105 protein-coding genes, 2 tRNA genes and 1 pseudogene (1 of these 108 running past the window's edge) are annotated in these 114,764 nt (G+C 63.3%); 48 read left to right on the forward strand and 60 right to left on the reverse strand.

Annotated features, from left to right (window positions below):
• A protein-coding gene (locus ACQK2M_RS14470) for a bifunctional 2-C-methyl-D-erythritol 4-phosphate cytidylyltransferase/2-C-methyl-D-erythritol 2,4-cyclodiphosphate synthase (protein ID WP_425418376.1) crosses the window boundary here: on the reverse strand, window positions 1–83 show its 5' end (the start). Its footprint begins 1,135 nt before the window's first position; the window shows 83 of its 1,218 coding nt (coding positions 1–83); its start codon is at window positions 81–83; its stop codon lies off the left edge, out of view.
• Between the two features lie 162 nt (window positions 84–245).
• Here ACQK2M_RS14470 and dusB point away from each other — a divergent pair, with 162 nt between their 5' ends.
• The 10 genes from dusB (at window position 246) to hflX (ending at window position 13,203) form a co-directional block, all read left to right on the forward strand.
• Window positions 246–1,262, forward strand: a complete 1,017-nt coding sequence (gene dusB / locus ACQK2M_RS14475) for a tRNA dihydrouridine synthase DusB (protein ID WP_425418377.1) — start codon at window positions 246–248, stop codon at window positions 1,260–1,262.
• 41 nt (window positions 1,263–1,303) lie between these two features.
• Entirely contained in the window at window positions 1,304–2,413 is a 1,110-nt protein-coding gene (locus tag ACQK2M_RS14480) for a two-component system sensor histidine kinase NtrB (protein WP_425420047.1), read from the forward strand.
• On the forward strand, window positions 2,410–3,870 hold the full coding sequence (gene ntrC / locus ACQK2M_RS14485; protein ID WP_425418378.1) for a nitrogen regulation protein NR(I): 1,461 nt from the start codon (window positions 2,410–2,412) through the stop codon (window positions 3,868–3,870). The genes ACQK2M_RS14480 and ntrC overlap by 4 nt, the downstream gene beginning before the upstream one ends.
• A gap of 90 nt (window positions 3,871–3,960) precedes the next feature.
• Window positions 3,961–6,297 carry an ATP-binding protein gene (locus ACQK2M_RS14490; RefSeq protein WP_425418379.1) on the forward strand — a complete coding sequence of 779 codons (2,337 nt, stop codon included), beginning with the start codon at window positions 3,961–3,963 and terminating at the stop codon, window positions 6,295–6,297.
• A complete protein-coding gene (locus ACQK2M_RS14495) occupies window positions 6,294–7,655 on the forward strand; it encodes a sigma-54-dependent transcriptional regulator (protein ID WP_425418380.1) in 1,362 nt (453 codons plus the stop codon). The genes ACQK2M_RS14490 and ACQK2M_RS14495 overlap by 4 nt, the downstream gene beginning before the upstream one ends.
• 27 nt (window positions 7,656–7,682) lie before the next feature.
• Window positions 7,683–9,059, forward strand: a complete 1,377-nt coding sequence (gene trkA / locus ACQK2M_RS14500; protein ID WP_425418381.1) for a Trk system potassium transporter TrkA — start codon at window positions 7,683–7,685, stop codon at window positions 9,057–9,059.
• A gap of 40 nt (window positions 9,060–9,099) precedes the next feature.
• Window positions 9,100–10,584: a potassium transporter TrkG gene (locus ACQK2M_RS14505; RefSeq protein ID WP_425418382.1), complete on the forward strand. Its 1,485-nt coding sequence runs from the start codon at window positions 9,100–9,102 to the stop codon at window positions 10,582–10,584.
• 15 nt (window positions 10,585–10,599) lie between these two features.
• Window positions 10,600–11,463 (forward strand): D-amino-acid transaminase, encoded by an 864-nt coding sequence (locus ACQK2M_RS14510; protein WP_425418383.1) that lies wholly within the window; start codon window positions 10,600–10,602, stop codon window positions 11,461–11,463.
• A gap of 130 nt (window positions 11,464–11,593) precedes the next feature.
• Window positions 11,594–11,845 carry an RNA chaperone Hfq gene (hfq, locus tag ACQK2M_RS14515; RefSeq protein WP_223477794.1) on the forward strand — a complete coding sequence of 84 codons (252 nt, stop codon included), beginning with the start codon at window positions 11,594–11,596 and terminating at the stop codon, window positions 11,843–11,845.
• Window positions 11,846–11,913: 68 nt separating this feature from the next.
• Entirely contained in the window at window positions 11,914–13,203 is a 1,290-nt protein-coding gene (gene hflX, locus ACQK2M_RS14520; protein WP_425418384.1) for a GTPase HflX, read from the forward strand.
• A gap of 18 nt (window positions 13,204–13,221) precedes the next feature.
• On the opposite strand, the gene ACQK2M_RS14525 is transcribed toward hflX, so the two are convergent.
• The 12 genes from ACQK2M_RS14525 to ACQK2M_RS14580 all read right to left on the reverse strand — a co-directional run bounded on the left by ACQK2M_RS14525 (window position 13,222) and on the right by ACQK2M_RS14580 (window position 24,371).
• Window positions 13,222–13,896 (reverse strand): hypothetical protein, encoded by a 675-nt coding sequence (locus tag ACQK2M_RS14525; RefSeq protein WP_425418385.1) that lies wholly within the window; start codon window positions 13,894–13,896, stop codon window positions 13,222–13,224.
• 473 nt (window positions 13,897–14,369) lie between these two features.
• Window positions 14,370–14,588 carry an alkylphosphonate utilization protein gene (locus tag ACQK2M_RS14530; protein ID WP_223477791.1) on the reverse strand — a complete coding sequence of 73 codons (219 nt, stop codon included), beginning with the start codon at window positions 14,586–14,588 and terminating at the stop codon, window positions 14,370–14,372.
• A gap of 90 nt (window positions 14,589–14,678) precedes the next feature.
• On the reverse strand, window positions 14,679–15,512 hold the full coding sequence (gene mazG, locus ACQK2M_RS14535) for a nucleoside triphosphate pyrophosphohydrolase (protein WP_425418386.1): 834 nt from the start codon (window positions 15,510–15,512) through the stop codon (window positions 14,679–14,681).
• 69 nt (window positions 15,513–15,581) lie between these two features.
• Window positions 15,582–16,649 carry a D-alanine--D-alanine ligase family protein gene (locus ACQK2M_RS14540; protein WP_425418387.1) on the reverse strand — a complete coding sequence of 356 codons (1,068 nt, stop codon included), beginning with the start codon at window positions 16,647–16,649 and terminating at the stop codon, window positions 15,582–15,584.
• A 71-nt stretch (window positions 16,650–16,720) separates the two neighbouring features.
• Window positions 16,721–17,215, reverse strand: coding sequence for a YbaK/EbsC family protein (locus ACQK2M_RS14545; RefSeq protein ID WP_425418388.1), 495 nt, complete (start codon window positions 17,213–17,215; stop codon window positions 16,721–16,723).
• Between the two features lie 4 nt (window positions 17,216–17,219).
• On the reverse strand, window positions 17,220–18,041 hold the full coding sequence (locus ACQK2M_RS14550; RefSeq protein ID WP_425418389.1) for an MBL fold metallo-hydrolase: 822 nt from the start codon (window positions 18,039–18,041) through the stop codon (window positions 17,220–17,222).
• A complete protein-coding gene (locus tag ACQK2M_RS14555; protein WP_425418390.1) occupies window positions 18,034–18,828 on the reverse strand; it encodes a TatD family hydrolase in 795 nt (264 codons plus the stop codon). The genes ACQK2M_RS14550 and ACQK2M_RS14555 overlap by 8 nt, the downstream gene beginning before the upstream one ends.
• A 10-nt stretch (window positions 18,829–18,838) precedes the next feature.
• Entirely contained in the window at window positions 18,839–20,377 is a 1,539-nt protein-coding gene (gene metG / locus ACQK2M_RS14560; RefSeq protein WP_425418391.1) for a methionine--tRNA ligase, read from the reverse strand.
• An 83-nt stretch (window positions 20,378–20,460) separates the two neighbouring features.
• Entirely contained in the window at window positions 20,461–21,495 is a 1,035-nt protein-coding gene (locus ACQK2M_RS14565) for a DNA polymerase III subunit delta' (RefSeq protein ID WP_425418392.1), read from the reverse strand.
• A gap of 4 nt (window positions 21,496–21,499) precedes the next feature.
• A complete protein-coding gene (gene tmk / locus ACQK2M_RS14570) occupies window positions 21,500–22,207 on the reverse strand; it encodes a dTMP kinase (RefSeq protein ID WP_425420048.1) in 708 nt (235 codons plus the stop codon).
• A 1-nt stretch (window position 22,208) separates the two neighbouring features.
• Complete coding sequence (locus ACQK2M_RS14575) at window positions 22,209–23,363, reverse strand: D-alanyl-D-alanine carboxypeptidase family protein (RefSeq protein ID WP_425418393.1); 1,155 nt, start codon at window positions 23,361–23,363, stop codon at window positions 22,209–22,211.
• Window positions 23,364–23,459: 96 nt separating this feature from the next.
• Entirely contained in the window at window positions 23,460–24,371 is a 912-nt protein-coding gene (locus tag ACQK2M_RS14580) for a septal ring lytic transglycosylase RlpA family protein (RefSeq protein ID WP_425418394.1), read from the reverse strand.
• Window positions 24,372–24,566: 195 nt separating this feature from the next.
• Here ACQK2M_RS14580 and ACQK2M_RS14585 point away from each other — a divergent pair.
• A tRNA-Ser gene (locus ACQK2M_RS14585) sits at window positions 24,567–24,656 on the forward strand.
• 311 nt (window positions 24,657–24,967) lie between these two features.
• Here the strand turns inward: ACQK2M_RS14585 and ACQK2M_RS14590 are convergent.
• Window positions 24,968–25,450 (reverse strand): very short patch repair endonuclease, encoded by a 483-nt coding sequence (locus ACQK2M_RS14590; protein WP_350182419.1) that lies wholly within the window; start codon window positions 25,448–25,450, stop codon window positions 24,968–24,970.
• 67 nt (window positions 25,451–25,517) lie between these two features.
• Here ACQK2M_RS14590 and ACQK2M_RS14595 point away from each other — a divergent pair, with 67 nt between their 5' ends.
• Window positions 25,518–27,053 (forward strand): DNA cytosine methyltransferase, encoded by a 1,536-nt coding sequence (locus tag ACQK2M_RS14595; RefSeq protein ID WP_425418395.1) that lies wholly within the window; start codon window positions 25,518–25,520, stop codon window positions 27,051–27,053.
• Between the two features lie 16 nt (window positions 27,054–27,069).
• On the opposite strand, the gene ACQK2M_RS14600 is transcribed toward ACQK2M_RS14595, so the two are convergent.
• From ACQK2M_RS14600 to ACQK2M_RS14620, 5 genes and pseudogenes are all read right to left on the reverse strand, one after another.
• Entirely contained in the window at window positions 27,070–27,984 is a 915-nt protein-coding gene (locus ACQK2M_RS14600) for a DUF2971 domain-containing protein (protein WP_425418396.1), read from the reverse strand.
• The gene (locus ACQK2M_RS14605) at window positions 27,974–30,058 is read right to left on the reverse strand and encodes an AIPR family protein (protein ID WP_350182422.1); all 2,085 of its coding nucleotides are present in this window, start codon (window positions 30,056–30,058) and stop codon (window positions 27,974–27,976) included. The genes ACQK2M_RS14600 and ACQK2M_RS14605 overlap by 11 nt, the downstream gene beginning before the upstream one ends.
• Window positions 30,051–30,635, reverse strand: coding sequence for a PD-(D/E)XK motif protein (locus tag ACQK2M_RS14610; protein ID WP_425418397.1), 585 nt, complete (start codon window positions 30,633–30,635; stop codon window positions 30,051–30,053). Before ACQK2M_RS14610 ends, ACQK2M_RS14605 begins: the two co-directional genes overlap by 8 nt.
• A pseudogene (locus ACQK2M_RS14615) lies at window positions 30,634–30,816 on the reverse strand (recombinase family protein); the annotation flags it as partial. The gene ACQK2M_RS14610 and the pseudogene ACQK2M_RS14615, both read right to left, overlap by 2 nt.
• The gene (locus tag ACQK2M_RS14620; protein ID WP_350182428.1) at window positions 30,813–31,352 is read right to left on the reverse strand and encodes a DUF2924 domain-containing protein; all 540 of its coding nucleotides are present in this window, start codon (window positions 31,350–31,352) and stop codon (window positions 30,813–30,815) included. The pseudogene ACQK2M_RS14615 and the gene ACQK2M_RS14620, both read right to left, overlap by 4 nt.
• Before the next feature lie 280 nt (window positions 31,353–31,632).
• Here ACQK2M_RS14620 and ACQK2M_RS14625 point away from each other — a divergent pair, with 280 nt between their 5' ends.
• The 4 genes from ACQK2M_RS14625 to ACQK2M_RS14640 all read left to right on the forward strand — a co-directional run bounded on the left by ACQK2M_RS14625 (window position 31,633) and on the right by ACQK2M_RS14640 (window position 34,041).
• A complete protein-coding gene (locus ACQK2M_RS14625) occupies window positions 31,633–32,694 on the forward strand; it encodes a prohead protease/major capsid protein fusion protein (protein WP_425420049.1) in 1,062 nt (353 codons plus the stop codon).
• A 74-nt stretch (window positions 32,695–32,768) separates the two neighbouring features.
• The gene (locus tag ACQK2M_RS14630; RefSeq protein WP_062563543.1) at window positions 32,769–33,104 is read left to right on the forward strand and encodes a DUF2190 family protein; all 336 of its coding nucleotides are present in this window, start codon (window positions 32,769–32,771) and stop codon (window positions 33,102–33,104) included.
• A complete protein-coding gene (locus tag ACQK2M_RS14635) occupies window positions 33,104–33,415 on the forward strand; it encodes a head-tail joining protein (protein ID WP_062563544.1) in 312 nt (103 codons plus the stop codon). Before ACQK2M_RS14630 ends, ACQK2M_RS14635 begins: the two co-directional genes overlap by 1 nt.
• The gene (locus ACQK2M_RS14640; RefSeq protein WP_062563545.1) at window positions 33,412–34,041 is read left to right on the forward strand and encodes a DUF6441 family protein; all 630 of its coding nucleotides are present in this window, start codon (window positions 33,412–33,414) and stop codon (window positions 34,039–34,041) included. The genes ACQK2M_RS14635 and ACQK2M_RS14640 overlap by 4 nt, the downstream gene beginning before the upstream one ends.
• A 50-nt stretch (window positions 34,042–34,091) precedes the next feature.
• Here the strand turns inward: ACQK2M_RS14640 and merA are convergent, their stop codons facing one another.
• Genes merA through ACQK2M_RS14660 form a run of 4 tightly spaced genes read right to left on the reverse strand, consistent with a single transcriptional unit; the run spans window position 34,092 to window position 36,472 of the window.
• Window positions 34,092–35,516, reverse strand: a complete 1,425-nt coding sequence (gene merA / locus ACQK2M_RS14645) for a mercury(II) reductase (protein WP_228189482.1) — start codon at window positions 35,514–35,516, stop codon at window positions 34,092–34,094.
• A 4-nt stretch (window positions 35,517–35,520) separates the two neighbouring features.
• Complete coding sequence (gene merF, locus ACQK2M_RS14650; RefSeq protein WP_123644184.1) at window positions 35,521–35,754, reverse strand: mercury resistance system transport protein MerF; 234 nt, start codon at window positions 35,752–35,754, stop codon at window positions 35,521–35,523.
• A gap of 4 nt (window positions 35,755–35,758) precedes the next feature.
• Entirely contained in the window at window positions 35,759–36,064 is a 306-nt protein-coding gene (locus ACQK2M_RS14655) for a heavy-metal-associated domain-containing protein (protein WP_062563548.1), read from the reverse strand.
• A gap of 18 nt (window positions 36,065–36,082) precedes the next feature.
• Window positions 36,083–36,472 carry a mercuric transporter MerT family protein gene (locus ACQK2M_RS14660; RefSeq protein ID WP_062563549.1) on the reverse strand — a complete coding sequence of 130 codons (390 nt, stop codon included), beginning with the start codon at window positions 36,470–36,472 and terminating at the stop codon, window positions 36,083–36,085.
• A gap of 76 nt (window positions 36,473–36,548) precedes the next feature.
• On the opposite strand from ACQK2M_RS14660, the gene ACQK2M_RS14665 reads away from it, so the two are divergent.
• The 14 genes from ACQK2M_RS14665 to ACQK2M_RS14730 all read left to right on the forward strand — a co-directional run bounded on the left by ACQK2M_RS14665 (window position 36,549) and on the right by ACQK2M_RS14730 (window position 49,815).
• Complete coding sequence (locus tag ACQK2M_RS14665; protein WP_062563550.1) at window positions 36,549–36,974, forward strand: MerR family transcriptional regulator; 426 nt, start codon at window positions 36,549–36,551, stop codon at window positions 36,972–36,974.
• Complete coding sequence (locus ACQK2M_RS14670; RefSeq protein ID WP_083548833.1) at window positions 36,971–37,387, forward strand: acyl-CoA transferase; 417 nt, start codon at window positions 36,971–36,973, stop codon at window positions 37,385–37,387. Before ACQK2M_RS14665 ends, ACQK2M_RS14670 begins: the two co-directional genes overlap by 4 nt.
• A gap of 24 nt (window positions 37,388–37,411) precedes the next feature.
• Complete coding sequence (locus ACQK2M_RS14675; RefSeq protein WP_425418398.1) at window positions 37,412–38,353, forward strand: phage tail tube protein; 942 nt, start codon at window positions 37,412–37,414, stop codon at window positions 38,351–38,353.
• A complete protein-coding gene (locus tag ACQK2M_RS14680) occupies window positions 38,353–38,808 on the forward strand; it encodes a hypothetical protein (RefSeq protein ID WP_425418399.1) in 456 nt (151 codons plus the stop codon). Before ACQK2M_RS14675 ends, ACQK2M_RS14680 begins: the two co-directional genes overlap by 1 nt.
• A gap of 83 nt (window positions 38,809–38,891) precedes the next feature.
• Window positions 38,892–39,035 carry a DUF7697 family protein gene (locus ACQK2M_RS14685; protein ID WP_425418400.1) on the forward strand — a complete coding sequence of 48 codons (144 nt, stop codon included), beginning with the start codon at window positions 38,892–38,894 and terminating at the stop codon, window positions 39,033–39,035.
• A complete protein-coding gene (locus tag ACQK2M_RS14690) occupies window positions 39,028–41,445 on the forward strand; it encodes a phage tail tape measure C-terminal domain-containing protein (RefSeq protein ID WP_425418401.1) in 2,418 nt (805 codons plus the stop codon). Before ACQK2M_RS14685 ends, ACQK2M_RS14690 begins: the two co-directional genes overlap by 8 nt.
• A complete protein-coding gene (locus ACQK2M_RS14695; RefSeq protein ID WP_425418402.1) occupies window positions 41,445–42,071 on the forward strand; it encodes a phage distal tail protein, Rcc01695 family in 627 nt (208 codons plus the stop codon). Before ACQK2M_RS14690 ends, ACQK2M_RS14695 begins: the two co-directional genes overlap by 1 nt.
• Window positions 42,068–42,952: a DUF2163 domain-containing protein gene (locus ACQK2M_RS14700; RefSeq protein WP_425418403.1), complete on the forward strand. Its 885-nt coding sequence runs from the start codon at window positions 42,068–42,070 to the stop codon at window positions 42,950–42,952. Before ACQK2M_RS14695 ends, ACQK2M_RS14700 begins: the two co-directional genes overlap by 4 nt.
• A gap of 38 nt (window positions 42,953–42,990) precedes the next feature.
• Entirely contained in the window at window positions 42,991–43,443 is a 453-nt protein-coding gene (locus tag ACQK2M_RS14705; protein WP_425420050.1) for an NlpC/P60 family protein, read from the forward strand.
• A gap of 9 nt (window positions 43,444–43,452) precedes the next feature.
• A complete protein-coding gene (locus ACQK2M_RS14710) occupies window positions 43,453–47,418 on the forward strand; it encodes a baseplate multidomain protein megatron (protein WP_425418404.1) in 3,966 nt (1,321 codons plus the stop codon).
• Between the two features lie 10 nt (window positions 47,419–47,428).
• On the forward strand, window positions 47,429–48,505 hold the full coding sequence (locus ACQK2M_RS14715; protein ID WP_093359542.1) for a DUF2793 domain-containing protein: 1,077 nt from the start codon (window positions 47,429–47,431) through the stop codon (window positions 48,503–48,505).
• Between the two features lie 19 nt (window positions 48,506–48,524).
• Entirely contained in the window at window positions 48,525–48,812 is a 288-nt protein-coding gene (locus ACQK2M_RS14720) for a DUF6127 family protein (protein ID WP_023851444.1), read from the forward strand.
• Between the two features lie 74 nt (window positions 48,813–48,886).
• Complete coding sequence (locus tag ACQK2M_RS14725) at window positions 48,887–49,561, forward strand: YcbK family protein (protein WP_281827474.1); 675 nt, start codon at window positions 48,887–48,889, stop codon at window positions 49,559–49,561.
• Window positions 49,558–49,815: a hypothetical protein gene (locus ACQK2M_RS14730; protein WP_281827472.1), complete on the forward strand. Its 258-nt coding sequence runs from the start codon at window positions 49,558–49,560 to the stop codon at window positions 49,813–49,815. Before ACQK2M_RS14725 ends, ACQK2M_RS14730 begins: the two co-directional genes overlap by 4 nt.
• 192 nt (window positions 49,816–50,007) lie before the next feature.
• Here ACQK2M_RS14730 and ACQK2M_RS14735 read toward each other — a convergent pair whose 3' ends face one another.
• The 7 genes from ACQK2M_RS14735 to ACQK2M_RS14765 all read right to left on the reverse strand — a co-directional run bounded on the left by ACQK2M_RS14735 (window position 50,008) and on the right by ACQK2M_RS14765 (window position 57,532).
• A complete protein-coding gene (locus ACQK2M_RS14735; RefSeq protein WP_425418405.1) occupies window positions 50,008–50,487 on the reverse strand; it encodes a DUF411 domain-containing protein in 480 nt (159 codons plus the stop codon).
• A gap of 39 nt (window positions 50,488–50,526) precedes the next feature.
• A complete protein-coding gene (locus ACQK2M_RS14740) occupies window positions 50,527–52,860 on the reverse strand; it encodes a heavy metal translocating P-type ATPase (RefSeq protein WP_425418406.1) in 2,334 nt (777 codons plus the stop codon).
• Between the two features lie 67 nt (window positions 52,861–52,927).
• On the reverse strand, window positions 52,928–54,238 hold the full coding sequence (locus ACQK2M_RS14745) for an APC family permease (protein WP_425418407.1): 1,311 nt from the start codon (window positions 54,236–54,238) through the stop codon (window positions 52,928–52,930).
• On the reverse strand, window positions 54,235–54,909 hold the full coding sequence (locus ACQK2M_RS14750) for a TVP38/TMEM64 family protein (protein ID WP_425418408.1): 675 nt from the start codon (window positions 54,907–54,909) through the stop codon (window positions 54,235–54,237). Before ACQK2M_RS14750 ends, ACQK2M_RS14745 begins: the two co-directional genes overlap by 4 nt.
• A gap of 1 nt (window position 54,910) precedes the next feature.
• On the reverse strand, window positions 54,911–55,297 hold the full coding sequence (locus ACQK2M_RS14755) for a DUF302 domain-containing protein (RefSeq protein WP_281827462.1): 387 nt from the start codon (window positions 55,295–55,297) through the stop codon (window positions 54,911–54,913).
• Window positions 55,298–55,563: 266 nt separating this feature from the next.
• Window positions 55,564–57,078, reverse strand: coding sequence for a multicopper oxidase family protein (locus ACQK2M_RS14760; protein ID WP_425418409.1), 1,515 nt, complete (start codon window positions 57,076–57,078; stop codon window positions 55,564–55,566).
• A 73-nt stretch (window positions 57,079–57,151) separates the two neighbouring features.
• Window positions 57,152–57,532, reverse strand: a complete 381-nt coding sequence (locus tag ACQK2M_RS14765) for a hypothetical protein (RefSeq protein ID WP_350182452.1) — start codon at window positions 57,530–57,532, stop codon at window positions 57,152–57,154.
• Window positions 57,533–57,679: 147 nt separating this feature from the next.
• Between ACQK2M_RS14765 and ACQK2M_RS14770 the strand changes: the two genes are divergently transcribed.
• Complete coding sequence (locus ACQK2M_RS14770) at window positions 57,680–58,090, forward strand: c-type cytochrome (RefSeq protein WP_350182453.1); 411 nt, start codon at window positions 57,680–57,682, stop codon at window positions 58,088–58,090.
• Between the two features lie 224 nt (window positions 58,091–58,314).
• Window positions 58,315–59,592 carry a hypothetical protein gene (locus ACQK2M_RS14775; RefSeq protein WP_425418410.1) on the forward strand — a complete coding sequence of 426 codons (1,278 nt, stop codon included), beginning with the start codon at window positions 58,315–58,317 and terminating at the stop codon, window positions 59,590–59,592.
• Between the two features lie 20 nt (window positions 59,593–59,612).
• Here the strand turns inward: ACQK2M_RS14775 and ACQK2M_RS14780 are convergent, their stop codons facing one another.
• A complete protein-coding gene (locus tag ACQK2M_RS14780) occupies window positions 59,613–60,473 on the reverse strand; it encodes a DUF6692 family protein (protein WP_163464901.1) in 861 nt (286 codons plus the stop codon).
• A gap of 203 nt (window positions 60,474–60,676) precedes the next feature.
• On the opposite strand from ACQK2M_RS14780, the gene ACQK2M_RS14785 reads away from it, so the two are divergent.
• Window positions 60,677–60,949, forward strand: coding sequence for a metal-sensitive transcriptional regulator (locus ACQK2M_RS14785; RefSeq protein ID WP_163464902.1), 273 nt, complete (start codon window positions 60,677–60,679; stop codon window positions 60,947–60,949).
• Window positions 60,950–61,124: 175 nt separating this feature from the next.
• Here ACQK2M_RS14785 and ACQK2M_RS14790 read toward each other — a convergent pair whose 3' ends face one another.
• The gene (locus ACQK2M_RS14790; protein WP_425418411.1) at window positions 61,125–61,676 is read right to left on the reverse strand and encodes a hypothetical protein; all 552 of its coding nucleotides are present in this window, start codon (window positions 61,674–61,676) and stop codon (window positions 61,125–61,127) included.
• 90 nt (window positions 61,677–61,766) lie between these two features.
• On the opposite strand from ACQK2M_RS14790, the gene ACQK2M_RS14795 reads away from it, so the two are divergent.
• Window positions 61,767–62,345: a Crp/Fnr family transcriptional regulator gene (locus ACQK2M_RS14795; RefSeq protein WP_425418412.1), complete on the forward strand. Its 579-nt coding sequence runs from the start codon at window positions 61,767–61,769 to the stop codon at window positions 62,343–62,345.
• A gap of 69 nt (window positions 62,346–62,414) precedes the next feature.
• Here the strand turns inward: ACQK2M_RS14795 and ACQK2M_RS14800 are convergent, their stop codons facing one another.
• From ACQK2M_RS14800 to chvE, 13 genes are all read right to left on the reverse strand, one after another.
• On the reverse strand, window positions 62,415–63,161 hold the full coding sequence (locus ACQK2M_RS14800; protein ID WP_425418413.1) for a FadR/GntR family transcriptional regulator: 747 nt from the start codon (window positions 63,159–63,161) through the stop codon (window positions 62,415–62,417).
• Between the two features lie 66 nt (window positions 63,162–63,227).
• On the reverse strand, window positions 63,228–64,190 hold the full coding sequence (gene yjfF, locus ACQK2M_RS14805; RefSeq protein ID WP_425418414.1) for a galactofuranose ABC transporter, permease protein YjfF: 963 nt from the start codon (window positions 64,188–64,190) through the stop codon (window positions 63,228–63,230).
• A complete protein-coding gene (locus ACQK2M_RS14810) occupies window positions 64,187–65,230 on the reverse strand; it encodes an ABC transporter permease (protein ID WP_425418415.1) in 1,044 nt (347 codons plus the stop codon). Before ACQK2M_RS14810 ends, yjfF begins: the two co-directional genes overlap by 4 nt.
• A complete protein-coding gene (locus ACQK2M_RS14815) occupies window positions 65,217–66,743 on the reverse strand; it encodes a sugar ABC transporter ATP-binding protein (RefSeq protein ID WP_425418416.1) in 1,527 nt (508 codons plus the stop codon). Before ACQK2M_RS14815 ends, ACQK2M_RS14810 begins: the two co-directional genes overlap by 14 nt.
• A 111-nt stretch (window positions 66,744–66,854) precedes the next feature.
• The gene (locus ACQK2M_RS14820; protein ID WP_425420051.1) at window positions 66,855–67,772 is read right to left on the reverse strand and encodes an ABC transporter substrate-binding protein; all 918 of its coding nucleotides are present in this window, start codon (window positions 67,770–67,772) and stop codon (window positions 66,855–66,857) included.
• Between the two features lie 268 nt (window positions 67,773–68,040).
• Entirely contained in the window at window positions 68,041–69,546 is a 1,506-nt protein-coding gene (locus ACQK2M_RS14825) for an aldehyde dehydrogenase (NADP(+)) (protein ID WP_425418417.1), read from the reverse strand.
• A gap of 23 nt (window positions 69,547–69,569) precedes the next feature.
• Window positions 69,570–70,466: an SMP-30/gluconolactonase/LRE family protein gene (locus ACQK2M_RS14830; RefSeq protein ID WP_425420052.1), complete on the reverse strand. Its 897-nt coding sequence runs from the start codon at window positions 70,464–70,466 to the stop codon at window positions 69,570–69,572.
• A gap of 21 nt (window positions 70,467–70,487) precedes the next feature.
• Window positions 70,488–71,405 carry a dihydrodipicolinate synthase family protein gene (locus tag ACQK2M_RS14835; RefSeq protein WP_425418418.1) on the reverse strand — a complete coding sequence of 306 codons (918 nt, stop codon included), beginning with the start codon at window positions 71,403–71,405 and terminating at the stop codon, window positions 70,488–70,490.
• A 105-nt stretch (window positions 71,406–71,510) separates the two neighbouring features.
• Complete coding sequence (locus tag ACQK2M_RS14840; protein ID WP_425420053.1) at window positions 71,511–72,455, reverse strand: Gfo/Idh/MocA family protein; 945 nt, start codon at window positions 72,453–72,455, stop codon at window positions 71,511–71,513.
• Window positions 72,452–74,194: an L-arabinonate dehydratase gene (gene araD, locus ACQK2M_RS14845; RefSeq protein ID WP_425418419.1), complete on the reverse strand. Its 1,743-nt coding sequence runs from the start codon at window positions 74,192–74,194 to the stop codon at window positions 72,452–72,454. The genes ACQK2M_RS14840 and araD overlap by 4 nt, the downstream gene beginning before the upstream one ends.
• Window positions 74,195–74,199: 5 nt before the next feature.
• Window positions 74,200–75,444, reverse strand: coding sequence for a multiple monosaccharide ABC transporter permease (gene mmsB / locus ACQK2M_RS14850; RefSeq protein ID WP_425418420.1), 1,245 nt, complete (start codon window positions 75,442–75,444; stop codon window positions 74,200–74,202).
• A gap of 10 nt (window positions 75,445–75,454) precedes the next feature.
• Entirely contained in the window at window positions 75,455–76,972 is a 1,518-nt protein-coding gene (gene mmsA / locus ACQK2M_RS14855) for a multiple monosaccharide ABC transporter ATP-binding protein (protein ID WP_425418421.1), read from the reverse strand.
• Between the two features lie 91 nt (window positions 76,973–77,063).
• Entirely contained in the window at window positions 77,064–78,131 is a 1,068-nt protein-coding gene (gene chvE / locus ACQK2M_RS14860) for a multiple monosaccharide ABC transporter substrate-binding protein (RefSeq protein WP_223477768.1), read from the reverse strand.
• 159 nt (window positions 78,132–78,290) lie between these two features.
• On the opposite strand from chvE, the gene ACQK2M_RS14865 reads away from it, so the two are divergent.
• The 3 genes from ACQK2M_RS14865 to ACQK2M_RS14875 all read left to right on the forward strand — a co-directional run bounded on the left by ACQK2M_RS14865 (window position 78,291) and on the right by ACQK2M_RS14875 (window position 83,047).
• Window positions 78,291–79,223 carry a LysR family transcriptional regulator gene (locus tag ACQK2M_RS14865; protein WP_425418422.1) on the forward strand — a complete coding sequence of 311 codons (933 nt, stop codon included), beginning with the start codon at window positions 78,291–78,293 and terminating at the stop codon, window positions 79,221–79,223.
• Between the two features lie 176 nt (window positions 79,224–79,399).
• Window positions 79,400–80,236, forward strand: coding sequence for a universal stress protein (locus ACQK2M_RS14870; protein ID WP_223477766.1), 837 nt, complete (start codon window positions 79,400–79,402; stop codon window positions 80,234–80,236).
• A gap of 96 nt (window positions 80,237–80,332) precedes the next feature.
• On the forward strand, window positions 80,333–83,047 hold the full coding sequence (locus ACQK2M_RS14875; RefSeq protein WP_425418423.1) for a cation-translocating P-type ATPase: 2,715 nt from the start codon (window positions 80,333–80,335) through the stop codon (window positions 83,045–83,047).
• A gap of 15 nt (window positions 83,048–83,062) precedes the next feature.
• On the opposite strand, the gene ACQK2M_RS14880 is transcribed toward ACQK2M_RS14875, so the two are convergent.
• Window positions 83,063–83,842 (reverse strand): Crp/Fnr family transcriptional regulator, encoded by a 780-nt coding sequence (locus ACQK2M_RS14880; RefSeq protein ID WP_425418424.1) that lies wholly within the window; start codon window positions 83,840–83,842, stop codon window positions 83,063–83,065.
• Window positions 83,843–84,023: 181 nt separating this feature from the next.
• On the opposite strand from ACQK2M_RS14880, the gene ACQK2M_RS14885 reads away from it, so the two are divergent.
• Complete coding sequence (locus ACQK2M_RS14885) at window positions 84,024–84,845, forward strand: universal stress protein (protein WP_425418425.1); 822 nt, start codon at window positions 84,024–84,026, stop codon at window positions 84,843–84,845.
• A gap of 242 nt (window positions 84,846–85,087) precedes the next feature.
• Window positions 85,088–86,056: a glucokinase gene (locus ACQK2M_RS14890; protein ID WP_425418426.1), complete on the forward strand. Its 969-nt coding sequence runs from the start codon at window positions 85,088–85,090 to the stop codon at window positions 86,054–86,056.
• A gap of 31 nt (window positions 86,057–86,087) precedes the next feature.
• On the opposite strand, the gene ACQK2M_RS14895 is transcribed toward ACQK2M_RS14890, so the two are convergent.
• From ACQK2M_RS14895 to ACQK2M_RS14905, 3 genes are all read right to left on the reverse strand, one after another.
• The gene (locus ACQK2M_RS14895) at window positions 86,088–87,023 is read right to left on the reverse strand and encodes a 1-phosphofructokinase family hexose kinase (RefSeq protein ID WP_223477761.1); all 936 of its coding nucleotides are present in this window, start codon (window positions 87,021–87,023) and stop codon (window positions 86,088–86,090) included.
• Between the two features lie 102 nt (window positions 87,024–87,125).
• Complete coding sequence (gene ppsA / locus ACQK2M_RS14900) at window positions 87,126–89,522, reverse strand: phosphoenolpyruvate synthase (protein ID WP_425418427.1); 2,397 nt, start codon at window positions 89,520–89,522, stop codon at window positions 87,126–87,128.
• Window positions 89,523–89,647: 125 nt separating this feature from the next.
• The gene (locus tag ACQK2M_RS14905; protein WP_425418428.1) at window positions 89,648–89,962 is read right to left on the reverse strand and encodes a c-type cytochrome; all 315 of its coding nucleotides are present in this window, start codon (window positions 89,960–89,962) and stop codon (window positions 89,648–89,650) included.
• 360 nt (window positions 89,963–90,322) lie between these two features.
• On the opposite strand from ACQK2M_RS14905, the gene ACQK2M_RS14910 reads away from it, so the two are divergent.
• The 4 genes from ACQK2M_RS14910 (at window position 90,323) to ACQK2M_RS14925 (ending at window position 95,055) form a co-directional block, all read left to right on the forward strand.
• Complete coding sequence (locus ACQK2M_RS14910) at window positions 90,323–91,465, forward strand: NAD(P)H-dependent glycerol-3-phosphate dehydrogenase (protein WP_425418429.1); 1,143 nt, start codon at window positions 90,323–90,325, stop codon at window positions 91,463–91,465.
• Window positions 91,462–92,250, forward strand: coding sequence for an HAD-IIB family hydrolase (locus ACQK2M_RS14915; RefSeq protein WP_425418430.1), 789 nt, complete (start codon window positions 91,462–91,464; stop codon window positions 92,248–92,250). Before ACQK2M_RS14910 ends, ACQK2M_RS14915 begins: the two co-directional genes overlap by 4 nt.
• Window positions 92,250–93,773, forward strand: coding sequence for a glucosylglycerol-phosphate synthase (gene ggpS, locus ACQK2M_RS14920; RefSeq protein WP_425418431.1), 1,524 nt, complete (start codon window positions 92,250–92,252; stop codon window positions 93,771–93,773). Before ACQK2M_RS14915 ends, ggpS begins: the two co-directional genes overlap by 1 nt.
• 61 nt (window positions 93,774–93,834) lie before the next feature.
• Window positions 93,835–95,055, forward strand: coding sequence for a glycosyltransferase family 87 protein (locus ACQK2M_RS14925; RefSeq protein WP_425418432.1), 1,221 nt, complete (start codon window positions 93,835–93,837; stop codon window positions 95,053–95,055).
• A 46-nt stretch (window positions 95,056–95,101) separates the two neighbouring features.
• Here ACQK2M_RS14925 and ACQK2M_RS14930 read toward each other — a convergent pair whose 3' ends face one another.
• The 4 genes from ACQK2M_RS14930 to ACQK2M_RS14945 all read right to left on the reverse strand — a co-directional run bounded on the left by ACQK2M_RS14930 (window position 95,102) and on the right by ACQK2M_RS14945 (window position 99,858).
• The gene (locus ACQK2M_RS14930) at window positions 95,102–96,172 is read right to left on the reverse strand and encodes a BMP family ABC transporter substrate-binding protein (protein WP_425418433.1); all 1,071 of its coding nucleotides are present in this window, start codon (window positions 96,170–96,172) and stop codon (window positions 95,102–95,104) included.
• Between the two features lie 72 nt (window positions 96,173–96,244).
• Entirely contained in the window at window positions 96,245–97,171 is a 927-nt protein-coding gene (locus ACQK2M_RS14935) for an ABC transporter permease (protein ID WP_425418434.1), read from the reverse strand.
• Window positions 97,172–97,183: 12 nt separating this feature from the next.
• On the reverse strand, window positions 97,184–98,263 hold the full coding sequence (locus tag ACQK2M_RS14940; protein ID WP_425418435.1) for an ABC transporter permease: 1,080 nt from the start codon (window positions 98,261–98,263) through the stop codon (window positions 97,184–97,186).
• Window positions 98,260–99,858, reverse strand: a complete 1,599-nt coding sequence (locus tag ACQK2M_RS14945; protein ID WP_425418436.1) for an ABC transporter ATP-binding protein — start codon at window positions 99,856–99,858, stop codon at window positions 98,260–98,262. Before ACQK2M_RS14945 ends, ACQK2M_RS14940 begins: the two co-directional genes overlap by 4 nt.
• 230 nt (window positions 99,859–100,088) lie before the next feature.
• Between ACQK2M_RS14945 and ACQK2M_RS14950 the strand changes: the two genes are divergently transcribed.
• On the forward strand, window positions 100,089–101,324 hold the full coding sequence (locus ACQK2M_RS14950; protein ID WP_425418437.1) for a UbiH/UbiF family hydroxylase: 1,236 nt from the start codon (window positions 100,089–100,091) through the stop codon (window positions 101,322–101,324).
• On the opposite strand, the gene ACQK2M_RS14955 is transcribed toward ACQK2M_RS14950, so the two are convergent.
• Entirely contained in the window at window positions 101,284–102,252 is a 969-nt protein-coding gene (locus tag ACQK2M_RS14955) for an AEC family transporter (RefSeq protein WP_425418438.1), read from the reverse strand. The two genes, ACQK2M_RS14950 and ACQK2M_RS14955, sit on opposite strands and share 41 nt — an antisense overlap.
• A gap of 121 nt (window positions 102,253–102,373) precedes the next feature.
• Between ACQK2M_RS14955 and hspQ the strand changes: the two genes are divergently transcribed.
• On the forward strand, window positions 102,374–102,721 hold the full coding sequence (hspQ, locus tag ACQK2M_RS14960) for a heat shock protein HspQ (RefSeq protein ID WP_223477749.1): 348 nt from the start codon (window positions 102,374–102,376) through the stop codon (window positions 102,719–102,721).
• 3 nt (window positions 102,722–102,724) lie between these two features.
• On the opposite strand, the gene ACQK2M_RS14965 is transcribed toward hspQ, so the two are convergent.
• Together ACQK2M_RS14965 and ACQK2M_RS14970 are read right to left on the reverse strand one after the other, a co-directional pair.
• A complete protein-coding gene (locus ACQK2M_RS14965) occupies window positions 102,725–103,387 on the reverse strand; it encodes a DsbA family oxidoreductase (protein ID WP_425418439.1) in 663 nt (220 codons plus the stop codon).
• Window positions 103,384–105,198 (reverse strand): extracellular solute-binding protein, encoded by a 1,815-nt coding sequence (locus ACQK2M_RS14970; protein WP_425418440.1) that lies wholly within the window; start codon window positions 105,196–105,198, stop codon window positions 103,384–103,386. The genes ACQK2M_RS14965 and ACQK2M_RS14970 overlap by 4 nt, the downstream gene beginning before the upstream one ends.
• A gap of 223 nt (window positions 105,199–105,421) precedes the next feature.
• On the opposite strand from ACQK2M_RS14970, the gene ACQK2M_RS14975 reads away from it, so the two are divergent.
• Complete coding sequence (locus ACQK2M_RS14975) at window positions 105,422–106,036, forward strand: invasion associated locus B family protein (protein ID WP_425418441.1); 615 nt, start codon at window positions 105,422–105,424, stop codon at window positions 106,034–106,036.
• A gap of 66 nt (window positions 106,037–106,102) precedes the next feature.
• On the opposite strand, the gene mfd is transcribed toward ACQK2M_RS14975, so the two are convergent.
• On the reverse strand, window positions 106,103–109,630 hold the full coding sequence (gene mfd, locus ACQK2M_RS14980; RefSeq protein ID WP_425418442.1) for a transcription-repair coupling factor: 3,528 nt from the start codon (window positions 109,628–109,630) through the stop codon (window positions 106,103–106,105).
• Window positions 109,627–109,917 (reverse strand): succinate dehydrogenase assembly factor 2, encoded by a 291-nt coding sequence (locus tag ACQK2M_RS14985; protein ID WP_223478089.1) that lies wholly within the window; start codon window positions 109,915–109,917, stop codon window positions 109,627–109,629. Before ACQK2M_RS14985 ends, mfd begins: the two co-directional genes overlap by 4 nt.
• Before the next feature lie 100 nt (window positions 109,918–110,017).
• Here ACQK2M_RS14985 and recG point away from each other — a divergent pair, with 100 nt between their 5' ends.
• On the forward strand, window positions 110,018–112,126 hold the full coding sequence (gene recG / locus ACQK2M_RS14990) for an ATP-dependent DNA helicase RecG (protein WP_425420054.1): 2,109 nt from the start codon (window positions 110,018–110,020) through the stop codon (window positions 112,124–112,126).
• Here recG and glmU read toward each other — a convergent pair.
• Both glmU and ACQK2M_RS15000 read right to left on the reverse strand, forming a co-directional pair.
• Window positions 112,123–113,481 carry a bifunctional UDP-N-acetylglucosamine diphosphorylase/glucosamine-1-phosphate N-acetyltransferase GlmU gene (gene glmU / locus ACQK2M_RS14995; protein WP_425418443.1) on the reverse strand — a complete coding sequence of 453 codons (1,359 nt, stop codon included), beginning with the start codon at window positions 113,479–113,481 and terminating at the stop codon, window positions 112,123–112,125. The two genes, recG and glmU, sit on opposite strands and share 4 nt — an antisense overlap.
• A gap of 86 nt (window positions 113,482–113,567) precedes the next feature.
• Window positions 113,568–114,326: a cytochrome c biogenesis CcdA family protein gene (locus ACQK2M_RS15000; RefSeq protein ID WP_223477743.1), complete on the reverse strand. Its 759-nt coding sequence runs from the start codon at window positions 114,324–114,326 to the stop codon at window positions 113,568–113,570.
• 208 nt (window positions 114,327–114,534) lie between these two features.
• Here ACQK2M_RS15000 and ACQK2M_RS15005 point away from each other — a divergent pair.
• Window positions 114,535–114,610 (forward strand) — tRNA-Lys (locus ACQK2M_RS15005).
• The last annotated feature ends 154 nt before the right edge of the window (window positions 114,611–114,764 follow it).

Here is a 114,764-nt window from a genome sequence, read left to right on the forward strand (position 1 = left end):
TTGGGACCATTGCCCGCGCCGGCGGCTCTTTCGCCGCGCCCCGCCGCGACAATGACCACTCCGTAACGCTGCCCGGTTTGCATTTTCGACTTTTCTTTCGGCACTTATGCAGGCAAAAGCGCCATGTTCCTGAAAAAACGCCTATCGGGCTCGCTTTAACACACCGCGCCGATTGCACAAGGCACGCATAGTGTCTAGTAAATAGGCATAGTGTGTATATGCCCATTATTCAGTCAAAGGCATTCATGACCGATATCCACGCACCTCTGAAGATCGGATCTGTCGAGTTGCGCAACCGGGTCTTCCTCGCTCCGATGTCAGGCGTGAGCGACTGGCCGTTTCGCCAGCGCGCATTCCGTCACGGCGCGGGGCTTGTCGTGTCGGAGATGATCGCGAGCGAAGAATACTGCCGTGCCCGCAAGGAAAGCCGGGTGCGTGCGCAGGCGGACGGGTTGCCGGTGCGCATGCTGCAACTGGCCGGGCGCGAGGCGCGCTGGATGGCAGAGGCGGCACGGATCGCGCAGGGCGAGGGCGCCGATATCCTGGATATCAATATGGGATGCCCCGCGAAGAAGGTGACGGGCGGATACTCCGGTTCGGCCCTTATGCGCGATCTCGATCATGCGCTCACCCTGATCGAGGCGACCGTGAGTGCGGTCGATATTCCCGTCACGCTCAAGATACGGCTCGGCTGGGACGAGCACAGCATCAATGCTCCCGAACTCGCGAAACGCGCGGAGGATGCGGGTGTGCGGATGATAACGGTTCACGGCCGGACACGCGAACAACTCTACAATGGCCATGCCGACTGGCGTCGCGTGCGCGATGTGAAAGAGGCGATTTCCATCCCGCTGGTCGTCAATGGCGATATTGCCCGGTTGCAGGACGCGCGTGCTGCGCTGTCGGCCTCCGGGGCCGATGCGGTGATGGTCGGACGTGCAAGCTATGGTGCGCCGTGGCTGCCGGGAGAAATGGCGCGGGAGGCAGGCTTCGACGAGGCCGGAACGGTCGCCGCGCCGTCGGCGCGCGAATTGCCGGATTATGTCGCCGGACATTACCAGGACATGCTGTCTCACTACGGGCGCGAGACCGGCGTCCGCCATGCCCGCAAGCATCTTGGCTGGTATCTCGATCGGCATGGTGAGCAGGCTGAGCACATGGCGCTCCGCCGCCGGGTCATGACCAGCAACGATCCGGACGAGGTCATGCGCATGACAGGCGAGATCATCTCAAATTCCGATTTCAGGGCGGAGGCTGCATAGTGGCGTTTACATTGCGCAAGAAACAGTCCGCACCGGATCCGATGCGCGCATTGAAGGTTCTCGATACACTGCGCGACCCGGTGGTGCTCCTGGATGCAGAGGATACGATAGCCTTCGCCAACCTCGAGGCGGAGTACTTCTTCTCTTCATCGCAGAGCCAACTCGCCAAGTCCAAGATTCAGGATTTCGTCGCATTTTCAAGCCCTTTACTCGCGCTTGTTCAACAGGTGCGTGAGCATGAATCCCCGGTCAACGAGTATCGGGTCGATTTGTCGTCGCCAAGGCTCGGTGCCGATCGGATCGTCGATGTCCATGTTACGCCGGTGTCTGACGAACCCGGCTCGATGGTCATCGTCTTCCGGGAGCGTTCGATGGCCGAGAAATTCGACCGGCAGATGACCCATCGCGGGGCGGCTCGATCGGTCACCGGCCTGGCGTCGATGCTCGGTCACGAGATCAAGAATCCGCTGTCTGGCATTCGCGGCGCGGCGCAACTGCTCGAGGCGGCGGTCAGCGACGAAGATCGCGCACTGACCGGTCTTATCCGCGAGGAGACCGACCGGATCGTATCGCTGGTCGACCGGATGGAGGTTTTCTCCGACGAACGGCCGATCGAACGCGAACCGGTCAATATCCATGTCGTGCTCGACCGGGTGCATCAGATCGCGATGTCCGGTTTCGGACGGGACATCAGTTTCGTGAAGCAGTACGACCCGTCGCTTCCGATGGTCCTCGGAAACAAGGATCAGCTGATCCAGGTTTTCCTGAACCTCGTGAAGAATGCCTGCGAGGCCTGCGAAAACAACGAGCACGCCCAGATCAAACTGCGTACCGCGTTCCGACCGGGTATCCGCTTGTCCATTCCGGGAGCCAATGAGCGCGTCGCATTGCCGCTGGAATTCTGCGTCGAGGACAACGGCTCGGGTGTTCCCGAAGACATACAGATGCACATGTTCGACCCCTTCATCACAACCAAGCAGAACGGATCGGGCCTCGGCCTGGCGCTGGTCGCCAAGATCGTCGGCGATCATGGCGGTGTGATCGAGTGCGACTCGCAGTCGAGCAAGACGGTGTTTCGCATTCTGATGCCGGCCGCGCCGGCAACGCCGATCGAATTGATACAGCCCGCTAGCGGAGACAACGAACAATGAAAGGCACCGTTCTCGTCGCTGACGACGACGCCGCCATCCGGACAGTGGTCAGCCAGGCGCTTTCGCGCGCCGGTTACGACGTCCGGCTGACCTCCAACGCATCGACGCTCTGGCGCTGGGTGACCGCCGGGGACGGCGATGTTGTCGTCAGCGATGTCGTCATGCCGGACGACAATCTGTTCGATCTCCTGCCGCGCATGCGCAAGGTCCGTCCGGAACTGCCGATCATCGTGATGAGTGCGCAAAACACCTTCATGACCGCGATCCGCGCCTCCGAAAAAGGCGCTTACGAGTATCTGCCGAAGCCCTTCGACCTGGTCGAACTGACCGGAATCGTGGGCCGCGCGCTGGCGGAATCGCGCCGCAAGAACGGAGACGATCAAGCCTCCAAGGCAGCCGCACAGAAAGACCACGAGGGCATGCCGCTGGTCGGACGGTCCGCGGCGATGCAGGACATCTATCGTGTGCTCGCGCGCATGATGCAGTCGGATCTGACAGTGCTGATTAACGGCGAGTCGGGTACCGGCAAGGAACTTGTCGCAAGCGCGCTGCACGAATACGGCAAGCGGAAGAACGGCCCATTCGTCGCCATCAACATGGCGGCTATTCCGCGCGACCTGATCGAGTCGGAGTTGTTCGGCCACGAGAAGGGGGCCTTCACCGGGGCACAGGCGCGCTCCAGCGGTCGGTTCGAGCAGGCCGAGAACGGAACGCTGTTTCTCGACGAGATCGGCGATATGCCGATGGACGCCCAGACGCGGCTTCTTCGCGTGCTTCAGCAGGGCGAATACATGACGGTCGGTGGGCGCACGCCCATCAAGACCAATGTCCGCATCGTCGCGGCGACCAACAAGGATCTTCGTTCGCTGATCAATCAGGGCCTGTTCCGCGAAGACCTCTATTACCGTCTCAATGTCGTGCCGTTGCGCATGCCGCCGCTGCGGGAGAGGCTCGAGGATATTGGCGACCTCGTGAACCACTTCCTGACCAAGGTTCAGGGCGAGGGGCTCGAGGCAAAGCGGATTCTGCCGGAAGCGCTGCAACTGATGAGCCGCTATCACTGGCCGGGCAATGTGCGTGAGCTTGAAAACCTGATCCGGCGGCTGAGCGCTCTGTATCCGCAGGAGGAAATCACGCCGGAAATCGTCGCGGCCGAACTGGATGCCGGCGAGGGGGGCGAACAGTCCCCGTCGGGTCTCCTGGCCGGCGACGTGACGATCTCGCAGGCGGTCGAGCACAACATGCAGGACTACTTCCGTTCCTTTGGGGAGAACCTGCCGCCTCCGGGCCTTTATCAGCGTGTTTTGGCCGAACTGGAACAGCCGCTGATTCTCGCCACTCTGGCGGCGACACGCGGCAATCAGATCCGAGCGGCCGAGGTGCTTGGCCTCAACCGGAACACGCTGCGCAAGAAAATCAAGGAACACGGCCTGAGCGTCTTCAAGGGCGGGGCATAAATCGTTGGGGAGGGTGGCGACATGTTGTAAAGTCGCCACATTCTGTTGCATATTCAGCACTCCGATCCGTCGGATATCAGCGATTTACTCATGCCATTTCTCCAGAGCGCCAAGGTCGCACTCGATTTCGGTATCCACGACCGGTCGAGCGCTCGCAGGGCGCAGTATCGCGGCATAGCCGTCATCATCGGCGCTCTCCTGACGGCGGGCGTTTCTTTTGCCATCCTGATCGGGCTGACGCCGATCCAGCCTGACAATACCGTCACGCTGTCGGCCATCGTCATCAACGGTTTTTTCGTCTTCGCGCTGCTGTGGCTGATCGGTGTGGAGCTGCGGCGCATATATGTGGCACGCAAGGCCGGGAAGGCCGCGTCGCGACTGCATGTGCGCATCGTCAGTCTGTTCACGATCATTGCCGTCATTCCGGCTATCGCGATCGCCGTCGTCGCCAGCATCACGCTCGATCTCGGGCTGGATCGCTGGTTCGAGATTCGTACGAAGACAATCGTCGATTCTTCGCTGCAGGTGGCGGAATCCTATATCAACGAGAACGCCATCAACCTGCGCGACGCGACGATCAACATGGCGTTCGCCCTGGACAGCCAGCGTCGGCTCTACAACCTCGACCGCGCCGGCTTCAGCCGCTACCTGACGCAGCAGGCGCGTGGGCGCGGCATGCTGGGCGCATTCGTCATTCGTCCGGACGGCAGTGCGATCCACAGTGCGGACATCGAGGTCGAGCGCGCATTGCCGCAGCCGCCGTTGGACGCTCTCAAAACGGCAGCCGACGGAAGACCTGTCATTATCCCGCCGGGCGTGACCAATCTGGTCGGGGCGATCATCAAGTTGCGCGAAATTCCGAACGCGTATGTCTATACGATCCGGACCGTTGACGCAGATGTCCTGGAAGCGGTTCAGCTGATGCAGCAGAACCGGGCCGAATATGTCGGCCTGGAACGCAACAGGACGAATGTGCAACTCGCATTCGCAATCCTCTATTTCGGCCTCACCCTGATCATGGTCCTGTCGGCGATCTGGACCGGTATCGCGGTCGCCAACAGGCTGGTTCGCCCGATCCGGCAGTTGATCGGCGCGGCTGAGGAAGTGTCCGGCGGCAATCTGGATGTTCGCGTTCCGGTCCGCGCTTCGGATGGCGACGTCGGTTATCTCGGCGAGACGTTCAATGGAATGCTCGGTCAGTTGAAGGAACAGCGCGACGAAATCCTCCATGCGACCGACCTCATTGACCAGCGCCGCCGCTTTTCGGAAGCCGTCCTTTCCGGGGTTTCGGCGGGTGTCATGGGGGTCGACGACAATGGTGTGATCACGGTCGCGAACCGATCCGCCGCTCTCATTCTCGGGACGGGAGAAACAATCGAGCCGGGGACACAGTTGTCCGATCTCTCGTCGCATGTCGCCGAAGCACTGGACGAGGTTCGTCGAAGCGAACGCGAAGACGCGCGAAAGCAGGTGAATTTTCTGGATCGCAATGGGCGCGAACGTGTTCTCAACGTTCAGGTCACGGTCGACCGCGAAGTGGGCGGCATCCATGAGCATGCGAGCGACGAAGCCGAGGATGCGCCTGCCGAGCATACGCACGTGGTCACGATCGACGATATCTCCGACCTCGTCGAAGCGCAGCGCTCGACGGCCTGGGCGGACGTCGCGCGCCGCATTGCCCATGAGATCAAGAACCCCCTGACGCCGATCCAGCTTTCCGCCGAACGGCTCAAGCGCCGCTACGGAAAGATGGTTGGCGAAGACAGTGCGGTGTTCGACCAGTGCACGGATACGATCATTCGGCAGGTCGGCGACATCGGGCGCATGGTCGATGAATTCTCGTCTTTTGCGCGCATGCCGAAACCGGTCATGGAGAAGAAGGATCTGCGAGAGACGCTGCGCGAGGCGACATTCCTGGTGGAGGTCAGCCGGAGCAATATCAGTTTCGAACGCGATTTCGATGATGAGGAACTCGTCTGCATGTTCGATGACAGGCTTGTCGGGCAAGCTATCGGAAACATTATAAAAAATGCGTCGGAAGCTGTGGAGGCCCGGCAAGCCGCCGAGGCGGAAGGCCGCGGGGACGGGCGCATCAAGGTACGCGCCTACAGGCAGGGATCGGAGGAGATCGCGGTCGATGTGATCGACAACGGAAAAGGGCTCCCGCGCGCGAACAGGGCCAAGCTTCTCGAACCGTATATGACGACCCGCGAGAAGGGGACGGGCCTCGGCCTCGCCATCGTCAAGAAGATCATGGAAGACCATGGCGGGCGGCTCGAACTGCACGACGCGCCGGATGATTTCGACGATGGACGCGGAGCGCTGGTGCGCCTGGTGTTTCCCGTCGCCGTCGGAGTGGAGATAGAGGAAGTGGGGCAGAATGAGATAACGGACGACATGCGTCCGTTAGCCGAGAGGACAGTATGAAAGCGGACATTCTGATTGTTGACGATGAACAGGATATTCGGGAGATCGTCGCCGGCATTCTGGAAGATGAGGGCCATGAGACACGCATGGCGCATGACAGCGACAGCGCGCTCGCGGCAATCTCGGATCGCGCGCCGCGACTGGTGTTTCTCGATATCTGGCTTCAGGGCAGCAAGCTGGACGGCTTGGCATTGCTGGACGAGATTCAGACGATCCACCCCGGCATGCCTGTCGTCATGATTTCCGGCCATGGCAATATCGAGACTGCAGTCTCGGCCATCAAGCGTGGCGCCTACGACTATATCGAGAAGCCGTTCAAGGCAGACAGGCTCGTCCTCGTCGCGGAGAGGGCGCTCGAAACATCCTCGCTCAAGATGCAGGTGAAGGATCTCAAGCGGCGCTCGACCGAGACGACGGAACTGATCGGCAATTCGGCTGCAATCAATTCCCTGCGTCAGACGATAACGAGGGTCGCGCCGACCAACAGCCGTATTCTGATCTCGGGTCCGTCGGGATCCGGAAAGGAACTCGTCGCACGTTCCATCCACATGCAGTCCGGGCGGGCAGGCGGACCGTTCGTCGTCATCAACGCGGCTGCCATCACGCCGAGCCGTATGGAGACGGAGCTGTTCGGAACAGAGCCGAATGGTGGCGAGCGCAAGGTCGGCGCGCTGGAGCAAGCCCATGGGGGCATTCTCTATATCGATGAGGTCGCCGACATGCCGCTGGAGACGCAGACGAAGATTCTGCGCGTTCTGGTGGAGCAGGAGTTCGAGCGTGTGGGCGGTGTGCGCCGGGTCAAGGTGGACGTGCGGATCATCTCATCGACGGCTTTCAATCTGGAAGCCTTGATCGAGGCGAAGACGTTCCGGCGCGACTTGATGAATCGTCTTTCGGTCGTCCCGATCGACGTTCCCCCGCTGGCCGAACGGCGAGAGGACATTCCGCTTCTGGTTCAGACATTCATGACCCAGATCAGCGAGCATACGGGTATCCGTCCCAAATTCATCGGCGACGATGCGATGGCCGTGCTGCAAACTCATGACTGGCCGGGGAACATTCGCCAGTTGCGCAACAATATCGAGCGCCTGATGATCCTGACGCGCGACGAGCCGGAAGACACGGTGATCGGCGTGGACATGCTGCCGTCGGAGATCGGAGAGAACCTGCCACGCGCGCCGACATCGGATGATGCGCACATCATGGCTTTGCCGCTGCGCGAGGCGCGCGAGCGGTTCGAGCGCGACTATCTGCTGGCGCAGATATCGCGTTTCGGCGGAAACATCTCGCGTACGGCGGAATTCGTTGGTATGGAGCGATCCGCATTGCACCGGAAGCTCAAGTCGCTCGGTGTCTGAGGCAAACGAAACCGGACGGGGAAGCGAATGCGGGTCATAATATGCGGCGCCGGCCAGGTGGGGTACGGCATCGCCGAGCGCCTCGCAGCCGAAGCCAACGACGTCTCCGTGATCGACATGTCGGCGACGCTCGTTCAGAGGATCCGCGACACGCTCGACGTGCGCGGGTTTGTCGGTCATGGCAGCCATCCCGATGTCCTTGCCGCCGCTGGCGCGGACCAGGCGGACATGATCATCGCCGTCACGCTTTACGACGAAGTCAACATGACCGCGTGCCAGGTGGCGCATTCGCTGTTCGACGTACCGACCAAGATCGCCCGCATTCGCTCGCAAAGCTACTTGCAGGCGCATTACAACAATCTGTTCTCGCGCGATCATCTCCCAATTGACGTGATCATTTCCCCGGAGCGGGAAGTGGGCGATGTGGTGTTGCGGCGGATTGCTTCGCCGGGCGCCAATGACATCGTGCAGTTCGCCGAGGGCAAGGTCACGATGATGGCGATCGAATGCCGCGAGGACTGCCCGGTCATCAACACGCCGCTCAGCCAGCTCACGGAACTCTTTCCGGACCTCTCCGCAACGGTGGTTGGCGTCTGGCGCGACGAGCGGCTTTTCGTCCCCCACTCGGCCGACCAGTTGCTGGCCCGCGACCTCGTCTATGTCATTTCGAACCGGAAGCAGGTCAAGCGCACGCTGAGCCTGTTCGGTCACGACGAGGCCGAAGCGCGCAGGATCATCATTGCGGGTGGCGGCAATATCGGGCTCTACGTCGCGGCCCAAATGGAGGCGCGGGACTCGCGCACCAAGGTCAAGATCATCGAGGCTGAACACGCGCGCGCGGTGCATGTCGCCGACCAGTTGCGGCGTACCGTCGTCCTGCACGGCAGCGCGCTCGATCAGCAGGTGCTGGTCGAAGCCGATATCGAGGATAGCGAATTGATGGTGTCGCTGACCAATGACGACCAGGTCAATATCCTGTCGTCGGTGATGGCCAAGCGGCTCGGATGCCAGTCGACACTCGCGCTGATCAACGATCCGGCCTACCAGGGGTTCACCGACACGTTGGGGATCGATGCGCATATCAATCCGCGTGCGGTGACGATTTCCCGGGTTCTCCAACATGTTCGCAGAGGACGCATTCGCCAGGTCCATAGCGTGCAGAAGGGGTCGGCCGAGGTGATCGAGGCCGAGGCGCTGGAGACCTCTCCGCTGGTTGGTGCGCCGCTGAAGGAACTGGATCTGCCCGAAAACATTCGTATCGGCGCGATCTACCGCGACGGCGAAGTGATCAAGCCGGACGGGACGACCAGGATCAAGGCGAAGGACCGTGTCGTCATCTTTGCCGAGTCCGGCGCGGTTCGCCGTGTCGAGCAGATGTTCCGCGTCAGCCTCGAATTCTTCTGATGAAGTTGCCGGTTCCCGACAGGACGGTTCGGGGGACGTCGTGCGGACCGTAGTCTTTCTCCTTGCCTTTGCGAGCGCCTTGTTCTTCGTCTCGATGGCGGCGCCGATCCTCGTCGGTTTCGCGCATGACGAGACAGAGGAGGTGTTGCGGCTTTCCGTCCTGGCATCGACGGGCGCGTTCGTTTCGATCCTGACCATGATCGCCTCGCTCGGCAGCCGTCATGTCGTGACGCCCAATCGTCTGATCCTGTCGATGGTCTTCGTCTGGGCGGCCCTGTCCCTGCTCGGCACGCTGCCCTTCATGCTTGCCGACGATACGCCCTTCGAGCGCGCGCTGTTCGAAAGTGTCTCCGGTCTCACCACGACCGGCGCGTCAACCTTCACGGCACGCGAGGCAATGCCGCGCTCCATCATCTTCTGGCGGCTTCAGCTTGAATGGATCGGCGGCTTCCTGACGCTGGCGTCTCTGTTTCTCGTCCTTTCTCCGCTTGCGATCGGCGGTCTGCCCAAGCGAGCGATGGCGCCGGAATGGAATATCGAAACAGGTGGCGAGCGCGACGCGGGCGCCCAGCATCTGCGGCGATACATGCCACTGCTCGCCTATTATGTCGCCGCGTCGGTGATTGCGTTCTTTCTCTTCATCGCCAGCGGCACAGACAGTCTCGGGGCGGCGCACCTGACGATGACGAGCCTGTCGACCGGGGGCTTCAACCCCTATGACACTGAACTGGAAGCACATCATGGCGTGCCGACCCTCGCGATCATGGCAACGGTTCTGACGATATCGGCCACCAGTCTGTTCTGGCAGCGCTATGACCTCTCCAATCCTTTCCGCGTCATCTGGCGCAACCGGGAAGCGTGGTGGGTCATGTTTCTGGTCGCGGTCATGACCATTCTCTATCTCGTGGCATTTCTGGAGATCGGCGCGGTGACGGGCCGGGGCGATGCAGTGCCGGTACTGGTCGAGAGCTTTTTTGCCGCCGCGTCGATCGTGGCGACGTCGGGACATGAACCTCGGCCCGGCGTGATCGCGCTCTTGCCGGAGATTTTCGTTTTCGCCATCGCGTTCATCGGTGCGGCCGTCTTCTCGACCTCGTCCGGCCTGAAAATCCACCGTCTCGGCGCGATGCTGGTTCAGTCGTTCCGGGAACTCAACCTTCTGATCTATCCGAGTTCTGTCATTCCGACGCGGATCGCACGTGCGGATTATGACGAGCGTTCCATCGTCGAAACCTGGCCGGTCATGGTGCTGCTTCTTGCGGTGGTCGCGTTCGCCATGTTCACGCTGGCAGGCGGGCAGGGCAATTTCGAAGCCTCGATGCTGGCGGCAATGGCGCTTCTCGTAAATGCCGGGCCGCTCTATGACGCTTACATTCCCGTCGCCGCGACGCCCGATATGTGGCCCGAATACCGCGACTTCGGAAGCCTAGAACGTCTGATCGGTTGCGTGGTCATGCTTCTCGGCCGATTGGAATTCGTCGCCGTCTTTGCAATTCTGAATTTGAGATACTGGCTGAGTCGCTGAAAATCGGAGAATCGAGTGTCGCGCATTACCTATGTCAACGGCCGATATTCGCGCCACCGGGACGCCGTGGTTCATGTCGAGGATCGCGGCTACCAATTCGCCGACGGCGTCTACGAAGTTTGCGAGATCGCGCGCGGCTATATCATCGACATGACCCGGCATCTGGACCGGTTGGCGCGGTCCCTGAGTGAGTTGCAGATCGCATGGCCTGTCGATCGCGATGCTCTCGTTGCGATCCTGCGGGAAGTGGCGCGGCGAAACCGGGTGCGCGACGGCATGATCTATATACAGGTCACGCGCGGCGTTGCCCGGCGCGACCACGTTTTTCCTTCCGACGCCACGCGCCCGTCTCTGGTCGTTACCGCGCGAAGCAGCGATCCGCAGACCGCGCGAGCGAAGGCGGGCGAGGGCGTTGCCGTCCTGACCGTTCCGGAAAGCCGCTGGGAGCGCGTCGATATCAAGACTGTCGGCCTTTTGCCGAATGTCCTCGCGCGTCAGAAGGCGAAGGAAACGGGAGCCGCCGAGGCCTGGTTCGTCGATGCCGACGGTATCGTAAAGGAAGGCGCGGCGACGAATGCCTGGATCGTGACCGCCGACGGCACGCTGGTCACACGGCCTGCGGATTTCGGTATACTGCGCGGGATCACGCGCGCTACGGTGATGGACATCGCCGCCGGGCAGGGGCTCAAGGTTGAGGAGCGCGGGTTTACCGTCGAGGAGGCAAAGCAGGCGCGAGAAGCTTTCATTACGGCGGCCACAACACTGGTGATGCCTGTCGTGCGTATCGACGAGACATCAGTCGCCAATGGACACCCCGGATCAGTTTCGCTTGCGCTAAGAGACGCATTCTTTGAAACAGCGGAGAAAACACCCATTTGATCACGAAAGAGTGAGACGAAAGCCCAATTAGTTTCCGCATTGAAAAAATCACTAGGAATTTTACGTTACTCGCATTGCGGCAAAACCATATCGCGACTAATTCATTGATACCTGTACAGACGGAAAAAACATGGCTGAACGCTCCCAAAATCTGCAAGATCAGTTTCTGAATGCAGTTCGCAAACAAAAAATTCCGCTGACGATCTTCCTCGTCAATGGGGTGAAGCTTACGGGCGTCGTCACTTCGTTCGACAATTTTTGTGTTTTGCTGCGGCGCGACGGACATGCGCAACTGGTCTATAAACACGCGATATCGACGATCATGCCCGGCCAGCCGGTCAGTTTGTATGAAAACGACGACGCGACGTCCAAACCCGATTGACGAAACACTCTGAAAATCAGCACGACCCCGTCCGTGCGCGAAAGCGCAAGGGTCAGGATCATGCGCCGGTGCCCACGGTCGCCGTGGTTGTCGAGCCGGACCTGCGCCAACAGGGGCAGGGAACGGACAGCACACCATTGCGCGCTGCCGCCGAGCGGCTGATCGAGGCGGAAGGCCTCGCGCGCGCCATCGATCTCGATATCGCGCACAGCATGATCGTTCCGGTCTCCAAGCCGCAGCCCGCGACACTGCTTGGCACGGGCAAGGTCGAGGAGATCAGGGGCATCATAGAGGCATGTCATGCCGGGCTCGTCATCGTCGACCATTCCTTGACGCCGGTTCAGCAGCGCAACCTCGAGAAAGAGTGGAACGCCAAGGTTCTCGACCGGACGGGCCTGATTCTCGAAATCTTCGGCGAGCGTGCGCAGACCAAGGAAGGCTCCCTGCAGGTCGAGCTGGCGCATCTGAACTATCAGAAGGGCCGGCTGGTCAGAAGCTGGACCCACCTCGAACGCCAGCGCGGCGGCGCGGGCTTCCTCGGCGGACCGGGCGAGACCCAGATCGAGGCGGACCGGCGTATTCTCCAGGACAAGATCAAGAAGCTGGAGCGCGAACTCGAAGGCGTGCGCCGGACCCGCACGCTGCACCGCTCCAAGCGCAAGAAGGTTCCGCTGCCGATCGTTTCTCTTGTGGGCTACACCAATGCCGGCAAGTCGACCCTGTTCAACCGGCTGACCGGCGCCGAGGTGATGGCCGAGAACATGTTGTTCGCGACGCTCGATCCGACCTTGCGGCGGGTGCGATTGCCGGGCGGCACATGGATTATCCTTTCGGACACGGTCGGGTTCATCTCCGATCTGCCGACCCATCTGGTCGCCGCCTTCCGGGCGACGCTGGAAGAGGTGCAGGAGGCCGATGTCGTGCTGCATGTGCGCGATATGTCCGGCGCGGCCAGCAAGGAAGAGGCCGCAGACGTGGCTGAGATTCTGCGCGATCTCGATATCGACCCCGACGATGAGGAGCACGTCATCGAGGTCTGGAACAAGATCGACGCGATCGCGCCTGAAGAACGGGCCGAACTGATCACGCGGGCCGAGCGTTCTGCGACGGGCCCGTCCATTGCTGCCGTGTCGGCGATAACCGGCGAGGGGGTCGACCGGCTTCTGGCCGAGATCGAGACGCGGATTGCCGGCAAGCTCGTCGCGCGGCGGTTTTCCATTCCGCCGGAGCGCGGGGCCGATCTCGCCTGGCTCTACGACCATGGTCAGGTACGCCACCGCGAGACCGCGGAGGACGGTACGGTGACGGTCGATATCGAGATGACAAGCGACAACGCCGCCGCGTTCGAGCGTCGTTGAATTTTTCCAATCGCCGATCTATCGCTGCCCCGGCGGCTTATTCGCCCAGCCGACCAGCCCCTGGCATTCGCGCAGAACGCTGTCGACCTCGTGAATGGGCCGGCCCCTGCGATAGCCGGGCGGGAAGCCGGGTCGCAGCGATGACAGTCTGCGCGGGCGCCGCCGTGTGAGCCGCCACCGGGCAAGACGCTTGGCCTGTGCCGGCAGATCGTCGAGTGCGTCGATCAGCGCCCGGACGCGGCGGCCGAGCGATTTCGCGTCGCGCGGTTCGTCTGGCCGAAAGTCGGCAGAGCCGGGAAGGGCGTCAGACACGTCCTCGTGCTTGTCTCCCTCCGTGATCCACGGATTGTCCGGCAGCGGCTTGAACGGGTCGAAAAGCTGGAATGCGGGGTCCGCTTTCGGCTTGCTACGCGAGCCGGATTGAGTCTTTGCGCGGGTGGTTCCGTTGTCGGGGGGCTTTCGGGGGATCCCCGGCTCATCATCGAGCCCGATCGCTTCCAGAACAATGAGACGGCGCACCGCGGATTCAGCGGGACGCAGGATGCGCAGGACACGGAAATAGATTGCGGCCGGTAGACTGTCCTTCATACCGCCGCCGGGCAGGCGGAGGACGGCGACGAGTTGCGCCGCGATCCGCAGAAGCGCGTCGCAGTTCAGCTCGATTGCCCTGGCCAGCCATGCCCTGTCGTCCATATCGTCTCGCTGCTTTGCGCTACTACATCCATCTCAGCCGGATACGGCTGATCAGGTTGTAGAAATATACAGTGACGGTTTTCAGAGGGGCTTTCTGATGAATGAAAATTCTCCATCTATATGTATTCGCGATCTAAAATTTCTGATCGACCGAAACTTTATCCACCGCAAGCTGTAATATTCATCTCAAGATAAGGCTGTTCGTTAAGGGTAAATATTCAGAAATGTTGCGTCGCAGCTTGTCCGGTGACTGTGTTTTTCAGGTTTTTCAGGGAGAGCGACCATGAAGATTTTATCTTCGGCACTTGCAGTTATGCTATTGCTATCGACAACCACGGCTTATGCGCATGGCGGCGGTTGCCGGAAGGATTCTCCTCCCGGCCAATGTTGCCATATGGACCGGAAAGCTGGCACCTCGCACTGTCACTAGGTGACCGCTTGGCGCCATCTCGCCGAGAGTAATTTCGGCGACGTCAGGCCTTTTTCAGAAACTCGGTGCGCAGGACGAGGCCCTTGATCTTCTCGACCCGGCATTCGACTTCGTCCGGATTGCCGGTGAGGCGGATGCCCTTGACCAGCGTGCCGCGCTTTATGGTCGAGGACGTGCCCTTGACCTTCAGATCCTTGATGACCGTAACGTTGTCGCCATCGGCCAGGATCGTGCCGTTTGTGTCGCGGGTTTCATCGCTCATGGAAGCAGCCTTTCGTGGATTTGCCAAACGGCAGTAGCGGCCAGCGGGCGAAATGGAAAGAGGCCGCTAACGCGTCTCCGTGTCGCGCAGCTATTTCGCTGTCTTCGCTTCCTGCCAGAGGGCTTCCATCTCGTCGAGCGTGGCGTCGGCGGGATTGCGGTCCTGTTCGCCAAGACGGCGTTCTATGTGGCGGAAACGGGTGAAGAATTTATGGTTGGCGGCTTCGAGCGCGGCCTCGGGTTCGACATCGAGGTGGCGGCCGAGATTGACCAGCGCGAAGAGCAGGTCACCATATTCCTCGCGGACCTTGTCCTCCTGTCCAGACGCCATGACCTCGCGCAGCTCGCCGATTTCCTCCTCGATCTTGTCGAGGATTGGCGGGGCGGTGTCCCAGTCGAAACCGACGCGGGCAGCCTTGCGCTGCAGCTTGATCGCGCGGATGAGGGCGGGAAGGGCGCGCGGCACATCGTCCAGAAGCGACAGGTGCTCGACCTGCTCCACGCCGGCGGCTTTCTGCGTTTCCGCGTGTCTTGCGGCTTTCTCGGCCTTTTCCTCCGCCTTGATCTTTTCCCACATGCCCTTGGCGAGCTTCTTGCCGCGCACGGAGTCGTCGCCGAAGACATGTGGATGGCGGCGGATCATTTTCCTGGTGATCGCTTCGACCACATCGCCGAAATCGAACTGGCCGGCTTCCTCGGCCATGCGGGAATGGAAGACGACCTGAAGCAGGAGGTCGCCCAATTCGTCGGGCAGATCGACCATGTCTTTCCGCTCGATTGCGTCGGCAACCTCGTAGGCTTCCTCGATCGTATAGGGCACGATCGTCTCGAAGCTCTGCTCGACATCCCACGGGCAGCCGGTCTCGGGATCGCGCAGCGCCGCCATGATTTCGAGAAGCCGGGAAATGTCGCGGGAAGGGGTCATGCCGGCATACTATGCATAAGCGTGACGGGACGAATGTGCATCGTTGCTGCGTCCACAGAAACTGCGTTGTCAGCGTCCTGCGCGAGCGAGACCATGCTCGATCAGGCGATCCAGCAGTTCCTCGTAGGGGATGCCGGATGCGGCCATGGCCTTGGCATACATGGATATGTCGGTGAAGCCGGGGATCGTGTTGATCTCGTTGACGAGGCATTTCATGTCGGGCGTGACGAAGAAATCGACGCGCGCCATGGCGTCACAGCCAGCGGCGCGAAAGGCGTCGGCGGCCAAGGTGCGCATTCGTGTCTCGATGTCTTCCGGCAGTTCTGCCGGGATTGTCAGGGCCGCGCCATCGGCGTCGACATATTTCGCATCATAGCTGTAAAATCCGTGGCTCCCGGATGGCGCGATTTCGCCGGGGCGAGACACGATCAGGGTACCGTCCGGTTCCTCCAGCACGGCGAATTCGATTTCGCGGCCATCGACAAATTCCTCGGCCAGAAGCCGGCTGTCATGCCGGAAGCCTTCGGTGAGCGCCGTGTCGTAGTCGTCGGCGTTTGAGACCTTCGTGACGCCGACCGACGAGCCCTGGCGTGCCGGCTTGACGAAGACGGGCAGCCCAAGTTCCTTTTCGAGTTCTGCGAGCGTCGGAATATCGTCCTTGCGGATGACGACCGAACGGGCCACAGGCACGCCGGCATCGCGTAGCAGGCGCTTGGTCATGTCCTTGTCGATCGATGCCGCCGAGCCGAGAATGCCGCAACCGACCAGCGCCACGCAGGCGACTTCGGCCAGTCCCTGGACCGCGCCGTCTTCGCCGTGCAGGCCATGCAACACCGGAAAAAGCAGATCAGCCGGCGGAAGCTCTTCCATACGGTCCGAGCCGGCGGCAAGCATGCGGCCGTGGCCGCCGGGAACGAGCGCAACTTCGACGCCGCTCTTGGGCCTTGTCAGTTCGCGATCTTCGAAGGCGGCCAGCAACCAGCGGCCGTCGCGCGTGACGTAGACGGGTACGACATCATACGTCTCGGGATCGAGCGCGCGCACGACATTTGTCGCCGACATGAGCGAGACATCGTGCTCGGCGGAGCGTCCGCCATAGAGGACGAGGATACGGAGACGTTGGGAGGAGGCGTTCATCGATTCTCCAATTCAGGCATATCCGCGACACTCCATCTGATTGTCGCATAAGATGGATTATGGAACTGCGATTAGCCCGATACCGCGATGAGCTGTGGCTTTACGGCGTCGACCAGAGCCCTTGGATCGACGCTGAAGACGCTGTCCGGCCGCCCTGCGGCAGCCCAGACCGTCTCATAGTCCAGCAGGCTTTCGTCCAGCCATGTTGCGACTGGCGCCTTGTGGCCGATCGGTGCGACGCCGCCGATGGCGAAGCCTGTCTCGTCGCGCACGCGGCGGCCGTCACACCGCTTGAGGTTTAATCCGTATCTGCTTGATATGTATTCGAGATCGGCGTTGTGCGAACCGGATACCAGCAGCAGCGCGAGCGCACCAGTATCGGCATTCTCGAAGACCAGAGACTTGACGATCTGACCGACGGTACAGCCGCAGGCCTCGGCCGCGTCTTCGGCCGTGCGCGTCGACTGATCCATCACGCGCAGTTCGATTTGCAGTCCGAGCCGCTCGGCGTCCTGAGCGACGCGCTCCATGCTCGATCCGGGTTTCGGGACGACGGGATTGCTCATGGCGTCAGGCTCCGGTTTCGATGACAAGGCCGTCATAGGCCGGCTCGACGTGATCGGGCGTCTCGCGCTTCACGGTTTCATAGTCGAGCGGAGTATGCATGTGGGTCAGAAATGCGCGTTTCGGCGCCAGTTCCATAATCACGGCAAGTGCCTGTTCCAGCGAAAAATGGCTCATATGCTCGCGATACTGCAGCGCGTCGATCACGAGGACATCGAGATCCCGGAGCTTGTCGAGCGTGGCGGCTGGATAGGCGCTGACGTCCGAACAATATGCGAAATCGCCGATGCGAAAGCCAAGCGAATGGATTGCGCCATGCGTCTGGAGTAGCGGCTCAAAGCGGATCGGACCGCCCGGCCCGTTCACCTCGAATGGCGATCCGATCTCGATCGGATGGCGTCGAAGGATCGGCGGATAACCGCTGCCCGGCGGCGTCTGGAAGCAGTAGCCGAATGCATCGTTCAATCGTTCGAATGTTGAGTTGTCCGCCCAAACGTCCATGAGCCGTTTCTGCCAGAGGACAAAAGTCCGAAGGTCGTCGATGCCGTGGATGTGGTCGGCATGCGGATGCGTGTAGACCACGCCGTCGAGTTGGCGGACCTGCGCGGCGAGCATCTGCTGGCGAAAATCCGGTCCGGTGTCGATAACGACGCAGGTCCGCTCGCCGTCGGGCGCGAAGCGTTCCACCAGCAAGGACGCACGCAGGCGGCGGTTTTTCGGATTATGCGGGTCGCAATTGCCCCAGTCGCCGTTCAGGCGCGGCGTGCCGGGTGATGAACCGCAGCCCAGCACGGTGAACTTCATGGCGGCCGCTTGCCCGTCAGCCATCGTGCCGCGTCACCCTGGAAAACAGGCGGTAGAAGTTCTCCGTCGTCGCCGTTCCGATTTCGTCCAGCGAAACGCCGCGCGTATCGGCCAGCACCTGTGCTGTGTTCTTTACATAAGACGGTTCGTTGCGCTTTCCGCGATGCGGCGGCGGCGCGAGATACGGCGCATCGGTTTCCACCAGGATACGGTCCGCCGGCATGTCTTTCGCGATGGCGCGGATGTCTTCGGATTTCTTGAAGGTCAGAATGCCCGAAAAGGAAACATAACCGCCGAGCGATATCCCGGTTTCGGCGAGCGCGCGACCGGATGAAAAACAGTGCAGGACGAAGGGGAAGGCCCCCTTCCCTTCGGTTTCCTCCGTCAGGATCCGCGCCATGTCCTCATCGGCGTCGCGGGCGTGGATCACCAGCGGCAGTCCCGTGCGTCGCGCGGCGTCGATATGGCGGCGAAATCCTTCCGCCTGCGCCTCGCGCGGCGCCTTGTCGTAGAAGTAATCCAGACCGGCTTCGCCGATCGCAACGACCTTGTCGCCTTCGGCCAGCCGGACGAGATCATCCGCCGTGATGTCGAGTTCCTGATCGGCATTGTGCGGATGCGTGCCGACCGAACAGAAGACATCATCATAGGTGTCGGCGATGGCGCGGATCGTGTCGAACTTCCTGACATGCGTCGAGATCGTGACCATGCGCACGAGCCCGGCCTCTCGGGCGCGCGCGACGATATCGTCGCGTTCGACTTCGAAGTCGGGGAAATCCAGATGGCAGTGGCTGTCGACGAGTACGGTCATGAGCCCGCGATCAATCTTCCTTGTCCACATATCGCGGGAAAACGCCGGATGGCGCGGGCAGTTCCGTTCCGGGAACCAGCATCGCGTCGAGGCTGTCGAAATCGCGGGCGTCGGCCGGCGCGGCGACGAGATCGAGCAGTTTTCCCGTTGCGTCCGGCATGTAGGGCTGCGCGAGGATGGCGATGCGGCGCACCGTCTCGGCAACGACATAGAGAACCGTTTTCATGCGATCCGGATCGGTCTTGCGCAGCGCCCAGGGGGCCTGTGCATCGATGTAGCGGTCCGCGGCGGCCGCGATATCGAAGGTGGCCTCGATCGCCTTGTGGATCGCCTGTTTGTCCATTGCGTCCCGCGCCGCAGCAAGCGCCGGTGCGCTTTCGGCCAGAAGCGCCTCGTCTTCCGGCGTGAAAGCGCCATGGTCCGGTACCTTGCCTTCGCAATGCTTGGCGATCATCGACAGCGAGCGTTGCGCCAGATTGCCGAGACCGTTGGCGAGATCGGCGTTTATCCGGTTGACGATCGCCTCGTGGCTGTAGGAACCGTCATTGCCGAACGGCACTTCGCGCATGAAGAAGTAGCGCACCTGGTCGAGTCCGTAGGCATCGATCAGCGCGAAGGGATCGACGACGTTGCCGACCGATTTCGACATCTTCTCGCCCTTGTTGAACAGGAAGCCATGCGCGTAAACGCGTTTCGGCAGCTCGACGCCGGCGCTCATCAGGAAGGCCGGCCAGTAGACCGCGTGAAACCGCACGATGTCCTTGCCGATGATGTGCATCGCCGGCCAGTAATTCGCGCGCGGCGCATTTTCATCGGGGAAACCGGTCGCCGTGAGATAGTTGGTCAGCGCGTCGACCCAGACATACATCACATGCTTGTCGTTACCCGGAACCGGCACACCCCAGTCGAAGGTGGTGCGGGAAATGGAGAGGTCCTTCAGTCCCGATTTCACGAAGCTCGCGACCTCGTTGCGGCGTTCCGCCGGCAGCACGAAGTCCGGATTGTCCGCGTAGAGCTTCAGAAGCTTGTCGCCATAGGCCGACAGCCGGAAATAGTAGCTTTCCTCCTCGACCCATTCGACTTCGGACCCAAGCGGCTCGCGGCGGACACCGTCTTCGCCGAGCGTCGTCTCGCTTTCGTCGAAATAGGCTTCCTGGCGCACGGAGTACCAGCCGCCATACTTGCCGAGATAGATGTCGCCATTGGCTTCCATCCGCTTCCAGAGTTCCTGGACGGCGATGCGGTGGCGCTCCTCCGTCGTGCGGATGAAGTCGTCGTTGGAACAGCCGACGGTTTCGACCATGCGGCGGAAAACGGCGGAATTCCTGTCGGCGAGCTCGATCGGCGCGATGCCTTCCTGCTCGGCGGTGCGCTGCATCTTCTGGCCGTGCTCGTCGGTCCCAGTCAGGAAGAACACGTCCTTGCCGTCGTGGCGGGCGAAGCGGGCGAGCACGTCGGTCGCGATCGCCGTATAGGCGTGGCCGATATGGGGAACGCCGTTCGGATAGAAAATCGGCGTGGTGATATAGAAACGGTCTTTGGCGGACATGTCGGCCTGTCTGGAATGATTGCGCGAGGTGCCCTGCTCTATCCGATTTCAATCGCTCAAGGAAAGCCGGGTTGCCGGAAAAATCACGCGTTTGCCGTCGCGCCCAGCAATTCATGCACGTCTCCGAGCAGGGACAGGAAGTCCTGCTTTCGATCGAGATTGAAGGCGTCCGACATCCGCATGCGATCCTGCAGCGCCATGTCGGCGGTCGCAATGCGTTCCGCAGCGCGCAATTGTCCGGATCGCGCGGCCTGCGTCGCACGGTCGCGAAGCCGGTCGAGAACCAGTTCGCGCAGGATGTCGCGATGGATCTCGTTCTTGCGCGCGCCGGCGATCTCCGCAAGCTTGTGAGCCTGCGCAACGTCCGGTCTCGGCCCGGACAGATACGCATCGAGTGCTTCCTTCAGCTCCAGGCCGCCGAATTGCGCAAACAACAGGGCGCGGCGCGCGCTGCCGCCGCCAAGGGCTGCGATACGCGCGATTTCCGTGTCATCCGCGCCGCCGCCCTGCTCGCGGATGATCTGCTCGATTTCATCGTCGGCCAGAGGCGAGAACTTCAGGATCTGGCAGCGTGAGCGGATCGTCGGCAGCAATCCGCCGATGCCGTGGCCAATCAGGATAAAAACGGCGCGCGCGGGCGGCTCCTCGAGCAGCTTCAAAAGGGCGTTCGCCGCGTTGCGGTTGAGGTCGTTGACGGGATCGATGATCACGACCCGGTAGCTATCCGCGCCCGCCGCCGTCATTGCGAAGAACCGTTGCAGGCGGCGGATTTCATCTACCGTGATCGCGGATTTGAAACCGGTGCCCTGATCGTTTTTCGGTCGCGTCAGATAGAGCAAGCCGGGATGTGCGCCCTGTGCGATCTGCCGGAAAGTGCCGGATTCCGGATCGGGCACATGCGCGGATTGGCGGTCGAGGAGCCGGTTGGCGAGATGGAATGCCGCCGTTGCCTTGCCGATGCCGCGCTCGCCCTCGAAAATCATCGCATGGTGCAGCTTGCCGCTCGCGACTGCAGCGGAGAGAAATTCCTGCTCGCGAGGGTGACCGTGCAACGTCGTGGTGAGTTGCGGCGGATTGATGCCTTCGAGCGTGTCATGGGTTTCCGGGACCTCGATCATGTCGTCAGGCGCTGTCCTGTTTTCCGTCCGCGCCGATCTTGGCAATGCCGGACTTTCGTATCGCGCGTGAAACGACATTGAGAATTTGTTCGGCCACGTCATCCGCAGAACCGGACGCATCGATCACGCGGCATCGTTCCGGTTCGTTCTCCGCGATGTCGAGAAATGCCGCGCGCCTGATCTCGTGCGCCGCGATGTCTTCCTTCTCGAACCGGTCGACCGGCGTGTCGGCCTCACGGCGCGCGTGGGCACGGCGCAGCCCCTCCTCCGGCGGCAGGTCGAGGATAAGGGTCAGGTCCGGGACGACATTGGCGATCGCCACGCGTTCGAGCGACTTCACGAAGCCGCTGTCGAGATTTTCGGTTGCGCCCTGGTAGACACGCGTCGAATCCATGAACCGGTCAACAAGCACGATCTCGCCGCGCTCGAGTGCGGGGCGGATCTTTTGCTCGACATGGTCGTTTCGGGCTGCGGCGAAAAGCATGGCCTCCAGATACGGGCCGAAGGGCTCGGCAGCACTGGTGTCGAGAACGACATGCCGGACAGCCTCGGCGCCCGGGGTGCCACCCGGCTCGCGCGATTCCATAACCGCGTATCCGCGTTTGCGAAGGGTTTCCGCAAGCCGGTGTATCTGCGTCGATTTCCCCGCGCCGTCTCCACCCTCGAAAGTAATGAAGAGGCCACGACCGCGCGAACCTTTCGTTCGCGCCAAATCAGATCCAGCCAAGTACGAGCTCCGTCAACGCATCCAGCGCCCTGCGGTGAATCGGCCCGAGCGGCACGGATTGCGCGGCGTAGAGCGGCTTTTCCTGGGAAAGGTTGTCGCCGATCCAGACCTTCAACGTGGCGATTTCCTGGCCGGCTTCCACGGGAGCCATCACCGGGCCGGTATAGACCACCCGCGCCTTCATGCGGTCTCTTTCGGTTATCGGCAGCAGGATGATCAGGTCTTTCAGGACGGTAACCGGAACGGTCAGTTGGGCGCCGCCATAAAGCCGCACATTGCCGATTTCCTCGTCCTTCTTGAAGATTTCGTAGGGCTGGAATGCGCGCAGGCCCCATTCGAGAAGCTTGCGGGCTTCCTCGCCGCGCGAACGCTGATCGGGAAGTCCGCTCATCGCGACGATAAGCCTGCGTCCATCCCGATCGATCGAGCCGACGATGGCGTAACCGGATTCCTCGGTGTAGCCGGTCTTCATGCCGTCGGCGCCGATATCCATCGCAAGAAGCGGATTGCGGTTGCGCTGGAGGATCTTGTTCCAGGTGAAATCGCGCTGGGCGTAATATTTGTAGTATTCGGGGTACTCGCTCTGGATATGAACGGCGAGCTTGACGAGGTCGCGCATCGTCACCTTTTGCTGCGGATCCGGCAGGCCGGTCGAATTCATGAAGGTGGAATTTTCCAGGCCGATCTTGCGGGCGCGTTCGTTCATCATCTGCGCGAAGATCGCTTCGGAACCAGCCATGCCCTCCGCGATGATGATGCATCCGTCATTGGCCGACTGGACGATGACGCCCTGAATCAGGTCTTCGAGCCGTATCGAGGAATTCAGTTCCGCGAACATTGTCGATCCGCCCGAAACCGCCCCGCCAGTTCGCCATGCGTTTTCGCTGACGAGAAACTCGTCGTCCATGGACAGCCGGCCGGCCTTCAGAGCGTTGAAGACAACCTCCATGGTCATCAGTTTCGCGAGCGACGCCGGCGGCACCGGCTCATCCGCGTTTTTCGAAAAGAGAACGGTCCCCGAATTGACGTCGAGCAAGACCGCCTGCCCTGCCCTCGTCTCGAAAAGCTGCGCGGCGGCCGGCAGGACGAGACTGGCAAGCAGGCTCAACGCAAGAACGATGATGGAAACTGGATTTCGCATGGCGCTAGACTACACGTCGTTATCCGAAGGTACAGAGGCCCGAGGATTCAATTACCAAATCCCTTCGCCTTCAGGCAACTTCGCGGTGCGTTCTGTCTAGCGTGATTTCCAGTCGGAAGATTTCAATCCGGAAAACGGATTGTCGGCGAAAGCCGAAGCCACCCGCCGATCGGCATAGGCCGAGGAGGCCGCCGGCTCCATCCGGTCTGCCACCTGAGCGACATCCCGACGCGGTGTCGGAAGTCCGAATGCGGAAGACAACACGCCCATCAGGCCGCGTTTCTGTACCGGACGACGCTCGGGCGTCTGCCCGTTCATGGCAACCATGACGCCGGAGCTTGGCTGGATATAGCGGCCATCGGGCGCATTTCCCGGGACACCCTGGACGGAAGCGAGCAGGAACGCGTCGTCTTGTCCGTCAAGCGGTGCACGGCCGGCATACTCGACCTTCACCTTCGCGACGCCGCTGTTCGTATAGTCGAGGAGATCGGCGGCTCGCTTGGAAAGGTCGATGACGCGATCATGCGCGAAAGGCCCCCGATCGTTCACGCGGACCAGCAGCGAACGGCCGTTTTCCAGATTGGTCACGCGCGCATAGCTGGGCAGCGGGAACGTTTTGTGGGCCGCTGTCAGGTGCGCCATGTCGTAGATTTCGCCATTGGCGGTCTTGCGGCCATGAAATGCCGCCCCGTACCACGACGCCAATCCGACTTCTGCCCCTTTGGGGTTTTCGGTCGGATAGTAGGTCTTGCCTGCCACCGTGTAAGGCTTGCCCACCTTCGAGGTTCCGCCGCCGCGCGGCATGACGGCACCGGTCGCCACCCGGGGGCTCGCCGAGACACCGACCGATGCGACCGAAAAATACTCTGCGCCGGACGTCTTGCCGTTCGCCGCATAGACACCCTCGGTCTGCGAATAACCGAATTTCGGCTGAGACGTCGAACACCCCGCAAGGACCAGGCCGAGAACGGCGATCGCGGAGGCGGTTTTGACGGATGTTTTGGGCATCTGAGAACGCATAACGGGAACCGGGATACACAAATTTGGTTAAAAGGCCAATCCCGAACGGGTGTGACACATCGCACTTCGCGCCCGCTCGCTTGGTTTGGTTAATGAAGCCATGTCTAAGCGCCAACCGCCCTCTCCGCGTTTACAGATTCACAGTTGCGCGGTTTCGGGGTTTCATGCCAATACGACGCCTCCGGAGAGGTGGCCGAGCGGTTTAAGGCACCGGTCTTGAAAACCGGCGTGCGGGCGACCGTACCGTGGGTTCGAATCCCACCCTCTCCGCCACTTCCCCTCGCGAAAGCGTTCTCCCCATCCGGCTGCGGCCGGATTTTTTCGTTGTATTCGAGGGTTATGCGGGAGGGGCTGAGCACTGGCCGCCTAGCCAGAAGGCCTGGAAGCGCTCTCTCGGGGCCAGTATTCTCCTGACCTCATGACTGCGCGGGTTTGGTGGATTCTTCACAAACCATTGAAATCACGACGGTTAATCCCCTGCCTGCTGAACACTTCGATTTCAGGGTCGCGCGTCGAGAAGGAACCGAAATCGAACAATATCCATGTCGGTAAGGCGGTGGGGTGAGGGTTCAGCAGCCGCATCCCTAATCCGTAGCGACGATCCCGCTTTGCAGTGTATCGCTTTCACCGATCTCCATGCCGACCGTCCCCGCGAGCAGCCAGGCCGCGAGACGATCAGTTGTGGCGCTAACCTTATCCGGCTTCCGCAGGGCGCACTCCCATACCGTCGCCACGCGCCACCCGTCTTCGAGGAGTTTTTTGCGAACGGCGCTGTCTCGAGCGACGTTCGCGTCGAACTTTGTCTGCCAGAACTCGGGACGGGTCGAGGGGCTGGTGGTGTAGCGGCACCCCTCGTGTCGGTGCCAGAAGCAGCCGTGCACGAAGACCACGGCGCGGTGCTTCGGAAGGACAAGGTCCGGTCGACCGTGGACCTTGCCGGAATGAAGCCGGAAGCGGAAACCGCGCGCGTGCAATGCCCGCCTGAGAGCCAGCTCGGGCTTGGTGTTCTTTCCCCTGATCCCCGACATCATCCGGGAACGGGTCTGCTGGTCCACGATATCGGTCACATCCGCCCTGGTTTTCGTCCTTAAACCTGGTATACACCGGCTGAATGAAATTCGTCAGGAGCCTGATTTGCCTTCCACTTTCGGCATTGTCGATCTGTTTGCCGGCCCGGGCGGACTTGGCGAGGGGTTCGCGTCCCTCGTTGAGGACGGCCAAGCGCCGTTCCGGATCGGCATCTCGGTAGAGAAGGAGGCGTCGGCCCATCGGACCCTGACGCTGCGCGCGTTCCTCCGCGAATACCGTGCGCGTCACGGCGTCTTGCCGAAAGAGTTCATCGATTTCCATGCCGGGCTGGCATCCGAACCGGACTGGTCAGCAGTCGACGCCGAAGCGTGGCAGCACGCCATCGACGAAGCCCGCGCGCTTGAGCTCGGCACCGAGGCTGCGGCGACCGCCATAGATGGCGCCATCGCGACGCTGAAACGAAAGTACGACGACACGATCCTGATCGGCGGCCCGCCCTGTCAGGCCTATTCCCTCGTGGGGCGCGTCCGCTCCAGGGGCAAGGCCGGCTATGTCCCGGAGGAGGATGCGCGGCACTACCTCTTTCGCGAGTACATCCGGGTTCTCGACAAGCTTCGCCCTGCCGCCTTCGTGATGGAAAACGTCAAGGGCATGCTTTCGTCCACAGTCGAGAGCCGGCTTGTCTTCGAGATGCTGATGGAGGATCTGTCCTCGCTTGGCATGGGTCACGCCCATCACTACGAACTTCGTGCCGTCCGGGTCGAGGATGGCAAGGCCAGTCTGCAGGAGGCGTCACAGCCCTCGGATTTCATCGTGCGCGCCGAGGCGTTCGGGGTCCCGCAGCGTCGCCACAGGGTGATCATCGTCGGCATCCGTTCGGACCTCGCAGGACGGGCTGCCGATGCGGAGATCGCTGTATCGGGGATGGCGCGGACCGTCCGCAATGTCGTCGAAACGTTGCCCGCCTTGCGAAGCGGCATCAGCCGCGGGCTCGACGACGCGGCCGCCTGGCGAGGAGAAGTCCTTGACGCCGCGAACATGCTGGCTGGCCTTTCCAGGGGGAAGGACGACCGGCCGCTCCGTGAGGCGTTCCTGGCCGTTTCGGAGCGAGTGAAGGAAAACTCGCCTACCGTTCGGGCCGCGTCACGGTTGCCAGACGGCTACGGCACTTCGAACGATGAGTTGCTGCAGTGGATCGAACGACCGGAACTTCGCGCGATCGCCCAGCACGAGACGCGCGGGCACATGGCGTCGGATCTGGGCCGCTACCTGTTTGCTGCCGTGTTCGGAACCGTCCGTGGCTACAGCCCGAAAGCCGCAGATTTCCCTCTGGTGCTCAGCCCCGATCACCGCAACTGGCACACCGGTGTCTTCAACGACCGCTTCCGGGTTCAGCTGGCGGACGAGGCATCGACCACGGTTACGAGCCACATCTCGAAGGACGGACACTACTTTATTCATCCCGATCCGATCCAGTGCCGCAGCCTGACGGTGCGCGAGGCGGCCCGGCTGCAGACCTTTCCCGACGACTACCTGTTTCTCGGCAACCGCACACAGCAGTATGTCCAGGTCGGAAACGCCGTGCCGCCGTTTCTGGCCCGCCAGATCGCCGAACTGGTCTTGTTGAGTGTTGCAGGGTGAAAAAGATTGCTGCGGCTCACACTATCTCCAAGCAATATGTTGAAGATGATCGACTTGCGGTGGCGACTGGAACGTCGCCGCAGGTTTTCGAAAGAACTATCTCGAGGCGACGTCTGTATTCCAGTGGCATCCTCTCGCCCACAACGACCTGCTTGATGGCTTCAAAGGGGTATTTACGCAGGATCGGCAATTCGTCCTTACGGCCAGACTGCACCAATAAACGTCGTTCGCGTTCGTAGCTCCATTCGGAAGGTTTGGTGCCAAAGGCGTGCCGCCAGATATCATGCATCATCCTGACTGCTTCAGCGCCAGCTTCTTCGTACATCGGGATTTCCGCCTTCAATTCCTTCCTGCCTTGGTATTCGATCGCCGTCGTCGTCTCATCGATAGCGGTCTGGCTGAACCAGTCTTGATCCCAAGCTATCCCGTAAACTAAGCTGTCTACAGTGGGCGGCGCCTGAAGATAGGCCACATCGAGCAAGTAGCCTTCGGGGTCAGCATTCGCGATCAAGGTTTCGTCGAACACGAGGCAGAATCCGCGAAGACCGTCACCATAGTGGGACCACATCAGCAAATTGTCCTGTTCGGAGCCGAAGCAGGCAATGCGAACACCTTGTCGCATTGCTCCAAATGGCGGCGCATAGTGTTGGCACTCGTCAAAGTAATCTTCCATGTTCTCAGAGAACGCTCGATCAGCCATCAGCTCGTCGACTGAATTCGCCGGAAACCCCCACACCGATGCAGCAGCGAGAAATCTTTCTGGTTCGACCTTTGGATCGGGAATGCCCTCGTAGATGTTGCTCCAGAATTCGAATGGATCATTGTAAGCCGAGTAGTGCTGACAAAAAATCACCCCATTCTCCAAGTTCTGGAGAGCGTACTCGGTTGGACCACTGAACTTGTACAGCTTTCTTTTTGCGTCAGGTTGCATCGGCGTCCACGTCAGTTGAAAAGCCTTCACCCTGAAGCTTTCTGAGCGCACTCATGGCAATCGCACACTGCTTGTCCGAAGGCATCTTGCCTGGGATCGCGGCGCAGGTTTCCAGAACCCCATTTTCTCTCGGAGACAGAAGCCCACGCTCCCGTGCCCAGTTTCGTGCTTCTGCCCAGAACGTGGCGCCGAGCCTGTGCACCTTGAGTTCTGCCTCGACGCTGGTCTCGACAGCCTTGTCCGACCTGGCCTCTCTCGCCTGTTCATTGGCGAGGTCCGGGGAGATAAGAACACAGTCGAATTCCTCCGGATAGCTCAAGTCGCGATCTTCCAGCCCCTTCCAGCAAGCCTGTTTCTTGGCCCATTCGCTGAAGTTGCGCACGCCCTCGGGCGGGTGTGTGATCACGTCCTGTGCTTCTGCCGCTGCCACCAACAAGGCCGCCTTCAAGTCTGGAGAGACATCCTGGTATCTCCAGACGGTGTCCAGATCGACGACCATATCCCGTTCCTCTGCATCATGAACGAGCTTGGCAATCGCGTAGGTCACGATGTTGGCGCGGTAGCCGCCTTCGTACCATTCCGCGCCCGAAACCAGCTTCTCCGTGGCCCGGAAGATGATTGCCTTTGCGATCATGCGCTTGAACCAGAGCTCATCGAACGCCGCTCCTTCGGAACCCCATCGCTTGCCGATGTGCTTGGCGAATTCCGCGAAGTTCTTCTGCGCTCCGAGGCTCACGATATGCGGCATGCAGGCCCAAGTGTTCTCGAACTTGGCAAGGTCGGTCTTCGTGAGGAACTGAGATCGAGGGAATTCGGCATCGAACCTCTTGCGCTCCGCAATTGTCCTGCGTCCGCGTTCATCGGCATATTGCCCCCGTGCGCGCTCGTAGAACCATTTGGTGTCCCGATACCCGTCTTCTCCCCGCGCCAGGACCTTGCGCGATAGCTCTTCTGTCCGGATGTGGAAAGGATGGTTGGCGAAGAAGTCCGCGGCGTTCACCTTGTTCTGGCTGTTTGCGTATTCCGAGATGCGCGGGACCACGAGTTCGGATTGTTCGCGCGGCACGATGGTCAGCTTCATCTGGACGTGGACCCGATCCAACTGCTCGGCAAACGCCTTTCGCGCCGCGTGCAGTGAGGCAGTTGTCTGACCGCCGTTGACGATCTGCAGATTATCCGCCCGCACCAGCTGGAGGCCCTGATCGGTCTGTTCCATCTCGATCGCGTCGGCCGTCGCACTGAGGCCGTTGTTGTAGGAGAAGAACATGTGCGGCTCATCGCGGATCGTGTTGCGAATGCCTTGGTTCACCTTGCCGCGTGCCTGCAGAAAGCTTCTGACGTTGGCCTCGAGCAGGCGCGGTCCCCACTTGTCGTAGATGGCCGCCAACTGTATTCCGGGAATGACCGCGAGATAGCTTTCGAGCGAACTGTCGCTTCCGGAGGCCGCAAGAAGGGGGACGCCCCCGCCGAAATCCTTCTCGAAATCGATGATCAGGTTCGCCCGCGCCTGCCCCTGCTCCATGTATTGCTTGAGGCGCTTCAGGTCCCAGACGCTGAGGGTGACCGGTGTGCCATCAAGGTCTTTCGCGTTCGCCGCATCGGCGCGAGCGCGGAAGTCTGCGTTGGTAACGATGATGAGCTTGACCTTCTCGACGTGCTTCCAAGTCGTGGCGATGAGGTCGGCCACGCCGAACCCGGCACTGGTTTCTTCCAATTGCTCGCGGAAATCGGCCTTGAGACTGGAAACAACGAACCTGTAAAGGCGCTGCAGAAGGCGCTGAATCTGATCTTTGTTCTGTACTCGCACCTCGTCGGAAAGCTCGAAGTCGCACAACACGAGGCTCAGAACGCCATCGCCATCCCTTGGATCTCCGCCGTAGCCGTCGATCCGCATGGGATTGTTGGCGCCGCCTCCCTCGAAATACGCCCTGTTGGCGCCATCCAATTCCCCCGCTTCGGTGAGCAGATCTCCGACCTTCTCGAAGAACGCCTCGACCGTAACAAGTCCTAGGACGTCGGCATCGCCCTGGATGTCCGCGATGAGCTCATGATGAAATTCTTCGAGATCACTCATGCTCAAGTCCTTTCCGGATCTCGTCGATCAGATCACCTTCCAGTTTGAATGGTTCGCAGGCATCGAGAGCGATCGCGTATCGGACGTTTTCTACGCCTGGCGCAAGAGGTGCGGAAATCCGGGGAAAACCCTCCGTCACCTCGTAATCGGTCGTGGCGCCAAGAAGCCATCGTCGGTCATCGTAGTCGTTCTCGGGATCATATCCTGTCGAATACAGTGTCTCTTCCCACGCCTCGAAAGCCGCGCCGTCCTCTTCGAACATCTCCGCCGTCATTCGGACGTGATCGTGCAGGCTCTGACCTTCTGGTAGGATGGCCGAAGCCACATTGAGCACACGCAGGCACAGACGGCTCCCCTCGACATCGGCCAGTTGGTCTTCGGATGAAATGGCCACGAATGGCTTCGCGGCCACCCGCCTTGCCTTTACTTCTACGCAGCTTCCGATCAGCTCGAAATCCTTGGCCGAGCCGGTCGGGCCGGTCCAGGCCTCTATAGCAGTCTCTGGACCGAAGGCGGACACAAGCCCTCGAAGGAAGGCCAACTCGCCAACAAGCCCCCGCTGCTCTTCAACGGACATACTGATCGCGGACAAGCACCCAGCCCTCGGACCGCTGGCTGGCGATATACGCCTCGCAGGCCTCTCGCTGGGCGTGGAGCGAGTTGAACTCCTGCTCCAGCCCTTCCTCGGAGGATTTCCGGGTGTAGATGGAACACCGCAGCTTGCGGACGACCTTCGATTTCTCGGGCGGCTTAGTCATGTCTCCCGGCCCCTCGCTTGCGCTCCGGGCGTTCGCGGTTGCGAACGATCCACCGGATCGTCCGCTCGCCTCCGGCGACCGCCGCTCACCCCCCTGTGATTCTTGAGGCCGAAGAAGACCCAGCCGTTCCAGCGCGTGCCGGTGATGGCGCGCGCGATGGCCGACAGCGACTTGTAGGGGCGCCCCTGCCATTCGAACCCGTCGGCGGTGACGGTGACAATCTGTTCGACGCCCTGCCACTCGCGCAGGAGGCGCGTCCCGGTGATCGGGCGGTCGCGGTCGGCGCGGATGCCGCGCTTCCTCTTGTCGCCGCCGTCCAGTTCCTCGCCCAGCCGCTCCAGCCGCCGGATCGTCTCGGGCTTCAGCCCGCCATAGGCCAGTTCCTGGATGCGATAGGCGATGCGGCTTTCGAGGTAGCGCCGGTTGAACGGCGGCGGCTCGCTGTCGAACAGGTCGCGCCACTGTTGCTTCAAGTCGGGCGTCGGCGTCGTTTTGAGCGCGGCCAGGCGCGCGGGGATGGGATCGGGCTTGTTCATGCATTTCTCCGGTGAGTTGGAGTTGCATGACGGCATTGGTCGGGCGGATAGTGTAGGCAACGTTCTCCGGTCGCGTCAGATACTTCGCCCCCATCCCGCATCCGCAACCGAACCAGCCCGAGCGCCAGCAGACCGCACAGCTCGGCGCGGCGCTCTGCGGGCGTCATCTGGTCGGGCGGTAGCGGATTCGGGCGTTTCATGTCTCGGTGGCCATGTTCGGTGGTACTTACCGATCAAAAGCCACTCGACAGTCAGGACCCGCCCGGGCTGAGACGAGTGCATCACCCGCCGTGACGCGGTGGCGAACGCACTGCTGCACCGCTACAGCCCAACGCTGTTCCAGCTCGAGGACGCCGCGCGCCAGTATCGCGGCATGACGCTGCTGGAGCTCGCCCGCGAAAGCCTCGGCAATGCCGGGGTCAACACGCGCGGCCTGTCGCGTGACGAGGTGGCGACGCGCGCGCTGCACTCGACCTCGGACTTCCCCGAGATCCTGTCGGCCGTCACCAACAAGACGCTGCGGCAGGCCTACGAGGCCTATCCCCGCACCTTCATGCTGTTCTGTCGCCAGGTGCTGGCGACCGACTTCAAGGCGATGCATCGCGTCCAGCTCGGCGAAGCCCCGCAGCTGCTCGAGGTCGGCGAAAGCGGCGAGTTCAAGCGCGGCACGCTGGGCGAGAGCAAGGAGAGCTACAAGGTCAAGACCTATGACCGGGTGGTCGCCATCACCCGTCAGACGCTGATCAACGACGATCTCGACGCCTTCACCCGCATCCCGGCGATGTACGGCAACTCCATCGCCCAGCTGGAGTCGGACGTGGTCTGGGGCATCATCACCGCCAACCCGGCGATGGCCGACGGCAATGCGCTCTTCCACACCACCCACAAGAACCTGGCAGGCACCGGCGCGGCGCTCGATGTCAGCAGCGTCGGAGCGGCGCGCGCGGCGATGGCCAAGCAGACCGGCCTCGACAAGAAGACGGTGCTGAACGTCCGGCCTGCCTTCCTGATCGTGCCGGCCTCACTGGAACTGAAAGCCGAACAGCTGGTGGCCCAGAACCTCGTGCCCGCCGCGACGTCCAGCGTGGTGCCGCAGTCGATCAGGACGCTGGCGCCGATCAGCGAGCCCCGGCTCGACGCCGCCAGCGAGACCGCCTGGTATCTGGCGGCCAGCCCGAACCAGATCGACACCATCGAGTACGCCTATCTCGAGGGCCAGCAGGGCGCCTATATCGAGACGCGCAACGGCTTCGACGTCGACGGGGTCGAGATCAAGTGCCGCCTCGACTTCGGAGCCAAGGCCATCGACTGGCGCGGCCTCTACAAGAACCCGGGCGCGTAAGGCGCGCTTCCTGAACCCTGACACACGGGCGGTCCTGACGGGCCGCCCTTCGTCTTTCCACGAGGATCCCCATCATGAAAACCTACGTCCAGCCCGGCAACACCATCACCCTGACCGCGCCCTATGCCGTCGCCTCCGGCGATGGCCTGCTCGTCGGCTCCATCTTCGGCATCGCCGCGGGTGCCGCCGCCATTGGCGAGCCCGTCGAGACCGCGCTCGTCGGCGTGTTCGACATCACCAAGGTCGGCTCCCAGGCGTGGACGGTTGGCGCCAAGGTCTATTGGGACGACACCAACAAGCGCACCACGACCGTCGCGACCGACAACACCCTCATCGGCGCGGCCGTCGAGGCGGTGGCGAGCGGCGCCGGCGACACCATCGGCCGGGTGCGCCTGAACGCGACGTTCTGATGTCGGCCTTCGCCGCCGCCATCGGCGCGCTCTTCGCCGATCCGAACATCGGCCGGGACGCGGTCTACATCGCCGACGGCGGTACACCCGTGCTGGTGCGTGCCGTCGCCCGTCGCGCCGACGCGGTCACCGACTTCGGCGACGCGCGGCTCTGGTCCGAAACCACCCGGATCGACCTGCGCGTGGCCGAGGTGGCGAACCCGCGTCCCGGCGACCGCATCGAGATCGACGGCGACGCCTTCCTCATACAGGGCGAGCCGGTCCGCGACCGCGAGCGGCTGGTCTGGACCGTCGACCTGAGGCCCGCGTGAAACTGAAGCTCGACATCGATCCCGACATCGTCGCGATGATGGCGGCCGAGGTCGCGGCGGGTGAACGGGCCGTCACCGCCGCCATTCGCGAGGCCGGGACTGGGCTGAAGACGGCGTGGCGGTTGCAGATCACCGGCGCGGGGCTTGGTACACGGCTCGCCAACTCGATCCGGAGCCAGAACTTCCCGAGGTCGGGCGAGAGCCTTGAGGCTGCGGCGCTGGTCTGGTCGAAGGCGCCGGTAATCGTCGGTGCGCATGACACCGGGCCGCTGATCCGATCGAAGAACGGGTTCTGGCTGGCGATCCCGCTGCCCGCGGCGGGCAAATCCCTGCGCGGCGGCCGGATCACCCCCGGTGAATGGGAGCGGCGACGCGGCCTCCGCCTGCGTTTCGTCTATCGCCGGACGGGCCCCAGCCTGCTGGTCGCCGAGGGGCGGCTGAACACGAAAGGCCAGGCGGTGGTGTCGCGGTCGAAGACCGGGCGCGGAAAGGTCACTGCGCCGATCTTCCTGCTGGTGCCGCAGGTCAAGCTGCCGAAGCGGCTGGATCTGGCGCGGGATGCAGACCGGGCGTTGGACAGCGTGCCGGGGCTGATCGTGGCGAACTGGGTGGGGGGTAGGTTGTGATCGCATCGATGCGCAATCTTGCTCGGCAGCCACGAAACCGACGGCTCGGGTTACCCCGCGCAGCACGACAGCTTCGCGACATCCTTGTCGAAGGTCTGCGCGGCGAGCTTCAGCCCCTCTACCGTGGTCAGATAGGGGAAGATCGTCTCGCCGAGCGCCTTTGTCGTCATGCCGAACTTGAGCGCCATGGCGAGCGTCTGGACACTGTCGGCTCCCTCCGGCGCCATGATCACGCCGCCCAGGAGGCGGTCGGTCGCCCGGTCCGCGACGAGCTTGATCAGGCCGCGCGTGTCGCGGGCGGCGAGCGCGCGGGGCACGTTGTCGAGCGTCAGCACACTGGTCTTGACGTCATGACCCGCGGCGCGCGCCTGCGCCTCGGTCAGCCCGACGCCGGCGACCTGCGGATCGGTGAACACCACCCACGGCATCGCGGCGTTGTCGTAGCGCTCCGCCCCGCCCAGAACGGCGTTGCGGGACGCGAGCTTGGCGCCATAGGCGGCCATGTAGACGAACTGGTCGCGGTCGGTCACATCGCCCGCCGCGAAGATGCCGGCCTTCGTGGTCTGCATGTCGTCGCCCACCCGGATCGCGCCACGCGCGTCGGTCTCGACGCCCATCTCCGCGAGGCCCAGCCCCTCGGTGTTGGCTGCGCGTCCCGTCGTCAGGACGAGGCGGTCGGCCGTCAGATCGCGGTCTGCGCCGTCCACCGTCACCGTCAGGACCGCACGGGCCCCGTCGCGCCGTGCGGCGTCGTAGGTCGCGCCATCGACAACCGCGACGCCCTCGGCGCGCAGCGTCTCCGTCAGCGCCCGGGACACCTCCGGCTCTGTGCGCGGCAGCAGGCGCGAGCGGCAGACAATGGTGACGCGGGTGCCCATCCGCGCCATCATCTGCGCCAGCTCCACGCCGATGTAGCCGCCGCCGAGGAAGATCAGGCTTTCGGGCAACCGGTCCAGCTCCAGCAGCGACGTGCTGTCGAGCGTTGGTGCGTCCTGGATCCCAGGGATGTCGGGCACGGCGGGTCGGCCACCGGTCGCGACGATCACCTTGGGAGCCGTGATCCTGCGCCCGCCGACCTCGACCCCGCCGAGGACGAGACGCGCCGGACCCTCGTCGAGATAGGTCACACCGCCGTAGCCCGGCAGCAGATCGGCGTACTTCTTCTGGCGCAGTGTCGCGACAAGATCGTCCTTGGCCGCAATCAGCGCCGACCAGTCGGCGACCTGCGCCTCGCTGTTCAGGCCCGGGAACCGATGTGCTGTCTGCGCACCGTGCAGGGCTTCCGCGGCCCGGATCATCGTCTTGGAGGGCACACAGCCCACGTTCACGCAGGTCCCGCCGATGGTGCCATGGCCGATCAGCGCGACGCGCTTGCCTCCCTCGGCGGCGGTGATCGCGGCCGAGAACCCGGCCGATCCGGCGCCGATCACGGCAAGGTCGAAATCGCCCTTGGGCGCGCAGCAATCGTCTTTCATCAAGTCATCCATCCGTTCGAGTGGTCTGGCGCCGCTGCCGTCTCCAGACCGCGTACACGGTCAGCGCGACGAAAAAGGCGAGCGCGGGCAGCAGAACGTAGTCGAGCCAACCCAGCCAGGCCGACAGGCCCACGGCACCCAGAAGCACCACCAGCACCGGAGTGAAGCAGCAGAGCGCCGCGATGACGGTGCCGACGATCCCTGTCGCGATCAGCTTGCGGTCGGACTGCTCGGTCATCTCGTCAGCCCGCGACACGCGCCGGGTAGCCTGCATTGGCCGACGCGGTCGCGATGGCGTCGGCGCTCGTCGCGGCGGTGTCGAAGATCACCGTGGCGGTGCGGGCATCGAAGTCGATCTCGACGGCGCGCACGCCCGCGACGCCCTCCATCGCACGCTTCACGGTGACTGGGCAGAGCGCGCAGGTCATGTTGTCCACCGCGAAGGTGACGGTCTGCTCGGCGGCGACGGTCTGCGCGGCAACAGGGATGGCGGTGATCGGCACAACGGCGGTCAGGCCGAACAAGGCGAGTGCAAGGATCTTCTTCATGTGGATGTCCTTTCGGGGTCAGTAGAGAAGCGGGGCCCACCAGTCGATGGTGAGGGCTGCGAGAACGAGGATCAGGGAGGCCCAGAGAGCCGACTTGGTGATGCGCGCCGATGCTGGCCTTGCGCAGTAGGAACCGGGTTCGCAGACGGTTGGCTTGCGGAAATAGACCTGCCAGAAACCCGCCGCGATGAAGCCGAGCGCGATCACGGCGAAGATCGGCTTGTAAGGCTCCAGAGCCGTCAGGTTGCCGATCCAGGCGCCCGAGATGCCGAGAGTCAGAAGCACCAGCGGCCCGATGCAGCAGGCCGAGGCGAGAAAGGCGCCCACCACACCGCCCGCCGCGAGCCAGCCCTTTCGGGCGGGGCGATCCGCGCCCGTGCTGTCCGTTCTGTCGTCTGTCAGCGCCATGTCGCGCACCTCTCGTCTGTGATTGACGATGGGTGTAGGGTCTGTAGCAACTACAGGCTCAAGAGGAAACTTGCCCATGACCGATCACGAGCGCGAGAGCGGCTTCACACGCGGCGACCTGGCCCGGGCGACCGGCTGCAACATCGAGACGATCCGCTATTACGAGAAGACCGGCCTGCTGCCCGACCCGCCCCGCACGGACGCCGGCTACCGGGTCTATTCCGCCGCACACGCCACACGCCTCCGCTTCATCCTGCGCGCCCGCGAACTCGGGTTCTCGATGGAGGACATCCGCGGGCTGATGGGGCTCGGCGACGGCGCCGCGCCGACCTGCGCCGAGGTCAAGGAACGGACGGAGCGGCACCTTGCCGATGTCCGCGCGAGGATCGCGGATCTTCGGCGTATCGAATCCGTCCTCGCTACAACTGCATCCAGGTGTTCGGGCGCCGAAGTCCCCGATTGTCCGGTGCTCGACGCGATTTCCAACTCGGCCGACCCATGACACCTCGCGAAACCATCCTCGTCGCGCTGCACGCGCGGCTCTCGGCGCTGCCCGCCACCGCTCTGCGCGGGGACGTGCTGCCCGAGCGCATGCCGGTCGAGGGCCTGATGATCCTGCGCGATGGCGAACCAGGTGCGCCCGAAGTCACGCTGTCGCCGCTGCGCTATCACTACCAGCACCGAGCCGAGATCGAGGCGGTCGTTCAGGGTGCCGATCGCGACGCCGCCTTTGACACGCTGACCGCCAGCATCGGCGCAGCGCTCGCCGCCGACCGGACGCTGGGCGGGTTCTGCGACTGGGTCGAGGCCGAAGCCCCGCGCCCGGTCGATCTGCCGGTCGAGGGCGCGGCGAGTCTGAAGGCCGCCGTTATCCCGGTCGTGCTGCACTATTCCACGGCCGACCCGCTGGCCTGACCCAACCGACCACAGGAGACGAACATGGCACGAGCCCAAGGGGCGCGAGCGCTGATGGCGCTTGCGTTCGAGACGACCTATGGAACGCCGCCCGTCAGCGGCTTCACCCGCATGCCCTTCGCCAGCACGTCGCTCGGCGCGGAGCAGCCGCTGCTGAATTCGGAGCTTCTCGGCTACGGCCGCGATCCGCTAGCGCCGATCAAGGACGCCGTGACGGCCGACGGCGACGTCGTCGTGCCGCTGGACGCCGAGGCGTTCGGCTTCTGGCTGAAGGCAGCCTTCGGCGCGCCCACGACCACGGGCGCGGAGGCCCCGTACAGCCACGAATTTCAGTCGGGGTCCTGGACGTTGCCCTCGATGTCGATCGAGACCGGCATGCCCGAGGTGCCCCGCTATGCGATGTACTCGGGCTGCGTGCTCGACCAGATCACCTGGCAGATGCAGCGCTCGGGCCTGCTCACCGCGACCGCGCGGCTGGTGGCGCAGGGCGAGACGGTCGGCACCACGACCAGTGCCGGAACGCCCGCCGCACTGGAGTTGAAGCGCTTCGGCCATTTCAACGGGGCGATCACCCGGAACGGCACCGCCCTCGGCAATGTGGTCTCGGCCGAGATCACCTACGCCAACAACCTCGACCGGATCGAGACCATCCGCTCGGACGGCCGCATCGATGGCGCGGATCCATCCATTGCCGCGCTGACGGGCCGGATCGAGGTGCGCTTCGCCGACCAGACGCTGGTGACGCAGGCGATCAACGGCGAGGCCTGCGAGATAGAATTCGCCTACGTCCTGCCCTCGGGCGAAAGCTTCACCTTCACCGTGCACGCCGTCTACCTGCCGCGCCCGCGGATCGAGATCTCCGGACCGCAGGGCGTGCAGGCGACCTTCGACTGGCAGGCCGCGCGCGACAGCGTGGTCGGCCGGATGTGCACAGCAACTCTCGTGAACGATGTGGAGACTTACTGATGCTCATGCTCGACCTGACCAGCACCCCGCGCTGGCACGACCTCGCACCCGGCGTGCGGGTGCAGCTGCGCCCGCTGACCACCGCGCTGATGGTAGCCACGCGCAGCGATCCCGCCGTGGAAGGCGTGCCCGAGGAGGCGTCAGACGAGGAACGCGCGGTGGCCTTCGCGAAAGCGCTGGCCCGCCGCGCGGTGCTCGCCTGGGAGGGCATCGGCGATGCCGACGGCAACCGCATCGACCCCAGCCCGGAGGCCATCGACGCGCTGCTCGACGTCTGGCCGATCTTCGAGGCGTTCCAGCTGACCTACGTCTCCAAGGGTCTGCTGCTGGAACAGGAAAAAAACGCCTCCGCGCTCTCGCCGAATGGTCCTTCGGCGGGGGCGAGCGATACTGCCAAGCCTGCGCACCCTACGAGGGCCGCGAGCAAGCCTGCCCGGACTGCCCGGCGCGGCTGAACCGTCCGGAAACGCCGGAGGGTTGGCAGGTCTGGGACCTTGTCGGCCGCCTCGGCGGCCAGCTGCGTGTCCTGCCCGGCGCGGTGATTGGCTGGGACCTGTCGGCGGCGCTGGCGCTCGGTGACGCGCTTGGCGTGCCGCCGCTCGCCATGGCCGAACTGCTGCCCGTCATCGAAGCGGTGATGGTCACCAAACTCAACGAACAGATGGATCACTCCCATGGCTGAGAAGAGGGTCAGCGTCCGCCTCGCGGCCGTGGGCGGACGGCAAGTGCGCGCCGAGCTGGAAGGTGTCGGCGAAGCCGGGTCGCGCGGCTTCGGACGGCTGAGCCGCGAAATGGAAGCGGCGAACGCCCGGCTTGCGGCCTTCTCGCGGCGGGTGCGGGTCGCGGCTGCCGCTGCCGTGGCCGCCGCAGCCGCTGCTGGCGTGGCGATGATCCGGTCCAGCCTGCAGACGGTCGATGCGCAGGCGAAGCTGGCGCAGTCGCTCGGCACCACCGTCGCCTCGATCCAGACGCTGGAGCGCGCGGGCGATCTGGCGGGCGTCTCCATGTCCGGCATCGAGCAGGCCACCAAGGATCTGACGCGCCGTCTCAGTCAGGCGGCCGCCGGGACCGGCCCTGCTGCCGACGCGCTCGACCGGCTGGGGCTTTCAGCAAATGAGCTGATCGCCTTGCCGCTGGACCAGCGCGTGGGCGCGATCAACGCGGCGATCGAGAGCTTCGTGCCTGCCGCCGAGCGCGCGGCGGTCGCGGGCCAGCTCTTCGGCGAGGAAGGCTCCATCGCGATGAGCCGGATCGACACCGCGACGCTGCGCCAGGCGACAGAGGACGTCCTCGCCTTCGGGGTTGTCGTCTCCGAGCAGGACGCCGACCAGATCGAGCGGACGAACGACGCCATCTCGCGGCTCGGGTTGGTCTGGCGCGGGCTCTCGAACCAGTTGGCGGTCGCAGCGGCACCTGCGCTGGAAGCCGTCGCCGATGCCATGGCGGCGGTGGCCAGCCGCACCGGGCCGCTCGGCATCGCGATCCGCGGTCTCTTGGACAACATCGGCCGCCTGACCACCTATGCCGCCACCTTCGCGGCGTTCCTCGCGGGACGTTGGGTCGCCGGCATGGCGGCTGCGGCGCTCTCGGTCCGGGGCCTCGCCACGGCGCTCGTTGTCCTGCGCGGGGCGCTGATCCGCACCGGCATCGGCGCGCTGATCGTCGGCGCGGGCGAGCTCGTCTACCAGTTCACCCGGCTCGTCTCCGGCGCCGGCGGTTTCGGAGAAGCGATGTCGCTCCTGAAGGACCTCGCGGTCGAGGTCTGGGAACGCATCAGTATGGGCGCGGCGGCGGCGGGCGCGGCCGCCACGGCGATGTTCTTCGACCTGAAGGCGGATGCCGCATCGGGCATGCAGAGCGCCATCGAGAGCGTGGTGGGCTTCGGCAACACGGCCGCGAACACCTTCGAAGGCGCCTACGAGGCGATCAAGGCGATCTGGGGCCTGCTGCCCGCCGCCATCGGCGATCTCGCGTTCCAGGCGGCCAACAGCCTGGTCGATGGCGTCGAGGCGATGCTGAACGGGGTGGTCTCGCGGATCAACGGCTTTATCGGGGGGATCAACCAGGGGCTGGAAGCCCTCGGGTCCGAGCGGCGCATCTCGCTGGTTCCGGACCTCGACCTCGGCGAGATCGAGAACCGTTTCGAGGGTGCAGCCAGTGCCGCCACGACAGCGGCGCAGGCGGCGTTTGACCGGGCCTTCGAGGACAATCCGCTCACCGCGCCCGATCTCAGCCTGACCGAGGCGGCGAACCGGGCGCTCGAGTCCGCGAATGTCTACCGGGGCGCCGCGCGCGATCTGGCCGAAGGGGCCCGCGCGCCACTCGAAAGCTGGCAGGCGCTGCGGGATGCCGTGCGCGGCACCGACGAGGATGGCGCCGATGCGCTGGCCGAGGCCACGGCCGCTGCGGAGCGCTTCGAGACCGCGCTCGACGGCGCCGGACAGGCCGCGACCGATGCCGGCGCTGCCGCAGGTGCTGCGGCGGCTGCGACCGAACCCAACGTCGAAACGGCGGTCACTGGCTGGCAGGCGGTTACGGCCGCGCTCTCCGACTACGCCAGCAAGGCGCGCGACATCGGCGGCGATATCGGCCAGAGCCTCGTCGGCGCCTTCCAGTCGGCGGAGAGCGCGGTCGGCCAGTTCGTGAAGACCGGCAAGCTGAACTTCCGCGATCTGGTGACGTCGCTGCTGGCCGATCTCGCCCAACTGGCGGCGCGGCGGTTCATCCTCGGGCCGATCGCCAATGCGCTCTCCGGCGTCTTCTCCGGGGCGGGCGGCATCTTCGCCAACGTCCTGCATGCGGGCGGGATGGTCGGATCGGCTGGACCCTCGCGGATGGTCCCGGCCATGGCCTTCGCCGCCGCGCCGCGGATGCATGGTGGCGGCATGGCCGGGCTTCGTCACGACGAGGTGCCCGCGATCCTGCAGCGCGGGGAACGCGTGCTGTCGCGGCGGGAGGCACAGAGCTACGGCGCGGGCGGCGGGGTCAACGTGACCATCATGGCCCGCGACGCCGAAAGCTTCCGGCAATCGCGAACGCAGGTCGCGGCGGACATCGCCCGCGCTGTCTCGCTCGGGCGGAGGGGCATGTGATGGCGTTTCACGAGGTGCGGTTTCCCGACAACATCAGCCGCGGCGCGCGGGGCGGGCCGGAGCGGCGCACCCAGATCGTCGAGCTCGCCTCGGGCGACGAGGAGCGCAACGCCAGCTGGGCAAACTCGCGCCGCCGCTACGATGTGGCCTACGGCATCCGCCGCGCCGACGATCTGGCGGCGGTCGTCGCGTTCTTCGAGGCACGGAACGGGCGGCTGCACGGTTTCCGCTTCAAGGACTGGGGCGACCACAAGTCCTGCCTGCCTTCGGGCACGCCGTCGCCGGCCAACCAGGCGATCGGCACCGGCGACGGTGCGACGACCGCCTTCCAGCTGGTGAAGCGCTATGCCTCGGGCGCGCAATCCTGGACGCGCGCCATCGTCAAGCCAGTGACCGGAACCGTGCGCATCGCGCTCGGCGGGGTCGAGCAGCTCTCCGGCTGGTCGGTCGACACCACGATCGGCGTCGTCACCTTCAGCACCGCGCCGGGTTCCGGCGTCGCGATCACCGCAGGCTTCGAGTTCGACGTGCCGGTCCGCTTCGACACCGATGCGCTCGACGTGACGCTCGACCTCGAGCGGCTCGGCTCGATCACCTCCATTCCGCTTCTGGAACTGCGCCGATGAAGACCCTCGACCCCGACCTGCAGACCCATCTCGACGAGGGCACGACGACGCTCGCCTGGTGCTGGCGGATCGCCCGCGCCGACGGCGTCACGTTCGGCTTCACCGACCATGACCGGACGCTCGGCTTCGACGGGACGGATTTCGAGCCCGAGAGCGGGCTCACGGCGTCCGAGGTGCGCTCGGGGTCAGACCTGTCGGTCGATGCACAGGATGCCGAGGGCGTGCTGACCTCCGACCGGATCACCGAGACCGACATCCTGGACGGCCGCTGGGACAACGCGGCGGTCGAGGTCTGGCGGGTGAACTGGGCCGATACCGGCCAGCGCATGCTGATGCGCCGCGGCGCCATCGGCCAGATCCGCCGCGGGCGGCTGGCCTTCGTCGCCGAGGTCCGCTCGCTCGCGCATGTGCTGGGCCAGACGGTCGGGCGAACCTTTCAGGCGACCTGCGATGCCGCTCTCGGCGATGCGCGCTGCGGCGTCGATCTCGAGAACCCGGCGTTCAAAGGAACCGGCGCAGTCATCGATCTGCTGCGCGACCGGGCCTTCACCGCTTCGGGGCTCGGCGGCTTCGATTTCGGATGGTTCACCTTCGGCACCATCGAATGGACGAGCGGCGCGAACGCCGGGCGGCGCACCGAGGTTTTGGGCCATGACGTGACGGACGGCGTGGCGATCCTGACTCTGCTCGAAGCGCCGGTGCGCGCGATCGCCGGGGACGACGCCTTCACCATCCGTGCGGGCTGCGACAAGCGCATGGAGACCTGTGGGGCCAAGTTCGCAAACACCGCCAACTTCCGCGGCTTCCCGCATATCCCCGGCCAGGACGCCGTGCTGCGCTACGCCACGAAGGACGGTGGTCACGAAGGGTCCGTGCTGTGACCAACGTCGTTTTCAGCGAAAACGACGGGCGGCAGTGCATCGCATCGCGATGCACGAGAGCCACCGCCGATCCAACCCGCGTCATCGCCATTGCACGCTCCTGGCTCGGCACGCCGTATCACGACCAGGCCAGCCTGCGCGGCGTCGGCTGCGACTGCCTCGGGTTGGCACGGGGCATCTGGCGCGAGATGGTGGGGCCGGAACCCTTCCCGATCCCGGCCTACAGCCGCGACTGGGGCGAGACAGGCCCGCGCGAAGTTCTGGCCGAGGGCGCGCGGCGCATGATGATCGAGGTGCCGATCGCCGAGGCCGGTCCCGGCGCGCTGGTCCTCTTCCGCATGAAGCCGCGCGCCATTGCCAAGCATGTCGGGATCCTGACCGCTCCCGGCTCCTTCCTCCACGCCTATGAGCGGCTCGGCGTGATCGAGGAGCCGCTCACCCATAGCTGGCGGCGGCGCATCGCCTTCGCTTTCAAGTTCCCGCAACGCTGAGACCCCGACATGGCCACCCTCGTTCTCGGTGCCGCTGGTGCCGCCATTGGCGGTTCGATCGGCGGCGCGATCCTCGGCGTCAGCGCCGCCACCATCGGCGGTTTCATCGGCTCCACCATCGGCTCGGTCGTCGACAGCTGGATCATCTCGTCGCTGGCGCCCACCCAGCGCATCGAGGGCGCGCGGCTCGACACGCTGCGCATCACCTCCGCCACAGAGGGCGCGGTCATCCCGCGGCTCTACGGCCGGATGCGCATGGGCGGCAACATCATCTGGGCGACGGATTTCCGCGAGGAGACGAAGACCACCACGCAGGGCGGCGGCAAGGGCGGCGGAGGCGGCAAGGTCAAGACGACCGAGTACCTCTACTACGCCTCCTTCGCCGTGGCGCTTTGCGAGGGACCGATCACCGGGATCGGGCGCATCTGGGCCGACGGCAAGCCGATGGACCTCTCCGGCGTCACCTGGCGCTGGTATCCGGGCGACGAGGCGCAGACGGCGGACCCGTTCATCGCCGCGAAGATGGGCGCGGCCAGCACGCCCGCCTATCGCGGCACGGCCTATGTGGTCTTCGAGGAACTGGCGCTCTCGACATACGGCAACCGCCTGCCGCAACTGTCGTTCGAGGTGTTCCGCCCGCTCGCCGATCCCGACACTGCCGAGGGGCTGACCCGCGCCGTCACCATGATCCCGGCCTCGGGCGAGTTCACCTATGCGACGCAGGCGATCCGCAAGACCGATGGCGGCGCGACGGTGCCCGAGAACCTGAACGCGCTGGCCGACTCCACCGACATGGTCGAGGCGCTCGACCGCCTGCAGGCGATGGCGCCTGCGGTCGAGAGCGTCAGCCTCGTGGTCGCCTGGTTCGGCGACGATCTGCGCGCGGGATCGTGCAAGGTCCGGCCCGGCGTCGAGGTGTCGGCCAAATCGACCACGCCCGCCAGCTGGTCGGTCAACGGCGTCAGCCGCGCCAATGCCTTCCTCGTCAGCCGGGATGCAGAGGATCGCCCGGTTTATGGTGGCACGCCGTCTGACTTCGCCGTGGTGCAGGCGATCCAGGAGATGAAGGCGCGCGGGCTGCGCGTCACCTTCTATCCCTTCATCCTGATGGACGTGCCACCCGGCAACACGCTGCCGAACCCCTATTCCGACAACGCCGCCGAGACCGGCCAGCCCGCATTCCCGTGGCGGGGGCGGATCACCTGCTCGCCTGCAGCGGGGTTCGCTGGGACCGTGGACAAGACCGCCACGGCCGCCACGCAGGTGGCGGTGCTGTTCGGCGCGGCCACGCCCGCCAGCTTCAGCGTTTCGGGTCAGTCGGTATCGTGGACCGGGCCGTCCGGTGACTGGGGCCTGCGGCGCATGGTGCTGCATTACGCCCATCTCTGCGCGGCGGCGGGTGGGGTGGACGCCTTCCTGATCGGCACCGAGATGCCGGGGCTGACGACGATCCGCTCGGGCGCCAGCACCTATCCGGCGGTGCAGGCCTACCGGGATCTGCTCGCTGATGTGCGCTCGATCCTCGGGTCGGGGACCAAGATCGGATACGCAGCTGACTGGTCGGAATACTTCGGGCACCAGCCGGGCGACGGCTCGGGCGACGTGTACTTCCATCTCGACCCGCTCTGGACCGATCCGGAGATCGATTTCGTCGGGATCGACAATTACATGCCGCTCTCCGACTGGCGGGACGGCTTCGAGCATGCCGACACGGCCGAGGGCTGGCCCGCGATCTACGACCGGGCCTACCTGCAGGGGAACATCGCGGGCGGCGAAGGCTTCGACTGGTTCTATGCCAGCGCCGCGGATCGGTCGGCACAGGTCCGGACGCCGATCACCGATGGCTCGGCGGGCAAGCCATGGGTCTTCCGCTACAAGGATCTGCGCGCCTGGTGGTCGAACCCGCACTACGACCGCCCGGGCGGGGTGGAGAGTGGGACGCCGACGGCGTGGGTGCCGCAATCCAAGCCGATCTGGTTCACCGAACTCGGCTGCCCGGCCATCGACCGGGGCACCAACCAGCCGAACGTCTTCTTCGACCCGAAGTCCTCGGAAAGCTTCACGCCGCATTTCTCGCGGGGCTGGCGCGATGACGCGATCCAGCGCGCCTATCTGGAGGCGACGTATCTCTGGTGGGGCGATGCCGCGAACAACCCGCTGTCCTCGGTCTACGGCGGCCGGATGGTGCATGTGCCGGAATGCGCCGCCTGGACCTGGGACGCGCGGCCCTATCCGTTCTTCCCGGCGCTGACCGACGTCTGGACGGATGGGGCGAACTGGCGGCTGGGGCACTGGCTGACTGGGCGGCTGGGAGCGGTGTCGCTGGCCGCGCTCGTTCGCCACCTCTGCCTGCGCGCCGGACTGCCGGAGGATCGCATCGACGTCACCGGCCTCTGGGGCGCGGTCGAGGGCTACGCCATCACGGCGCTGGAGAGCCCGCGCGCCTCCATCACCACGCTCTCCCGGCATTTCGGCTTCGACGCGGTCGAGACCGAGGGCGTGATCCGGTTCGTCATGCGCGGCCGGGCCTCCGTCGCCACCCTCGCGCCCGACGATCTGGTGGCCGCCCGCGAAGGCGATGTGCTGGAACTGACCCGCGGCCAGGAGACCGAACTGCCGCAGGCGCTGAAATGGCAGGTCGCCCGCGCCGACGAGGATTACGACGCGGCCCTCGTCGAGGCCCGGCGCATCACCGTCGACACGACGCGAATTGCGTCCGAAAGCTTCCCCATGGCGGTGCCGCCCGAGGAAGCCGAGCGCCGCTGCCGCCGCGCGCTGATGGAGGCGTGGGTGGGGCGCGAGACGGCGGCGTTCCGTCTGCCGCCCTCGCGGCTCGCGCTCGATCCGGCCGACGCGATCCGACTGGAGCATGACGGTCGGCTGGTCGATCTGCGGTTCGTCTCCATCGCCGACGCCGAGGCGCGCGGCATCGAGGCGGTCCGCCAGGACAGGGCGACCTACGATCTGCCACCCGGCGATCCGCGCGCGGCGTCTCTGACGCGGGCCGTGGTGTTCGGCGCGCCGGACGCGGTGCTGATGGACCTGCCGCAGCTGACCGAGGACCAGCCCGCGCATCGACCGTTTGTGGCGGCGCACGCTCTTCCTTGGCCGGGCGAGATGGCGGTGTTCCGCAGCCCTTCGACCGATGGCTTCGAGCTGCTGACAACGTTCGGCAGTCGCGCCCGGATCGGAGCGCTGGTCTCGGACTTCTATCCGGGCCCCACCTCACGCTTCGACCACGGCAATGCGCTTGTGGTCGATCTGCTCACCGGCACGCTGGAGAGCGTCACCGACCTGACGCTGTTGGGCGGCGCCAATGCGCTGGCTATCGAGAGCGCGCCCGGCACCTGGGAGATCGTGCAGGCGGGCGCGGCCGAGCTGCTGGCGCCGGGTCGATACCGGCTGACCCGGCTCCTGCGCGGCCAGCGCGGCACCGAGGGCGCGATGGGCAATCCGGCGCCCGCTGGCGCTCTTGTCGTGGTGCTGGACGCGTCGCTGGCGTCCCTGCCGATTGCCGAGGCCGATCTCGGATTGCCGTGGAACTGGCGCATCGGTCCGGCGAGCCGCCCCGTCAGCGACGAGACCTATGTGGCGCAATCCTTCACGCCCGCGGGCGTCGGGCTGCGGCCGTTCTCCGGCGCCCATGTCGAGCAGCCGTGGCGCAGGCCGCGCACGCCCGGCGATCTGACGATCCGCTGGACGCGCCGGTCCCGAGCTCTCGCGGCCGACAGCTGGGGCGGGCTAGAAGTGCCGCTCGGAGAAGAGCTCGAAGCCTACGAGGTCGAGATCCTTGATGGCGCGACCGTTAAGCGGGTGCTGAGCACCGCCACCACCAGCGCGGTCTACACCGCCGCAGACCAGACCGCCGATTGGGGCGCGCCGCTCGGCCCCGGTGACACGCTCGACAGCCGCATCTACCAGCTCTCCGCCCTCGTCGGGCGGGGCGCGCCCAAGACCCTCACGCTGATACTCTGAAGGCCATCCCATGTCCGACGCCACGACCCATCTCCTGCTGCCCTACATCCTGGCGGCGCAGGCCCAGAAGCACGTCACCCACAACGAGGCGCTGCGGCTGCTCGACGGGCTCGTGCAGCTCTCCGTGCTCGACCGCGATCTGACAGCGCCGCCCGGCAGTCCCGCCGATGGCGATCGCTACATCGTCGCCTCGGGCGCGACGGGCGAATGGTCCGGATGGGACCTGAACGTCGCGCTCTGGACCGATGGCGCCTGGCTGCGACTTCCCCCGCGGATCGGCTGGCGCGCATGGGTCGAGGACGAGGGCCTGCTGCTGGTCTACGATGGCGCGGGCTGGCTCGGGACCACACCGGCGGCGCTGCAGAACATGGCGCTCCTCGGGGTTGGCACCACGGCGGATGCATCGAACCCGTTCTCGGCCAAGCTCAACGCCGCGCTCTGGACGGCGAGGACCGTGGCCGAGGGCGGCACCGGCGACCTGTTCTACACCATGAACAAGGAGGCGGCCGGCGACGATCTCGGTTTGACCCTCCAGACCGGCTTCGTGACCAAGGCGCTGGTGGGGCTGTTCGGGTCGGACCGCTTCCGGCTCGCGGTCTCCGCCGACGGCAGCACCTTCTTCGACGGGCTGAGCGTCGACAACGCCACCGGCATTGTCGATCAGCCCCGGCTGCCGCGGTTCAAGGCTTACACGAACTACGACAACTACGTCGGCGTCGGCACCTGGACCAAGATCGGCCTTAACAACACCGACTACAACGATCAGGGCGCGTTCGACGCCGTGAACAACCACTTCGTCGCCCCCGTGGACGGCACCTACCTCTTCGGCGCGACTCTGCTGTACAAGATCAACGCCAGCGCCACCGCCCGCATGCGCGGGCGGCTCGTCCTGAACGGCACGACCGAAATCCGCGGCTCCCTCGGCGAAATCTCCGCCACGCACGTCTCACTCGCCACCGCGATCTGGCTGCAGACGATGGTCCCGCTGACTGCCGGCGATACCGTCGAGCTGCAGGGGTATTTCCGGGTCGCGGACGGCTACTTCGCCGCCGATCACACGTCCTTCTGGGGCTGCAAGGTCGGCTGAGCGGCGCAAGGAGGATCCGATGACACCACCCAGATCCGAAGGCTTCGTGCGCATGCCCGACGCCGAGTTCGAGGCGATCCTGACGCGAGCGGCCGAGGAAGGCGCGAAGCGCGCGCTGGCCGATGTCGGCCTCGACGGCGACGAGGCCGCGCTCGACATCCGCGATCTGCGCTCGCTCGTCGACTGCATCCGGCTCGTTCGCCGCACCGCCATGCAGACCGCCGTCCGCATGATCACCACCGGCGTCATGCTGGCGCTGCTCGCGGGCATCGCCATAAAGCTGAAGATCTTCGGCGGCGGCCCGTAGCCGCTCACCATTCCCCATTCATCAGCCCGCAATGACCCGCCCTCGAGGCGGGTTTTTCGTTTTGGAGGACCCACATGACCACGACCTTCTACGACCATTGGCGGGAGGCGCCCGAGGCCACCTGGCGCTGGCCCAACTTCTCGCCCGCAGAAATCGCCTGCCGGGGCACCGGCAAGTTGCTGATCAACGAACCGGCGCTCGACAGGCTGCAGGCGCTGCGCGACCGGCTCGGCAAGCCGCTGATCGTGCGCTCCGCCTATCGCAGCCCCCAACACAACCGTGCGGTCGGCGGCGCCACCCGGTCGAAGCATCTCGACGGCGCCGCCTTCGACATCGCCATGGCGAACCACGACCCGGTCGCGTTCGAGGCCGCGGCGCGCGAGGTCGGGTTCCTCGGCTTCGGCTTCTACCCGCGCTCGGGGTTCATGCATGTCGACCTCGGGCCCGCACGTCAGTGGGGCGAGCGGTTCCCGGTCCGGGCGACTGCCTTCGCCGAAGAAACGCCACCAGCGCGCGAGGTCTTGGCCGACAGCCGCACCATGAAGGGTGGAGGGGCTGCTGGTGTGGCGACGCTGGGCGCGGCTGGCGTCGAGGTGGCGCAGAGCGTTCTGGCCGAGACCCAGACCGCGATCCTGCCGCTCGTTCCCTATCTCGACACGTTGCGTTGGGTGTTCATCGCCGTGGCGCTCAGCGGGATCGCGGTCACGATCTACGCTCGGCTCGATGACTGGCGCCGGGGCCGGCGATGATTGGTGAGCTCGTCGCCACGTTCGCCGGATCGGCATGGGCGCGCGCGGCGCTTCGCCACGGCGTCACCGCCATCGCGATCCTTCTGTTCCTGCTGACCTTGCGTCGGTCCGGCGAGCGAGCGGGACGCCTCGCCGAACGCCTTGAGACCACGGAGAAGGCCAATGATGTCCAACGCCAGATGCTGGAAGCTGCGGCTCGCCGCCCTCGCGATCGGGACGAGCTTGCTGAGCGGCTGCGCGACGGTCGGTTCTGACGGGCGCGGGCCAGGGGCGTGTCCACCTGTCGTCGGGTACAGCAATGAGTTTCAGGCGCGGGCGGCTGAGCAATTGGCCTTGCTGCCCGAGAGATCGGCGGTCGAGGAGATGCTGAGCGACTATGCCGTGATGCGGGAGCAGGCGCGCCTGTGTTCTCGTCCCTGATCAGACGCGGAATCGCAGCTTCAAGGTCACGTGGCAGCGTAGCTGGTGAAGACTTCGGTCGATCCATCGGCTCGGATGAGGAACACCTCGTATGCCTCGCGCTCGCTTTCCGGCCCCATCCCGGGCGAGCCGTAGGGCATGCCAGGCACTGCGAGGCCGACCGCGTCGGGGCTTTCCACCAGCAGACGGCGAATGTCGGCAACAGGTACGTGGCCCTCGATCATATAGCCATTCACGCGACCCGTATGGCAGGAGACCATCTCCTGCGGGATGCCGTTGTCGAGCTTGTAGCGCATCAGAAGCGTTCCGGCGCTCGCCTCCGTCGTGACGACGAAGCCGTCGTTTTCGAGGATCTCGATCCAAGCCGAGCAGCAGCCGCAGTTGGGGTCCTTCATCACGTGGACCACCGGTCCGGCGCCTTGCGCCAGAGCCCTCAGGGGCGACGCAGCCACCAGCGCAGCTGCGCCGACCAGAAGCGTGCGGCGGGAAAAAGTGTCTTGGTTCATCTCATCTTCCTTTCGAGATTGCATGGGTGGACTGACAGGTCAGAGATCGACCCGCCTGAGCCGTAGGGCGTTGGTGATCACCGAGACCGACGACAGGCTCATGGCCGCCGCCGCGATCATCGGCGAGAGCAGAAGTCCGGTCACGGGGTAGAGCAGTCCTGCTGCGATGGGGACGCCAAGCGCGTTGTAGGCGAAGGCGAAGAACAGGTTCTGCTTGATGTTGCGCAAGGTAGCGCGGGCAAGCTTGCGCGCCCGGACGATGCCCATCAGGTCACCGCCCAGCAGCGTGATCCCGGCGCTTTCCATCGCCACATCGGCCCCCGTGCCCATGGCGATACCGACATCGGCGGCGGCCAGTGCGGGCGCGTCGTTCACCCCATCACCCGCCATCGCAATCTTGTGGCCTTTTCGACGCAACTGGTCGATCAGGTCCTTCTTTGCCTCGGGCAGGATTCCCGCGCGCACCTCGTCGATGCCGAGCTTTCCCGCCACCGCCTGCGCCGTGCGTTCGTTGTCGCCCGTCGCCATGATCACCCGCAGCCCCTGGGCATGGAGTTCCCTGATGGCCTGTGCGGTGCTCTCCTTGATCGGGTCGGCGACCGCCACGATGCCGACGAGCGCGCCGTCGAGTGCGATGAACATCGCCGTCTTGCCCTCGGCGCGAAGGGTGTCGGCCTTTGCCTCGGCCTGCGTGGAGTCGAGCCCCATCTCCTTCATCATCGCCGCATTGCCGAGCGCCACCGCGCGCCCGCCGACGCGGCCCTGCACGCCCTTGCCAGTCACGGCTTCGAAGTCCGTGGCAGCCCGGCGCGCGGCGCCCCGTGTCTCGGCTCCCTCGACGATGGCCTCGGCCAGCGGGTGTTCCGAGCCGCGCTCCAGCGCCGCAGCCAGCGACAGCAAGTCGGCTTCGGAAACGTCCCCCAGCGCCACGGTGTCGGTCAGCTTCGGTTTGCCCATGGTCAGGGTGCCGGTCTTGTCCACGATGAGCGTGTCGACAGCGGCCATGCGTTCCAGCGCCTCTGCGTCCTTGATCAGCACGCCCGCCTGCGCGCCGCGCCCCGCCGCCGTGGTGATAGAGATCGGTGTCGCCAGCCCCAGCGCGCAGGGGCAGGCGATGATGAGGACCGACACTGCCGAGGCGATGGCGAAGACCAGCGCGGGCTCGGGCCCGAAGATCGTCCAGACGATGAAAGCGACGATGGCGATGAACACGACCGTCGGCACGAATACCGCCGACACCCGGTCAGCCAGACCCTGGATCGGCGCGCGGGACCGGCGCGCGTTCGACACCATTGCCACGATCTGCGCGAGGACGGTGTCGGAGCCGACCTTGCCCGCCTCCATCACCAAGGAACCGTTCTTGTTGATCGTTGCACCGGTCACCGCATCGTCCGGGCCCTTTTCGACAGGCATCGACTCGCCGGTCAGCATGCTTTCGTCCAGGGACGATCGGCCCTCGATCACGACACCATCGACCGGAACCGCGTCGCCGGGGCGCACGCGCAGCCGGTCGCCCTCCATGATGTTTTCGAGCGGCGCATCGTATTCGGTGCCGTCCGGCAGGATGCGCCGCGCCGTCTTGGGCGCGAGATCGAGGAGTGCGCGGATCGCGTCACCGGTCCGTTCGCGCGCCCGCAACTCCAGGACCTGGCCAACGAAGATCAGCGCGACGATCACCACCGCCGCCTCGAAGTAGGTACCGACGCCGTGGCCCATCCGGTACTGTTCCGGAAACACACCCGGCAGGAACGTCGCGACGATCGAGTAAAGGTAGGCCGCCGCCACGCCGATGCTGATCAGCGTCCACATGTTGGGGCTGCGGTTCACGATCGACTCCCAGCCGCGCCGGAAGAAGGGCAAGGCTGCCCAGAGGATGATTGGCGTGGCCAGCGCGAATTCGACATAGCTTGCGGTCTGATGCCCGATCCAGTCGCGCACCGGCAGCGCCACCAGTTCGCCCATGGTCAGGATGATGAGCGGCACCGCAGCCGCCGCCGAGATCCACATCCGTCGGGTGAAGTCGGTCAATTCCTCGCTGGGCTCGTCCGAGGGCACCATCGGTTCCAGCGCCATGCCGCAGATCGGGCAGGATCCCGGCGCATCCCGGACGATCTCGGGGTGCATCGGACAGGTGTACTGGACGTTGGCCGGAGCAGCCTTCTTCTGCCCGGCAGCCCTGCCGGAGGCGTAGAACCACGGATCCGCCTCGAACTTCGTCTGGCATTTCTCCGAGCAGAAATGAAAGGTCTCGCCCTGGAACGCGGCGTGACGCCCGTCCGGCTTGACCGCGACCGTCATCCCGCAGACCGGGTCTTTCGCCGTCTCAGTTCCCGCCGGAATTTCGGGTGCCGCGTGATGGTGATCGTGCTCCATGGTCTGTCAGCCTTTCGGTATCTCGTTTCAGCTTGCGGCCTCCAGCCGTTGGAAGCTCAAGCCCTTTTCAATGGTGGTCGTGAGCATCTTCCGAGGCGGGATTGCGTGCGAGGAAGATCCCAACGAACAGGAACACCAGCGCCATGCCGATCGCACCCAGGACGACGATCAAGGGGTCGGACTGCCACTTCATCCCGGAAAAGGCGGCCAGGACCACGGAATCGAAGGCGATTGCCGTCAGCAACACCCAGCCCCGAGCGCCGATTTCCTCGCGCAGATGCCGGAACACGCCGAAGTGGATGATCATGTCCATCACCAGATAGAAGAAGGCCCCGAGCGAAGCGATGCGGCTGAGGTCGAAGAAAATTGTCAGGAATCCTGCGATCACGACGGTGTAGACGAGCGTGTGGTCCTTGATTGCGCCCGGCATCCCGAAATGACTGTGCGGGATCATCTTCATGTCGGTCAGCATCGCCAGCATCCGCGAGACCGCGAACACGCTGGCGATCAGACCAGACGCCGTGGCCACCAGCGCCAGCGCCACGGTCAGGTAAAAGCCGGTCTGACCGAGAGAGGGCTGGGCCGCTTCGGCCAGCGCATAGTCCTTCGCCGCCACGATGCGGTCGAGCGGCAGGCTGGAGCCGACCGCGAAGGCCACCAGCAGATAGACGACGACGCAGATGGCAATCGACCAGATGATGGCCCGGCCCACATTGCGGTGCGGGTCGGTGACCTCTGCGCCGCTGTTGGTGATGGTCGTGAAGCCCTTGAAGGCCAGGATCGACAGCGCTACCGACGCCACGAAGCCAGTGGCGCCCATGTCTCCACCCGTCGCCTCGAACGAGATGCCGCTCGCCCAGAGGCCGGCTGTCCCGAACAGCGCGATGCCGCCCACCTTAAGTACGGCCATGACGATGGAGAACAGCCCGACGGACCGGTTGCCAGAGACGTTCACGAGCCAGGCGAAGACGATCAGCCCCACGCCGAGGACCGGCACGAGAACGCTGTCCGGATCGCCGCCGAAGGCTCGCAGGGTGTAGGTTCCGAAGGTGCGCGCGACGAGGCTTTCGTTGATGACCATCGATAGCGCCATCAGGAGAGCGGCGCCCGCCGCGACCGTCGTCGGTCCGTAGGCTTTCTTCAGGATCATCCCGATGCCGCCCGCAGACGGGTATGCGTTCGACATCTTGATGTAGGTGTAGGCGCTGAAGGCTGTCACGATGGCGCCGACGACAAACGAGAGCGGGAAGAGAGGCCCGGCCAATTCGGCGATCTGCCCGGTCAGCGCGAAGATGCCCGCGCCGATCATCACGCCGGTGCCCATGGCGACCGCGCCAGGCAGGGTGATGCTGTTCTTCTGGTACTCGCTTCCCGTCATGGATTTCCCTTCTCAGGCCTCTTCCTCATGGCCACCCAGAGCAGCGGCAGACCCGTCACTAGGCCGAGGCCAAGTACTGCCCATGTCGCCCGGCCCAGATCTCCGCTGACCGCCTCGCCGCCGAAATGCGCCAGCAGGAAGCTTGCCGGGACGATGCCGGCCAGTGTTGCAAGCGCGAAACGCCAGGCATGCAGTCGGCTGAGCCCAGCGGCGTAGCTGATCATGTCGAAGGAGACGAAGGGCATCAGCCGGCTGGCAAAGACCATCGCCGTCAACGCGGTTTGCGAGCCGAGGAGGCCGGCATCGACGCGACTGCCGAACACCCGCCGCAGGACGTCATGCCCCAGAACCCGCGCGAGGCCGAATGCGATCAGCGCCCCGAGCTCCGCGCCGATCACGACCTGCACCGTACCCCAGAGATGTCCGTAGGCCGCTCCCGCCGCCAGCGCGATGGGTGCGCTCGGGATCGGGCTGGCCACTACCGCGACGGTCATGAGCGTGACGATCAGGACCGGGCCCCAGAGACCCGCACGCGCCACCAGCGTTTCCAGACGTTCGCCGTCCAGAAGTCCGCGAGCCTCGGCGAACACCGAGGGCGCGACCAACCAGACGCCGAGCAGGACGATCCCGAAGATCGCAAGGCCCGCGAGAATGGCGACGCGCAGGCTCATCTCAGATCGCCTCGACGGCCTTCGCCAGAAGGTCGCGGACATCGCCCGCCACGGTCGTCAGTTCAGCGTTCTCGATCGCTTGCATCGACGCCACCGGATCGATGGCGCTGACCTCTACGCCGCCCTCGATCTCGCGCAGAATGACATTGCAGGGCAGCATCGCGCCCACCCGCGGCTCGATCCCGATGGCCTGATACGCCATCTTTGGGTTGCAGGCCCCGAGGATGCGATAGGCCGGCATCTCGACATCCAACTTCTTTTTCATCGTCGCCTTGACGTCGATCTCGGTCAGGACGCCAAAGCCATTATCAGCAAGCGCCTTGCGCGCCCGAGCGTCGACGTCGTCGATACCCGCGTCGGGGATAATTCGATTGATCGTGTAGGCCATTGCGAACTCCTTTCTTTTATTTACGAAGATATTTTATCAGCGCTGCTATGATCAAAACAATGAGCGCCAAGCAAAGCAGACCGAACAGCCAGCCAAACCCCATCCCGAAACCCATTCCGGGGCCCATATCATTCCAGTTCATCATCTCATCCTCCTTGTTTCCTGCTGAGTGGTGCGCCCTGCAACCGGCCCTTGCGACAACATCGCGCAGAACAACACGGCACGGAGCCAGTGTCCGGGCGCTCCATCCGAACGCCCCGCCCCAATCAAACCGACGCTGTGACCGCGAGTTCCGTCATCATGCCGGTCGCCAAATGCGGCATGTGGTGGCAATGCAGCATCCAGCGCGCGGCCTCGCCGGCGTCGAGCGCGATATCGACCATCGACATCGGCGGCACGTACACCGTGTCGCGCAGCGCGCCCCGGACCGCGCGTCCGTTCAACCCGACGACTTGGAACACATGTCCGTGCAGATGCATCGGGTGGCCCAACATCGACATGTTGTGGAAGGACAGCACGACCCGCTCGCCGCTGCGTGCGGCAAGCGCGCGATGCTGGCCCCAGACGGCACCGTTGATCGTCCACACATAGGGCTGCATCGAACCGCCCAGCATCACAATGTGGCTGCGGTCCACGGGTCGATCCGGCAAGGTGTCGACGGCGGTCAGTCGCGACTCCTGCGCAAGGTCGGTGTCGAAGGCGGGTGCTTCGCTTTCCGCCACGCCATCAATGCGCCGGATTTCGGCGCCCTGCGTGGCAAGAATCAGGCCGGTGCGCTCGCGCGCGCCCTCTCGCAGCGCGAGGATCGGCCAAGCGCCGCCCTCCTGCGGCAGGTCGATCTCGAGATCGAGTCGCTGGCCCATAGCCAGACCGAACCGCGTTTCGGATAGTGGTGCGACGGCATGACCATCAACCGCCACCAATCGCGCTGGCGCGGCCCCGGTGTCGATCCAGAACACCGTCGCGGCGGCGGCGTTAATCACCCGCAGCCGGATGCGCCCGCCGCGCTCGACCTGCACCACCTCGGGATCCGAAAGCGTGCGGTCGTTGGCAAGATAGGCGTCCCAGTCATAGTCGTTGAGGTCCATCGCCATGCCGTCCATGGCCCCCATCCCCATCATGCCGCCCATGGCGCCGTGATCCATGCCAGCCATCGGCATGTTTCCCATCGCGCCATGGTCCATGTCTGCCATGCCGCCCATGCTCGCGCCTTGATCGCCTCCGTGCCCACCCGCGGCCCCGTGGCCGGCCGTGATCTCGGCCATCACCTCCTCGGGCGCCTTGAACGAGAAATCGTGCAGGAACAGCACCACCTCCTGCCGGTCAGCGGCGACATCCTCGGCGCTGCGCACGATCAGCGGTGCCGCCAGGAGGCGCATCTCGTGCAGCGGCACATGCGCGTGCATCCAATAGGTGCCGGGAAGCGGCGCGAAGTCATAGGCGCGTGTCTCGCCGGGGGTGAGCATCGGCAGAGGCATGTCGGGCACGCCATCCTGTGCGTTGGGGGGGATCTGGCCGTGCCAGTGGATCAGCGTGTCGACATCGAGATCGTTACGCAGATCCACCCGGAACCGCGCGCCTGGGTCGAGTGTCAGGCCCTGTCCGGCCGGCCCGGCAAGACCCCAGACGGTGGCGGCGCGACCATCGATGTCCAGCGTCCGGCTGGCGGCGTGCAGAGACAGCGGGGCGGCGTCCTGTGCTGCCGCGATCCGGGGCAGATGCGCATAGGCCAGCATGGCTGCGCCAGCGGCAAGAAAGCCGCGTCGTGAAAGGGTATTCATGGTGGTCTCCCCGGGACATCCAGTCCCGTTCATCAAAACCGATAGGGCGCCGCGGGCCTCAGCCCGGACGCGATCAGAGGAGACGGAGCTTGGGAGGGCGTTCGTTCAGTCCAGGTGCCCGACTGGCGACGATTGCACCGGACGGCAGTTCATGGCTGGCAGGCAAGTAACCGTGCCCAGAGCCCTCGATCGGCGAGGTCACGAAGACCGAAAGCCTTGCGCAAAGCAACTCACACGCTTCCGCATCGGTCGATCCGCAGTGCAGTTCGTCGTCACAGGGAAGCTCGCTGCCGGCCGTAGCGTGCATTATCTCGCCGACATGCACGGAGTGATCCGGCTCAGCGCTCATGCGCGCCGCATGCGCGAAAGTCACCGTCGTCATGACGGTGATTGCAAGTACGGCAAGCATGGTGACGAGGCGCGCGAACATGCTAGAAAGATAGGCGCCGGTCACGGGAATGTCCATAGCCTCTGGTGTCGGGCCTCCGGCAGGAAACTCATGCCTCGGCATGTAACCAATTGAAATTCCTCGCCATCGATTATGCAACTCACGCGAAAAGAACTCCGTAATAGTCTGTGGCAGGGGTTGTTCCTCGGAGGCGTGGCCCTGGCGGTCTTCGCTGGTTGGCATTATGCCCGCACCGCATCCCCCGCCGCCGCGTCTGCAGAACTCATCGAACAGGGTCGGCAAATCTATGCTGACCAGTGTGCGGCCTGCCATGGTCCGCAGCTCGAGGGGCAGCCGGACTGGAAGCTTCCCCTTCCGTCCGGCCGTCTGCCGGCGCCACCGCACGATGCCAGCGGACATACGTGGCACCATTCCGACGATGTCTTGTTCCGCATCGTCAAGGAAGGCACGGCCGAGATCGTCGGCGGCGGATACGAGAGCGACATGCCCGGTTTCGGGGACGTGCTGAGCGATGCGGAAATTCGGACCGTTCTTGCTTACATCAAGAGCACTTGGCCGGAGCGTGAACGGAGCTACCAGGGGAGCGTGTCGCATCCACGTTGAGCGCTGATGGCGCCTTCGGGATGTGGAACTTCGCTGCAGCCCCGTGCGACCGGCAGCTCAGCTTTCCGAGGCCCGCCCGGCGGCAGTTGAGGCCGCCGGACAGAAGCGGCATATTTGGATCGGCATGATGGGAAACTTTTGGGAGCGGTGTTCGTGGGATTATTCATGGCTTACCTCGCGTTTGAAGCGCGCCTGATCTTGGCGCAGCCTCGGGTTTTCCCTCGATGAACAATCCGGGATCCAGTTCATCGGATCGAGTTCAGGACCGCACGGACCGGCTCAACAAGAACTGCTTCTGCGTTACACTGGATGTTCCGTCTTTGCGCGAAGCGATGGAGCAGGAAGCCGAAGAGCCGGCGTTCTTCGAGACGTTCATCCGCCCCAAGGCCCACCTGTTCTCACATGTGCCAGTGTTCCTTTCGGCCACCACCGTGGACGAGATGCGCGCGATCGCAGTGGCTGTGGAGACCACCGCCCAACTCGCGGTATACAAAGCCGCGGTCCTCTCCTGGGCGCCGGAAATCGCGCGGGCGGATCACGGTCCACTCGGGGCCTTGATGGGCTACGACTTTCATCTTGGCGAAGACTGCCCCCGGTTGATCGAAATCAATACCAACGCCGGCGGCGCGTTTCTCAATGCCTTCCTTGCAAGGGCGCAGCGCGCGTGCTGCGCCGAAATGGATATCCCCGCTACGTCACAAAGCTTTGAGGATGCGGTCATTGGCATGTTCCAAGAGGAATGGCTTCGGCAGCGGGGAACGGGCGCGCCAAAGTGCATCGCCATCGTCGATGACGGCCCGCTGGAACAGTACCTTTATCCCGAGTTCGTGCTCGCGCGGCAAGTTATGGCGGCACGAGGCATCGACGCGGTCATCGCCGACGCCGGTCACCTTCGCTACGACGATGGTCATCTCAGCGTCGGTGGAAAGCAAATCGATCTCGTTTACAACCGGGTCACCGATTTCGCCTTCAAACAGCCCGAGCACAAGGCGTTGCAGGAAGCCTACCGGGATGGCGCGGTTGTCGTGACGCCGAATCCGCACAACCACGCACTCCTTGCCGACAAGCGCAACCTTTCGCTTCTTTCGAATTCCGCGACGCTTGAGGCATGGGGTGTCGATCCCGAGATTCGGGCCGGACTTGCAGCCGTTCCACGCACCGTCCTTGTCAATCCAGACAACGCTGATGCACTTTGGAAATCCCGCAAGGACCTGTTCTTCAAGCCGACCGGGGGTCATGGCGGTAAGGCTGTATATCGTGGCGACAAGCTGACGAAAGGCGTCTGGGCGGAAATCGCGGGAGGCGGATACATTGCTCAGACGCTGGTCCGCCCCAGCGAGCGCATGATCAAGATCGACGAGACACCCCAGACGCGCAAAATGGACGTGCGATTGTATACGTATGATGGAGAGGTGCTTCTGGTGGCTGCGCGTCTCTATCAAGGTCAGACCACGAACTTCAGGACACCTGGGGGCGGTTTTGCGCCGGTGTTCATGATCTGAAGCGTGAACTGGCGGACACGTCAGCCCGCCTCGCACCCGTAGAAGCCGCGGTAGCCCACGCTCAGCCCCTCATCGAGTTCGAACACGAGCTCCGCGTTCTGGCGCCAATCGGCCTCGTCGCCGAGCGGCTGCACCGTGATCGTGGTGCCGGGCGCCGAGTACGTCGTCGCACCCTCCTGCGAACCTCCCTCCGCCTCCAGAGAGATCAGGACGCCGTTCAGCTTCACCGCAGCCCCGCCGCCTTCGCTCGCCCAGAGGATCGGATCGGATTCGGGGCTGCGGTTGAACGTGCAGGGAGCAGGCGCCCCGAGCACCCGGTCGGCCTCGGCTTCCGGCATCGGCGCGAGGTCGAGCCCGCTGATGAGGGTGTTCGAAAGCGCGTCCTCGACGCTGCCCGGCTCGGCCGGCGGGTCCTGATAGATGCTCTCCACCACGTTCCCGGCGGACACCTCGGCGATCAGGTAGCGCATCTCCGCGATCTCGCGGCGCTGCGCCTCGATGATTTCGTCGGCGAGGTGGCGAACGCGCGGATCGCGGATTTGCGCCCGCTCAGAGGTCATGATCGCGATCGAGTGGTGCGGGATCATTGCCCGCATGTAGCTCGGACCCGAGACCGTGACCTGGCTGCGCACCAGCCAGAGCGACAGGGCAAAGACGATGATCGCGCCGACGAAGATCGCGATGTTCAGGCCCTTGTTCGAGTACATCCCGAGCATGTAGGCGAGCATGATGACGGCCATCGTCGCCCCCATCATGATCGCCATATAGGTACGTGTCTCCGAGAAGAAGACGTGTTCCCAAGCGTAGGTGTTGAGGTACATCAGGATGAACATCACCACTGTGGAAGTGAGGATCATCAGGCCGAAACGGATATAGGACATGTCGCGACTTCCTGCTCGTTCTGCAATCTGCTTGAGGGCAACTGGGCAGTCGCATCTGCCAACGCAGAACTCGGCGGGCGTCCGGAGACGCAGCCCAATACCCCAAGGGGGTATGATTCAACACGCGATGGCCTGTGAGGTTCCGAGGAACCCTTCCGCACAAAGCTCGGTTCCCCCGTATCGTAGCAAGAGACCAGCCCGCCATGAAGGATCGAAAGCAAGCAGCCATCCAACGACTGGCGCGCCTCGAAGGGCAGGTACGCGGGGTTGCGCGCATGATCGAAGAAGATCGCTACTGCATCGACATTCTCAATCAATCCCTGGCGATCCGATCGGCACTTTCGCAGGTCGAAATTCTAATCCTGCAGGATCACGCGGATGACTGCGTGGACAATGCGATCCTCTCACAAGATCCCGACGTGCAGCGTCGCAAGTTCAAGGAGCTTGTGGAAGTGTTCGAGAAAGTTTGCCGGTAGCCGGGAAGGGTGCAAAAAAAATACACATTTACAGTAACTTAGAGTGGAGAAGGTTGGATGTCAGGCCCATCCCCTCCGCCACTTGCCCCTGCGAATGCGTTCTCCCGATCTTGCCCGCGCCGGTACAGGTATGACCTTTCTGGCGGCCTGGGTGCAGACGAGCCGAGACATCTTATTACCGAGCCGCAGGGGTGGTGCGTGCACTCAACATGCGCCTGAACAGGACCGATAGGAGACTTGCTATAACGGCAAGTATGGCAGCGGTCGTCAGAGCCGATTTCAAGATCGTCGCTGTGCTTGCGGCCTTTACCAGCGCAAGGTCTGGCTCTGATCCAGTCAGCAGCATGAGGCTTATGCCCAGGTTTTCCAGATAGTCGAAAGTTGCGGCCAGGATAGCCAAGGCTCCGCCTATCCTGGTCATCAGCGTCGGCCCGAACCTGAAGGAGCGCCATCGAAGTGCCGAAATCAGGGTCAGCGCCAGCAAAGCGGGGTAGAGCGTATCCAGAGGGATCTGCCGCGTGAGATAATAGTGGCGCCCGGTCCCACCGAGTGCTTCCAGCAGACCTACGGCGTCAGCCGGTGAGTACCCTGAGGGCCGCAGATCGAATGGCAGCGCGCCTGCAAGATCGTTCAGATAGCTGAGCGTGCCCAGTACCATGACAAGATAGATGATCGCGGCGCCCAGCCCGAACAGGATTGTGGCCTTGCCGCTGTGATCGATTTTCATGAGAAGAACTCCTTTCGCATTTGAAGTATGCCTAGCTGGCAGGAGCGCCTTGCTTGCGAGGCATTGTCTTTTGTTAACGGGACGCGAGAAATGCAGATCGCAAGCAGCTTTGAACGGGACCGACGGATTTTCGGTGATCTGACCGCCGCCGATGCACGCGCCTTGGCCGGGGCGTTCGAGGCGAAACGACTTCCGAAAACCTACTTCCTCGCCCGGCAGGGTGAGCCAGATGCGATGGAATACATTCTGTTGTCAGGGAAGGTGGTCAGTCTGATTGGTGACGCCGATGGGCGCGAAGTGTGCGTTGGCTTTTTTGTTGGGCCGTGTGTAATCACGCCCAATCTGGCGCGCGCCGCCGACGGCAAGTCCCTTGTCAGCTTGAGACTGGAGTCAGATGGGCAGGCCGCTTCGGTATCGGCCGCGGCCCTTCTGGAACTGATGCGCGGTTCGTCAGCGATCGAGGAGTGGGCAAATGCAGTCCTGCGTGCCGAACTTGAGCGAAAGACAAGCCGGGAATGGAGCCTCGCCGCGCTCAAAGCCAGGGACCGGCTGGAGTGGTTTCGTCGCCACTATCCTGATCATGAAGCCCTGTTTGCTCACAGTCAGATTTCGTCGTTCCTGGGAATGACGCCCGTGACGCTGAGCCGACTGCGAAATCCGAGCAGATAGACGCAGCCTCTCTTCAGAGGCGTGCAGGTTTGTGTGCTTTCGAAAGCCCTGCAAATCCGCCGCGAGACGTCATCTTGTCCCCAGGGCTTCGTCCACATCGCGGATCGAGTCGTCGAGCAGGACTTCCATGCGCTGGCGGGCGAGGTCCGGTTCCTGCCGGGCGATCGCGTCCAGAACATCGCCATGCTGTTCGAGGCGCGCCTGCTTGATGACCGCGACGGCGGCGCCCCGCCAGCTCAGGCGAAAGGTGCTGATCATCGCCGCGTGGATGAGCGCGCTGAATGCTCCGATGAAGTGATTGTGGGTGGCGAAGAGGATTTCGAGGTGAAAGCGCAGGTCGGCCTGCACCAGTTCCGCCTCGTCGTGGGCCTTGATGGCCATGTCCCGGTAGGCACTCTCGATTTTCGCCAGTTCGTCCTCACTCCGGATCTTGGCGGCGAGCGCCGCTGCGGGCGGCTCGACCATGCGGCGCAAGGCATAGAGATCCATGGCGATCTCGTTCGGCGACTTGGTCTGCAAATGCCAACCCAGGACCTCGGGATCGAGCATGTTCCAGAATGCGGGCGGGCGAACGCTGGTGCCAACCTTCGGGCGTGCGACAATCATGCCCTTGGCGGAGAGCTTGCTGTAGGCTTCGCGCAGCGCCGTCCGCGACACGGCGTAGCGCTTGAGCATCGACGCCTCGTCCGGCAGACGCGTTTCAGGCGGGAAGGTTCCGCTGACGATTTCGCGGCCCAATCGATCGAGAACGCCCAGTCCCGCGCCGCCGTTTGGATCGGAGAGCACATAAGCGCGATCGGAGATGGCTGTATCCAAGTTCTTTTCCGAATTTAGAGTGCGTGTCCTCGCCGAGATGGAGGCACAGATTATGCCGTAGCGGAATCAGGATGTCCCCCGCAAGTCGAACGAGCTGACGAGGAACCGGTGGAGGACAATGAAGGCGAACAGAAGGACGCCACTCGATATCAGAATCCAGGCGCTGTTCAGCGAACCGTGGAAGATGATCAATGTGGAGATCAGTCCGAGGATCATGCCGCCGAACAGCGTGCCCGCGACCATGCCGACGCCGCCGGTCAACAATGTTCCGCCCAAGACGACCGCGGCGATGGCCGAGAGCTCCAGCGTGGACCCGGCAAGCGGATAGCCGGATGATGTGTAGAGCGCGTAGACGACCCCTGCGAGCGCCGAATAGAAACCACCGATCGCGTAGATACCGATCGTCGTGCGACGGATATTGACACCCATCAGCCTGGCGGATTCCTTGTCCCCGCCGATCGCGTAGACGCTGTTTCCGAAGCGGGTGAAATGGGCGATGAAGATCGCGAGCGCGAGGCTTGCCAGCATCACGATCGCCGAACTTCGCAGGACGCCGCGTCCCGGCAGCGGGATTTTCGCCGACGCGTAGAGATCCACGAAGTCGTGGCGGATCGGAACGGACTCGAGCGTCACCATGAAACAGAGCCCGCGCAACAGGAACAGACCCGCCAGCGTGACGATGAAGGGCTGAATATCGCAGAAGTCGATGATGAACCCCTGCAGCGCGCCATAGAGGATACCGAAACAGATCATCAGGGCGGCCGCGGCGAGCGGATGCCAGCCCATGCGGTCGAGAACGGCCATGCACACGCCGACCAGCCCAATCATCGAGCCGATCGACAGATCGATGCCGCCCGAGAGAATGACGAAGGTCGCGCCTATCGCGGCGATGATGATGAAGGCGTTGTCGGCGAGGATGTTGCCGAGAACCAGCGTCGACAGGAAGTTGTTGTACATCGCGCCGCCGGTCACGAAGAGCGCGACGAAGACGGCGATGGTGGCGGCGAGTGGCAGATACTTCTTGTTCATGACGGCTTCCTCGAGACCAGGCCGCGAATGGCGTTTCGAGCATTGGCGGACTGGAGGAACAGGACGCTCAGCACGACGAGCGCCTTGATGATCAGGTTGTATTCCGGCGGCAATCCGGAGATCAGTGTCGCTGTCGTCAGCGCCTGGATCACCAGCGCTCCGATAACGGTCATGCCGAGATAGATGCGCCCGCCGGCGAGCGACCCGCCGCCGATGACAACGGCCAGGATCGCGTCAAGCTCGATGTAAAGCGCCACGGATACCGGGTCCGACGTGTGGGTGTCGGCCGTCATGATGATCCCTGCCCAGGCGGAAAGAAGTCCGCACAGGACATAGGCGACGAACACGATGACCCGCGCATTGACGCCGGCGAGATTGGATGCCGCCGCGTTGCCGCCGACGGACTCGACGAAGAGGCCGAGCGCGGTGCGGCGGATCAAAAGCCACAGAGCGAGAAATATGCCGGCGGCGAGGACCAGCCGGGTCGGGATCAACCAGATGCTTCCGGTCGACAATCCCTGCAGGAACGCGCTCTCGAAGCTCGGATCGGTCCCGCCGTAGAGGAGATTGATCAACATGCCGATGCCGCGCCCCGACACCATCAGGATCAGCGTGGCGATGATCGGCTGAATTCCCAGCGCGGCGACGAGGAAGCCGTTCCACATGCCGCACAGAATACCGGCGGCAAGCGCGGTGAAGAGGATCGTGACATGCGGATCGCCCATCTTGATGCGCCACACGATCACAGCGCCCACAATGGCAATGATCGATCCGACGGACAGGTCGATGCCCCGCGTCCCGATCACGACGGCCATGCCCAGCGCGACAAGCGCCGTCGGCACGGCTCTGTACAGGATGTCGATCAGATTTCCGAAAAGCCGACCCTCGACGATGCGAATCTCGTAGAAGTTCGGCGATATGAACCCGGCGACGATCAGGATGAGCGCCAGCGCGAGCAGCGGCCATATGGCCCGGCTCTGCGCCATCGCCTTGATCCGACCGGGCGCGGAATGCTCCGCCGTGCTGTCAGTGCTGGCCACCGTCTTCCCCCGCTATCATCCGGATGATGTTGTCTCGCTTGATATCCTCGCCGGCGATTTCCCCGATCTTGCGACGGTCGCGCATGACCGCGACGCGATCGGACGCTGCGACGATCTCATCCAGTTCCGAAGACGCGACGAGGAGCGCCATGCCGTCCTCGCAGAGCCTGCGGATCAACATGATGATTTCGGCATGCGCGCCCACATCGATGCCGCGTGTCGGCTCGTCGAGGAGGAGTATCTCGGGTTTCGAGGCGAGCGCTCGCGCCAGCACGACCTTTTGCTGATTGCCGCCGGAGAGTTGCCGAACCGGCTTCTCCGCATCCGGCGTGGCGATGGCCAAAGCGTCGATCATCTCGCTGGCGAGCCGTTCCTGCTGCTTGCGCGGGACCCGGCGCAGCCATCCGTTCTTGGCCTGCATCGACAGCATGATGTTTTCGCGGATGCTCAGATCGCCGACAAGGCCCTCGGCCTTGCGATCTTCGGGACAGAACGCGATGCCGGATTCAAGCGACTGCCGGGGCGTGTTGCGTCCGACATCCTTGCCGCCGACCTCGAGCGTCCCGCTGTCGGCGCGGATGGCGCCGAGAACGAGTTTCGTCAGTTCAGTGCGCCCGGAGCCCAGGAGCCCCGCCAGGCCGACCACCTCGCCGGCGTGCAGCATGAGATCGAAGGGCTCCAGCGTGCGCTTGCGGCCGATGCCGCGCGCGACGAGCTTTTCGGTGCCCTTCTCTTCGGACGCCTTGTGGGCGAATGTCGCCTCGACCTCTCCCAATTCGCGCCCGATCATCATCGAGATCAGCTCCTGGCGGGTAATGTCCGACGCCAATCCAGTTCCCACGAGGCCGCCGTTTCGAAGGACAGAGATGCGGTCGGAGATCTCGTAGACCTGGTCGAGGAAGTGGGTGATGAAGACGATCGCCATGCCGCGCGATTTCAGGTCGCGAAGAATCGAAAAGAGCGTCGCGGTTTCCTGCGCATCGAGGCTCGCGGTCGGCTCATCGAGAACGAGAACGCTCGTGTCGTCGTCGAGCGCATGCGCGATGGCCACGAGTTGCTGTACGGCGACCGAAAACGTGCCGACGGGCTGCTCGATATCGATATCCAGGTTGAGTCGCGCGAGTTTCTGACGCGCGGCCGCGCGGGTCTTGCGCCACGAAATGATTCCGAACGCGCCTTCCGAGGGACCGAGTGCGAGGTTCTTCGTCACCGACATTGCCGGGATCAGGTTGACCTCCTGATACACGGTGGAGATGCCGCTCGTCTGGGCTTCGCCGGTGGACCGGAAATCGACCGATTTTCCATCGAGGCGGATTTCGCCGGCGTCGCGATCCAACGCACCGGTCAGGATCTTGATGAGGGTGGATTTGCCGGCGCCGTTTTCGCCAAGCAAGGCGTGGATTTCGCCCGGATAGAGCGTGAGATCGACACCGGATAGCGCGCGGACGCCCGGAAAAGATTTGCCTATCGCGCGCATCTCGACACGCGCAGCGGGACCAGCGGAAGCGTTCATTGGTTCAGTCACCTTTGCACAAGGTCGGTACGGCAGCCGCAAGATGCGGCGTGCAGCGGCGCCCCGCGAACGGGGCGCCGACCTTCATGGATTCAGCGGCAATGCCGAAACCTAGTCAGCGGTGTGCAGGTCACCGGGGATGACGATCCACTTGTCGAGTTCGGTCGGGTTCTTCAGGTAGTCGAGGACCACCGGATAGATGAACTCGCCGACCGCCGAGCGCAGTTCGACCGAGGCATTGGCCTCGCCGGCGTCAAGCGCGTCCTTGATCGCGGGGACGTAGTCGACGGAAACCATCAGCACATCCTCGCCGGGCTTGAGGCCAGCTTCCTTCATTGCCTGGATCGCGCCAAGCTGCATGTTGTCGTTATGCGCGAAGGAAGCGCAAATGCCTTCGAGGTTGTTGGTCGACTTGATGAAGGCTTCCATCACCTTCTTGCCGCCATCCGTCGTGAAGTCGCCAGACTGGCTTGCGACGATTTCCATCGCCGGGAACTGGTCGAGAACGGCCTCGAAGCCACCCTTGCGCTCGATGGCGGGTGCGGAACCGGTCGTGCCCTGGAGCTCGACCACCTTGCAATCGCCGAGCGATTCGGCCGCGAGCCATGCGCCGGCCAGCTTGCCCTCGAGGTTGAAGTCCGCGGAAATGCGCGTGACATAGAGCGACTTGTCCTCGACATCGACGTCACGGTCTACGAGGAAGACCGGAATTTCCGCTTCCTTGGCTTCGCGCAGCACCTGATCCCACCCGGTCACGACGACCGGCGCGATGATGATGGCGTCAACGCCCTGGGCGATAAAGGCGCGAACGGCCCGAAGCTGCTCTTCCTGCTTGCCCTGTGCGTTGGCGAATTTGAGATCGACGCCGTATTCCTTGGCGCTCTCCTGCATGTTTGCCGAGAATGCGGGGCGCCAGTCGCCTTCCGAGCCGACCTGCGAGAAGCCGATCGTCTGCGCCAAGGCGGTGCCTGACATGAAGGTGGTTGCGGCCAGCGCTGCGCCGGCAAGTGCGAATTTGCGTATCATAATATTTCCTCCCATGGATTCCGCCGGGAACCTCCTCCGAGGACAAGCCGGCGATGCATAATAATCGTATAGTAATATTATTAGATCGCCAACCGGGAATCGCCTTTCCGGGCGAAAAATCTTTCCAAATAACGTAATGAAATCAGTATATTGTTGGGAGATCGGTCGCGCATGAAAACGCTTCAAACCCGCGCGAAAAATCCTTTCGCGCGGTTTGTTGAGCAGATTTCAGCGGACGCCGCCGGAGGCGGCGCCCTATGGTCTGTCTTGCCTACTTCAGGTCGTCCGGCAGCAGTGCGTCCGGGATGTTCTGGAAACAGACGGGGCGCAGGAAGCGCCGAATGGACAGCGTGCCGACCGAGGTAGCTCCGAAATTGGTCGAGGCAGGATACGGGCCGCCATGCACCATGGAGTCGCAGACCTCGACGCCGGTCGGAAAACCGTTTGCGAGCAGACGGCCCGCCTTGCGTTCGAGGATCGGCATCAGCGTCTGGCTATCTGCGGTGTCCGCCGCGTCCATATGGATCGTGCAGGTGAGCTGGCCCTGCAGCGAACGGGCGATCGCCTGCATTTCGTCCAGATCCTTGACCGTGACGATCAGTCCGAGCGGACCGAAGACCTCTTCGCCGAGGGCATGATTGGCCAGCCAGTCCGCGCCGGACACGCGGTAAAGGTAAGGCGTCGCGTTGCGCAGGTCGCAGGTCGAGGTGAGCAGATCCTGCACGCCCGCGCTTGCGGCCACCCGGTCGCGGCCCGCGCGGTAGGCACCGGCGATGCCGTCGGTGAGCATGGTCTGCGCGCCGACCGGTTCCAACGCTTCAGTCACCGCGTTGCCAAATGCGTCGGCCTCCGGTCCGTCGATGATGACGGCGATGCCGGGATTGGTGCAGAACTGGCCCGCGCCCATGGTCAGCGATCCGGCCCAACCCTTGGCGATCTCCCCGCCCCGGGCCTTTACGGCATTGGACATCAGGAACATCGGATTGACGGAACCCAGTTCGCCGAAGAAAGGAATCGGCTCAGGGCGCGAGGCGCAGAGATCGAACAGCGCCCGCCCGCCGGCGAGCGAACCGGTGAAGCCGACGGCCCGGATCAACGGATGGGTCACCAGCGCCTGGCCGGTCTCGCGCGTGCCGCCCTGGACCAGCGAGAAGACGCCCGGATGAAGGCCGCATTTCTTGATCGCAGCATCAATCGCCTGCGCGACGATCTCGCCAGTGCCCGGATGGGCGGAATGGCCCTTGACCACGACCGGACATCCCGCTGCGAGCGCGGCCGCGGTATCTCCGCCGGCCGTCGAGAAAGCGAGCGGGAAGTTGGACGCACCGAAAACGGCAACCGGGCCGATCGGACGCTGGATCATGCGCAGATCGGGGCGCGGCAGCGGCTGACGGTCGGGCAGCGCTTCGTCATGCCGGCGGTCGAGGTAATCGCCCTTTAGAATGTGGCTTGCAAACAAGCGAAGCTGACCGGTCGTCCGTCCGCGCTCGCCTTCGAGCCTAGCCTCCGGCAAGCCGGTTTCGCTTGTGCCGATCGCGGTGATTTCCGCGCCACGTGCTTCGATCTCGTCGGCGATCGCGTTGAGGAACGCGGCCCGATCTTCCCGGCTGGAGTAGCCATAAGACACGAATGCGTCCTCGGCTGCCTTAACCGCCGCATCGACATGCGCCGGCGTACCAACCGCGAATTCATGTGCGTCGCCATGTGCCGGTTCCGACGAGAACGTCGCGTCGCCTGATTTCCATTCGCCTGCAATGAGGTGTTTGCCTGAAAGCATGTCCTATCCTTTAATTCTTCGAGTCACGTGGCTGTCGAGAGCCGGAACTGCGGCTCCGGTCGCCCCTTGAAGCCGCCATCGATCACGTAGGTGAAGCCCGAACCGGGGTCCGATGCGCGTGCGGCCTCGTCGTATCCTTCCCATGCGGTGGTCACAAGAAGCCGGTCGAGCCCCGGGCCGACGAATGCCGGGCAACTGGTCTGCGCCGCCGGAAGCTCGTAGGTGCGAACGGGCTGGCCATTTGGCGTGTAGCCGGAGACCGACCCACCACCCCATGCGGCATTCCACAATACACCATCGGCATCTGTGACCGAACCGTCGAAATGGCCACCGAGGGGAAGGTCCTTCTCGTGGAGAAACGGTTCCGGCTCGCCGGAGGGCAGACCCGTTCGGGCGTCGACCCCTACCCGCCATATGGTATTGACTGCCGTATCCGCAAAATAGGCGGTCCGCCCGTCCGGAGCAAAGCAGATGGAGTTCGGAATCGTGATCTTGCGAAAGAGCGGGCGCAGATCGGCGCCATCGAACCAGTAGATCGCGCCGGCCTGCCATTCGGCCCTCTTTCCCATCGTGCCGATCCACAGATTTCCCGACGGGTGTACGCGTCCATCATTGGAGCGCGTGGCGGAATTGTCCGCTTCCAGTGGCGCCAGAAGCGACAATGCGCCGTCCGCGAGATCGCGAAGGTAGAGCCCATCTTCCATGGCGAGCAATTGCCGGCCGTCATCCGTCCCCGCGACGACCGAAGCCATGCGCGGAAGCGCATGTTCGCTTGTCTCGCCTGCGGAAAAGCGATGTTCGAACAGCGTCTTGCCGACGATATCGAACCACCACGCGGTATCCGCCTGCGGATCGTAATACGGGCCTTCACCGAGTTCGCAGCGACCGGCGGGAAGCTTCTGGGTTGTTGCCATGGTGATCGTCACGATCCCGGAACCCCTCTACTTGCCCCATTTCAGCGCGAGCACATCGAGATCGCGCGCAAGGGACAGAAGACGATCGCGCGTGCGTTGCGACATCGGCTTGAGGGGATGGCGCACATAATCGCTGGCAATCACGCCGCCCTCCATGAACACGGTCTTGGCGGCGCGAAGGCCGCATTGGCGGTTCTCGTGGTTGATCAGCGGCAGGCACAGTTTCCAGTGCTCCAGCGCCGCCTCGTTGTTGCCCGCGAGGTATTCGGTGACGATTGGGCCGATCTTTTCCGGGAACATGGCGGAGGTCATCGTTCCGGTTGCGCCCGCATCGAGGTCCGCGAGAAGCGTGACCGCCTCCTCGCCGTCGAAGGGGCCGTCAATGTGATCGCCGGCGGCGTCGATCAGCGCGGCCAGCTTGTCGGCGGCGAAGGGACACTCGATCTTGAAATAGGAAACGTTCTCCAGTTCGCGCGCCATGCGTGCCAGCAGATCGATTGTCAGGTTCACGCCCGACAATGGTGCGTCCTGCACCATGATCGGTATCGAGATCGCGTCGTTGACCGCCTGGAAATGCTCGAAGATACCCTGCGGGGCAGCCTGCAATGCCGCGCCGTGATAGGGCGGCATCATCATGACCATGGCCGCGCCCATGCTTTCGGCATCCTTTGCGCGGCGTACGACAAGATCGGTCCAGAAGTGACTGATGGTCACGATGATCGGCACGCGACCGGCGGCGTGTTCGAGGCTGAGGCGCATGAGGAGCGCGCGTTCCTCATCCGAAAGAAGAAACTGTTCGGAATAGTTGGCGAGGATGCAGATCGCATCGACCCCCTGATCGATCATGCAATCGATGACGCGGCGCATGCCGTCCTCATCGACCTTGCCGTCGGCGTGAAATGGCGTTGGCGCCACCGGGAGGATGCCGGAAAGGGCCTTTTTCAATTCAATTCTCCTGCAGTTCCGTTTGGTGCATCGGCGATGCCGAAAGATTCAAGCCGGGCGGTATCGATGCGGTCGGGTGTCGGCGTTTCCATGCTCACTGTCCCGTCACCAGTCGAAAGGCTCGACAGCGACGCGGTGCCCCAACAGGAAAGCGTCGGCGACATGGATCATCGGAGCGAGATCCATATCCGTCCCGCCGGTTCGCACAAGCTCCGCCATCCTGGCGTAGAGGCGCGGATATTCTCCGTGCAGAGGATTGCCGTCCGTGTCTTTGCCCGCATGGATTTCACCATCGATCGAAAGCGTCGCGCCGCCTTCGGAAAGCACGAGCGTGCCTTCGTCGGTCTCCGCTTCAATAGTCCAGATCTGGTCTCCGTCCTGTCTCCAGTCGAACACCGCGGACATTTCCGCGCCGTGCGGATGCGCGAAGTCGAGCGATGCGGCGATCGGCGTGCCGCGATTTTCGGGAAATTCGAGAACGGCTTTGGTCAGGTGAACCGGGTCCGGCAGGATTTCCGTGACGATGGACAAGGCATTGATGCCCGGATCGAAGATGCCGAGGCCACCGGGATCCCAAATCCATTCCTGGCCCGGATGCCAGCGGCGTACATCCTCTTTCCAGACCACCTTGAGCGACCGGAGACGCTTGTTCTTCAGCCATTCCTTCGCCGCGCCGACCCGCGCAGCCTCGCGGGAATGCCAGGTCGAGTAGATGGAAACCCCTGCCCGTTTCGCCATAGCGCCGAGCGTATGGCATTCGGCGAGTGTCGCGCCCGGCGGCTTTTCCAGCATGACATGCCGGCCGGCCTTCAGCGCCGATGACGCATAGGCGAAGCGCGGTACAGGCGGCAGACACAGCGAGATGACCTCGATGTCGCGGCGCGCATCGAGGAGCGTGTCCATGTCCGTGAAGGCTTCGACACCATCCACCGTTCCATGGCGGGACACCGTCGCCGCGAGTTCCCAGTCGGGCGACGCTTCAATCGAGGGAACGTGCTGATCGCGCGCGATCTTGCCGATTCCGACCAGAGCTATCTTCGTGCTCATCAGTGCGAGTCCCTTCCGACGGGCGCGCCGCGGCACCCTCTCAGGAAGTCGAGGTCCGCGCCCGTATCCGCGCCCTGCACATGGGTCTGGTGCAGCCACTCATATCCGGATGTCGGACGGTCGGCGGGTTCGGACCACTGCGCCAGGCGCGCCGCGAGCTCTTCGTCGGAGATGTCGAGGCGAATATGCCGGCCCGGAACATCGATTTCGATCATGTCGCCATTGCGAACAACAGCCAGCGGGCCGCCGGTCGCCGCTTCCGGCGAGGTATGCAATATCACCGTTCCGTAGGCCGTGCCTGACATGCGCGCATCGGAGATGCGGACCATGTCGGTGATCCCCTTTTTCAGGATCTTCGGTGGCAGCCCCATATTGCCGACCTCGGCCATCCCCGGATAGCCCTTCGGGCCGCAGTTCTTCAGGACGAGAATGCAGGTCTCGTCGACATCGAGCGCGTCGTCGTTGATGCGGGCCTTGTAGTCGTCGATATCCTCGAAGACGACGGCGCGACCGCGGTGCTGCAGGAGATGCGGCGACGCGGCGGATGGCTTGATGACGGCCCCTTTCGGCGCGAGATTGCCCTTGAGGACGGCGATGCCGCCCTGTTGCGTCAGGGCTTTTTCCACCGGGAGGATGACGTCCTCATTGTGGTTCACGACATCCTTCACCTGATCCCACATCGTCTCCCCGGAGACTGTGAGCGCGTCCTTGTGCAGCAGCCCGGCCTCGCCGAGGCGCTTCAGCACGACAGGCAGGCCGCCGGCATAGAAGAACTCCTCCATCAGGTATTTGCCCGACGGCATGAGGTTGACGATGGTCGCGACATCACGGCCGCAACGGTCCCAATCGTCCAGCGAAAGGTCGATGCCGACACGCCCGGCAATCGCCAGCAGGTGGATGACCGCGTTGGTGGACCCGCCGATTGCGCCGTTGGTGCGGATCGCATTCTCGAACGCGTTTTTCGTCATGACGTCGGAAGGTTTGAGGTCGTCCTTGACCATTTGCACGATGCGCCGGCCGGACAGTTGCGCCATGACCCGGCGCCGGCTGTCGACGGCCGGGATCGCGGCGTTTCCGGACAGCGCCATGCCGAGCGCCTCGGACATGGAGGCCATCGAGGACGCCGTGCCCATCGTGTTGCACGAGCCGGGCGACCGCGACATCGAGGCTTCCGCCTCGAGAAAATCCTCGGCCGTCATTTCTCCGGCTTTCACCGCCTCGGAGAATTTCCAGAGATGCGTTCCCGATCCGACCCGCTCGCCCCGGAAATAGCCATTCAGCATCGGGCCGCCGGTCACCACGATGGAGGGCATGTCGGTTGACGCTGCGCCCATCAAAAGGCTCGGGGTGGTCTTGTCGCAGCCGACGAGCAAGACGGCGCCGTCCATCGGCTGGCCGCGCATCGCCTCCTCGACCGCGAGGGCCGCAAGGTTGCGGAACATCATCGCCGTCGGACGAAACGAACTCTCCGCTGCCGAGAAGACGGGGACTTCAACCGGGAAGCCGCCGGCCTCGTAGATGCCGTTCTTCACGCGCTCTGCGAGATCGCGCAGATGTGCGTTGCACGGCGTCAGTTCGGACCATGTGTTCAGGATGCCGATCACCGGACGCCCGTCGAACATGTCGTGCGGGAAACCCTGGTTCTTCATCCAGCCGCGATGATAAATCTGGTCGCGTCCCGTGCCGCCGAACCATTCCTGCGAACGAAGCCTGCGGGGCCATTGGGCGGGTTTGAAACTCATACTCATCAACCCTGCTTCTGTTTGTTGTAAACATCGAAGACGACCGCCGCGAGCAACACGAGGCCCTTGATCATCTGTTGATAGTCGATGCCGATACCCATGATCGACATGCCGTTGTTGAGGACTCCCATCAGGAACGCGCCGACGACCGCGCCGACGATCGTGCCCACGCCGCCGGACATCGAGGCGCCGCCGATAAAGACCGCTGCGATAACGTCGAGTTCCAGCGCGAAGCCGGCTTTCGGCGTCGCCGTGTTCAGCCGTGCGGCGAAGACAAGGCCCGCCGCCGCGGCGAGAATGCCCATATTGACGAAGGCGAGAAATGTCAGGCGTTCCGTCTTGATGCCGGAGAGCTTGGCGGCCTTGGCGTTACCGCCCAGCGCATAGATCCTGCGGCCGATCACGGTGTTCTGGGTCAGGAATGCGTAGATGATCGTCAGCACGCCCATTGTCAGAAGCACATTGGGCAATCCCCGGAAGGTCGAGAGCTTGTAGGTTATGAAGATGATCGCGGCCGCGACGATGGCGTTGCGCGCGACAAAGAAGCTGCGCGGCTCGTCGACAATGCCGTAGGAGCGGTTCCGCGCGCGCTGGCGCAGCCCGATCCAGACCAATGCGGCCGCCGCCAGGATGCCGAAGCCGAGCGCCAGCACATTCAGCCTGCGCACATCGAACACGCCGGCCAATGCTTCACCCATGCCGGTGGGGAAAATGTCGGCGACGAAGCCGTTTGCGATCACCTGGAACTCTCTCGGGAACGGCCCGACCGATTGACCTTCGAGCAGCCAGAGCGACAGTCCGCGAAAGACGAGCATGCCCGCCAGCGTGACGATGAAGGACGGTATCTTCCAGTAGGCGATCCAGTAGCCCTGGGCGGCGCCGATAAGGCCGCCGGCGATGAGGCAGACGATGATTGTCAGGAAGACCGACTGGTCCCAGTTCACGATCATCACGGCCGCGAGCGCGCCGATGAAGCCCATCACCGAGCCGACCGAAAGGTCGATGTTACCCGACACGATGACCACGAGCATGCCCAGCGCCATGATGACGATGTAGCTGTTCTGGAGCAGCAGGTTGGTGACGTTGACCGCGCGCAACAGGGTCCCGTCGGTCACGATCTGGAAGAACGCCATGATGGCGATCAATGCGAAAAGGAGCCCGTATTCGCGCAAATGCGAAGAGAGGTAATCGCGAACGCTCCTGCCCGACTCCGCCTTTTCGGCGCGTTCGCTGCTTTGAACCGCAGTCACGTCTTTCTCCCTACTCGTTGACAATGAGCGACATGATGCGCTCCTGGCTCGCTTCCGCAGCGGTGAGTTCGCCGACCAGCGCGCCTTCGTTCATCACATAGATCCGGTCACACATTCCGATGAGTTCCGGCATTTCGGACGAGATCATCACGACGCCTTTTCCTTCGGCGGCGAGTTCGTTGATGATCGTGTAGATCTCGTATTTCGCGCCGACATCGATGCCGCGCGTCGGTTCGTCGAGGATCAGCACGTCCGGCCTCGTGTTCAGCCATTTGGCGAGCACGACCTTCTGCTGGTTTCCGCCGGAGAGGTTGACCGCTTTCTGGAAGACCGTCGGTGTGCGTATCGCCAACGCGTCGCGGTACTTTTCCGCGACCCGGGTTTCCTCGTTGCGATTGAGGACGCCACCCGAGGAGACACTCTCGAGATTGGCGAGCGTTGTGTTGAACCGCACGGTTTCGTCCAGCACGAGGCCCAGCGATTTGCGGTCTTCCGTAACATAGGAAATGCCGGCGTCGATGGCGCGTGGGACTGTGCCGACATCGACCGGATTGCCGCGCAGCCTTATCTCGCCCGTTATGTTGCGGCCGTAGCTGCGGCCGAAGATCGACATGGCCAATTCCGTGCGGCCGGACCCCATGAGACCGGCGATGCCGACGACCTCACCGGAGCGCACGGTGAAGCACGCATCCTTGATGACGCGCCGGTCGGCGTGCTCCGGATGCCAGACGCTCCAGTTTTCGACTTCGAGCAGCACTTCGCCGGGCGAGCGCGCATGTTCGGGAAAGCGGTGCGTCATGTCGCGCCCGACCATGTCACGGACGATCCGGTCCTCGCCGAGACCATCCGCTGCATCGAGCGTCGAAATGGTGGTTCCGTCCCGGATCACGGTCACGGTGTCGGCGACATAACCGACTTCGCCGAGCTTGTGGGAAATGATGATGCAGGTGACGCCTTGCGCTTTCAGTTCCAGCATCAGGTCGAGCAGCTTGCGGCTGTCGTTTTCCTGCAAGGCGGCTGTCGGCTCGTCCAGGATCAGCAGCTTGACGTCCTTGGAGAGCGCCTTTGCGATCTCGACAAGCTGCTGCTTGCCGACGCCGATGCTGTCGACCTTGGAGGTTGGTGGTTCGTTCAGGCCGACCTTGGCGAGAAGCTCTTCCGTTCGCCGGTTCGTCTCGCGCCAGTCGATCACGCCACGAACGGCGCGCTCGTTGCCCAGGAAGATGTTCTCGGCGATCGACAGTTGCGGCACGAGTGCCAGTTCCTGGTGAATGATGATGATGCCGCGCGCTTCGCTGTCCCGAATATCGCGAAACGCGACAGGTTCGCCTTCGAAGACGATCTCGCCTTCGTAGCTGCCGGCGGGATAGACGCCGGACAGGACCTTCATCAGCGTCGATTTGCCGGCGCCGTTTTCGCCGCAGATCGCGTGGATCTCGCCCTGCCGAACGGCGATGCTCACCCGGTCGAGCGCCCGGACGCCCGGAAACTCCTTGGTGATCTCGCGCATTTCAAGAAGTGTGCTCATGGCGCACGAAAACTCGGGATGGTCGTTGGTTTTGTTTGCTCCTCCCCGCCGCTCTGGACGGCGAGGAGGAGCATGCTCGTTCAGGAAGAGATTACTTGATCTGATCCATCGTGTAGTAACCGCTTCCGATCAGGATTTCTTCCCAGTTGGATGCGTCGACAGACACCGGCTCGAGCAGGTAGGACGGCACCACCTTGACCCCGTTGTCATAGGTCTTGGTGTCGTTGATTTCCGGCTCGCCGCCTTCGAGAAGCGCATTGACCATGCCCACGGTGACACGGGCGAGTTCGCGCGTGTCCTTGAACACCGTCGAGTACTGTTCGCCGGCAAGGATCGACTTGACCGACGGCACTTCCGCGTCCTGACCGGTCACGATCGGCATCTGCTGGTCTCCCGAGCCGTAGCCGACGCCCTTGAGCGAAGACAGGATGCCGATGGACAGACCGTCATAAGGCGACAGGACACCATGCAACTGCGTGTCGGTGTAATGGGCCGAGAGAAGGTTATCCATGCGGGCCTGCGCCACCGCGCCGTCCCAGCGCAGCGTGCCAACCGTATCCATGCCCATCTGGCCGGATACGATGTTGATCTTGCCGTCGTCGATCAGCGGCTGGAGGACGCTCATCGCGCCGTCGTAGAAGAAGTATGCGTTGTTGTCGTCGGGCGAGCCGCCGAACAGCTCCACATTCCAGGCTTCGGCGTCCGGATAGCGTTCTTCCAGACCCTGGACCAGCGAATTGGCCTGCTGCACGCCGACCTTGAAGTTGTCGAACGTCGCGTAATAATTGACATCCGGGCTATCGCGGATCAGGCGGTCATAAGCGATGACCGGAATACCGAGCGCGGCGGCGTTTGCAAGGGCGTTGGAAAGCGTCGTGCCGTCGATGGCGGCGATCACGAGAGCATCGACCTCTTTCGTGATCATGTTCTCGATCTGCGCGAGCTGGTTCGGAATGTCATCCTCGGCATATTGCAGGTCGGCGCTGTAGCCGGCCGCCTCGAACTGCTCGACCATCGAGTTTCCATCCGAGATCCAGCGTGCGGACGATTTGGTCGGCATCGCGATGCCGATCGTGCCCTTGTCCTGCGCAATTGCCGGTGCGGCAAGCAGACCAGCGCCAAAGGCAAGCGCGGTCATTGCGGAAAGCAGTTTCCTCATGAAATCCTCCCAGGGAATAAGTGGCCGCCGGCAGATCCTCCTCGCAGGCGACGCTGTTTCGGGTGTCGAGTAACACCCGGCGCAAACGCTAATGCATCGCGAACTTGCGTATCAATTAATTAGATTGACAATCTGCATACCAACTTTGATATGCAAACTATGCAAAACTTGGCAAACCGCCTCCAGATACGCGATTTTCGTCTCGTCCAAGCCATCGCAAGCACCGGCCAGCTGGTGCTTGCCGCGGAACGGCTGGCGATCACGCAGCCCGCCGCATCGCGCATGCTGGCCAGTCTGGAAAAGCTGATCGGCGTTCCACTCTTCGTCCGTCACCCGAAGGGCATGACGCCGACACCGACCGGAGAGACGCTGGCCCGCAATGCGAATTCACTTCTCCACGGCCTGGATCTGACGCTTCAGGAAACCGAGGCGGCAATCTCCGGGCGCGCGGGGTCGGTGCGGGTCGGATCGGTGACCGGTGGCGCGGTTGGCTTCGTCGTCCCCGCCATTCAGCAGCTGAAGCGGATGGCCGAGGGCGCGGACATTCATGTCGATGTCGCGCCGAGCGATGTCCTGATCGGCGGATTGCTGAGCGGGGACTATGATTTCGTTCTGTCGCGCATCCCGCCGGGAACGGATGCGCGGCAATTCGCGGTGAAGCGCGGACGGGTAGAGATCATTCGGTTCCTGGTTCGCCGCGACCATCCGCTCACCCGCAGGGAAAAACTCACGATCGCGGATATGGAAGGATGGGAATGGGTTATCCAGGCGCCGCATACGCCGATGCGCCAGGCTGTCGAGGAGGTCTTCTTCTCGTCCGGCACCCCCCTGCCCTCCGAGATCGTGAACACGACGTCGCTGCTGGTCATGATCGGCTATCTCGATTCCACGGATGCCGTCGCACCGATCACCCGGGAGGTGGCGGAGCTCGTCGCGCCAAAGGGCGCACAGGGCCGCTTCGTCGCACTTGATCTCGACGAGCCGATCGTCATTCATCCGTATCATATGATATCGTTGAAGAGCCACACGTTGAGCCCGTTGGCGACACGGCTTCGCGACCTGATCCTGGATGGATTGTCGCTCTCAGGATAGGCGAAACGCGTTTCAGGCGCCCGCTCGTCACAGAAGGGTCGCGAGGCGCGGTTTGACAGACGTCAAGGCTTTTCGTGTTGTCCGCGGTCATGCTGCGGGACACCCATGAATCGGTGGTGGATGGGAGGCAGATACAGGCTCCGGCTCTCGCCACCGTTCAAGAAAGGCTGAAAGACATGGTTCCGAAAACACTTTTCATCGTGATGGATAGCGGGCAACCGACCGACAGCGTCGCGCGTGCGATTTCGCTCTGCCAGCAGAACGGCAGCCATCTTGCCGTGCTCGTCGTCGGGATTGCGCTTCCCGCCAGTGCGACCGCCTATGGTGCCGTGCCGGCGGATACATGGTCCGAGGAGCGCGAAAAGGGCCGTGCCGTTGCGGTGGCGAAAGCGTCCGACATCGAAGCGTTGATGGCCGAGGCCGGCGTCTCCGGCGATGTCTCGACCTATTACTGCGACGAAGGCCAGATAGCCGACATTGTCGGCATGCGCGCCCGCTATACGGATCTCGGTCTCTTCATGCCGACTTCCGATCAAGACAAGCGCCTCTCCGACAAGGCGCTGGAAGGTTTCGTCTATCAGAGCGCGCGCCCGTTCCTCGTCGCTCCTTCCGGTTGCGACCTGACCCTGAAGCCGAAACGGGTGATGATCGCGTGGAACGCGACACGCGAGGCCGCCAGGGCCGTCCACGATTGCATGGACATGCTCGGAAGTGCCGAGACGGTCCATGTGGCTCTTGTCGATCCGGTGGCGTCCGAATTCGACCAGGGCGAAGAACCCGGCAGCGATATCGCGGCGTATCTCGCCCGTCATGGTGCGAATGTCACCGTCGATGTCCTCGCATCGGCGGGTCGGAGCGTTGCGGATGCTCTCGTTCAGCATGCGACCGATCTCGATGTCGATCTGATTGTCGCGGGCGCCTATGGGCATTCGCGCCTGCGCGAATTCTTCTTCGGTGGTGCGACACGCGACTTGCTTGCCAATGAGCGCTTCACGGTGCTGATGGCGCATTGACGATCCGCCCTCTATGAAAGCGCACTTGCGCCGCTCCTGTGCGGCGCGAGTCTTCGTCGCATCAGGAAGAACCCGGAGTGATCCCGGCCCCCGTTCATGACCATCGCCTCTTCGAACATAGACGAGCCATCGCGAAATGACGGTGCCGTGCCGGAAGCGCCGTATGCCGTGGCAATTGCGGATATTTTCGAGGTTCTGGAAGTCGATCCGGAACGCGGCCTGTCCGGCGACGAAGCTGCGGCGCGGCTCGAACGGTTCGGACCGAACGCGCTTCGGAAGAAGGCGCGCCAGAATGTCCTGATCATTCTGCTGAACCAGTTTCGAAGCCCCATCGTCTACCTGCTGGTCGCTGCCGCCGCCTTGGCGCTGCTGTTCGGCGAGACCGTGGAGTTCGTCGCCATCGTGGCCGTCTTGCTCATCAATGCGGCGATCGGGTTTATCACGGAGATACAGGCTGTCCGTTCGATGGAGGCGCTGCGCGAACTGACCAGCCGGAACACGCTGGTCCGGCGTGACGGGACGATCGTTTCGATATCCGCCGAAAAGCTGGTGCCCGGCGATGTCGCGATCATCGACGCCGGCGATGTCATCGCGGCGGATATGCGCGTCGTGTCATCCGCCAATCTCTCGGCCGATGAATCGGCGTTGACCGGGGAATCCATGCCGGTCTCGAAGTCGGTAGACCCCGTGGCCGCGGAGACTGTCCTCGCCGACCGGACCTGCATGTTGTTCAAGGGCTGTGCGATCACGGGCGGAACCGGTGAGGCAGTCGTCACGGCCACCGGGATGAACACCGAACTCGGCCGGATCACCCGGCTCGTGGAGGAAGCGGAGCCCGAGCGGTCGCCACTCGAACGACAACTTGCGCTTCTCAGTCGACATCTCATCTGGCTCACGCTCGTGGTCACGGCCATCGTCGCGATCAGCGGCGTTATCGCCGGTCAGGATCTGGTGCTGATGGTGGAATCCGCGGTCGCGCTTGCCGTGGCCGCCATTCCCGAGGGATTGCCGATCGTCGCCACGCTCGCACTTGCGCGCGGTATGTTGCGGATGGCCCGTCACAACGCCCTGATCGAGCAATTGTCGGCCGTGGAAACGCTCGGCGCGACCACAGTGATCCTGACAGACAAGACAGGCACGCTGACCGAAAACCGGATGCATGCCGACCGCATCGTCACTGCGAGCGGGGAGAGGACGTTCGACCGGCACACCGGGTCTTTTCTCCTCGACGGGCGTCCGATCCATCCACAGCCGAACCAGGATACCGGTCTGGTGCTGCGTAACGCGGCCCTCTGCAACAATGCGTCGCTTGGGCGGGACGGTGCGGCATCGACCGGTGACCCGATGGAAATCGCGCTGCTGGAAGCTGCCTCTGCCGGCGGCTTCGATCGCGACCGCCTCCTGGCGTCATGTCCCGAAACCGCCGAGCACGCATTCGACACGCATACGCGCATGATGGCGACGCTGCATGAATGCGACGGACGGCAACTGGTTGCCGTGAAGGGCGCGCCGGAGGCTGTCCTCGACCATGTTGTCGATGTCGCCAATGGCGACGGCACCCGCCCGTTCGACCGCGATCAGCGACGACACTGGGCAACGGTCTGCGAGGTGCTTGCCCTGCAGGGGCTGCGCCTGCTCGCTATTGCAGGCAAGACGACGGATGATGGGACCGCGCCGGTTTACGAGGGGCTTACGCTCTACGGCATTGTCGGGTTCCAGGACCCGCCCCGGTCGGACATTTCCGGCGCGATTTCCGATGCGCGGCGCGCGGGGATATCGGTGGTGATGGTGACGGGCGATCACGCGGCAACTGCGACCCACATCGCGGAGGCCGTCGGGCTGGCCGACGGCGACGATGGTGTCGTCGAAGGGCGCGATCTCAAACCCTATGAGGAGATGACCGCGGAGGACCGCGACCGTGCTCGTGCGGCGCGCGTTTTCGCGCGGGTCGACCCGGAACAGAAACTCGCGCTCATCAGGCTGCATCAGGAAGCCGGTGAAGTCGTCGCCATGACGGGCGACGGCGTCAATGACGCGCCGGCGCTGCGGAAGGCGGATATCGGCGTTGCGATGGGGCTGCGGGGAACCCAGGTCGCGCGCGAAGCCGCGGATCTCGTTTTGCGCGACGACGCATTTTCGACGATCATCCACGCAGTCCGAGAAGGCCGGCTGATCTACACGAACATCAGGCGCTTCACGACCTATCTGCTGTCCTGCAATCTCAGCGAGATCCTGATCGTCGGCATAGCGGTCATGAGCGGGTTGCCGCTCCCTCTCCTGCCTTTGCAGATCCTGTTTCTGAACCTGGTCACCGACGTCTTTCCCGCGTTCGCGCTGGGAACGGTCGAGGCCGACCGCAATGTGCTGGCGCGCCCGCCGCGTCCGCCATCCGAACCGATCCTGGCGCGGGGTCAGTGGATCGCAATCGTGGCGCATGGCTGTGTGATTTCCGCTGTCACGCTCAGCGCGCTGGGAATTGCCGTCTATCTGTTCGGGATGGAGGGCGATGCGGTGACGACGATGAGCTTCTACACGCTCGCCCTCGCCCAGCTCTGGCACGTGTTCAACATGCGCAATTGGCGCGACAGGCTGCTGACCAGTCAGGTCACGCGCAACAGCTATGTCTGGCTGGCGATCGCGCTGTGCCTTGCGATTCTCGCCGTCGCCGATTTGCAACCGATGATCGCCGAAGCCCTGCGCCTGGCCGAATTGCCGACCCGCGCATGGTTCGTGGTGATCGGTCTGAGTGTCGTGCCCGTTATTCTGCGCGAAATGGCTGCGATCGTCGTCAGGCTGAGGCGCCACCGCTAACCGTCGAAACGGCCCTCACGCCTTGAGTTTTCCGGTGCCGTACATGGATTCGAGATCCTCGCGCATCTCCCCGGTCAGTTCGACGAGCTCGGACGCGTTGACCAGTTCGAAGTGGTTCGTGTCGATCGGACGGAGGATTTCCTTGCGCACCAGCGTCTGCAAATTCCGGCTGAGCGTTTCCGGCGTCGTCCCGAGATAGGCCGCAATATCGCGACGGCCGATCGGAAGCGCGATAATGACATGAGGGATCTTGTCGCCGCTGTGGCAGAACCGGTTGTCCGAGCGTTGCGACAGGATGAAGAGAAATGTCGCGACGCGCTGCATGGTCGTATGACACGAGGTCATCGCCGCCCATTCGCGCGCGGCATCCAGTTCATCGAGCGTGTTCAGCAACAGGGCATGTTCGACTTCTGGATGCCTGGCGATGAAACCCTCGAAAGCCTGCCTGCCGAGGCTGCACAATGTCACGTCGGTCGCCGCCTCGTAGGAAAACCGGGATGTTTCCGCATAGGCGCGCCCGAAAAAGTCGGAGGGGAACAGGAGACCGACAATGTTCTGCTGGCCCGACATGGACATGTTGGTCAGTTTCACCACGCCGCTGACGACATTGCCGACAATGTCCGCCTCATCGCCCTGGGCGACAATCACCGTGCCCTTCTCGAAGCTGCGAGTGTGCGAAAGTCTGGACAGTTCCTGCATTGCCTCGGCGGACGCGGCGCGACAGATCGACCGATGATGCACGGGGCACTGTTCGCACTTCCCGCAAGAGCCGAGTTTCATAAGTGTTTCGTTCATCGTCGCATCGATCCGTCCGCAGCCGCACCAAACCACCAGTCGCAGCTGTCAAAGTCAATTGAATGAACGTTGCCGTCGCATTTGCGCTTCAACGAACGGCCGATTGATCGCGATCAATGCCCCGCACGGCAGCCGGGCGCGAGATGCGGTCTTGAGGTCGGAGCAATCGCGAGAGGCCGAAGTGTCCTACCAGAACATCCTTGCCCATCTTGAATTCGATGGCCGGTCGGACAACCGCCTCAACTACGCGACGGATCTCGCCGGCGAACTTGATTCCTATCTCATCGGTTTCACGGCAACAGCGCTCAGGCCGGTCCATGTCAGCGACATGGAGGTTGCCGCCGATCGGGTCTACCGAGACGAGGCGGATGGCCTGAACGCGCGACGGTTCAACGACCTCCGGCAGCAATTCATGAACGTCGCGGGCGACGGGCAGAACTCCGGCTGGCGGCAATCGCAAGACCTGCCGACAAAAGCGCTGCTTCTGCATGCCCGCGCCGCGGATCTTGTCGTTTCCGGCACGCCTCAAGGCGCATCGCCCGGCGACAGCTACCGGTCCGTCGACCCCGGCGAACTGGTCTGCAATGCCGGGCGGCCCGTCCTGTTCGTCGGTGAACGATCCGAGTTTCGTCACCCGTCGCTGACGATCATCGGCTGGAAGGACACGCCGCAGGCCCGCCGGGCGGTCTCTTCCGCCCTGCCCTTTCTGCATCTCTCGGACACAGTCATGGTTCTCTCGATCGTCGAAGATCACGGCGATGTCGATGATTCCGGAGCACGGGACGTTGTCCGCTACCTGCTGCGTCACGGGATCGCCGCGGAGGCGCAGGCGATCACGGCAAGAAACGCGTCGGAAGCGTTTATCGACGCGGCGCATGCGAGGCATGCGGATCTCGTCGTCGCCGGCGCCTTCGGCCACAGCCGGCTTCGCGAACGGGTTTTCGGCGGATTCACCTATGCCTTGCTGATGCAATCCGACCTCAACCGCCTCATGGTCGGGTAGCCATTGGCTGCTCAACGCGGTTATTACTCACCGGGGCGCAGGTTTTGGCGTGCCGTTGCCCGCGCTCTTGGGGCAATCCGCTCCATTGATGCCGGTCAAGGCGTCGTCCGGTCGATTTACGTTACCGATGGATCACCACGGTTCGTGCAGAGACCTGGGATGGATGATCAGAGATTGGCGGGCGGCCATGCCTGCAATTGAACGTGCCGCACGGACCGAATGAAGCAGGAGGACCGCAACTGATGCAAGCCAGCAAGCGCAAAGCAATCATCGGCGACATCGGCGGCACGCATGCCCGTTTCGCGATTTGCGATATCGACGAATTGTCGGTCGAGCATTTCGCGGTGTTTCGCACCGACATGTTCTCTTCCCTACCCGACGCCGTTGTGCATTACCTTGAATCCATTCCGGACAATCCGGATATCGCCGGATTTTCCATAGCTGATCCGGTGGCGGGCGGGCGTATGGGCGTCGAGAACACCCCGTGGAGCTTCACGCCGGAAGATCTTCAGGCGGCCTGCGGCGCCAAGAAGGTCCATTTCGTCAACAATTTCGAAGCGCTCGCGCTCGTCCTGCCCTATCTCAATGCGCATGACCGTTGTCAGATCAACGCCGGAACCGCCATCGACGGCGCACCGAAGGTCGTGCTCGGCATCGGCGGAGAATTCGGCACCGCATCGCTGATCGAAGCGTCCGGCAAGCATATCCCGATTTCAGGCAACGCCGGTCATTCCGCCTTTGCCGCGACGAATGAACGGGAGATGGCGGTCCTGTCGAAAGTCGCCGGGAATTACGGCTACGCGCCGCTTCAATCGGTGCTGTCAGGACGCGGTCTCGAAGCGATCCATGCAACCCTTGCCGACATCGAAGGACTGCCGGAGCCGGTGGCGTCGGCATCCGAGATCATCGATCTGGCCCTGGAGGACGATGACGCGCTTGCGATCGATACGCTGGATTGTTTCGTTTCGATCCTCGCCCGCGTGACCGGTGACATGGCGCTGCTGCATGACGCACGCGGCGGCGTATACATCGGTAGAGGTATTACGCCGAAGATATTGAAATTGCTTGATAGTGACCGCTTCCGCGAAATCTATCTCGACAAGGGGGCGATGTCCGCCCAGCTCGCGTCGATCCCGGTTTACGCGGTTCTCGCGAATGATGCGGGATTGCGCGGGGCGGCGATTTCGACGTCCGACGCATTCCCAATGTAGGCCAGTCGCGCTTCGGGGAAATTTCCCGCCGTCAGCCGTGCACGCGGGTCACGCCGTGCTCATAGAGCATCATGACATCCTGCTTGCGGCACAGTTCCGTGCCGGGCGTCATCACGGCGGCCGAGCCGGCAGCAATGCCGAAGCGGAAGGCCTCGTGCATCGTATGTCCCTGCGACAGCCACCAGACCATGCCGGCGACGAAACTGTCGCCCGCGCCGACGGCCGAGGCTTCGCGGACATGGATTGAGCGCATCCGCACGACCCCGTCTGCATTGGCCAGGAACGCGCCGCCCTTGCCCATCGAAACCGCAATGTTCTCCGCAGCGCCGCGCGAAACGAGTTCGACGGCGGCATCGGATGCGCTTGACTCGTCAAGCCGCTCGCCGATCAGTTTCTCCAACTCGCTCATCGACGGCTTCAGCAAGAAGATCCTGGCATGATCGACCGTCTGGCGCAGCGCTTCGCCGGACGTATCGAGGATGAAACGAATGCCCTTTTCATGCGCGACGGCGGCCATGCGCCGATAGGTATCGTCCGGCGCTCCGTTCGGAAGGCTGCCGCTGGCGACGATATAATCGCCATCGAATGCCTCGATGAATTCATGTACCGGCTCTATTTCGGCCGGATCGACGGTCGGGCCTTCCGGTACGAAGCGGTATTCGAAATTGGTGGTCAGCTCGTGCACCATCAGCGCAATACGATTGTCGCCCTGCATCGGAATGCGATGGCGGGCGATGTCGTATTGGGCGAGAAGTCCGTCATAAAGCGGGCCGGTCGTGCCGCCGGACAGATAGAGAAGTTCGGCGCGTCCGCCGAGCTCCGCGATGACCCGGGCGACATTGGCCCCGCCGCCGCCGGCATAGTGCTTCTGGTTCTCGGTGCGGGTCTTCAGCGTCGGACGCACATGCTCCGCGTCGCAACTGACGTCGATGGCGGGATTGAGGGCTATTGTGAGAATTCGTTCCATGGCCGCTGCCGTTTCCTAGCGTGAAACATTACGGGCCGGAGAACCGGCCCGTTTCGCAGATATGTATCAGACGGAAAGCATCGGGGACACCCGCTGAGTCCGTCAGGCGCCACCCTTCTTGCGGGCCGCCTCGGCCTCGGCCACCTGCTTCTTGACGGCGATGAAGCTGTCCGGCGTCACGGAAATCGTATCGATCCCGCAATCGACAAGGAACTGCGCGAATTCGGGGTGATCGCTTGGCGCCTGGCCGCACAAGCCGACCTTTGCGCCGGCCGCGTGGGCTTCGCGGATGACGCTCGAGATCATCCATTTGACCGCCTCGTCCTGTTCGTCGAACAGCCCCGACAAGCGGTCGGAATCGCGATCCACACCCAGTGTCAGCTGGGTGAGGTCGTTAGAGCCGATGGAGAAGCCATCGAACCGGGTCGCGAACTCCTTGGCAAGTATGACGTTGGACGGGATCTCGCACATCACATAGACGAGAAGCCCGTTCTCGCCGCGTTTGAGGCCGTTTTCGGCCATCACTTCCAGCACCTTGTCGGCTTCGCCGACGGACCGACAGAACGGGATCATCATGACCACGTTGTCGAAGCCCATCTCGTTGCGCAACCGGGCCATGGCCTGGCATTCCAGCGCGAAGCCGGGCCGATAGGCCTCCGAATAGTAACGGGACGCGCCGCGGAACCCGATCATCGGGTTTTCCTCTTTCGGTTCGAAACCCGCACCGCCGAGAAGACCGGCATATTCGTTCGTCTTGAAGTCGCTCATCCGCACGATGACGGGTTTCGGATAGACCGTCGCGGCGATGCGGGCGAGCCCGCGCGCGAGCTTGTCGACGAAATATTCCGACTTGTCGTCATAGTCGCGCGTCAGGACTTCGATCTTCTCGCGCGTTTCCTCGTCGGTGATCTGATCGAAATGGATCAGCGCCATCGGGTGAACCTGGATCTGGTTGTTGATGACGAATTCCATGCGTGCAAGGCCCACGCCCTCCGACGGAATCTGCCACCAGCGGAAGGCCGATCCCGGATTGGCGAGGTTGAGCATGACGCGGGTTTCGGTCTGGGGAATGTCGGAGAGCGACTCGGTCTTTTCCTCGTATTCCGCATAGCCCTCGTAGACGAAGCCTTCGTCACCCTCGGCGCAGGAGAGCGTCACTTCCTGTTCGGAATGCAGGACATGCGTCGCCTCACCGGTTCCGACGACCGCCGGAACACCGAGTTCACGGCTGACAATGGCCGCATGCGAGGTCCGTCCGCCGTGATCGGTGATGATCCCCGCGGCACGCTTCATGATCGGCACCCAGTCCGGATCGGTCGTGCCGGTCACCAGGATGGAGCCGTCGACGAACTTGTCGATATCGGCCACGTCCTCGATCAGGCAGAGCCGTCCGGCGATGACGGAGCCGCCGATGGACAGGCCCTTGGTGAGGACCTTGCCCTTTTTCTTGATCTCGTAGGACTTGAAGGATGACTGGTCGCGTTGCGCCTGAACGGTTTCGGGACGGGCCTGGACGATGAAGAGCTCGCCCGTCTCGCCGTCCTTTGCCCATTCCATGTCCATCGGGCAGCCATAATGGGTCTCGATGATCGAGGCCCAGCGGGCGAGCGTCAGGATCTCGTCGTCGTCGATCACATAGGCGGCGCGCTCGGCCTTGGAGGTCGGAACGTTGCGCGTCTTCTCGGCGCCCTCCGAGTAGATCATCTTGATCCCCTTGGCGCCGACCTTCTTTTCCACGATCGGCTTGAATTTACCGCCCTCGAGGAGAGGTTTGAAGATGACGAACTCGTCCGGATCGACCGCGCCCTGCACGACGTTTTCGCCGAGACCCCAGGCCGCGTTGATGACGACGACCTTGTCGAAACCGGTCTCGGTATCGATAGAGAACATCACGCCGGAGCCACCCTTGTCGGATCGCACCATCTGTTGCACGCCGATGGAAAGCGCGACCTGGAGGTGGTCGAAGCCCTTGACCTGCCGGTAGCTGATCGCGCGGTCGGTGAACAGCGACGCGAAGCAGCGCTTGCAGGAATCGAGCAACTCGCGCTCGCCCTTGACGTTGAGATAGGTTTCCTGCTGGCCGGCGAAACTGGCGTCGGGCAAATCCTCCGCGGTCGCACTGGACCGCACGGCAACATCGACCTCGTCGCGGCCGGCTTTTTTCGACATGTTGGCGTAAAATTCGCCAATCTCCGCCGCCAGTGCCTCGGGCCATTTGCCGCGCAGGATCATCTTTCGGACAGCGGCACCCGTTTCGGCGAGTGTGGCGTGACCTTCCTCGTAGTCCCGCATGGCGTCGGCGATGCCTGACTTGAGATCGTTGGCCTCCAGGAACTGCCAATATGCTTCCGACGTGGTTGCAAAACCGGTCGGAACGGCGATGCCCTTCGATCCGAGCTGGTTGAGCATCTCGCCAAGCGATGCGTTCTTGCCGCCAACACGCGGTACGTCCTTGCGGCTGGCGTCTTCGAGCCAGATTACAGTCTCGGAATCGGTCATTGGTGGGGTCCCTCCGCTAAAAACAAGATTGCCCAAATACAATCAGCAGGCGAAGCGGTCTGCATTGACTGACATCAAGGCCATGCCGCGCCATTCGTCATTGGGCGGAGCAATAACCGGCTTGGTCAGCGTTGCTCTTCTTGCAGTGCCATAAGCCACGCGACGACATCCGCTTTCTCGTTGTCGAAAAGCCGGTATGTCGTCATCGGAAAGTGGTCCTCGTTCAGGAACTGCGTGAAATACGCCTCATCGTGTCCCTGGCGGCGGACGATGTCCTCGAAACGCGGCGCCATCACCGGATCGGGCGTGTCCGAGGCGCGCAGATGACACAAACGGCACCATTGTTCGACCACGGCCTCTCCGCGCGTCACCGCATCGTCGGCCTTGGCGGGCGATATAAGGGCAATTCCGGCAAGCAGGACGGTCATGTGCCGAATCATGGATTCCTCCCTTTGGATGCAGGATTCCGGATTTAATCGTCATGCACCCCATTCGGCGATGACAATCGTCAAGTCGCAATTCCCATTTGGCTTCAAGCAGTTCGCGGAGAATCACCGGCACACAGGGAACGTTTTTCGGCCCAAGCGGTTGATATTATTGATGAGCAAGTTATGTCTAAGGGTATGAGTGTGCACTGCACAATTTCATTTGGCTATCACCCGACCCCAACCGGTCCGGGGCTTTCCGGCGAAATACCCGCGCCGCGCCCGCCCGGCAAATTACTCTGATACAGCCGCGCGATCAGGGCCGAAATCGAATTGTCCGCCCTGTCTATTCGAACCCGATCCGAACGGAACAACATGACCATACCTCTGGACGACAGACAGTCCGTCATCGACGAAACACGCCCCTATCACACCATCGCCGTCATCGGCGGCGGCGCGTGGGGCACTGCGCTTGCGGCGGTCGCAAAGCGTGCGGGCCGCAACGTGACGATCTGGGCGCGTGATGCCGATCTCTGCACCACGATCAACGACACTGCCCTCAACGAAAAGTACTTGCCGAACATCGCGCTTCCCGAAGGCATCCGTGCGACGACGGAGATGGGAGAGGCGCTGGCAGATGCCGACGCCGTGATGATCGTGACGCCGTCACGCACGATCCGCCGCATCTGCCGCACCATGGCACCGCATCTCAAGGATGGTGTTCCGGTCGCGCTATGCGCAAAGGGCATCGAAACCGGTACCGGACGGTTGCTCGCCGACGTCGCGGCGGAAGAATTGCCGCGGCACCCGGTCGGAGCGATTTCCGGACCGACATTCGCGCACGAAACCGCCATGGCTTACCCGACGGCGGTGACGGTGGCGTTTCCCTTCTCGCATGAAGACAGGATCAGCCCGCGCGACAGCACGGCTGCGCGCTTCGCCGTTTCGCTGACCTCCGAAGCCTTCCGCCCCTACATCTCCGACGACCTGATCGGCGTCGAAATCGGCGGCGCGGTCAAGAATGTCATCGCGATTGCGTGTGGCATGATGACCGGCGCGGGCTTTGCCGAGAACACGCGTGCGGCGCTGATCGCGCGCGGCATGGACGAGATGAAGACGCTCGCGGAAGCATTGGGCGGTCGTCGCGAGACCGTGACCGGACTTTCGGGCGCGGGCGATCTTACCCTGACCTGTTCGAGCCAGACATCGCGAAACATGTCGCTCGGCATTCAGCTTGGCCAGGGCATAGAGCGCGAGGATTGTTTCGAGGGGCGTCCGGTTGTCGTCGAGGGCGAAATCAATTCCGTATCGGTGATGGACCTTGCACGCCGCATCGGCGTGTCCATGCCGATCTGCGAGGCCGTTCACCGGGTGCTGCATGAAGGCGCCGGGCTTCGCGAGACATTCGCGGATCTCTGGGCGCAACCGATCATGGCCGAGCCCAAGGCTCTGGAAATCACCATCGATCACCCGCTTCAGCCCAGTTCCGTCGGACGTTTCAAGGAGCCTGCGGCATGACCAGACATGAACGTATCGAGTTGCCGGACCTGTCCGAGAGGGAGTTCGTCCTGGCGACCGATCTCGACGGCACCTTTCTCGGCGGAAGCGAGGAAGACCGGCGATCGCTCTATGACCTGATCGAAGAAAACCGGCCGACATTCGGCCTGATTTTCGTGACCGGACGCGATCCCGAATTCATTGCGGAGCTCTGCGACGAACGCGGTGTGCCGTGGCCGGACTACGTGATCGGCGATGTCGGAACCACGATCGCGGAAGTCACACCCGCCCGTGGTATTTCGCCGATCAAGCCTCTGGAGGAGGACATCGCAAGCCGTTGGAACGACAGCGGGGACAAGGTTCGCGAGATCCTCAAGGATCATCCGGGGCTGCAATTGCAGCCGACGTCGTTTCGATACCGGGTCAGCTACGACCTCGATGCCGAGAACTACGACTCGCTCGCCGAGGCGCTGGTCGCCGCGTTGAATCTCGATCACCTCATCTCCGACAACCGCTATTTCGACGTGTTGCCGAAAGGGGTCAGCAAGGGCCCTTCCCTGCGCCGGCTGATCAACCATCTCGATATCGGCGAAAAACGGGTCCTGGCCGCGGGCGATACGTTGAACGACCTGTCGATGCTTTCCTGCGGGCTTCCCGCTGTCGCTGTCGGCGGCGCGGAAGATGCGCTGCTCGCCAAGGTCTCCGACCTTGATCACGTCTACACAGCATCCGCCATCGGCGCAGGCGGAATACTCGAAGCCATTGAGGCGCTCGATTTCCACCCGATACCGAAAGGACAAGAATAATGGCCTCTGATCTCGTCATCGTTTACCACCGCCAGCCCTATGAGGAGGCGGTAGAGGACGGAAAAACGGTGTTCCGCGAAAACAAGAGCCCCAACGGTATCGTTCCGACGCTGAAGAGCTTCTTCGGATATGTCGACAAGGGGGCGTGGATCGCCTGGAAGGAAGCGGAGGACCCCGCCAATCCTGAATTCGAGCGCACGATCGAAATCAGCGACAGCTTCGGAGACTACACCGTTTCCAGGCTTCCGTTGACGGCGCAGCAGGTGTCGAGCTTCTATCACGTCACGTCGAAAGAGGCGTTCTGGCCGATCCTTCACTCCTTCAAGGAGAAGTACAATTACGATCCGGTCGACTGGCCGACGTTCAGGGAAGTGAACTGGGCGTTCGCGGAGGCGGCGGCGGCCGAAGCCAATCCGGGCGCTGTGGTCTGGATCCACGACTACAATCTGTGGCTGGTGCCGGGTTACCTGCGCCAGTTGCGGCCCGATGTGCGCATCTCGTTCTTCCACCACACGCCCTTCCCGGCCCCGGACATCTTCAACGTGCTGCCGTGGCGCAAGGAAATCGTCGGCAGCCTGCTGTCGTGCGATGTCGTCGGCTTCCATATTCCGCGCTACTCGTCGAACTTCGTGCAGGTCGCCCGGTCGCTTTTCGAAGTGGACGTCACGAAGCGCGAGCACGTGCCGGACGAACTGATTTCTGACGGAACGGCGCTGGTCGAACGCTCGGTTCCGACCGAAATCTCCCATAACGGCCGGAAGCTGCTCGTCAGCGCCTGCCCTGTCGGGGTCGATGTGGATTATATCGGCGAACAGGCCGAACGCCGCGAAACGGACAAGAAGGTCGAGCGCATCCGCCGCGAGATCGGCGACACCAAGCTGATCGTTTCGGTATCGCGCACCGACTACACCAAAGGCGGGATCGAACAGCTCGAGACCTACGAACGTCTTCTGGAACGGCGCCCCGAATTGCGGGGCAAGGTCCGGCTGATGCATGTCTCGGTCAGCGCCAACCGCGCAATGACCGCCTATGGCGAAATCCAGGGCGAGATCGAGCAGATTGCCGGCCGCATCAACGGCCGCTTCGGATCGCTGGAGTGGCAGCCGCTGGCGCTTATCTCCACGGCCATTCCGTTCAAGCACCTGACAGCCTACTACCGGGCGGCGGATATCGCCTGGATCACGCCCCTTGCCGACGGCATGAACATCGTGGCCAAGGAGTTCGTGGCTGCGCGCACCGATGAGGACGGCGTGCTCGTCCTGTCGGAATTCGCGGGTGCGGCGGTCGAAATGGCGGCTGCGGTCGTCACCAATCCGTTCTCGCACAAGTCGATGGACTCGGCGATCGACCAGGCCCTGTCGATGTCGGAAACCGAGAAGCGGCAGCGCATGCAGGCATTGCGCAAGACGATCCGCAAATACGACATCAAGGCCTGGGCGGATGAGCAGAGACGGCTTTTCGAAGCCTCGAAGACACTGAACGGCGAGCCGAGCCCGTCCGGGCACGTGCTTTCGGCGGCCTGAGAGGGTTAACCTCGCTTAAAACACGGCAGACTAGAATTGCGCGCCATGGAACGGAGCGAACATGGCGCGCATTCTTGACAGCTTACGCTCGGGCGACTGGCTGCAGCAGGACCGGCTTCGGGTTTATCCGCTGGTAATCGTCAGCGTCTCGATTGTCGCGACCGCTTATGTCCTGTTTTCCCATGGCGGTGTTCTGCCCAATGGCTCTCCATTCGGCTCGGATTTCGTCAGCTTCTGGGTCGCCGCGCGAGAAGCGCTGTCAGGTCGTCCGGAGGTTCCGTATCTGGCCGCCGATTTTGCGCTGGCACAGGATGCGATATTCGGCGACGGAAATTTCTACGCCTTCTTCTATCCGCCGCATTACCTAGCCTATGTCCTGCCATTCGGTCTGCTGCCCTATTACGCGGCGCTGGCGGCGTGGTCGGGTTTGGGGTTGCTCGCCGCGGTGTGGGTCATCACGGCGATTGCCGGGCGACGGGCGGAGGTCGTGCTTCTCGTCCTGGCCTTTCCGGCAACATTTCTGACAGTCGCGCACGGCCAGAATGCCTTTCTGTCCGCAGCCCTGTTCGGCGGCGCGCTGCTGATACTCGACCGACGCCCCATCATCGCCGGAATCCTGTTCGGCCTTTTGACCTTCAAGCCGCAGCTGGGACTTCTGATCCCGCTTGCGCTTCTTGCCGGCGGCTATTGGCGTACGATCTTTTCGGCGGTCGCAACGACACTCGCCGTCGCCGCTTTTTCCGCACTGCTGTTCGGCGTGAACACATGGGCGTTGTTTATCGCCCAGGGCGCAGACGCGATGGCGACGCTAAGCAATGGATATGTCGAGTGGAGCAAGATGATCTCCACCTATGCGATGCTTCGCGTCGGCAGTTTGGCGCATGTGCCGGCGATGACGGTTCAGGCGTGCGTATCGGTCGCGGTCGCTTGCGTGGTTGTCTGGGCGTGGCGGCCGCGTAACGCCGTGGGGTTCGCGTTTCGCGCGGCCCTTCTCCTGACAGGCGCGTTGCTGGCGACCCCGTTCGGCCTCAACTATGACCTGTTCGTTCTTGCGCCGGCCATCGCATTTGCGGCGGCCCACGGCATGCGCAACGGTTTCGCGCCGTGGCAGAAATCCCTGCTGGCTTTCGCTTATCTCTCGCCTGTCGTGATGCTCTGGCTGACCTCGCTCAAGATCGCTGTCGCGCCATTCGTCCTTGCGGCTCTTTTCGTCCATTTCGCGGTTCTGGCCTTCGCGGGAACCACGCGCGGCGAGACCGCGCTCCCGGCCGCGGCCGAATGAAAAAGGCGCCCGAAGGCGCCTTTCCCGATGCGTTTGAAAGAACCGCTTACTGCGGCAGCTGGTCGTCGACACCGGCAACGTAGAAGTTGAGGCCGAGAAGCGTGCCGATATCGGCCTGTTCGCCTTCGGCCAGCCATTCCGAGCCGTCCTGCTTGGTGATCGGACCGGTGAAGGGCTCCAGTTCGCCACTGGTGATCGCGGCTTCGGTCTCTTCGGCCATCGCCTTCACATCATCGGGCATGTTGGCATAGGGCGCCATGACGACGTTGCCGTCCGCCATGCCGTGCCAGACATCGACCGACTCGTAGGTGCCGTCCAGAAGCGCCTCGACGCGTTCGATATAGTACGGACCCCAATCGTCGACGATCGCCGTCAACTGGGTTTCAGGACCGAAATTGATCATGTCGGACGCCTGGCCGAAGGCCTTGATGCCGCGCTCGGCCGCGACCTGCATCGGTGCCGTGGAGTCGGTGTGCTGGGTGATGATATCAACGCCCTGGTCGATTAGCGCCTTGGCGGCGTCAGCTTCCTTGCCTGGATCGAACCAGGTGTTGGCCCAGACCACCTTCACGGCGAAGTCCGGATTGACCGACTGTGCGCCGAGCATGAAGGAGTTGATGCCGCGCACGACTTCGGGGATCGGGAAAGACCCGATGTAACCCGCCACGCCGGCTTCCGACATCTTCGCGGCGATTTGCCCCTGAACATAACGACCCTGGTAGAACTTGGAGTTATAGGTCGAGACATTCGGCGTCTCGCGCTTGTAGCCAGTGGCGTGTTCGAACTTCACGTCCGGGAACTTGGCCGCGACCTTGTTGGTCGCGTCCATGTAGCCGAAGGACGTCGTGAAGATGATGTTGCAGCCGGAACGGGCAAAACGCTCGATCGCACGTTCTGCGTCAGCGCCTTCCGGCACGCTTTCGAGATAGGCGGTTTCGACCTTGTCGCCGAGCGCTTCCTCGAGCTCAAGCCTGCCCTGGTCGTGCTGGTATGACCAGCCGAAGTCGCCGATCGGGCCGACATAGATGAAACATGCCTTCACATCGGCCGCCTGGGCCTGCGCGGCCATGCCAAAAGAGGTGACGGCGGCGAGCATGAGTTTGGTTGTGTTACGCATAGAGATGCCTTCCTGTTTACGCGTGGAATGAATCGGTACGGTTCTGGTGCCGTGTTTATCCCGCCTGAATTCCTACCGTTCGGGCACGAACGGCTTGCCGAGCGATGCCGGCGTGTTGCGCATCGTCATCCGCCTGTTGGAGGAAATCAAGACAAGAACGACGATGGTCGCGAGATAGGGCAGTGCCGAGAGGAACTGCGAGGGAATGGCGATTCCCTGCGCCTGGGCGTGGAACTGGGCGATGGTGACCGCGCCGAAGAGATAGGCACCGGCAACGACCCGCCATGGCAACCATGACGCGAAGACGACGAGAGCCAGCGCAATCCAGCCGCGCCCCGCAGTCATGTTCTCGACCCATTGCGGCGTGTAGACCAGCGATAGCTGGCCTCCGGCGAGGCCGGCGCATGCGCCGCCGAACAGCACGGCAAGATATCGGATGCGAATGACGCGAATGCCGAGCGCGTGCGCGGAACCATGGCTGTCGCCGACTGCGCGCAAGGTCAGCCCTGCTCGCGTCCGGAATATGAACCACCAGACGCATATCGTCAGCAGGATCGATATGTAGAAGATCGGATCCTGCGCGAACAGGAATTTGCCGACAAGCGGTATCTCCGAAAGTCCCGGAATCACCCAAGACTGAAGCTTCAGGCCCGGCGTTCCGATGAAGGATTCTCCGATCATGCCGGACAGGCCGAGTCCGAGAATGGTCAGCGACAGGCCGGTCGCGACCTGATTGGTCGCAAGGCTCAGCGTCAGAAACGCGAACAGCATCGAGAATATCGCGCCCGCCATGATCGCGGCCAGGACGCCGATCCACGGCGAGCCGGACAGCTGCGCGGCGGCGAAGCCGGTCACGGCGCCCATGACCATCATGCCCTCGACACCGAGATTGAGCACGCCGGAGCGTTCGACGACGAGTTCACCAAGCGCGGCAATCAACAGCGGGGTCGCTGCGGTCGCGATGGTCAGGAGGATCGCTTCGGCCATTTCAAACGACATGATCGCCCTTCCCTATTCCGCCCTTGCCGGTCCGGCGATGCGGATCCGGTAGTGGATCAGCGTGTCGCAGGCCAGCACGCTGAACAGCAGGATGCCCTGGAACACGTTCGACACCTTGTTGGAAACGCCGAGCGTGATCTGCGCCGCCTCGCCGCCGAGATAGGACAGGGCGAGAACGAGACCAGCCGCCACGATGCCCAGCGGATTGAGCCGGCCGAGAAACGCGACGATGATCGCGGTGAAGCCGTATCCGGGCGAAATCACCGGTCGCAGCTGACCGATCGCGCCCGAGACCTCGCTGATACCGGCGAGACCCGCGAGTGCGCCGGCGATCAGGAATGTCGTGATCACCGTCGTGGTATAGGAAAAGCCTGCGAAACGACCGGCGCGCGGGCTCTGCCCCAGAACACGAATCTCGAAGCCCTTCAGTGTCCGGTTGAGCGTGAACCACACGACGAGCGCGGCGATGATCGCGAAAACGAAGCCGTAATGCGCGCGCCCCGACGACGACATGATTTCCGGCAGGATGGCATCGGCGTGGAAATTCCGGCTCTCCGGGAAGTTGAAGCCTTCCGGGTTGCGCCATGGGCCGCGCACCAGCCAGTCGAGAAAAAGCTGCGCCACGTAAACGAGCATCAGGCTCGACAGGATTTCGTTGGTGTTGAAACGGGCCTTGAGCACGGCCGGGATCGCCGCATAGGCCATGCCGCCGAGCATGCCCATGATCAGCATTGCCGGCAGGACCAGCGGGCCCTGAAAATCCGGCGCCAGGATCGGCAATGCCGACCCGGCGATTGCGCCCATGATAAACTGACCTTCCGCGCCGATGTTCCAGTTGTTCGACAGGAAGCAAACCGACAGGCCTACCGCGATCAGGATCAGAGGCGCGGCTTTGATCAGCAATTCGTGGATCGACCACACCTCGGTCAGGGGCTCGATGAAATAGGAATAGAGCGCCAGATGCGGCGCCTTGCCCAGAAGCGCGAACATGACCGCGCCGAGCGCGGCGGTGAACGCCAGCGCCAAAAGCGGCGACAGGGCGCTGTAGAGTGCCGAGGGATTGGGGCGTCGCACGAGTTCGATACGCATCACTCTTGCCCCGCCTCCATCGTCGCGACCCGTTCCTCGTGATGCTTCTCGGGTGTCGCCCCGCCCATCATCAGCCCCAGCGTTTCACGCGTGACCGTCTCCGCGGGTACGGTTTCCGACAATTCGCCATCGGACATCACGGCGATGCGGTCGGCAATTTCGAGCAATTCGTCGAGGTCCTGGCTGATCACCAGAACGCCGGCCCCATTGCGCGCGAGGTCGATGATTTCCTGGCGAATGCGCGCCGCGGCGCCCGCATCGACGCCCCACGTTGGCTGGTTTGCGATCAGCAAGGCCGGGGACCGGTCGAATTCCCGCCCGAGGATGACCTTCTGCAGATTGCCGCCAGACAATGAACTGGCCGCCGGGTCATAGCCGGATTTTCGCACATCGAGCGCTTTGACGATGCGTTCCAGCGTCTTGGTCAGCGCACCGCGGCGGATTGTGCCAAGCGCACCGATATAGGCCTTCCGGTCGGATGCGTGCCGGCTGAGCAGCAGGTTTTCCGAGAGCGAGAAGCTGGGGACGGCACCGTGGCCAAGACGTTCTTCCGGCGAGAATGCCGCGCCGATCCGGCGACGGCCGCTCGGGCCCAGTCGTCCGGCTTCATTGCCGCGGATCATGACACGGCTGCCCTTGTCCTGCAGCCTTTCCCCGCTGATCGCCTCGAAGAATTCGGATTGGCCGTTCCCGGCGATACCGGCAATGCCGACGACTTCGCCCGGCCGGACCGACAGCGTGATACCGGACAGAGGAACGGAAAATGGACTGCTTGCCGGCTGGCTCAGCCCGTCGATCACCATGACCGGCTCTTCACTGCTCGGGCCTGCCGAGATTTCGCTCCGCTCGATACTGTGAATGTCCTCGCCGACCATCATCGCGGCAAGGCTCTTGGCGGTCTCGTCTCGCGGATTGCAGTGCCCGACCACCTTGCCGTGGCGCAGGACGGTGGCGCGGTCGCAGATGCGCTGCACCTCCTCGAGACGGTGCGAGATGTAGAGGATCGACTTGCCTTCCGCGCGCAGCTTGTCGAGCGTCGCGAACAGTTTCTCGGCTTCCTGGGGCGTGAGCACGGAGGTCGGTTCGTCGAGGATAATCAGTTCGGGCTGCTGCAGGAGGCAGCGCACGATCTCGATCCGCTGGCGTTCGCCGACCGACAATTCGCCAACCAGCCTGTCGGGATGGATCGGAAGCCCGTATTCGTGCGAGACACGCGTCGCTTCCGCCGCGATTTTGGACAAGGTGACGTCACCGCCCAGAGACAGCGCGATGTTCTCGGCGGCGCTCAGGGATTCGAACAGCGAGAAATGCTGGAACACCATGCCGATGCCGAGCGCCCTCGCCTGCATCGGGTTGGTGATGGAAACCGCGCTGTCGCGCCAGTAGATCGTGCCGCCGTCGGGCTGCAGGGACCCGAACAGCATCTTGACCAGCGTCGATTTGCCGGCCCCGTTTTCTCCGAGCAAAGCGTGGATTTCACCGGGCACGATATCGAAATCGACGCCGTCATTGGCCTTGAGCGTACCGAAAATCTTGGTGATACCCTCCACTTTCAGGAGAGTTTCCGACGCGACCTTCTTGCCCCCGGCATCCGTCAATACATTTTACCCGCTGATAAAATCTTGCAATTCGAAACTAAGCGCATTCCGGCGAAGCAAGCAAATGCGAAAAGATCGAATCCCGTTGTTTTTCCGGGATTTCCATAATTTGAATTCGGTTCGTGCGTGCGGTGCATCAATTGGTCTCGGGCGAAATCGCGCTTGACACTGGACACACGCGCAGACCTCCGCCACATGACTCTCATCTGTATACCCGAAAGGAAAAGCCCATGATCGAGTGCGATATCGTTGTCGTCGGTGGCGGACCGGCAGGCATGGCGGCTGCTTTGCAGTCCGCGAAGTTCGGATATTCGGTCATTCTCGTTGCGCCTTCAGGCACGTTCATCGAGAGCGACGATCGCACGACCGCGCTGATGATGCCGGGCATCGATCTTCTGAAAGACATGGGCGCCTGGCCAAATCTGGAACATGACGCCACGCCGATGAAGACGATGCGCATTCTCGATGGATCGCATCGCCTCGTGCGTGCGCCGACCGTGACTTTCCGGGCGCATGAAATCGACGAGACGGCATTCGGATACAATATCGTCAATCGCGCGCTGAACGCGGCGCTTTCGGCCGTTATCGAGGATGTGCCGGCGATTCGGCAGATCGATTCCATGGCGAGTTCGGCGGCCTACGGGCCGGATGGGGCGACCGTTTCGCTCGCAAACGGCGAGACGGTGAACGCGAAGCTGGTCGTTGCCGCCGATGGCGTGAATTCCATCCTGCGCGAAAGCGCATCCATCGGCACGCGCAAGTGGAGCTATCCGCAAACGGCCGTTGTCCTGACATTCGCGCACACACGCGATCACGGCTTCACGTCGAGTGAATTCCATACGGAAACCGGGCCGTTCGCGCAGGTGCCGATGTCGGGCAAGCGTTCCAGCCTTGTCTGGGTGGTGCCGCCCGACGAGGCGGAGCGCCTCGCCTCGCTCGATGGCGATATACTCGCCGGGATGATCGAGACGCGCATGCAGTCGATGCTCGGCAAGGTCAGCGATGTCTCGAAGCCGCAGTGCTGGCCTCTGTCCGGCATGATCGCACATCGCTTCGGCGCGGAACGGCTCGTTCTCGTCGGCCAGACGGCGCACATCTTTCCGCCGATCGGCGCACAGGGCCTCAATCTCTCGCTGCGGGACATCGACGATCTCGGCAAATGCCTCCAAAGCGCCGGGGTCGATCCGGGTTCGTCCGGCGTCACGGGACGCTACGACCGGATGCGGCGTGCTGACGTGACGACGCGGACCGGCACGGTCGATCTTCTCAACCGATCCCTCCTGACCGGTTTCCTCCCGGTGCAGTTGGCGCGCGCCGTCGGACTTGGCGCGATCGCGGCGATCCCGCCCCTGCGCAACATCGTCATGCGCGAAGGCATGGCGCCGGGCTACGGTTTGCGCAGCCTATTCGAGCGGGGCAAACGTCTCAGGGAAAGAGATCGGGCGGAAGCCAGCCATTCGTCATAGCGAACAGCAGCGCCGTCACGGTCGCGACCGAGGCGGTGGTGGTGATAAGGACCGAGGCGGAAGCGCGCTCGACCCACACGCCGTATTGCTGCGCGATCACGAAGACATTCGTGGCCGTCGGCAGGGCGGCGAGCAACACGCCGGAATAGACCCAGATCGGCGGGAAGTTACCGATCCAGCTCAGCAGCAGGTAGACGATCACCGGATGGACCGCGAGCTTGATCGCGACGATGAAGACCATGTCCGAAGGCACGCGCCGCAACGGCCGTAGCGCCAGGGTCACGCCCATCGCGAAAAGCGCGCAGGGCGCGGCGGCATTGGCGAGATAGTTCAGCAGCGTCTGTATAGCGGCCGGAGGCTGGAACGAGACGACCGCCGCGCCGACACCGACAATCGTCGACAGAATGAAAGGGTGAGTGAACACGCGCTTCACCACGCCGAACGCCAGTTGCAGCGGCGATTGATGCGTCGCGTCGCGGCCGGACAGGGCCATCATCAGCGGCGCCATCACGAAATGCAGGGTGTTGTCGAAACAGAACACCAGCGCCACCGGAACGACCGCGTCCTCACCGAAGGCAAGAAGGGCCAATCCGGGTCCCATATAGCCGATATTGCCGTAGGCGGCCGCGAGCGCCTTGACCGTGCTTTCGGCGACATCGCCGCCGGAGCGCAGCACCGCGATCACGAACATCAGCGAGAAGACGATATAGGTCCCGAAGGTCGCGCCGAGCACGAAACGCCATTGTGCCAGTTGCTCGACGGGCGTGCGCGACAGAAGGTTGAAGAACAATGCGGGAAGCGCGACATAGATGATGAACGTGTTCATCCATCCGAGCGCGTCGAGGGGCTGACGGGTGATCCGCGCGGTGACGAATCCCAGAAGGATCAGGCCGAAAAACGGCAGTACCAGGCCGATGACGTTAGCCAATGTCCCCTTCCCCGCGCGGCGTCGAACCTTTGCACCTATTGGCGCATTTCCCCTTGGTCAAGCCATGCGATCCGGATTTCAAACCCTTGAATTTTCGGGCAATACAGCACAAATCATAGTCATGGAAAAACATTCTGCAAAAACGGTCACTGCGCGCTATGCGATCGGGGAGCTCGTGCGTCACCGCATGTACCCCTTTCGGGGCGTGATTTTCGATGTCGATCCCGAATTCGCCAATACCGAGGAATGGTATGAATCCATTCCGGAGGAATTGCGCCCGCGCAAGGACCAGCCGTTCTATCACCTGTTCGCCGAGAACGCGGACACGGAATATGTCGCCTATGTTTCGGAGCAGAACCTGCTTCCGGACGAATCCGGCGAGCCCGTTCGTCACCCTCAGGTGCCGGAGGTGTTCGACTGGCTTTCCGATGACCGGCGTTATGCGATCCGCGCCGGGCTGGAACATTGAAGACTAACCGGCGGCCGGCTCTGTTTCGGCCGCCAGTTGCCGGATGGCGTCAGCGATGGTGTTCGAATCCTGGGCGCCCATGATCGCGTATTTGTTCTGCAAAATGAAGCAAGGCACGCCCGTGACGCCCATCTGCTGGGCGAGCGCTATTTCACGCGTCACGGCCTCCCTGTCGGAATCCGACGCCAGCAGCGTTTCCACAATCGGGGTATCCATGCCGCATTCGCGCGCGACCTCGATCAGGACGGCATGATTGCCGATATTCGCGCCTTCGAGAAAATACAGTTCGAACAGTCTTTCCACGACGCGGCCCTGCACGCCGTCGCCCGCAGTCTGCGCCCAGCGGATCAGCCGATGGGCGTCCAATGTGTTCGGCGATACCGCGATGGAGTCGAACCGGAAAGGAATCCCCACGCCCTGCCCGGCCTGTTCGATATTGCCATAGAGTTGGCGGGCACGCTCGATCCCGCCGAACTTTTCCGCGAGATAGGTGTCCCGATCCTTGCCCTCGGGCGGTAGTGTCGGATCGAGTTGGAACGGCCGCCACGTGACATCGACCTCGATATCGGGATCAAGCGTTTCGAGAGCATGTTCGAACCGTTTCTTTCCGATATAGCACCATGGGCACATTACGTCGGAAACGATATCGATCGCGATGCGAGTCACTTCTCCGACCACCAGACCGGAAGTTGGTATCCGTAGAGCGGCGTTTTCTCCGGGTATTTGATGTGCGCCCAATGGGCGACCCAGGATTCGCGAATATGATAGAGCGGGATCACGTAGTGACCGGAAATGAGTATCCGGTCCAAAGCCCTCACGGCGGCTGCGAAATCCTCGCGTTCGCGGGCGTTGACCAGCGCATCGATCATCGCGTCGATTGCCGGATCGGATGCGCCGGCATAATTGAACGTTCCCTCGACATCGCGTGACCGCGACCCCCAGCGCCAGATCTGTTCCGCGCCCGGCGAAAGCGACGACGACAGCGAGGCGGCGGTCATGTCGTAGTCGTAGGTCTGGCGGCGTTTCTGGAACTGTGCGTCATCGACGGTTCTCACCGAAACATCGATTCCGAGCGTATCGGCGGTACGCTTGTAGGCGAGCGCCATTTTCTCCTCGTCAAGATTCGACGTCATGATCTCGAAGGAAAGCTGTTTGCCGTCCTTCATCAATTTGCCGTCGGATATGGCGTATCCGGCCTCGCCCAGTTTCTCGAGCGCCGCGCGCATGACGGAGCGGTCGCGGCCGGACCCGTCGGTTTCGACCGGCGTATAGGTTCCGTCCATGACTTCGGGCAACACAGCGTCGGGATAGGGTTCGAGCAGCGCCTTTTCGCGTTCGTCGGCTGGACGGCCGAGCGCGGACAATTCATCGGAATTCTGCCAGTAGGAACCGGTTCTCGTGTAACGATCGCCGAAGAGGTTCTTGTTCACCCACTCGAAGTCGAACAGCATCGCCAGCGCTTCGCGGACCTTGGGATCGGCGAACTGATCGCGGCGCGTGTTGAAGAAGAAACCGAGCATGGATTCCGGCCGGTTCGACACGAAGGACGCCTTCTTGATCCGTCCGTCCTCGACAGCCGGGAAGTCATAGGCTGTTTCCCATTTTACCGGATCGCTTTCGGGGTAGATGTCGAAGACGCCCTTCTTGAAGGCCTCGAACAGCGCCGTCTGGTCGCGGAAATATTCCACCGTGACACTGTCGTAATTGTCGAAGCCGCGCTTCGACGGGATGTCCTTTGCCCAGTAGTCGGGATTGCGCTTGTAGGTAATGCGCGTTCCCGGCTCGATACTGTCGACCAGATAAGGGCCGCTGCCCACCGGCGGCGTCAGCGTCGATTGTTCGAACGTCTCGACATTCGTCGCGTGCTTGGGAAGCACGGGCGTCAGCATGACAAGCAGAGGAAATTCGCGGTCGGCGTTCTCGTTGAAGGTGAATTTGACCTTGAGGTCGCCGGTTTTCTCGATCTTGTCGATATTGTTCATCCTGCGATTGTAGGGAGGACGTCCCTTCTCGGTCAGGATTTCATAGGTAAAGATCACGTCTTCGGGCGTTATCGGAACGCCGTCCGACCACTTGGCGTCGGGGTTGATCGAGAACTCGGCCCATGTGCGTTCCTCGTCCATATCGACCTTTTCCGCGATCAGGCCGTACATGGTGAAGGGCTCGTCACGCGAACGCAGCATCAATGATTCGAAAACCAGATTGCCGAATTCGGGATCCCAGATGCCGCGTGCGGTCGTCCGCATGCTTGAAAGGACGAAGGGGTTGAGACTGTCGAATGTGCCGCGAACGCCGTATTTGACCGAGCCGCCCTTCGGCGCGTCGGGATTGGCATAAGGGAAATGCGTGTAATCGGATGGCAGAGCGGGTTCGCCGTGCATAGCGACGCCGTGGGAGGGCTCGGCCTGCGCGCCCGTTGCAAAGGAAAGCGCGAGCGCTACGGCCGCGCCGATGCTCTTCCTGATATGAAACCGCATTCAATGTCCTCCATCGTGTGCCGATCGCAGAATCGAAACCTATCACGGGCTCGTCGCAAATTCAGCATAAGCAGGGAAATTGAAAGGAAATGCGGCGCGGGGCTGGAATTGCCGCCGGTGCGTGTGTATCACACCGCGAAATCGGGCACGTCATGGTGTAGCCGCAATTGAATACCACCGGTTCGCCCTATCGAATTATGCACCGCAAAGAGGACGCAGCTTCATGCGCACCAGTTTCAGCAAATCCATTGCCATCCTGATCTCCGCTGGCATTGCCGCCGCAGGTTTCGTTTCCAGCGCTTCGGCACAGCAGCAGGCCCCTCAGGGCTGGTTCAAGGTCTGCAGCAAGCAGGAAGACAACGATATCTGCAACGTGCAGAACATCCGCACGGCCAATACCGGCCAGTTGCTTACCGCCGTGAACCTGATCCAGATCACCGGCAAGGTGAACCGCGCCATCTTCCAGATCGCCGTGCCCACCGGCCGCATCATCCCGGCTGGCATCGGCATGCAGATCGACGGCGGCCAGGCCCAGAAGATCGACTATGCGATGTGCCTGCCCGATCGTTGCATCGCCGAGGCTCCCCTCACCGAGGCGCTGGTCGCTTCGCTGAAGAAGGGCGGCGAGATGTCGCTGACTTCGATCAACTTCCGCAACCAGCCGAACCCGATCAAGATTTCGCTTAGCGGTTTCACCAACGCTTTCGACGGCGAGCCACTGAAGCAGTCGGAAGTCGAAAGCCGCCAGCAGCAGTTGCAGGAAGCGATCGAAAAGCGCCGGGAAGACTTCCAGAAGCGCCTTCTCGAAGAGCAGGAAAAGGCCAAGCAGGGCAACTGATCCTGTCGCCAAGATCCGAGATGCATGACGGGGCCGCGAGGCCCCGTTTTCTTTTGCGCTGAATATTTACGCCGCCTTGGCGTTTGCCGCATCGGCGAGCTTGGCCAGCTTGGTCGCGAGCACGGCGCAGCCTGTCAGGCGTTTCGCCGGCGTCGGCCAATCCCGTGTGAACAGGAGCGACTGGTCGGGCCGTATCTTCGCAAGCGAGCCTTGTTCGCCGATATAGCCGATGAGGCCCGCCGGATCGGCAAACTCCTTGTTGCGGAACTGGATTACAGCGCCCTTCGGTCCGGCGTCGAGCTTCTCGATATTCGCCTTGCGGCACAGCGCCTTGATGTAGACGACCTTGAGCAGGTGCTCGACTTCCTCCGGCAGCGGGCCGAAACGGTCGGCCAGTTCCGCGCCGAATGAATCGATGTCGGATACTTCTTCCAGTTCCCCGAGCCGGCGATAGAGCGACAGGCGCAGTTGCAGGTCGCCGACATAGCTCTCCGGGATCATGACGGAGGTGCCAACCGCGATCTGCGGCGACCACTGGCCATGGTCGTCAACGGCCTCGCCCTTCATCTCGAGCACGGCTTCCTCCAGCATCTGCTGGTAGAGTTCGAAGCCGACCTCCTTGATATGACCGGACTGCTCCTCGCCGAGGAGGTTTCCGCCGCCGCGAATGTCCAGATCGTGACTGGCGAGCTGGAAGCCTGCGCCGAGCGAATCGAGCGATTGCAGCACCTTCAGCCGGCGCTCGGCCGTCTTGGTGAGCATCTTGTTTGCGGGCAAGGTAAGCAGCGCATAGGCGCGCAGCTTGGACCGGCCGACACGGCCGCGTATCTGGTAGAGCTGGGCAAGACCGAACATGTCGGCGCGGTGGACAACCATGGTGTTGGCGGTCGGGATGTCGAGCCCGGATTCGACGATGGTGGTCGACAGCAGCACGTCATAACTGCCGTCGTAGAAGGCGTTCATCGTGTCGTCGAGCTCACCCGGCGCCATCTGGCCGTGCGCGACGGCGACCTTCAGTTCCGGCACGTGTTCGTCAAGGAACGCCTTCACCTCGGCAAGGTCCGATATTCGAGGACAGACATAAAAGCTCTGTCCGCCGCGGTAGCGCTCGCGCAGCAGGGTTTCGCGGATCACCAGCGGATCGAAAGGCGAAATAAAAGTCCGCACCGCGAGGCGGTCGACGGGCGGCGTGGAAATGAGCGACAATTCGCGAACGCCGGTCAGCGCCAGTTGCAGCGTGCGCGGGATCGGTGTCGCGGTCAGGGTCAGCACGTGCACGTCGGATTTCAGCTCCTTGAGCCGTTCCTTGTGCTTGACGCCGAAATGCTGCTCCTCGTCGATGATCAGCAGTCCGAGATTCTTGAACCCGATGCTCTGGCTCAGCAGCGCATGCGTTCCGACGACGATATCGACGCTGCCATCCGCGATACCCTTCTTCGCCTCGTTCAGGGCCTTCGGGCCGGCAAGGCGCGACGCATGCGCGATATTGATCGGCAGGCCGCGGAACCGCTCGGAGAAGGAGCGGAAATGCTGGCGGGCCAGCAAAGTGGTCGGGACCACGACAGCGACCTGCAACCCGTTCAGCGCGGCGATGAAGGCCGCTCGGATGGCAACCTCCGTCTTGCCGAAGCCGACATCGCCACACACGAGCCGATCCATCGGCCGCCCGGCGACAAGATCGCCCACGACGGCGTCGATCGCCGAAAGCTGGTCCTCGGTCTCGTCATAGGGGAAACGCGCCGCGAACTCGTCATAGAGCCCTTCCGGCGGGCGCAGGGCGGGTGCGGTTCGCGTCTCGCGCGCGGCAGCGATCTTGATCAGTTGGTCCGCCATGTCGAGCAGACGCTTCTTGAGCTTCGCCTTGCGCGCCTGCCATGCGCCGCCACCCAGCCGGTCGAGCACGGCCCCGCTCGCGTCCGAGCCGTAACGCGACAGCAGTTCGATATTCTCGACCGGGAGGAACAGCCGGCCCTCGTCCGCATAGACGATTTCCAGGCAGTCATGCGGCGCGCCGACGGCCTCGATGGTCCGCAGTCCGACGAACTTGCCAATTCCATGGTCGACATGGACCACGATATCGCCGGCGGCCAACGCCGATGCCTCGGAGATGAAGTCGGATGCCTTGCGCTTGCGGCGATGGCGGACCAGGCGATCGCCGAGAATGTCCTGTTCCGCGACAAGCGCGAAATCGGCTGTCTGGAACCCGTGTTCGATGGACAGCACCGCAGCCGGTATCTTCGTCCGGTTGAGCGCCATCGCAACGCCCGCGCCGCTGACGGTTTCGATCCCGCCGAGCGAGTGTTCCTCGAGAATCTGGATCAGGCGGGCCAGCGATCCTTCGCTCCAGCCGGCGAGAAACACCTTCTTCTTGTCGGCGCGCAGCCCGGCGATATGGCGCGCGGCCATCTCGAAGACGTTGGTATCCTTCTCGGCACGTTCCAGAGAGAAATTGCGTCCGGCGGCAATGCCCAGATCGAAGACCGCGACATCCGACGTTTCGGGTACGCCGAATGGCGACAGATCGACCGTCAGGCGCGTTCGCGCGCGTTCGAGGACTTCGTCGGGCGTCAGGTAGAGCGCGTCCGGCGGAAGCGGCTTGTAGGGAACGCCGTCACCGCCCAGCACGCCCTCGGATTGCCCCATGCGCGCATCGTAATGATCCTCGATCATGGTGCGACGCTCGGACAACGCTTCCCGCGTCAGGTGCTCCATGAGAACCGGCGCATCCGGCAGGCACTCGAAGATTGTCGTCAATTCCTTGTGAAAGAGCGGCAACCAGTGCTCCATGCCCGCGAAACGCTGCTGGCTGCTGATCGAGGCATAGAGCGCGTCGTCCCGGGTCGGTGCGCCGAATGTCGAGAGATAGCCCTGCCGGAAGCGGGCGACGCTGTCTGCCGTCAGCGAAATCTCGCTGGCCGGCTGCAACACGAACTCGTTTCTCTGTTCCGTGGTCCGTTGCGTTGCCGGATCGAAGGCGCGGACGCTTTCCAGCGTGTCGCCGAAAAAGTCCAGCCGGATGGCTTCCGGCGTTCCCGGCGCGAAGATATCGAGTATCCCGCCGCGCACCGCATATTCGCCGACCTCGCGAACGGTCGGAACACGCTCGAACCCCGCCGACGCCAGCGTCGCGGAAATGGCGTCCATGCGAATGTTCTGGCCGGGTTTCGCGATGATCGTCTGGGCCGAAATATCCTCTGCGCGCGGCATGCGCTGTAGGACGGCATTGACCGTGGTCAGAACAACGGCCGGCGCCGGGTTCCGCCGTAACGCGGCAAGTCGGTTCATTGCCGCAAGCCTGCGCGCGGAGACATCCGATCCGGGCGACACACGGTCATATGGCAGGCAGTCCCAGGCGGGAAAGTCGATGATCTCGATGTCCGGCGCTATGAATGCGAAGACCTGCGCCCAGTCGGCGAGCCCGGAGCCGTCGCGTGCAACATAGATCAGCGGTCCGCCCTGCGCCGCCGCCTTGCCGGCGAGCGCGTTGACGACGAACGGTTCCGCTCCCGCGGCAACACCGGAGAACACGACACGCCCGGCATCGGCCGGGATATCGGGTACGCCGATCCAGGATTTGCCCGCTTTGCCGCTCATGCCCGCGTGATCCCGTGATGGGCGCAGATCGCGCGAAACAACGGCGTATCCTGCTCGGCGGGAACGGGCCCCTCGCCCGTGAACCATTTGAAGAGATCGCGATCGAGCACTTCGAGTAGCGATTCGAACGTGTCGAGGTCATCCGCGCCCATCGTGGCGACATGCGCATCGGCATACTGGCCGAGCAGCAGATCCATTTCCTTCATGCCGCGGTGCCAGGCCCGAAATTTGGCGCGGCGGCGGCGGGAATCGAGTTGGGAGTTGGCATCCTGCGTGGACAAGGGCATGGCCGGACTTTTCGGGGTAAAGGAACGCGGGCCGGTATAACGCCGGTCACTCGCCTTGTCAGCCTTGATCGCCCCATCGGCGGCATTAAAGATGCGCGACATGCGTCCGCCGGTTCTCGATCCTCTTTTTGCGCCTGTCAGCGTTGTCGACGGGATTGGCCCGCGTATCGCGAAACTGCTCGGCAATCTCTTGCCCGTTCCCGATGCGATGGACGAGCCGCGCGTGCTCGGCCTCGCCTTCCATCTGCCCCATTCTATCATCGATCGGCGCAAGCAGCCCGGTATCGCGTTCGCGCCGGAAGGGGCGATCGTTACGCTGAAGGTTCGCATCGACCGGCATCAGCCCTCACCGCGGGGCCGCTCGAACGTACCGTACCGTGTCTTCGCTCATGACGAGACCGGCGAGATCGCGCTTGTGTTCTTTCACGCCAAGGCCGCATGGCTCGAGAAGTCGCTGCCGGTGGGCGAAACGATGCTGGTGTCGGGGCGCGTCGAATGGTTCAACGGCCGACCGAACATGGTGCATCCCGATCACATGGTTTCGGAGGCAAATGCCGCCGACCTTCCCCTGGTCGAGCCGGTTTATCCGCTGACTGCCGGGGTAACGCCGAAGGTGTTGCGCAAGGCCGTGCTCTCCGCGCTGGAGCGGGTGCCCGATCTGGCCGAGTGGGACGATCCGCATCTGGCGAAACGGCAGGGGTTCGAGCGGTTTCGCGCCAGCCTCGTGAATTTGCATGCGCCGCGCGACGAGGCCGATGTCGATCTGCAAAATCCCTTCCGCAGACGACTGGCCTATGACGAATTGCTGGCGGGCCAGCTCGCTCTCGGCATGGTGCGGCGGAAGATGAAGAAATCCGCCGGTCGCGTCTTCAAGGGAGACGGCGCCATCGCCGACCGGATTCGCGAGGCCTTCGGCCACGACCTCACGGAAGCGCAGGAGCGGTCGCTTCTCGAAATTGGGGCCGACCAGGAAAAGCCGGAGCGGATGCTGCGGCTGCTGCAAGGCGATGTCGGCTCGGGAAAGACGATCGTCGCGCTGCTCGCGATGGCAAGCGTGATCGAGACCGGCGCGCAGGCGGCGATGATGGCGCCGACGGAAATCCTCGCGCGTCAGCATTTTACCTCCATCGGGCCGCTCGCCGAAGCGGCGGGGCTTCGGATTCGCATCCTGACGGGACGCGAGAAGGGCAAAGCCCGCGAGGACACCCTCGCCGCACTGAGTGCGGGCGAGATCGACATACTGGTCGGCACGCATGCCCTGTTCCAGGACAGCGTACAATTCCGCGATCTCGGCCTTGCGGTCGTGGACGAGCAGCATCGCTTCGGTGTCCATCAACGGCTGCTCCTGTCCGCCAAGGGACAGCACTCAGACATGCTCGTCATGACCGCGACGCCTATTCCGCGCACGCTGGTGCTCACCGCCTATGGCGACATGGATGTCTCGAAACTCGACACCAAGCCGCCCGGCCGCAAACCGGTGCATACCGTCACGGTGCCTCTCGGGCGTCTCGACGAGGTGGTGGAGCGGGCAAGAAACGCTGTCGCCGCCGGTCAGAAAATCTACTGGATCTGCCCCTTGGTCGAGGAGAACGAGGATCTGAAAGTGGCATCCGCCGAAGAGCGGTTCGATGCGTTGAAGAAGGTCATCAACGCGCCGATCGGCCTGGTGCACGGGCGCATGAAGGGCGACGAGAAGGACGCGGTCATGCGGGCCTTCAAGCAGGGCGACCTTCGCCTTCTCGTCGCGACGACCGTGATCGAGGTCGGCGTCGATGTCCCGGATGCCACGATCATGGTGATCGAGCACGCCGAGCGCTTCGGCCTCGCCCAATTGCACCAGCTGCGCGGCCGTGTCGGACGTGGCAGCGATCACTCCAGCTGCCTGCTGCTCTACAAGGAGCCGCTCGGCGAGATCGCCCATGCCCGCCTCGCCATCATGCGCGAAACGGAGGACGGCTTCCGGATCGCCGAGGAAGATCTTCGCCTGCGGGGCGAAGGCGAGATATTGGGAACCCGCCAGTCTGGCGCGGCGAACTACCGGCTTGCCTCGCTCGCCGACCATGCCGACCTGCTGGAAATCGCCCGCGATGACGCGCGGCTCATCATCGAGATAGATCCGGACCTGCAATCCGAACGCGGCAAGGCGCTGCGCACCCTGCTCTATCTGTTCGAGCGTGACGAGGCTATCCGGCTGCTTCGGGCAGGTTAGCCTTTCTTCGCGGCTTCCTTGGCGGCCTTGAATCGGGCGCGGAGTTTCGGTGCGAGACCGTCCTTGTTGACCTGGTGGGCCCGCCCGAAGGCGACGGCGTCGTCCGGGACGGCTTCGGTGACCACGGACCCGGAGGCGACATAGGCGTTGTCGCCGATCCTCACCGGGGCGACGAGCGCGGAATTCGATCCGATGAAGGCACCCTGCCCGATTTCGGTGAGATGCTTGCCGTAGCCGTCATAGTTGCAGGTGATGGTGCCCGCGCCGATATTCGCGCCCGCGCCGATCACCGCATCGCCGACATAGGTCAGGTGGTTGACCTTGGCGCCTGCGCCGATTTCCGCCTTCTTCACCTCGCAGAAATTTCCAACCTTGGCCTTGTCGGCAAGATCGGCGCCCGGCCGTAACCGCGCAAACGGGCCGACCTCGGCATGCGCGCCGACGGTCGCACCTTCCAGATGGGAGAACGACCGGATTCGCGCCCCGCCCGCCACACGCACGCCCGGGCCGAAAACGACGTTCGGTTCGATGACGGTATCCGGCTCCACCGCCGTATCGTGATGGAAGAAAACCGTGTCGGGCGCGGTCATCGAAACGCCGTCATCCAGCATCCGCTCGCGAGTGCGGCGCTGCCAGATCGCCTCGACGGCGGCAAGGTCGCGCCGCGTGTTGACGCCGACGACATCCTCGACCGGCGCCTCGATGGCGACGACTTTTTCACCGCGCGCCCGGGCGATCTCGACCGCATCGGTCATGTAGTATTCGCCCTTGGCGTTGTCGTTTCCGATGGCATCCAACAGGTCGAGTATCAATCGACCAGAAAACGCCATTATTCCACCATTACAATAATTTATGGATCGCTCCTCATCCGTTGCATCACGATGCTCGCGGATTGCGACCAACGCGTCGTCGATCTCGATCAAACGGCCATAGCCGGTCGGATCCTCCGGGCGGAACCCGACGACCACGACCGAAGCGCCTTCGTCCAGCCGGGTCCGGGCCTCCTGCATCACCTCGGGGCGGACCAGCGGCGTATCGCCGAACATGACGAGGACATCGTCATAGCCTTTCGCGATGGCGTCTCGCGCCGCGAGCACGGCGTGGGCCGTGCCCAACTGATCTGTCTGCTCGTGGAATGTCGCGTTACCAAGCATCCCGGAAAGCGCTTCGCGTACGGCGTCGCCGCCGTGGCCAACGACGATCGCGGTCGCGTCGCTGCCGGCGGCATTGGCCGTCGCCACGACATGCGCTGCCATCGGCAAGCCGGCGACCGGATGCAGCACCTTGGGCAGCGCGGACTTCATGCGCGTGCCCTGGCCCGCGGCGAGAATGATGGTGAGGCATGTACGCGCCATGGGAAATGCTCCGAACGGCTGTGAGTTCACGTCACGAAGCGCATAGCGGGATTCCCGCGCCAATGCCACACATGGCCGGCAGGTCGCTAGCCGAGCGTGCCGAGGACGGGGAATCGTTCAAGCAGCCAGAACGACATCGATTGCATGCCGCCTGTCAGGAACAACACGCCAGCCAGAACCAGCAGGCCGCCAATCACCTTCTCCACCGTACCCAGATGGGTGCGGAAGGACTGCATGAAGCGCATGAAGGCGCCCGAAAAGACGGCTGCGAGCAGGAACGGGATTCCGAGACCCGCCGAATAGACCGCCAGCAACGCCGCCCCCTCGCCCACGCTGTCACGCGCACCGGCCAAAGTCAGGATCGGACCGAGCACCGGGCCGATGCAAGGCGTCCAGCCGAATGCGAAGGCAAGCCCCATCACATAGGCCGCGAACGGATTGGCCGGGGTGCCTTGCGCCTGGAAACGCGCCTCGCGCGAGAACAGTGCGATTCGGAAAACGCCGAGGAAGTTCAGCCCCATCAGGATGATAACCACACCGGCGGCCATCGCCAGCCAATCCTGATAGGCGCGCAACACGCCGCCGATGGTCGAAGCCCCCGCGCCGAGCGACACGAAAACCGTGGAGAAACCGGCCACGAAGGCCAGTGACGCGATCAGCAAAGGCAGTCGTACGGGCGCGGCGGCGACGGCTGCGCCGCCCTGCTGCGGCTCACCGCGGAACTGGTCGATGGATACGCCCGCCATGTAGCACAGATAAGGCGGCACGAGTGGCAGCACGCAGGGCGACAGGAACGAGATCGCGCCTGCCCCCAGCGCGCTCAAATAGGAAATGTCGACGGCCATGTATGCTCCGCTCGAATGCAATTCGTCGTCCGGCGGCGATGCCTGGACGCGCGTGTCATAGGACATATGAACTTCACGGCAAAATCACCAATTCGCGTGGCGGCGAATTGCCACGTTTTTCAGGCTTCAGGCGGTAAATAGCGGTTGACCGTATCGGACGCCGTCCCTATGAACGACCCGTCTTGACGGCAGGCCACCTGCCGCTCGGGAGCGCGTAGCTCAGCTGGTAGAGCAACTGACTTTTAATCAGTAGGTCCAGGGTTCGAACCCCTGCGCGCTCACCAACAAAATCAAAAACTTAGCCATTCTTAAATCGGTGCTTAGTATTGCTAGTAAGCGAATAGCAAGCACATTGCTCCGATTTGCAGGCTCACCAAGCCGATAGCGCGAGCCCCGCGGGAGCTTTGTCCTGGCGGGGTTTTGCATGCACAGCGTTGG

This window comes from Oricola indica, assembly GCF_965227485.1.
Classification (GTDB): Bacteria; Pseudomonadota; Alphaproteobacteria; order Rhizobiales; family Rhizobiaceae; genus Oricola; species Oricola indica.

Bases quoted from the DNA above. Each gene is read 5' to 3' on its own strand.
- dusB (WP_425418377.1), top strand. From the start codon at position 246: ATGACCGATATCCACGCACCTCTGAAGATCGGATCTGTCGAGTTGCGC.
- ACQK2M_RS14480 (WP_425420047.1), top strand. From the start codon at position 1,304: ATGCGCGCATTGAAGGTTCTCGATACACTGCGCGACCCGGTGGTGCTC.
- ntrC (WP_425418378.1), top strand. From the start codon at position 2,410: ATGAAAGGCACCGTTCTCGTCGCTGACGACGACGCCGCCATCCGGACA.
- ACQK2M_RS14490 (WP_425418379.1), top strand. From the start codon at position 3,961: ATGCCATTTCTCCAGAGCGCCAAGGTCGCACTCGATTTCGGTATCCAC.
- ACQK2M_RS14495 (WP_425418380.1), top strand. From the start codon at position 6,294: ATGAAAGCGGACATTCTGATTGTTGACGATGAACAGGATATTCGGGAG.
- trkA (WP_425418381.1), top strand. From the start codon at position 7,683: ATGCGGGTCATAATATGCGGCGCCGGCCAGGTGGGGTACGGCATCGCC.
- hfq (WP_223477794.1), top strand. From the start codon at position 11,594: ATGGCTGAACGCTCCCAAAATCTGCAAGATCAGTTTCTGAATGCAGTT.
- ACQK2M_RS14525 (WP_425418385.1), bottom strand. From the start codon at position 13,896: ATGGACGACAGGGCATGGCTGGCCAGGGCAATCGAGCTGAACTGCGAC.
- ACQK2M_RS14530 (WP_223477791.1), bottom strand. From the start codon at position 14,588: ATGAGCGATGAAACCCGCGACACAAACGGCACGATCCTGGCCGATGGC.
- mazG (WP_425418386.1), bottom strand. From the start codon at position 15,512: ATGACCCCTTCCCGCGACATTTCCCGGCTTCTCGAAATCATGGCGGCG.
- ACQK2M_RS14540 (WP_425418387.1), bottom strand. From the start codon at position 16,649: ATGAACGCCTCCTCCCAACGTCTCCGTATCCTCGTCCTCTATGGCGGA.
- ACQK2M_RS14545 (WP_425418388.1), bottom strand. From the start codon at position 17,215: ATGAGCAATCCCGTCGTCCCGAAACCCGGATCGAGCATGGAGCGCGTC.
- ACQK2M_RS14550 (WP_425418389.1), bottom strand. From the start codon at position 18,041: ATGGCTGACGGGCAAGCGGCCGCCATGAAGTTCACCGTGCTGGGCTGC.
- ACQK2M_RS14555 (WP_425418390.1), bottom strand. From the start codon at position 18,828: ATGACCGTACTCGTCGACAGCCACTGCCATCTGGATTTCCCCGACTTC.
- metG (WP_425418391.1), bottom strand. From the start codon at position 20,377: ATGTCCGCCAAAGACCGTTTCTATATCACCACGCCGATTTTCTATCCG.
- ACQK2M_RS14565 (WP_425418392.1), bottom strand. From the start codon at position 21,495: ATGATCGAGGTCCCGGAAACCCATGACACGCTCGAAGGCATCAATCCG.
- ACQK2M_RS14575 (WP_425418393.1), bottom strand. From the start codon at position 23,363: ATGCGAAATCCAGTTTCCATCATCGTTCTTGCGTTGAGCCTGCTTGCC.
- ACQK2M_RS14580 (WP_425418394.1), bottom strand. From the start codon at position 24,371: ATGCCCAAAACATCCGTCAAAACCGCCTCCGCGATCGCCGTTCTCGGC.
- ACQK2M_RS14600 (WP_425418396.1), bottom strand. From the start codon at position 27,984: ATGCAACCTGACGCAAAAAGAAAGCTGTACAAGTTCAGTGGTCCAACC.
- ACQK2M_RS14605 (WP_350182422.1), bottom strand. From the start codon at position 30,058: ATGAGTGATCTCGAAGAATTTCATCATGAGCTCATCGCGGACATCCAG.
- ACQK2M_RS14610 (WP_425418397.1), bottom strand. From the start codon at position 30,635: ATGTCCGTTGAAGAGCAGCGGGGGCTTGTTGGCGAGTTGGCCTTCCTT.
- ACQK2M_RS14620 (WP_350182428.1), bottom strand. From the start codon at position 31,352: ATGAACAAGCCCGATCCCATCCCCGCGCGCCTGGCCGCGCTCAAAACG.
- ACQK2M_RS14630 (WP_062563543.1), top strand. From the start codon at position 32,769: ATGAAAACCTACGTCCAGCCCGGCAACACCATCACCCTGACCGCGCCC.
- ACQK2M_RS14635 (WP_062563544.1), top strand. From the start codon at position 33,104: ATGTCGGCCTTCGCCGCCGCCATCGGCGCGCTCTTCGCCGATCCGAAC.
- merA (WP_228189482.1), bottom strand. From the start codon at position 35,516: ATGAAAGACGATTGCTGCGCGCCCAAGGGCGATTTCGACCTTGCCGTG.
- merF (WP_123644184.1), bottom strand. From the start codon at position 35,754: ATGACCGAGCAGTCCGACCGCAAGCTGATCGCGACAGGGATCGTCGGC.
- ACQK2M_RS14655 (WP_062563548.1), bottom strand. From the start codon at position 36,064: ATGAAGAAGATCCTTGCACTCGCCTTGTTCGGCCTGACCGCCGTTGTG.
- ACQK2M_RS14660 (WP_062563549.1), bottom strand. From the start codon at position 36,472: ATGGCGCTGACAGACGACAGAACGGACAGCACGGGCGCGGATCGCCCC.
- ACQK2M_RS14665 (WP_062563550.1), top strand. From the start codon at position 36,549: ATGACCGATCACGAGCGCGAGAGCGGCTTCACACGCGGCGACCTGGCC.
- ACQK2M_RS14670 (WP_083548833.1), top strand. From the start codon at position 36,971: ATGACACCTCGCGAAACCATCCTCGTCGCGCTGCACGCGCGGCTCTCG.
- ACQK2M_RS14675 (WP_425418398.1), top strand. From the start codon at position 37,412: ATGGCACGAGCCCAAGGGGCGCGAGCGCTGATGGCGCTTGCGTTCGAG.
- ACQK2M_RS14680 (WP_425418399.1), top strand. From the start codon at position 38,353: ATGCTCATGCTCGACCTGACCAGCACCCCGCGCTGGCACGACCTCGCA.
- ACQK2M_RS14690 (WP_425418401.1), top strand. From the start codon at position 39,028: ATGGCTGAGAAGAGGGTCAGCGTCCGCCTCGCGGCCGTGGGCGGACGG.
- ACQK2M_RS14695 (WP_425418402.1), top strand. From the start codon at position 41,445: ATGGCGTTTCACGAGGTGCGGTTTCCCGACAACATCAGCCGCGGCGCG.
- ACQK2M_RS14700 (WP_425418403.1), top strand. From the start codon at position 42,068: ATGAAGACCCTCGACCCCGACCTGCAGACCCATCTCGACGAGGGCACG.
- ACQK2M_RS14710 (WP_425418404.1), top strand. From the start codon at position 43,453: ATGGCCACCCTCGTTCTCGGTGCCGCTGGTGCCGCCATTGGCGGTTCG.
- ACQK2M_RS14715 (WP_093359542.1), top strand. From the start codon at position 47,429: ATGTCCGACGCCACGACCCATCTCCTGCTGCCCTACATCCTGGCGGCG.
- ACQK2M_RS14720 (WP_023851444.1), top strand. From the start codon at position 48,525: ATGACACCACCCAGATCCGAAGGCTTCGTGCGCATGCCCGACGCCGAG.
- ACQK2M_RS14725 (WP_281827474.1), top strand. From the start codon at position 48,887: ATGACCACGACCTTCTACGACCATTGGCGGGAGGCGCCCGAGGCCACC.
- ACQK2M_RS14730 (WP_281827472.1), top strand. From the start codon at position 49,558: ATGATTGGTGAGCTCGTCGCCACGTTCGCCGGATCGGCATGGGCGCGC.
- ACQK2M_RS14735 (WP_425418405.1), bottom strand. From the start codon at position 50,487: ATGAACCAAGACACTTTTTCCCGCCGCACGCTTCTGGTCGGCGCAGCT.
- ACQK2M_RS14740 (WP_425418406.1), bottom strand. From the start codon at position 52,860: ATGGAGCACGATCACCATCACGCGGCACCCGAAATTCCGGCGGGAACT.
- ACQK2M_RS14745 (WP_425418407.1), bottom strand. From the start codon at position 54,238: ATGACGGGAAGCGAGTACCAGAAGAACAGCATCACCCTGCCTGGCGCG.
- ACQK2M_RS14750 (WP_425418408.1), bottom strand. From the start codon at position 54,909: ATGAGCCTGCGCGTCGCCATTCTCGCGGGCCTTGCGATCTTCGGGATC.
- ACQK2M_RS14755 (WP_281827462.1), bottom strand. From the start codon at position 55,297: ATGGCCTACACGATCAATCGAATTATCCCCGACGCGGGTATCGACGAC.
- ACQK2M_RS14760 (WP_425418409.1), bottom strand. From the start codon at position 57,078: ATGAATACCCTTTCACGACGCGGCTTTCTTGCCGCTGGCGCAGCCATG.
- ACQK2M_RS14775 (WP_425418410.1), top strand. From the start codon at position 58,315: ATGAACAATCCGGGATCCAGTTCATCGGATCGAGTTCAGGACCGCACG.
- ACQK2M_RS14780 (WP_163464901.1), bottom strand. From the start codon at position 60,473: ATGTCCTATATCCGTTTCGGCCTGATGATCCTCACTTCCACAGTGGTG.
- ACQK2M_RS14785 (WP_163464902.1), top strand. From the start codon at position 60,677: ATGAAGGATCGAAAGCAAGCAGCCATCCAACGACTGGCGCGCCTCGAA.
- ACQK2M_RS14790 (WP_425418411.1), bottom strand. From the start codon at position 61,676: ATGAAAATCGATCACAGCGGCAAGGCCACAATCCTGTTCGGGCTGGGC.
- ACQK2M_RS14795 (WP_425418412.1), top strand. From the start codon at position 61,767: ATGCAGATCGCAAGCAGCTTTGAACGGGACCGACGGATTTTCGGTGAT.
- yjfF (WP_425418414.1), bottom strand. From the start codon at position 64,190: ATGAACAAGAAGTATCTGCCACTCGCCGCCACCATCGCCGTCTTCGTC.
- ACQK2M_RS14815 (WP_425418416.1), bottom strand. From the start codon at position 66,743: ATGAACGCTTCCGCTGGTCCCGCTGCGCGTGTCGAGATGCGCGCGATA.
- ACQK2M_RS14825 (WP_425418417.1), bottom strand. From the start codon at position 69,546: ATGCTTTCAGGCAAACACCTCATTGCAGGCGAATGGAAATCAGGCGAC.
- araD (WP_425418419.1), bottom strand. From the start codon at position 74,194: ATGAGTTTCAAACCCGCCCAATGGCCCCGCAGGCTTCGTTCGCAGGAA.
- mmsA (WP_425418421.1), bottom strand. From the start codon at position 76,972: ATGAGCACACTTCTTGAAATGCGCGAGATCACCAAGGAGTTTCCGGGC.
- chvE (WP_223477768.1), bottom strand. From the start codon at position 78,131: ATGAGGAAACTGCTTTCCGCAATGACCGCGCTTGCCTTTGGCGCTGGT.
- ACQK2M_RS14865 (WP_425418422.1), top strand. From the start codon at position 78,291: ATGCAAAACTTGGCAAACCGCCTCCAGATACGCGATTTTCGTCTCGTC.
- ACQK2M_RS14870 (WP_223477766.1), top strand. From the start codon at position 79,400: ATGGTTCCGAAAACACTTTTCATCGTGATGGATAGCGGGCAACCGACC.
- ACQK2M_RS14875 (WP_425418423.1), top strand. From the start codon at position 80,333: ATGACCATCGCCTCTTCGAACATAGACGAGCCATCGCGAAATGACGGT.
- ACQK2M_RS14880 (WP_425418424.1), bottom strand. From the start codon at position 83,842: ATGAACGAAACACTTATGAAACTCGGCTCTTGCGGGAAGTGCGAACAG.
- ACQK2M_RS14890 (WP_425418426.1), top strand. From the start codon at position 85,088: ATGCAAGCCAGCAAGCGCAAAGCAATCATCGGCGACATCGGCGGCACG.
- ACQK2M_RS14895 (WP_223477761.1), bottom strand. From the start codon at position 87,023: ATGGAACGAATTCTCACAATAGCCCTCAATCCCGCCATCGACGTCAGT.
- ppsA (WP_425418427.1), bottom strand. From the start codon at position 89,522: ATGACCGATTCCGAGACTGTAATCTGGCTCGAAGACGCCAGCCGCAAG.
- ACQK2M_RS14905 (WP_425418428.1), bottom strand. From the start codon at position 89,962: ATGATTCGGCACATGACCGTCCTGCTTGCCGGAATTGCCCTTATATCG.
- ACQK2M_RS14910 (WP_425418429.1), top strand. From the start codon at position 90,323: ATGACCATACCTCTGGACGACAGACAGTCCGTCATCGACGAAACACGC.
- ACQK2M_RS14915 (WP_425418430.1), top strand. From the start codon at position 91,462: ATGACCAGACATGAACGTATCGAGTTGCCGGACCTGTCCGAGAGGGAG.
- ggpS (WP_425418431.1), top strand. From the start codon at position 92,250: ATGGCCTCTGATCTCGTCATCGTTTACCACCGCCAGCCCTATGAGGAG.
- ACQK2M_RS14925 (WP_425418432.1), top strand. From the start codon at position 93,835: ATGGCGCGCATTCTTGACAGCTTACGCTCGGGCGACTGGCTGCAGCAG.
- ACQK2M_RS14930 (WP_425418433.1), bottom strand. From the start codon at position 96,172: ATGCGTAACACAACCAAACTCATGCTCGCCGCCGTCACCTCTTTTGGC.
- ACQK2M_RS14935 (WP_425418434.1), bottom strand. From the start codon at position 97,171: ATGTCGTTTGAAATGGCCGAAGCGATCCTCCTGACCATCGCGACCGCA.
- ACQK2M_RS14950 (WP_425418437.1), top strand. From the start codon at position 100,089: ATGATCGAGTGCGATATCGTTGTCGTCGGTGGCGGACCGGCAGGCATG.
- hspQ (WP_223477749.1), top strand. From the start codon at position 102,374: ATGGAAAAACATTCTGCAAAAACGGTCACTGCGCGCTATGCGATCGGG.
- ACQK2M_RS14970 (WP_425418440.1), bottom strand. From the start codon at position 105,198: ATGCGGTTTCATATCAGGAAGAGCATCGGCGCGGCCGTAGCGCTCGCG.
- ACQK2M_RS14975 (WP_425418441.1), top strand. From the start codon at position 105,422: ATGCGCACCAGTTTCAGCAAATCCATTGCCATCCTGATCTCCGCTGGC.
- mfd (WP_425418442.1), bottom strand. From the start codon at position 109,630: ATGAGCGGCAAAGCGGGCAAATCCTGGATCGGCGTACCCGATATCCCG.
- ACQK2M_RS14985 (WP_223478089.1), bottom strand. From the start codon at position 109,917: ATGCCCTTGTCCACGCAGGATGCCAACTCCCAACTCGATTCCCGCCGC.
- recG (WP_425420054.1), top strand. From the start codon at position 110,018: ATGCGTCCGCCGGTTCTCGATCCTCTTTTTGCGCCTGTCAGCGTTGTC.
- glmU (WP_425418443.1), bottom strand. From the start codon at position 113,481: ATGGCGCGTACATGCCTCACCATCATTCTCGCCGCGGGCCAGGGCACG.
- ACQK2M_RS15000 (WP_223477743.1), bottom strand. From the start codon at position 114,326: ATGGCCGTCGACATTTCCTATTTGAGCGCGCTGGGGGCAGGCGCGATC.